Raw genomic sequence first — 91299 nt, forward strand, 5'->3', positions numbered from 1 at the left:
AGGCCAAGGCTGCCAAGCCCCCGCGTCTGACCGCCAGTACCCGCACTTTTCCCAGTCTCTACGGCGGGCAGTGCGCCAAGGTCAACACCGATGCCACCCATGCCGTCATCAAGGTGCGCCAGCGCAACGACTGGGTCTGGATGGGCTTCCGGCTCAAGGGCCAATGCCGCTTTCGCGGCAAGGGCCAGGCGAAATCGCCCCTGCTGACCTTCAACGGGCGACAATGGAAACTGTCGCTGCCCGAGGCCTTTGCGCCGCCACCGCCCACCAGGCAGGCGCCCAAGCGCGTTCTGGCGGTCGATGTCGGGATCAACACGGCGGCAACCTGGGCGGTTGTCGATGTTCAAGGCACTGTCCCTGCGCGTGGCTTTCTCCACCGCTCGGATAAAGACCGGGAGCATCGGCTCATGCAGCGCATCCGGCGCCAGGCTCGCCGGCAGACCCGCCACGGCAGCCGTTTGCCACCGGGCTTCTGTGGTCGGGACCATGACCGGCTGACTCGCCTGGCCGACAACGAGGCGCATCAGATCAGTCGTCGGCTGGTGAACCTGGCGCTCGCTCACGACTGCCAGGCGGTCGTAGCCGAGAACCTCAAGGGCTGGCGCCCCAAGGGAGGACGCAAGCGCACGCCCATGAAGGCCCGGTTTCACCGCTGGTTTCATCGCCGGCTGGTTCAGCGCCTCGACAGCAAGGCAGTCGAAGCCGGGCTGCGCTGCGTGCTGGTCTACCCCCGTGGCACTTCAAGCCAGGCGTTCGATGGTTCGGGGCCGGTGAAGCGCGACAGCGCCAACTACAGCCTCTGCACCTTTGCCAGCGGCAAGCGCTATCACGCCGACCTCAATGCCGCCTACACCATCGCCGCTCGCGGCCATGTCATTTTCCAGGGGCGCCGCCGCAAGGCGGCGTCCCGTGCCGGCTCGCAGAAGCCGACCGGCACACCGAGAGCCCCGGTGACGCTCTCCACGCTCTGGCATCAGAGCGCGTGAGAGTGGTCGGAATCCGCGATTCTAGTCGCAGAATGAATCGTCGGAGGGTTCAANCGCGTGAGAGTGGTCGGAATCCGCGATTCTAGTCGCAGAATGAATCGTCGGAGGGTTCAAGACGAACATGGCATACTCGTCGATACCGAAGTCGGGCAGCACCCGCTCCTTGTTCATGCAGGCGTAGTAGACGTTGCCGTTCTGGTCGAAGGCGATGGAGGGATCGCCCCCCATGTTGAAGCCGGGCTGGCTCGGCAGCAGCTGGTGCGTCCAGGTCTGGCCGGCATCGTGCGAGGTGTAGACCGCGCAACTGCTCTGGGCCCGTCCCCCCAGCACGTTCGGCCCGCCGTAGTCGTTGGCGCCTCCCACCCAGTTGTCGTTGTCGACCGGATTGATGGCCAGCGTGGTCTCGTTCTGTGCGCAGAGGTTGGCAACGCTGTCGTCGAAACACTCGCCCGGGCTGTCGTTGACGCGCACGTTCGGCAGCACCAGCACGCCGCCCGGGTCGCGCTCGAGCTCCTCCTCGGCGGTGATCGGGGGGACGAAGGGTTCGGGCTCGAGGGGCGGTGGAGAGGCGCTCGCCACCATGGCCACCGGTCCCAATAGCCACAAGGCCCCCACACAGCGAACCAGGATCGGTCGCCATCGGCGCGGGCGCTCGGCGGCGGGGCGGGTCGGCAGGTCGTGCAGCCCTGGCTCCGTCCCTGGCAGGGCGGAGGGCTCGTGGTTCGACATGGTGGGTCACCCCGAGGGTGAGGCGGCGTGATGTTCAAAGTCTAGTACAGCGCGGTGTGCCGACCGTGGCGCGACCCAGACCAATGGGTTCTATCGTCGGGCGGATCGGTTCAAAGCGCGGGGCGTCGCCTCAAGGAAGGGCGGGCCCCGGTGCGTGGCGTCCCACCATGGTGCAGTCCCCGGGTCAGGCCGTGGATGGCTGGGAGGCGGGCCGAGCCAACTTCTTGTTGAGAAGAGGGCCAATACTAACTGGCACATGGCTTGCTAGGTACGGGGTAGATATGCACTCGCTCCATCGGGAGGCCAGGTGGTCTCCCTCCGGCAACGACGCCCGCGACGCTGCTCTCTCCGATGGAGAGAGGGCGCCCGCGGGCGTCGCTGTTTGTGGCGAGGCACTTGCTACCTCAGGAGGTTGCCAATGCAACGCATCCGAACCACCTGCCCCTACTGCGGCGTCGGCTGCGGCGTGCGGGCCGAGGTCGCGGACGGTCGCATCACCGGGGTCGAGGGCGACGCCGCGCATCCCGCCAACTTCGGCCGGCTGTGCGTCAAGGGCACCGCCCTGCACGAGACGCTGGGCAACCACGGCCGGCTGACCCGCCCGCGGGTCGACGGCGTCGAGGTCGACTGGGCGCGCGCGCTCGACGCAGTGGCCGAACGGCTCGCCGCGACCCGCGACGCCCACGGCCCGGATGCCATCGGCGCCTACCTCTCCGGGCAGCTGCTCACCGAGGACTACTACGTCGCCAACAAGCTCTTCAAGGGCTTTCTCGGCACGCCGCACCTGGATACCAACTCACGGCTCTGCATGGCCTCGGCGGTGGCGGCCCACAAGCGCGCCTTCGGCGCCGACGCCGTGCCGTGCTGCTACGAGGACCTGGAGGAGGCCGAGCTGGTGGTCCTGGTGGGGTCCAACCTCGCCTGGAACCACCCGGTGCTCTACCAGCGCCTCAAGACCGCCAAGCAGCGCAATCCGCTGCTGCGCGTGGTGGTGATCGACCCGCGCGTCACCGACAGCTGCGAGATCGCCGACCTCTACCTGGGCCTCGCCCCCGGCAGCGACGGCCGGCTGTTCAACGGCCTGCTGGCGTGGATGGCCGACACCGGCCGGCTCGACCGGGTCTACCTCGAGCGCCACACCACCGGTCTCGAGGCAGCCCTGGCCGCGGCCCGGGAGGACGACGTCTCGGTGGAGGCGATCGCCGCCGACTGCGATGTCGACCCCGAGCGGCTGCAGACCTTCTTCTACTGGTTCGCCACCCAGCTGCACGTGGTGACGCTCTTTTCCCAGGGCATCAACCAGTCGTCGAGCGGCACCGACAAGGCGGGGGCGATCATCAACTGCCACCTGGCCGGCGGCAAGCTCGGCCTGCCCGGGGCGGGGCCCTTCTCGATCACCGGCCAGCCCAACGCCATGGGCGGCCGCGAGGTGGGTGGGCTGGCCAACCAGTTGGCCGCCCACATGGACTACGACACGCCCGGCGCCCTGGATCGGATGAGGCGATTCTGGAGCACCGAGCGCCTCGTGCCGAGCCTGCCCGCGGGGCCCGGTCACAAGGCAGTCGAACTCTTCGAGGCGGTCGAGCGCGGCGAGGTGCAGGCGCTGTGGATCATGGCCACCAACCCGGTGGTCAGCCTGCCCGACGCCAACCGCGTGCGCGCGGCGTTGGCAAAATGCCCGCTGGTGATCGTTTCCGAGTGCGTGGCCGACACCGACCTGCTGCCCTATGCCGACATCGTGCTGCCGGCATCGAGCTGGTCGGAGAAGGATGGCACCGTGACCAACTCCGAGCGGCGCCTCTCGCGGCAGCGCGGCATCCTGCCGCCGCCCGGAGAGGCCCGCCACGACTGGTGGATCATCACCCAGGTGGCGCGTCGCCTGGGCTACGGCGAGGCGTTCGCCTTCGAGCACCCCGGCGAGATCTTTGCCGAGCACGCACGGCTCTCGGGGTTCGAGAACCGTCCCGGCACCCCTGGCGAGCGGCTGTTCGATATCTCCGGCCTGGCCGGGCTCGACCGCGAGGAATACGACGCCCTGGAACCCGTCCAGTGGCCTGTGACCGCCGAGGCCCCGCGAGGCACCGCGCGGCTCTTCGAGGACGGCCGCTACGCCACCCCGGACGGCCGCGCGCGGCTGGTACCGGTGCGTCCGAGAGGGCCCGCCCAGGCGCTCAGCGCGGCACGCCCCCTGCGCCTCAACACCGGTCGGGTGCGCGACCAGTGGCACACCATGACCCGTACCGCCCGCGCGCCGCAACTGATGAACCATCGCCCCGAGCCCTTTATCGAGATCACCCCGGAGGATGCGGCGGCGCTGGGGGTCGGTGACCAGCAGCTGGCGCGGCTGAGCGGCGCTGGCGGCGACTACCTCGGCCGGGTGCGTCTCTCCAAGGCCCAGCGGCGCGGCGAGGTCTTCGTGCCCATGCACTGGAACGACCGCTTCAGCGGGGCCGCGCGCATGGGCGGGCTGCTTGCCGCGCATCTCGACCCGCTTTCCGGCCAGCCGGAGCTCAAGCAGGGCGCCGTCTCCCTCGCCCCGCTGGCCTGCGGCTGGGAGGCCACCCTGGTGGTCGCCGACGAGCTGGCCGGCGACCCCGGCTGGTGCGAGATGGCCGCCTACTGGGCGCGCATCCCCCTGGCCGGTGCCGAACGCTGGCAGCTGGCCGGCGGCGGGGTTGAGAAAGCGCCCCGTGACTGGCTGGCCTGGGTGCAGAAGGTGCTGCCCGTAGCGCCCGCCCTGTGGTGCGACGACTCAGTCGGCGGGCGGCTGCGTGCCGCCGGCCTGGAGGACGGCAAGCTGCGCTGGTGGCTGATGGTGGGGCCGCCGGCGGAGTTGCCGGGGCTCGCCTGGCTGGAGGCGCGCTTCGCCGAGGCGGCGCGAGGCGAGCCTCTGGATGCCACCCGGCGTCGGCGGCTGCTGGCCGGCTGCGACGACGGCGCCGCCGAGGCGGGGCCCATGGTGTGCAGCTGTCATCAGGTGGGGCAGCGCGGTATCCTTGACGCCATACGCGGCGGCGACCGCAGCGTCGAGGCGCTGGGCGCCCGATTGGCCTGCGGCACCCAGTGCGGCAGTTGCGTTCCCGAACTGAAAGCCTTGATCGAAGAGGAGACGGCCGTATGCGCCTCATGAGCAAGGGGCTGTGGAAGCCCCGCCTGAGTGCCGCTCTGTCTCGGCTCGGCCGGCCGCGAGGTGATGCGGCCGAGCGCGCGGGTGTCGGTCGCAATGGCCGGCTGGGCGCCCCCTCGCGGCAGTGCCGGCCGGGTACCGTCTACCTGGTGGGCGCCGGCAGCGGCGACGCCGAGCTGCTTACCCTCAAGGCGGCTCGGCTGCTCGCCCAGGCCGATGCCGTGGTCTACGACCGCCTGATCGGTGACGACGTGCTGGCGATGATCCCCACCGGTACCGAGCGCTACTACGTGGGCAAGGCCCGCGGCCACCACAGCGTGCCCCAGGCGGAGATCGGCGCGCGTCTGGTGGGGCTGGCACGACAGGGCAAGTCGGTGGTGCGCCTCAAGGGCGGCGACCCCGGTGTCTTCGGTCGTCTGGGCGAGGAGCTTGCGGCGCTGGGCGAGGCGGCGGTGCCCGCCGAGATCGTGCCCGGCATCACCGCCGCCTCGGCGGCCAGCGCCGCTCTGGGCATTCCGCTCACCGATCGCGGTCACGCCCAGCAGCTGCGTTTCATCACTGCCCAGCTGTGCCGCGAGGGCGGCGAGCCCGATTGGGACACGCTCGCCCGCCGCGACGAGACCCTGATTTTCTACATGGGGCTGACCAAGGTGGGGGCGATCTGCGCCGGGCTGCGCCGCGCCGGGCTGCCCGACGACTGGCCCATCCTGCTGGTGGCCAATGCCAGCCTGCCCGAGCAGCGTGCCCTGGTCGGCACCCTGGCCGACATGCCCGACAAGCTGGCCGCCGAGCCGTTGCCCTCACCCTGCCTGATCGTGGTGGGCAGCGTGGTGCGCCTTGTCGAGACCAGCCCGGCCAGCCCCCTGAACCGGGCCATCACGGCGGAGTGAGCGTCACGTCGCCAGCCGCTTGTACATCACGTGGGCGTCGACCAGGCCATGGTTCGCGTGGCGATACGCCTCCGGGATCGTGCCGACGATGGCGAAGCCCAGCGACTGCCAGAGGCGCACGGCGACCTCATTGGTGGCCACCACGGCGTTGAACTGCATGGCGTGAAACCCGGCCTCCCGGGCCATTCGCTGGGAATGTTCGCACAGCGTCCGGGCCACGCCTCGGCCACGGGCGGCGGGGTCGACGATATAGCCGCAGTTGCACACGTGATCGCCGGGGCCGGCGGCGTTGGCTTTGAGGTAGTAGCTGCCCAGCACCTGCTCCCCTTCCTTGGCGACGTAGGTGTGCAGCGGCTGTTCGCACCACAGGGCGTAGGCGGCGGCGTAATCGATCGCCGGGTCGATGGCGTAGGTCTCCCGGGCCTGCACCACGGCCAGGAAAGTGGGCCAGAAGCGCTGGAAGTCGTCGGCGGTGATGGGCTCGATCTGCATGGCGTGCCTCGACGGGAAAGAGAAGCCGATGATGCCAGCGCCCGGTCGCCGATGCGAGTCGGGCCCGCGGCTCAGCGCACCCGTTCGAACCGGCGGTCGGCCAGCAGGGTCTCGAAGCGGCAGGGGCGGTGGACGCCGTAGCCCTGCACATAGTGCACCCCCATCTCGCGCAGCAGTGCCAGGGCCTCTTGGCTTTCGACGAATTCGGCCACGATGGTCTTGTTCAGGGTCTGGCCGATCTCGTTGATGGCCCGCACCATGGCCAGGTCGGTGTCGTCGCTGACGATGTGGCGGACGAAGGCGCCGTCGATCTTGATGCACTCCACCGGCAGGCGGCGCAGGTACCCGAACGACGAGAGGCCGGCGCCGAAGTCGTCCAGGGCAAAGGTGCATCCGCGCTCGCCGAGCCGCTCCATGAAGGCGGTGACATCGGTGAGGTTCCTTACTGCCGCGGTCTCGGTGATCTCGAAGCAGAGCTTCTCGGCGGGAAGCGCATGGCGCTCCAGGGTGGCCACCACGAAGTCGCCGAAATCCGCCTTGTCGAAGGAGCGTCCGGAGAGGTTGATGTGACAGGCTTCCAGGCGGGCCAGATGGCGGGGGTGGGCGGCGAGCTGGGCACACACCTCCTCGATCACCCAGCGGTCGATCTGATGGGCCGCGCCGAAACGCTCGGCGGCCGGCAGGAAGGCACCGGGCGGCACCACCTGACCGTGCTCGTCGGTGAGACGCACCAGCACCTCGTAGCGCAGGCGGTGCGGTGCGTCGAGGCGCTCCAGGCGTTGGGCCTCCAGGAACAGGCGCCGCTCGTCGAGCGCCTGACGAATGCGGTTCAGCCACTCCATCTCGCCGCGCTGCTGGGCCATCTGCTGGTCGTCCTCGTGCAGCACGTAGACGCGGTTGCGCCCCTGCTCCTTGGCCAGGTAGCAGGCGATGTCCGCGGTGCGCTGCAGGCTGTCGGCATCGACGCTGGCCGCGGTGATGGGGACCACGCCGATGCTGCAGCCGGGGCGGAAGGTGGCGTTCTCCCACACGAAGCTGGCGTTCTCCAGGGCGCTGCGTAGCTTCTCGGTGACCTGTCGGGCGCGGGGCAGGTCGCAGTCCTCGAGGATCACCGCGAACTCGTCGCCGCCGAGCCGGGCCAGCAGGTCGCCCTCGCGCAGCTGGTGACTCAGCAGCTCGGTCACCTGGCGCAGTAGCTGGTCACCCGCGGCGTGCCCCGCCGTGTCGTTGATGATCTTGAACTGGTCCAGGTCGATGAAGCCCAGGGCGTGGGCCGAGCCCTCGGTACGCGCCTGGCGCAGAGTCTCGGCGAGGCTGCGCTCGAAGGCTCGGCGGTTGGGCAGGCCGGTCAGGGCATCGTGGTTGGCCTGGTGGCTGAGTTCCACCGACAGGCGGCGGGATTCCGAGACATCCTCGAGAATGGCCACGTAGCGAGGGCTGTAGTCGGGGTCGTCGCGCATGCTGGAGACGGTTAGCTTGCCCCACACCGTGCTTCCGTGGCGACACATCAGGCGATGCTCGATGGTGTAGCTGTCGAGGGTGCCGGCCCGTATCTGCTCGCGCTGCGCCCGACCGATCTCGCGGTCCTCGACATGTACCAGGTCCCAGTACCGCCGCCCCAGAAGCGCCCGCTTGGGGTAGCCCAGGATTTCGCACAGCGACTGATTGACGTCGATCAGGAAGCCCGCGCGGTCCACCTGGGCCATGCCCACTGCAGCCTGCTCGAAGGTGACGCGGAACTTGCGCTCCGCGGCGGTGATGACGCGAGTCAGCCGCCAGCCCAGCAGCCAGGCGACCAGTGCCAGGGTCAGCAGGAAGACCACGCTAGCGATGGTGAGCAGCCGGGCGACCACCCGTGCGGCGTCGGTCATGGCGCGACGGAACGCCTCGGTGAGGGGGTCGAGCTGGGCGTTGAGGGCCTCCAGGCGTGTGCGCAGCCTGACGAGGGTCCGGGCGGAGGGCGCTTCGCCCGTCCACTCGGCTTCTAGCCGGTCGGCGAGCTCGGCAAGGGCGAGAATGTGGGCGTCGCTCTCCCGCCAGACGCTCACCGGCTGGCGAAAGACCGGAAAATCCGCAAAGTGGCGGTAGAGCCAGATCATGCGGCCGAAGTCGTCGGGGTGGTTGAGGCCCTGTCGCATGCCCTCCCGGGCGGCCGCTTCGTCGAACGGGTCGCGCTCCATGGCCAGCCGTGCCTGCCGGTCTCCCAAGGGCACGGCCAGGGCGTCACGTGCCCGCGCCAGTTCCTCGGGGCGACCGCTCTCGGCATAGGCATCGAGGTGGTAGACGGCGTCGAGTTGGGCGCGCGACCAGGCGCTCTGGCCACTGACATAGGCGGCCGTGGCCGCCTGCAGCTGCACCGCGGCGACCGTGAAGGCCGACGCGAGCGCGGCCACCAGGAACAGGCCCGCGATCAGCCCCAGCACCTTGATTCGGTGTTGCCGGTTGCGACGTTGCCACTGCATCCCTGTCTCCCTGGCAAGGTAGCCTTCACTCTAGCAACTCCGCGCCGGGGCGACGCCGCCCCTCGTCAACGCGGGGGTGACAGTGGCCCCGTCACGCCACCCGCGGTCGGGGCTCAGGGAGTTTCCGCTCTCTGCCCCCGTGTCCGGACCTGCTGCATGGCCGCCTTGCGGAACGCCTGCTGGACCACCAGGCGCAGCTCGTCGTCGTCCCAGGGCTTGGTCAGGAACTTGAAGATGGCGCCTTGGTTGATGGCGGCGGTCACGGTCTTGAGGTCGGTGTAGCCCGACAGCACGATCTGGATCGTGTCGGGGTATAACTCCTTGGCCTGCTTGAGGAACTCCGTGCCGCTCATCTCCGGCATGCGCTGGTCGCTGATGATGACCTGCACCACCTCGGTGGCCAGCAGCTCGAAGGCGCGCCGGGGACTTGACGTGGCGAGTATCCGATAGTCGCCGTGACGCAGGGTGCGCGTCAGTGAGCGAAGGATGTTGGCCTCGTCGTCGAGCAGTAGCAGCGTCTGCTGGTGCTCTTCGCCGCTCTGGCGCGCCTGGGTGAGGCGCTGCGCGGCCTGGTGATCGCGCAGGAAGGCTTCGAGTGTCGCCAGTGGCATGGGGCGGGCGAAGTAGTAGCCTTGGAAGCTATCGCAGTGCTGCTTGTGCAGGTAGGCGTACTGCGCCTGAGTCTCCACGCCTTCGGCCACCACCTCGAGCTGCAGGGAGCTGGCCATGGAGAGGATGCCCTGGACAATGGCGGCGTCGCGGTGGTCGCTGATCACCTCACGGATGAAGGAGCGGTCGATCTTGAGCCGGTTGACGGGCAAGTGTTTCAGGTAGCTCAAACTGGAGAAACCGGTACCGAAGTCGTCGATGGCGATACGGATGCCCTGCGCGCGCAGGCGCTCCAGAATTTGGATGGTGGTCTCGGCATGGCCCATCAGGATGCCTTCGGTGAGCTCCAGCTCCAGCTGACAGGCGGGGAGGCCCAACGCCTCGAGAGCAGAGAAGACCCCGGGCACGAACTGGCTGCGCTGGAACTGCATGGGCGAGACGTTGACCGCCATCACGAACTCTCCCAGCCCCAGGTCATTGAGGTGGCGGCCATCGCGGCAGGCGGTGGCGAGCACCCAGTCGCTGATGGGAATGATCTGTCCGGTGTCCTCCGCCAGGCTGATGAACTCGGCGGGCGAGACGTAGCCGCGCTCCGGGTGGTGCCAGCGGATCAGCGCCTCGAAGCCGGTGATCCGGCCGTTCGCACGGTCGAATTGAGGCTGGTAATGGAGTTCGAACTGCTCTTCCTCGATGGCGTGCTGCAGGGCGTTGCGCAGTGCGACGCGCTCCTTCACCTGATGGTTGAGGTCCCGGGAGTACCACTGGTAGGTGTTGCGCCCCAGGCGCTTGGCCTCGTACATGGCCAGGTCGGCCTGCTGGAGCAGCTCGGTGGGGTGCTCCAGGTCGCCTTCGCCCAGGGCGATGCCGATGCTGGCAGTGAGGCGCAGCTCGCTGTTGTCGATCCGGTAGGGGCGGGCAACGCTCTCCAGCAGGCGTTCGACGATCGGCAGCAGATCGTCCGGGTGAGCCAGGTCAGGCAGCAGGATCACGAACTCGTCGCCGCCGAAACGCGCCACGGTGTCGCCGGAACGTACCTGGTCCGCCAGGCGTTCGGCCACCTCGACCAGGACCTGGTCACCCAGTTCGTGGCCAAGGGAGTCGTTGATCGGCTTGAAATCGTCCAGGTCGACGAACAGCACCGCCAGTGTGCGGGTGTAGCGTCGCGCGAACTGGCATCCCTGATGCAGGCGATCCTCCAGCAGCGAGCGATTGGCCAAGCCGGTCAGGGTGTCGTGGCTGGCGGTGTAGGCCAGTCGCGATTCGTATTCACGCTGGGTGGAGATGTCGTTCTGGATGCCGATGAAGTGGCTCAGCTCGCCGTTGTCGTCACGCACCGGCGAGATGTAGAGCTCGTTCCAGAAGGGCATGCCGTCCTTGCGGTAGTTGAGCAGAGTGACATGCACGGTGCTCTGTGCCTCGAGGCCATGGCGGATGGCGGCACAGGCCTGTGGGTCACTGTTCTCGCCCTGCAGGAAGCGGCAGTTGCGACCGAGCGCCTCGATCCGCGAATAGCCGGTGATGCGCTCGAAGGCGGCATTGACGTAGACGATCGGCAGGTCCGGCTGGCGAGCATCGGCGATCACCACGCCATTGACGCTGGACTCGATGCCGCGCTCGAGCAGGTGCAGCTGGCTTTCGGTGCGCTTGCGTTGACTGATGTCCTGGAAGTAGACGGCAAGCCCCTCCTCGGAGGGTGAGGCGTGCACCTCAAACCACAGCGCGAGTTCGGCATAGTAGGCCTCGAAGACCACCGAAACGGCCTCGCTCATGGCGCGTCGATATTGGGTCTCGAACAGGGTGCCGCAGATTTCGGGGAAGGCGTGCCAGATCGTTTTCCCGAGAAGATCTTCCCGCGATCGTTGTACCAGCCGTTCCGCCTGCCGGTTGAGGTAGGTGAAACGCCAGCTGGAATCGAGGGTGAAGAAGCTGTCGGTGATGTTCTCCAGGGTGGTAGAGAGCCGCTCACCGAGCTGTGCCACTTCATGCTGCAGCCGCTTGTAGGAAGTGATGTCCTGGGTTGAACCCTGGATGCGCAGGATTCGCCCGGCGGTGTCGCGCACCACTTCGCCGATGACACGAACCTGGCGCTGTTGCCCCTTGGCGGTGACGATCTCGAACTCATCGTCGATGGCGATACCGGTACGGGTGCAGGCGTCGAGCGCCCGAGTCAGGCGGTCTCGACAGTCGGGAGGGTAGTAGGCCAGTGCTTGATCGAGGCTCGGCTGGAAGCCGGGAGCCTCTCCGTGAATGGCGCAAACCTCGTCCGACCAGACGGGGGCCTCTTCGCCCACGTCGAGGTACCAGCCGCCGATATGGGCGGTGCGCCCGACGATACCGAACAGGCGGCGGTCGTGCTCGATCTGAAGCTCGCTCTGCTTGCGCTGAGTAATATCGCGCGCCACCACGTAGATGACGCGCTCCTCGCCCAGGTCGGCATTGATCTCGACCCAGTGCCGCTGCCCATGGGCATCCTCGACCTGTGCCTCCAACTGCTGGATGCTCTGTCCGGCTTCGAGGCGCTGGATGGCGGCGGCGATACGGGGATGGTGCCCGGCCACGACCAGTTCCTCGTAGTGCCGCCCGGCCAGTCGCTCGGGGATGTAACCCAGCAGTTTCTCGAAAGCGGGGTTGACCTGCAGGAAGCGCCCATGCAGGTCGACGCGACAGAAGAGCTCCAGCGACAGGGTGAAGAACTGATCGCGCTGCTTCAGTGCTTCGCGCAGCGCGGCTTGACTGGCATCGAGCGGGTGACAGGGTTGTTCGGGCTGATCGCCCCGCTTTGTTGTGGTCATGGTGTCGCGTTATCCAGTCTGGGTCTTGGTGCCGGGCTCGGGCTCTGCGTCGCTCTCCTCCGCCGGATGAACCAGCAGCGTGAGGCGCGTGTCTTCCAGCTCCTCCAGGCGGATGAGCTTGTCGATCAACCCGCGGCTCAGCTCCTTGCCCTGGTTGAGCAGCAGCATGCCGGCGGGAGAATGCAGGTCCTGAGCGAGCTGCATGCCTGGCTCCAGTTTGCGAGGCTCCAGCGACAGCACCTTTCTGCCGCCCACGCCGAGGTCGGGGGCCTGTTCGAGACAGAGCTCGACGAAGGGGGCGACCAGGGCGGGGTCGTAGACGCGTCCGGCGAACTTTTCCAGCAGTGCCAGGGCGCTATGCCGGGGCACCTTGCGCGGCAGGATCATGCCGCGCTGCAGTTCGATGAAGTCGACGGCAAGCGACAGCAGCCGTGCCCCGTAGGGGATGGCCTGCTCCTTGAGGTGGTCGGGGAAGCCGCTGCCGTTCCAGCGTTCGCGATGGTGGCGGATGATCGTCGCCGTGCCTTCCAGGTGTTCGAGGGCCATCAGCAGGCTCTCGCCGGTTTCCGGGTAGCGGCGGTAGGCGTCGCGGTCGGCGGCGAAGAGCCGCTCGGAGGGCGTGGTCAGCAGGTGGTCGTTCCAGGTCAGCTTGCCGAGGTTGTAGAGCGCGGCGGCCATCTGCAGGTCGCGCTGGCTTTCCTCGTCGAGGCCCAGTTGCTCGGCGAAGGCAGTGAGCAGGTTGCCAACCGTGGCGTTGGTCTGCAGGTGGCGCGGCAGCCGCTGGTTGATCAGCGAGGCAAATACCCGGGTGGCGGTGACATAGCTCTGCTCGAGATCACCGTAGGCGGCGTCCAGCATGTTAGCGGTCTGCTGGAGCTCGGCGGTGCGATCGGCGACGCGCTGCTCCAGGTTGGCATTGAGTGCCACGAGTTCGCGGTTCTGGGCCCGGGTCAGCGTTTCCAAGCGCTGGCGTTCGCGCTCGGCCTGCTGGTGGGAGAGAGCGAGACGCAGAGTCTGACGCAGTTCCGTTGCATCCCAGGGCTTGGCGATATAATGGTAGATGCGCCCTTCGTTGATGGCGCGCACCGCGGCATTGAGATCGGCCTTGCCAGTGAGCAGCAGGCGCAGGCACTCCGGCCAGTCGCGCTGAACTTGGGCCAGCAGTTCGATGCCGTCCATGCCGGGCATCAGGGCATCCGAAATGATGGCGTCAATGCACTCCTCGGCCATCCGCTCCAGGGCCGTCTTGCCGTTGTCGGCGGTGAGCAGGCGATAGCCCTCGCGGCGCAATTCGCGGCGCAGGGCCGACAGCACATGGGGCTCGTCGTCGACCAGCAGCAGGGTGGCGACGAGCGGGGGCGAGTCGGTCATGAGGATGTGGGCTCAGGGGCGGAATCACGGGACTGGCGGATGGGCAACCACACCCGAAAACGGCTGCCCCGCCCGGGGTCACTCTCCACCTCGATCCGGCCACGATGCTTCTGCACGATGCTCCAGGAGAGGGCGAGGCCCAGGCCCGTGCCTTCCCCGACGGGTTTGGTGGTGAAGAAGGGGTCGAAGAGACGCTCACGGTGTTCAGCGGCGATGCCGCGACCGGTGTCTTCCACCTCGAACCAGGCGTCAGTGGCGTTGCAGCCGGTGCGCAAGGTGATATAGCCCTGTCCGTCGATGGCCTGGGCAGCGTTGGTGAGAAGATTGAGTGCGACCTGGTTGAGCTGTGAGGGCAGACACTCTATCGGCGGCAGCTCGCCGTATTCCTTGATGACCTCGGCTTTGTACTTGAGCTCGTTGTTGACCAGGTTGAGGGTGGTGTCGAGGCCCCGGTGCAGGTTCGCGTCCACGAAGTCGTCCTCCTCGATGTGCGAGAAGTCCCTGAGGGCGGTTATGATCGACTTGATGCGCTCAATGCCCTCCTCGGACTCGCGGAGCAGTGCCTGGACATCCTCGCGGATGTAGCCGTACTCCAGGGTGTGCTTGATCTGCTGGAGCTCTTCCAGGCGCGTGACCTTTTCAGAGGCGTCGATGATCGCCAGCAGGTCGCTGACATACTCGGCCAGCGTCTTGAGGTTGGAGAAGACGTAGCCAACGGGGTTGTTAATCTCGTGGGCCACGCCGGCGGCGAGCTGGCCGATGGAGGCGAGTTTCTCGGACTGCAGCAGCTGGCCGTTGGCCTGCTCGAGTTCGCGCAGCAGCTGCGCGGTTTGCTGGCTGTCGGCGTTCGGCATGCCCCCTCCCTGTCGATGCGAGTTTGGCCGGTCACCTGGCCTTGGGGCTACCCGCTGCCCCTGTTGTTATGTGTCATATCGGCACAATAGGGGCATTCTTGAGGGAGGGGGCGTGACTGTCAAAGGTGAGCGAGGATGGCGTTGGCGCTGCTCTCTTCCACCACGCCGCGCTGGGTGTCGATGCCGAGGTATTCCACCACGCCGTCGTTGGCGATCAACGCGTAGCGGTAGCTGCGGATGCCCATGCCGCCGGCACTGGCGTCGCGCTCCATGCCGATGGCGCGGGTGAAGTCGGCATTGCCGTCGGCGAGCATGAGGATGTGCTCCGCGTTCTGGTCCTTCTGCCAGGCGCCCATCACGAAGGCGTCGTTGACCGCGAGGCAGGCCAGCACATCGACCCCCTTGGCCAGTATCTTGTCAGCATGGACCACGAAGCCCGGCATGTGAGTGTTGGAGCAGCCGGGGGTGAAGGCGCCGGGCACGGCGAACAGCACCACGCGCTTGCCGGCGAAGAGCTCACCGGTGCGGATGTCCTCGGGGCCGTCGGGCCCGTTGGTCTTCAGAGTGATATCGGGCAGGGTGTCGCCAACGGAAAGGGACATGGCAAGGCTCCTGGGTTGCACGAGGGGGCAAACATGATGAAAGCATACGGCAAGGCAAGTGGGCAGAACCATGCAGCGCTCAGCCATCACCTTGATAGGCGTCGAACACTTCCTGGCTGGTCATGTCGCGGGTGTGGTTGGCGAAGGCGTACCAGGGCGGCTTGACGTCGATGAAGATCTGGGTGTCGAAGGTCCAGGCCTGGGCGCCGTCCACCAGTCCGGCGGGAATGGCGTAGTGGTCGCCGCGCTTGAGGCGGTAGAAGAGGTGCGTACCGCAGCGCCCGCAGAAGCCGCGTTCTGCCCAGTCGGAGGAGGGATAGACCGTGACGTGCTCCTCGCCGTCGATATCGACCTGGGTGACCGACTCCAGGGCGAGCAGGGGGCCGCCGCCCCAGGTGCGACACATCTGGCAGTGGCAAGCCCCGATGTTCTGCTTGCCGGCCGTCACGGCCAGCCTCACGGCACCGCACAGGCAGCTGCCCTGGGCGGTGATGGCGTTGTCTGGCATGTCGTTGCTCCTGTGTTGCTGTGTCCGAGACGCCAGCGGTACCGCTGGTCGCCACTTTAGTTTAGCCATGGCTTGAGCGCCTTTCCGTCGACCGCTGTCCGGGCGGGAGCAACGGGAACCTTTTGTGCCTCTGCGGCGTCCCCGCCAATACCCGGCAGACCCGGGTCGACAATCGCGAGATGGCGGCAGGGTGTCGTCACCCGCGTGTCATCAAGCAACACAGAAGGGGGAAACCATGAGAGGCTACAGCAAGCTGTCGAACTGGCTGCTCATTCCGCTGGTGGTCATTGCCTTGGGGCTTTCAGCGCCGGCGTTGGCGCAGGACGATGATGACTCGGCATCGCTCTACCAGCGCTTGGGCGGGCTGATGCCCATTTCGGTGGTCGTCAGCGACTTCCTGGACGAGATGATTCCCGATCCGCAGTTGAACGAGAACCCGGCCATCGACGAGGCACGACAGCGCGTGCCGGTCGCCTATCTCAAGTACCACGTCACGGCCTTCGTCTGCGAGGCCACGGGAGGACCCTGTGACTACCATGGCCGCGGGATGCGTGAGTCTCACGCCCACCTGAACATCACGGCGGAGGAGTGGGATCGCATGGTGGAGATCTTCGTCGAGGTGCTCGACGAGCACGACGTGCCCGAGCAGGAGTCGGAAGAGCTTCTCGAGCTGCTTGGCACCACACGGGATGCCATCGTGACGTCCTGAACCGCTAGCGGCGGGTGACAGCGCACGCACTGCCGGACGGTACCGATGCCGAGGCGATCCCGTTCGCCTCGGCCATGCTTGCCACTCCGCGATGCGGGGGATCACTCCTCGGGCGGTGTGGGCCGCACGAGGATCTCGTTGACGTCCACGTGGGCTGGCTGGCCGAGGGCGTAGAGCACGGCATTGGCGATGTCGCGGTCCTCCAGCGCGTGCTCCGGTGCCTCGTCGAAGAAGGGAGTGTCGACCATGCCGGGCTCGATCAGCGTCACGCGGATACCGCTGCCGCGCAGCTCCTCGCGGAGGTTGTAGCCGATGCCGGTCACTGCCCACTTGGTGGCGCTGTACATCGAGCCGGGAATGGTGGCGCGACCCGCCGCCGAGCCGGTGAGCAGCACGTGGCCGTGGCTGTGGCGCAGCGCCGGCAGGGTGGCCTGGAGGGTGAGCCCTACGCCGTAGACGTTGGTCAGGATCATGTCGCGCCAGGCTTCGTGGTCCGCGCTGCTGAAGCCGCCGGGCGAACCGCCGCGCCCGGCATTGGCGAAGACGGCGTCGATGCGCCCGAAGCGTTCCAGCGCTTGCTCCACCATTGACTGCTGGTCGTCCATGACGGTGACGTCGGCCGCGACGGTGAGCACGTGTTCGGGGCCGAGCTCCCGGGCCAGGCTCTCCAGCCGTGCCGCGGAGCGAGCAGCCAGTACCAGTTGATACCCCTCGCGGGCGGCCGCCCGGGCGGTGGCGGCCCCGATGCCGCTGGAGGCCCCAGTGATCAACAGAACGCGGTGTTTCATGCAGGTCTCCTTGTGCTGTTTGATGGGCATCCAGTTCAGCATGGCCATAGTGTCGACAAGCTGCAAATGGGGGCGTTACGCCGAGGCCTGGGCAGCGATCATCTCGCGCAGCGTGGTGGCTGCGGCGGACAGGGGGTGGCGGCGACGCTGGATAATGCCGAGTGGACGCCCGATGTGGGGCTGCACCAGTGGCCGATGTTCGATGCCATGGGTGGCGATCTGCCGGAAACTCAACTCGGGCAGGACGCTGATGCCAACGCCGGCGGCGACCATGCGCCCGACGGTAGCGATCTGGCTGGCATCGCAGAGGATATCCAGCGTCTTGCTCACCTCGCCCATCACGCGGTCGATATCCTGGCGGGAACTGGACAACCGGTGGATGCCGATGAAGGGGTGGCCGGCGAGTTGGGCCCACTCGACCTGCGACTGGGCGAGCAGCGGATGGCCACTGGGGCAGACGGCGACATAGCGATCTTCCAGCACCGGTTCGAAGTGGAACTCCTCGGCGTCGAGGGGCGGCACCGAGAGCCCCAGGTCGGCGCGGCCTTCTCGCACCATGGCATTGACCTGCTCGGCGAGCACGTCGTGCAGGGCAAAGTTGATGCGCGGGTAGCGATCGTGAAAGGCGGCGATGATGCCCGGCAGCAGGCCGGCGGCCAGCGTGGGCAAGGCGGCCACGGTGACCTTGCCGCGATTCTTGGAGAAAAGGTCGTCGAGATCCTCGAAGGCTTCTGTCCAGTCGTTGAGCAAGCGAATGGCCACGGGAAGAAAGGCTTCGCCTTCCGGGGTCAGCGACAGCTGGCGGGTGCTGCGCGAGAACAGTGCGCCACCCACGCTCTCTTCCAGCTTGCGCAGGGCAATGGAGATGGCGGGCTGGGAAAGGTGGATGCGCTCGCTGGCCTCGGCGAGGCTGCGTGACTGTGCCACGGCCACGAAGGCGCTGAGCTGTCGGATGCTGGGTTTCATTTAGAAAGTAAAACAGATTTTAAAAACAATTCAATATACAAAAAATACAGCGGTGTCCATGCTGCCAGTGTGCTATGACCGGGCCGCCGCCATGAGGGGACGCCGATCCCTGGCTGCGCAGCCCATTGGCGCAATCCGTTACAACAACAAGCCCCGTTGCGGGCAGGAGCCAACCATGAAAACGCTGCTCACCGCTGCGGCCGCCAGTGCCGCACTCCTCACCGCTGCTGCCGTTCCGGCCCAGGAACGCCTGCTGATCGGCTCGACCTCCAGCTCGTCGAGCCACTACGGCTACTTCGTGGCGGTCAACCAGATCATCAACAGCGAGCTCGACGGCGTCAGTTCCTCCGTCGCCGAGACCGGTGCCACCGTCGATAACCTGCGCCGGCTGAGCCGCAACCAGATCGACATGGGGCTGGTGACCACCAACACTGGCTACCACGCCTATGCGGGGCAAGGCGACTTCGCGGACCGCGCCGTGGATAGTCGGCTGCTGTGGGTCTATACCGTGGCGCCGCAGAACGTGGTGCTGCGCGAAGACGCCGGGGTCGAGAGTCTCGCGGAACTGGACGGGGTGCGCCTCAACCCGGGGATCACGGGGTCGGCCACCGAGAGCACCACCGAGGCGGTTCTGGAAACCCTGGGCATCGCGCCCGATTACGTCCGCGGCTCCACCACCGATGTGGTCGATTCCATCAAGGATGGACGCATCGCCGGCTACGTGAAGTCCGGGGTCGGCAACCGTCTGGACGGCTCGACCATGGACATCGCCACCTTCACGCCCATCGAGGTGATCTCGCTCAGCGACGAACAGGCCGAGACGCTGCGTAGCGAGATGCCCGACATTGCCGTGGTGGAGATTCCTGAAGGGGCGGGTGACGGTATTCCCGCCTACACCACCTGGGCTTTCGGCGTGGCCGTGCATGCCCACCCGGACCTGGACGAGGAGACCGCCTACCAGATCGTCAAGGCGGTGATGGAGAACCCCGAGCCCCAGGCCAACGCCTTCTCCGCAGTCAAGGACGCCGACCTGGCGGAGATGACCCTCGAGGTGGGGACCGTGCCGCTGCACGCCGGCGCTGCCCGTTACTACGAGGAGCAGGGGATGACCATCCCTGACGCTCTCCAGCCCGCAGAATAAGGCCCGGCCGAGGAGTCATCCATGCGCGAGAACCTGACCCGAGGCTTGGCCCTGACGCTTGGCGGCCTGATCCTCTACACCTCCGCCACCGGCCCCTTCGAGAGCCTGATCCAGCGGGGTATCTTTCTCGCGTTGGTGATCCTGCTGGGGTTGACCATCTATCCCCTGGGGGCCGGCAGCCGCTGGCGGCCCCTGGGCCTGGTCATCGACCTGGCGCTGGCGGTAGGCGTGGTGCTGGCCTGCGGCTATGTGGTGATGAATCAGGAGCGCATCCTGGTGGAACTGCCCTGGGCAGGCCCACGGGACATGCTCTTCACTGCTGTGCTGCTGGTCGCGATTCTCGAACTGTCGAGACGCGCCATTGGCGTGATCTTTCCGTTACTGGTGGTCGCCGGCCTGGCCTATGCCAAATTCGGGGCGGCCATACCCGGCCCGCTGGGGCATCGCGGCTTCGACCTGGCCTACATGACCGAGACCATCTATCTCGGAGACCTGGGGGTATGGGGCATGCTGGTGGGGGTCGCCGCTACTACCATCGCGGCCTTCGTGCTGTTCGGCTGCCTGCTGCTGCACACCGGGGGCGGACAGACCTTCATGGATCTGGCCCTGCGCATCAGCGGGCGCTCGCCGGGGGGCGCGGCCAAGGTGGCCACCGTGGCCTCGGGGCTGTTCGGCATGGTCAGCGGCAGTGCGGTGGCCAACGTGGCCACCACCGGCAACTTCACCATCCCGATGATGAAGCGGCTCGACTACCCCCGACCTTTCGCCTCGGGCGTGGAAGCCGTGGCCTCCACCGGCGGGCAGATCGCTCCGCCGATCCTAGGGGCGGCGGCCTTCATCATGGCCGAGATACTTGGCGAGAGCTACGTTCGTATTGCCCTGGCGGCGCTGCTGCCGGCGATTCTCTTCTATCTGGGCGTCTTTCTGACCATCCACCTGGTGGCCACGCGTCGACAGCTGCGCGTGGTGCCCAACGACGAACTGCCCAGTTGGACCGACGTACTGCGTCCGGCGCGTATCGTGCCGATCCTCGCCGCTCTGGGCGGGCTCTTTTACGGCGTGCTCTCCGGGCGCTCCATCCAGATGTCGGCGTTCTACGGCATCCTGATGACGGTGCTCACCTTCGTGCCCTTTGCGCTGCTGGCACGGATGGCGTGGCGCGACATCCTCGGCAAGCTGCTGTCGGGGCTCATGGATGCCGGTCGGGGAATGGTGATCATCGGCGTACTGCTCGCCGGGGCACAGATCCTGGTGGCGATGATCGGCATGACCGGCATCGGGGTAACCCTCGCCAGCCTGATTGTCAACGTGGGTGGCGAGTCGCTGTTCCTGGTGTCGGGCATCGTCGGCGGGGTCTGTCTGATCCTGGGTATGGGCATTCCCACCACCGCCGCCTACGTGCTGGTGGCTTCGGTGCTGGCGCCGGCACTCACCACCATCGGCGTCGAGCCGCTGATCGCCCATCTCTTCGTGTTCTACTTCGCCACCCTGTCGGTCATCACGCCACCGGTGTGCGTGGCGGTGTTCGTGGCCGCGGGGATCGCCGACACCAACTGGCTGCCGGCGGCCGGCGAGGCCGTCCGCCTGGCGGCGGCCATCTACGTGATCCCCTTCCTGCTGCTGATCTATCCCGCCCTGGCGGGCTTCGGCGGCGCGGTCGATATCCTGCTGGCGATCTGTCAGGGCGTCGTCTTCGTGCTGGCCTTCGCCTCGCTGATGTCGCGGGTGGCGATCACCGGCCATCGCCTGCTCGATATCGCCGGCCTGGTGCTGGTGGTCGGTCTGGCGCTGACGCCGGGCTGGCTCACCACCACCGCGGCGCTGCTGGCACTGGTGACCCTGTACGGTGCCCGACGGCGGCGTGTCGCGATCCACAGTGCTGCCGGAGAGCTACCGGCCAAGGAGACCCGCCCATGACCTTTCTGCTGGGAAGCGGTGCCGGTTTCTCCGGCGATCGCACCGATGCAGCGATTCCCGTGGTGGCCGAGCTGATTCGTCGTGGCCAGCCCTGTGCGCTGCTCTTCGAGACCCTGGGCGAACGCACCCTGGCGGCGGCCCATCGCGCCATGCGTGACGATCCCGCCAAGGGCTATGAACCGCTGCTGGATGAGCTGCTCTCTCCTGTGCTCGGCGACTGCCTGGCCCATGGCATTCGCGTGCTGGGCAACTTCGGCGCCGCCAACCCGCTGGGGGCGTGCCGGCACGTGCGCTCGCTGGCCGATGCGGTGGGCAGGGAGACGGCGCGCATCGGCCTGGTAGAGGGGGACGACATCCGCGATCGCCTGTCGGGCCTGGATCTTCAGCGCTGGGAAGCGGAGAACCGTGACTTGCCGGGTGCCCAGGCGTTGATTTCGGCCAACGTCTATCTCGGGGCGGCTCCGCTGGTGCAGGCCCTGGCGCAAGGAGCCGAGGTGGTGGTGACAGGGCGCGTCGCCGACCCGGCGCTGTTCCTGGCCCCGCTGGTGCACCATTTCGGCTGGACTTGGGATGACTGGGACCGGCTGGCCGCCGGCATGATGGCCGGGCACCTCGGGGAATGCGGTGCTCAGGTGAGCGGCGGCTACTTTGCCGACCCGGGGTTCAAGGACGTGCCCGGCTTGGCCACGGTGGGTTATCCCATCATCGAGGTGGAAGAGGACGGCAGCTTGGTGGTCACCAAGCCCCCGGGCACCGGCGGTCTGGTGACCGAGCGCACGGTCAAGGAGCAGCTGCTCTACGAGGTGCACGACCCCGCCAACTATCTGACGCCGGACGTGGTGGTGGATCTCTCCCGGGTCGTGGTGCGCGAAGTGGACCGCGACCGGGTAGCGGTCAGCGGCATCCGAGGCAAGCCGGCACCGGAACGGCTCAAGACCACCGTCTGCTACGAAGGCGGCTGGCAGGGCGAGGCGGAGATCTCCTACGCCGGGCCCAATGCCCTGGCCCGCGCCCAGCTGGCGGCCGAGGTGCTGCGCGAGCGACTGGGGTTTCGTGCACCGGGCGATCTGCGCTCGCGGCTGGACCTGATCGGCCATGCCAGTGTCTTCGACAGCGACGGCGGCGAGCTGCAAGCGAGACGACAGCCGAGCGAGTCGGGCGACTATCGCCTGCGGCTGGCCGTCGAGCACCCCGAGCGCCGTTGGGTCGAGCGTGCCACCCAGGAGCTGTTGGCGCTCTACTGTGCGGGCCCCGCGGGCGGTGGTGGGGTGCGTCGCCACTTCCAGCGTCGCGTGTGCACGGCCTCCTACCTGGTCAAGCGCAGCGATGTAGTCGCCCACGCCACCCTGTTCGACGAGAGGAGCCAAGCCCATGCCGTCAGTCACTGAGGTCGCTACGTCGACGAGCGTGCCGCTGCATCGCCTGGCGCACGCCCGGGCCGGCGACAAGGGCGACCGGCTCAACCTCTCGCTGTTCGCCTATGCCGAGCGAGACTACCCGCTGCTGGTCGAACAGGTCACCGAGTCGCGAGTGCTGGCCCTGTTCGCCCACCGTGGCGCCAGCCGCGTGCGCCGCTACCTGATGCCGGGCCTTGCGGGCATGAATCTGGTGATCGACGACGTGCTGCAGGGCGGCGTCAATGGAGCTCTCAATCTCGACGGTCACGGCAAGACGCTCTCTTTCCTGCTGCTCGGCATGGAGATCGTCCTTCCGACACCGCCAGGGGACTGAGCGGCCTCAGGACTCGAAGTCGGGTCCCTCGTTGGCGGCCACGAACGCCATGCGGTGAAACTCTGCTGCGGCTTCGACCTCGGTGAGCCCGGCAGTGCCGGGCTCCGGGATGGTGCCGCCGGCAAGCACTTCCAGCACCGTCTTGACGCCACGCGACAAGGACAGGAGGTGGTAGCCGCCCTCCAGCACGAAGACCAGGCGTCCCTGGCAGTGGCGGTGAGCCAGGCCCTGCAGGATGCCGGTCATGGCGGCAAAGCCTTCGTAGGAGACGTTCAGCGCCAAGTCGAAGGAGTGCGGGTCGAATCCGGCCGACACCAGGATCAGGTCCGGTTTGAACCAGTCGGCAGCGGGCACGAGGATCTCGTGGAAGGCCTTGAGATAGGCTCGGTCCCCGGCACCCGTCGGCATGGGCACATTGACGGTCGTGCCTTCTCCCAGCCCCGCGCCGATATCCTCCAGCTGCCCCGAGCCGGGGTAGAAAGGCGAGGCGCGATGGATATCGAAGAACAGCACACTGGGGTCGGCCCAGAAGATATCCTGGGTGCCGTTGCCGTGGTGGGCGTCCCAGTCCACGATCATCACCCGCTGACAGCCGAGCGCCGCCTGGGCATGGGTGGCGGCGACCGCCACATTGTTGAACAGGCAGAAGCCACGAGCGCGTACTGGCTCGGCGTGATGGCCGGGTGGGCGCACCAGGGCAAAGGCTGACTCGGTGCGACCCTGAAGCACTGCCTCGACGGCAGCGATGGCAGTGCCGGCGGCTACCTCGGCGGCATCGACGCTGCCGGGGGAGACCGCCGTCGTATCCATGTCCAGCCAGGCGTTCTTGCCGCGCATCTCGAAGATGTGCTCCAGGTAAGAGCTGGTATGAACGCGCCCCAGCTGTTCTCGTGTGGCCGGCTTGCCGCCCTCGAACTGCAAGCCGGTCACGGGCTCGAGTTCCAGCAGGTGGCGAACGGTGGTGAGCCGCCCAGCGTGTTCCGGGTACTTCCAGGGCACGTTCAGGGATGAGAGCAGTTGGCGAACCCGTCGGTCCATGCGACCGGGGAGGAAGGGGGCGTTAGAGTCAGGCTGGTGGCCCAGAACGCGTTCATCGTAAAAAGCGATTACGCTGTTGGGGTCGGCCACGGGAAGCTCCTAAAGACATGAGGCGGGGTGCGTCTGCTTCCAGAATAGCTTTTCTGAGGAATCGCTGCGGCGCCGTGCTAGAACGCCGCCCGTGCGGGCGGCGTTGGGACAAGCTCGAGGCGTGAGCCCGCCAACTGAGCAATCAGCGCAGCGACAGGGCGCCGGCGCCGGTTTCTTCGCCCGCTGCATCGGTGTAGGCCTGGGCCTCCTCGGCTTCCGTGGCCTCGGAGAAACGCACTGCGAGGCAGCACAGAGCGGCGATGATGACCGCCATGCCGAGGTAGAAGAGGCCCTGCTGGTAGGAGAGCGCCTCGGAGCGGAACAGAAAGCCCGCAGCCACCGCTCCGGCGTTGCCGCCGGCGCCGACGATGCCGGCCACCGCTCCCAGCGCCTTCTTGTTGATGAAGGGCACTACGCCGAAGGTGGCTCCCTCGGCCATCTGCACGAAGAGGCTGAACACCAGCATGATTCCGATGGCCAGCGCCAGCACGTGCATCTGCGAGAAGAACATCAGCGCGATGCCTTCGCAGAGCATGGCGATGAACAGCCAGCGCACGCGCCCCTTGAGGCCGCCGCTCCTGGCGAAGAGGTCGGAGAAGATGCCGCCCAGGGTACGGGCGAAAAGGTTCATCAGCCCGAAGAGCCCGGCGATCATCCCGGCGGTGGCCAGTGTCAGGTCGAAGTTGTCGAAGAAGTAGATGGCGGCGATGTTGTTGATGGTCAGCTCCACGCCGAAACAGGCGGCATAGACCACGAACAGCGCCCAGACGCGGACGTCCTTGGCGGCGGCGGCGAAGCTTTGGCGCATGCCGTGCTCGCCGCTGGCGGGGGGCAACTCGCCGCGCGCGCGCAGCTCATCGAAGTTGCCGTTGGGTGCATCCTGGGTGAAGCGGTAGTAGGCGATACCGGTGAGGAAGAGCACGATGCCCGGCACCACCATGGCAAGGCGCCAGCCGAGGGTTTCGCTCACGCCCAGCATCAGGATGCCGGAGAAGACCAGCGGCATGAGGATCTGGGTGGTCCCGCCGCCCAGGTTGCCCCAGCCCGCCGAGGTGGCGTTGGCGGTGCCCACCACGTTGGGGGCGAACATCACCGAGGTGTGGTACTGGGTGATCACGAAGGAAGCCCCGATGGCGCCGATGGCCAGGCGCGCCAGCAGGAAGGTTTCGAAACTGTCGGCCAGGCCGATGGCCATCACCGGCAGCGAGCCGAGACAGAGCAGCCAGGTGTAGGCCTTGCGCGGGCCGATCTTGTCGCACAGCACGCCGATGGCCAGGCGCACGATCACGGTGATCGCCACCGAGGCGATGATGGTGTTGCCGATCTGGGTCTTGGTCAGTCCGAGGTCGTCACGCACCACCGCCATGAGCGGCGCGATGCCGAACCAGCCGAAGAAGCAGAGGTGAAAGGCGAACCAGGAGAAGTGAAAGGCTCGCATCTGGGGGGTGTTGAAGCTCAACAGGCGGATCCTGTTGGCCTTGCCGAGGATTTCCATGGGTGTCGACCTCTTGGGGTAACGAATACATGAACGTGTCCTTCAGCGTTGAAGGTCAGGTTCGACGCACTCGTACTCCCGGGTCGGGGAGCCTGGTCCACGCCTACCCACTCTTGACCTGTCTCAAGCGATAACCTTGCCAACATCCGGTTTCGGCTTTATTGACAGAACGTTGCGGGGATTGTCGGGGCTGGTCGAGCGGCCGCTCAGGCGCGATGGGGAGCGCCATGGTGCATTGCAGCGGCCGCATGCGCAGTGATGGTGCTCACTGCATGGCGAGCTGGCGTGGCTCGCCCGGGCAGTCGAGAAAGGCAGAACTCGCCAGCCACTCGGGATCGGGGTAATAGGCGAAGAGGTAGTGCTCCTCCTTGAGGCTGTCGATCAGCGGATAGGCCACTTCCTGGCGCACCGCGGGGCAGCCGTAGCTGCGTCCCAGGCGCCCGGTCCGTTCGATGAACGCCTCGCTCACGTAGTCGGCGCCGTGGATGACGAGGGCGCGATCGAAGGCGAGGTCGTTGACCCCGGCCTCGAGTCCCTCCAGGCGCAGCGAATAGCCGTTGCGGCCGTAGTAGCTGTTGAGCGTGCGGAACAGTCCCAGGCTCGATTGGTGGCTCTCGGGCACGTTGGAAAAGGCGGTGGCCATGGCGTTGCCGGACCCCTGGCCGTGGGAGACAAGCTCCTCGAACAGCAGGCGCGACTCGTCGAGGTCGAAGACCCACAGGCGGGGCTCGGTGGATGGGAGGGAAAAGTCGATCACCGCCAGGCGTTCGGCGTGCGGATCTGCACAGCGCAGCGCCGAGGCGGCGAGGCGCAGGACCTGCGGGTCGGCCTGGGGGGCGAGACGAGTGAGGGTATGTGTCAGGGCGGACGCCTGAGAAGCCACGGGCGCGTCCAGCCGGGCCAGGAAGTCGCCGGCCGACGCGGGCAGGGCGGTAAGCGGGGAAACGTTCAGCACGGTGACGGGAAGCGCGGCGGTCAAGAAAGCGCGAAGCATGGGCAAGCCTGTGGTGTTGGGTCGTCGTCGGGCGGAGTCGGGCGGCATGTCGCTATGGCCCGGACAGGCGAAACGGGGCCGGCTTCCCTGTCGCCCCGCAGCTGGCGTTATTATGAAGGCGAGGGCCGGGAAGGCCAGGCTCACTCATCAACGGAACAGGGGCCGAACATGCGCGCAATTGTTTCGATAAGCGCCGTGCTGGTGATGCTGCTGGGGGTGACGCCCGGGGTGTCAGCCGAGGATTCGACCGCCGGCGGCACAGCCGCCTCGCCGCTGGCCGGGGAGATTGCCAGCCAGCTGAATGACGCCAGCCAGCGGCTGCAGGACTTCTATCAGGCGCGCGGGTATCGCCCCGCCTGGCAGGACGGCCAGACCGTAGCGGCCTTCGCCGCCGCGCTGCACACCCTGGAACGCGACGGCCTCAATCCCCAGGATTACCGCCCCGACCACCTGAACAGCCGCCATCGCGAGCTTGAGGACGCCGACGTCGAGGCTCGGGCGCGCTTCGAGTTGGCGGCGAGCCGGGTGCTGCTCACGGCGCTGTCGCACCTGCAGCGGGGCAAGGTGGACCCGCATGCCATCGACTCCGACTGGGACGTGCCCATCGGCGACCCCGACCTTGACCTCGACGCAGTGTCGCAGGCGGTGGACGGCCAGCGCTTCGAGCAGGCCTTCGCCCGGGTGCGGCCGGCACATGCCCCCTACGAACGGCTGCGCTCCGCCCTGGCGCGCTATCGTCACATCGAGCGCCTGGGGGGCTGGCCGACCCTGCCCGAGCGCCAGGCGCCGCTGCGGCGTGGCGATGTCCACGCTGATGTGGCGCTGCTGCGGGAGCGCCTGGCGGTGATCGGCGAACTGGAAGTCATGGTAGCGGGGCTCGCCGCCTTTCCCGATATCGACGTGGCCGCTCCGAACCCGCAGCGTTTCGATGCCACCCTGGAGGCGGCGGTGGAGCGCTTCCAGCAGCGCCACCTGCTCCAGGTGGATGGCGTCGTCGGCCCCGCCACCCGCGCGGCGCTCAACGTCCCGGTGGCGCGGCGCATCGACCAGATCCGCCTCAACCTGGAGCGCGCCCGCTGGCTGTTGCACGACCTGCCGGAGGCCTTCGTGCTGGTGGACATCGCCGGCTACCGGGTGAGCTATTTCCGCCCCAACGGCGAGATCTGGCGCTCGCGCATCGTGGTAGGGCGCCCCTACCGGCGCACGCCCTCGTTGCGTTCCGAGATCACCCACATGACGGTGAACCCCAGCTGGACGATTCCGCCCACCATCCTGCGCGAAGATGTGTTGCCCCAGGTACGCCGAAACCTGGGCTACCTGTGGCGCGAGCGGATCCAGGTGTTGAGCCCTTCGGGACAACCCCTCGATCCCTGGCAGGTCGACTGGGAGAACCCCGGCAATATCGTGTTGCGCCAGGCGCCGGGGCCGCACAACGCTCTGGGGCGTCTGGCCATCCGCTTTCCCAACGATCACCTGGTCTACCTGCACGACACCCCGGCCCAGGGCCTCTTCGCTCGCGAGCAGCGCGCCTTCAGTTCCGGCTGCATTCGGGTCCAGGGCATTTTGGAACTGGCCCAGCTGCTCTATGACGATACCGGCAGCGATCGCGATGTCCGCGCCCTCATTGCGAGTGGGGAGACCCGCAACGTGCCCCTGGCCCGGCACATGCCGGTGATCCTGCACTACTGGACGGTGCATCCGGGCGAGGACGGGATGCTCGCCTTCCGGCCGGACATCTATGACCGCGACGATGCGTTGCTCAGGGCGCTGGATCGGCCGCTGGCGCTGTAGTTGGGTAGCGCTGTAGTCGGTCAGCGCTGTAGTCGGTCAGCGCTGTAGTTGGCTAGCGGTAGCCGCGCGCCTGCAGCCGGAACAGCCGCGCATAGCGGCCGTTGGCGGCCATCAGGGTCGCGTGGTCGCCGCGCTCGATGATCTCGCCGCCGTCGACCACCAGGATCCGGTCGGCGGCGCGAACCGTGGAGAAGCGGTGCGAAATGAGGATGGTCATCTTGTCGCGGCTGTGTTCGCGGAACTCGGCATACACCGCCGCCTCGGCGGCGGCATCCATGGCCGCGGTGGGCTCGTCGAGCACCAGGATGTCGGCATCCTGGCGCATGTAGGCGCGTGACAGGGCGATCTTCTGCCATTGGCCGCCGGAGAGCTCCTGGCCGCCCTTGAACCAGCGCCCCAGCTGGGTGTGGTAGCCACCGGGCATGTCGGCGATGAAGTCCTCGGCGAGGCCGCGGCGGGCGGCCTCCTGCCAGCGCGTTTCGTCCGCGAAGGCGGCCACGTCGCCGGCGCCCAGGTTCTCGCCCACCTTGAGCTGGTAGCGCACGAAGTCCTGGAAGATCACCCCGATGCGCCGGCGCAGAGTCTGGATGTCCCAGTCGCGCAGGTCGCTGCCGTCGAGCAGGAGGCGCCCTGCGCTGGGTTCGTAGAGGCGGGTGAGCAGCTTGATCAGGGTGGTCTTGCCCGAGCCGTTGGCGCCCACCAGCGCCAGGCTCTCGCCGGGTGACAGGTGCAGCGAGATATCGCGCAGCGCCGGCGCCTGCGCGCCGGGGTAGGTGAAGCTCACGTTCTCGAAGCGGATGCCGTCGCCGGGTTGGGCCCCTTGGGTGAGGGTGCCACGCTGCGCCGGGGTCGGCTGCTCCAGGTACTCGTAGAGGTTGGAAAGGTAGAGGTTGTCCTCGTACATGCCGCTGATGGCGGTGAGGCTCGCCGACAGCGCCGCCTGGCCCTGCTTGAAGACCATCAGGTACATGGTCATCTCGCCGAGGGTCAGGGTGCCGGTGACGGTCTCCACCACCACCCAGGCATAGGCGGCGTAGAAGGCCAGGGTGCCCAGCAGGCCCAGCAGGAAACCCCAGGTCTCGCGGCGGATCGTCAGGTTGCGATCCTCGGCGTAGAGGGTGGCGAAGATGTCGCGGTAGCGGCCGAGCAGCAGCGGCTCCAGGCCGAACAGCTTGACCTCCTTGATGCTGTCCTCGCGGGCCAGCACCGTCTCCAGGTACATCTGCATGCGGGTCTGCGGCGAGCGCCAGCGGAACAGTCGGAAGGCATCGCCGGAGAACTTGGCCTCGGAGACGAACACCGGCAGCGCACCGATCACCAGCACCAGCAGCGCCCAGGGCGAGAAGCCCACCAGCAGCACGCCGAAGCTTCCGAGCGAGATGGCGTTCTGGAGCAGCGCGAAGGTCTTGTTGACCAGCCCCAGCGGTCGGGTGGAAGCCTCGCGGCGGGCGCGGGTCAGCTTGTCGTAGAACTCCGAGTCCTCGAACTGGGCAAGCGACAGGGTGCCGGCCTTCTCGAGAATCATCACGTTGACCTTCTGGCCGAGCAGGGCGCGCAGCAGCGACTGCTGTGCCGAGAGGCCGCGCTGGGCGAGGGCGATCACGGCGATCACCCCGGCTTCGGCGAGCACGTAGCGCAGCACGCCCCACCAGTCGACCTCGCTGGTCGCCTCGTGGTGCTCCATGGCGGCCACCACGCTGTCGACGATCAGTTGGCCGATCCAGGCCGCCACCGCGGGCAGCACGCCGGCGACCAGGGTGCAGACGGCGAGCCCCAGGGTGAGCGGCCGCGAGGTCTGCCAGACCAGCGCCAGGGCACGGCGGCTGTAGCGGAAGACGCCGAAGAAGGCGGCGAGGCGATTGTCGGGGGGCGGGGCCGGCAGGGTGCGTTGCCGATGGGGAGAGGACACGCAAGGCTCCGGTCAGTCGGCGGTCGCGGGAGCGACGCTCCGAGGCCCCGCTGGTCGGCGGGGCCTCGGCAGGACGCTCTCGGGGCGATTAGCTGTCGTCGTCGACCGCTTCGCGCTCGCCGGCGGTGCTGGCCACCACCGGGCCGGTCTCGCCGCGCTCGAGTGCCGCGAGCAGCGGCTCGGCCTCGCGCTGGAAGGCGAGCAGCGCCTCGCCGGAGAGGCTGGTGTTCTCGGGCAGTGACACCTTCATGGCGTCGACCGCCGAGTTGTTGACGTGGACTTCGTAGTGCAGGTGCGGGCCGGTGCTGCGGCCGGTGTTGCCGGAGAGCGCGATGCGCTCGCCCATGGCCACCCGATCGCCGCGGCTGACCAGCTGCCGCGACAGGTGCAGATAGCGGGTGCGGTAGCCGTTGTCGTGACGGATCACCAGGTAGCGGCCGGCCAGAGGATGGTTGCCGACCTTCTCGACGCGGCCGTTGGCCGGGGTGACGATCGGCGTGCCGATGGGCATGGCGAAATCGGTACCGCGGTGGGGGCTGACGCGCCCGGTCACGGGGTGCTTGCGGTTCGGGTTGAACGACGAACTCAGGCGGTAGCTGCCGTCGAAAGGGTGGCGGCGGAAGGCCGGGTCGAGGCTCGCGCCATCCGGAGTGTAGAAGTTGTTGTCGACGCTGTTGCGCACCACCGTGAGGTTCATGCGCTCGCCCTGGTATTGGATGGCCAGCACACGGGAGTCGAAGCTTTCGCCGTCGATGACGTCGGATTCCACCAGCACCTGAAACGCATCGCCGCGACGGGTGTCGCGGCGGAAGTCGAGCTTCTTCTCAAGGAGGCGCGAAACCTGCGCGACCTCGGTGCTGGAGAGGCCGGTGGCCTGGGCCGAGCGGGCGAAGCTGCCGCTCACCGTGCCGGCAAACAGCCGCTGGGCGGCATCGCCGGCGCGCTCGATCTTGGCCACGTCGAAGGCGGTGTCGCTGCGCTCGACGATCACCCCCTCGCGGGCGTTCTTCATCACGCGCAGCAGGGCCAGCTCGCCCTGCTCGTCCAACTGGTACTCGAACTGGTTGCCGACCCGCCAGTGGGTCAGCAGGCGTGGCTCGGGCAGGGCCTCGAGCAGGCGCATCACCTCGCTGTAGCCCAGGCCGAGGCGGTTCTGGGCCAGCACGGCGAAGGTGTCGCCGGGCTCGACGGTGTAGCTTTCCCACTCCGGCACGAAGGGCTCGCTGGCGGCGATTTCCTCCTCGAGGACGATGGGGCCCTCGTCGAAGAGCGCCAGCTCCTCGTCGGAGACGTCATCGTAGGAGGTGGCGGGAGCGCTGTCGCCCGCCGCCAGGGCCGGGGCGTCGAGCATGCCGCTGGTCAGGGTGCCGAGCACCAGGGCGATGTGCAGGGCGCTGTCGTCGATCGCCGGGCTGGGTTCGGTGCCCTTCTGCGGAGTCGCGGCCAGTCCGGCGGTGAGCGGCTCGCGGGTGGTCTCGAGGCCCGGTTCGGAAGGCTCGGCATTCGCGGCGATGACGTTGAGGTCGACGACTTCGCTGGGAACGAGCTGCGAAAGGGGAATCGTCTCGCGGGTGGCATCGAGGGCCTGGCTGGCCACGGCGATGGCATCGGCGACGGGCAGACGGTCGGCGTTCAGCGAGGGGAGGCCGGGACGGCTCTCGGGCGACAGGGGCAGGAAGACGGTGTCCGCCACCTGCTCCCGGGTGTCTTCGACGAGGGTGACGATCTTTTGTGTGCCCAACACCGTAACCATGGTGGCGACGGGTAACAACAGCAACTTATGGGTGCGGGGCAGCGAATGGAGGATTCGCAACATGAATATCGGCCATGACTAATAAATGGAAAAAGCGAAAAAAGCCTCTGGAACCTTACCCCATGACCCTTGATATGCCTAGACTGTACGCCCATACAGTATCGCCCCGCCTGCATCGGCGGGGGAAGCCATGCAGCGAGGCGGAGCAGCGAACGCTGTTCTTCAATCTTCCCCCATTGAAGCCGAACGGTGTTTGAAAAACAACCCTGTCTTGGGTGACGCCGTCAGCCGGTGGTGAAGGTGCCGTCGCGATACTCGGCCAGGGCCTGCTCGATCTCGTGCATGTCGTTCATCACGAAGGGGCCGTAGTGGGCGATGGGTTCGCGGTGCGGGGTGCCGGCAAGCAGCAGGGCCTCGGCGCCGCTGTCGCTGGCCAGGGCCAGGGTGTCACCGGCACCGAGTCGCGCCAGTTCGCCGGCGCCGATCGTCTCCTCGCCCACCGCGAGTTCGCCGTGGAAGACGTAGACCGCCAGGGTCTCGGCGCTCGCCTCGAGGGTCAGGCTTTCGCCGGGAGCGAGGCGGACGTGGGCCACGCCGCCATTCCCGGCCAGGGCGTCCAGCGGGCCCGTGACGCTGTCGCCCTCGGCCGTTTGCCAGTGGCCGCCCAGGGCGATCAGTTCGGCACCGCGGGTGCTGAGGTGGGGCATCTCGCTGGCGCGCACGTCGCGATAGGTCGCCGGGCTGAGCTTGTCCCGGGCAGCCAGATTGAGCCACAGCTGGAAGCCGTGCAGGCCGTGGCTGTCGGTCAGCGGCATCTCGGAGTGGACGATGCCGCGCCCGGTATGCATCCACTGGGCGTCGCCAGCGCGGATGGTACTCGAATGACCCAGGTGATCCTCGTGGGTCAGCCCGCCGTGGAGCACGTAGGTCAGGGTCTGGATGCCGCGATGGGGGTGTGGCGGGAAGCCGCCCAGGTAGTCGTCCGCTCGGTCGGAGCCCAGTTCGTCGAGCATCAGGAAGGGATCCAGCCCGCCGCCGAAATCGTGGATGCGTTGAATCTTCACGCCGTCGCCGTCCTGGCTGGGGTGGCTGGGAATGCGTCGATCGATCCGCCGAGGCTGCCCGTGGGTCAGGGTGTCACTCATCATCTTTCTCCCCGTTGCTGGGTTTACCTGGCATTCTAGGCCGGAATTTTCGAAACTTAAGCGCATAGTTTCGCTTACACGATTCGAGGAAATCGAATATGTCGCGAGTCACCCTGGCACAGTGGCAGATGCTGGCGGCGGTGGTGGAGTACGGCGGCTTTGCTCGCGCCGCCGAGGCGATCCACAAGAGTCCGTCGACGCTCAACCATGCGGTGCACAAGCTCGAGGAGCAGCTCGGCGTCCAGGTGTTGGAGCCGGTGGGGCGCCAGGTGCGCCTGACCGAGGCGGGCGAGATGCTGCTGCGCCGCGCCCGCCAACTCATCGAGAGCGCCGAGGCGCTGGAGGACGTGGCCGGCCGGCTGGCCGAGGGCCTGGAGGCCGAGGTGGTGCTGGCCGTGGATCAGATATTCCCGTCCGACGCTCTGGCCCAGGCGCTTAGCCAGTTTTCCGCCGACCATCCCTATGTGCGCGTGCAGCTGCACGAGACGGTGCTCAACGGCGGGGTGGAGATGCTCTACGACGGACGCGCCGACCTGGTGGTGTCGGGCATCGCCGCCCAGGGGTTTCTCGGCGAGCCGCTGGTCACGGTGCGCTTTCGTGCCGTGGCGCATCCCGAGCATCCGCTGCACGCACTCGACCGCCCGCTCGACCTGCGCGATCTCGCCCGGCACCGCCAACTGGTGGTGCGCGATTCGGCGCTGCGCCACTCCATGGATGCCGGCTGGCTCAAGGCCGAGCAGCGCTGGACGGTCAGCCACCTGGAGACCTCCATCGACATGCTTGAGCGGGGCCTGGGCTTTGCCTGGATTCCCGAGACTCGCCTGCGCGATCCCCTGGCCGCGCGGCGGCTGGCGCCGCTGCCGTTGATGGCGGGCGGGGTACGCGAGTACCCCGTGCAGCTGATCTACCGTGACCGCGATCGCGCGGGCCCGGCGACACATGCCATGGCGGCGGCACTAACGGAGGCGGTGCGGGAGCGCTGCGAGACGGCGTCACCGTTCGAGACCGTCGAATGATCGCGCGCAAAACTCCCGCTTGAGCGCTGGCGCGATCGGCATACCCTGAAGCCATACTTTGCCACCAGCGATTGAGGTATTCCATGGGCCTGCTGATCGACGGCGTCTGGCACGACCAGTGGTACGACACCAACAAGCACGGCGGCGAGTTCGTGCGCGAATCCGCCCAGCTGCGTGACTGGATCACGCCCGACGGCAGTGCCGGACCCGACGGCCAGCCCGGCCTGCCCGCCGAGGCGGGACGCTACCACCTCTATGTCTCCCTGGCCTGCCCCTGGGCGCACCGCACCCTGATCCTGCGCCGGCTCAAGGGGCTTGACGGCCTGGTTGGCGTCTCCCACGTGAGCCCGCTGATGCTCGATCAGGGCTGGACCTACGACGAGGCGGAGGGCTCGAGCGGCGATCCGCTCAACGGCGTGGCCTATCACCGCGAGCTCTACACCATGACCGACCCGCATTACACCGGGCGCGTCACCGTGCCGGTGCTGTGGGACAAGCGCGAAGGGCGCATCGTCAACAACGAGTCGGCGGATATCGTGCGCATCCTCAACGGTGCCTTCGATGATCTGACCGGCAACCGTCACGATTTCTACCCGGCGGCGCTGCGCGAGACCATCGATGCCGTCAATGCCGATGTCTATGACCACATCAACAACGGCGTCTACAAGGCGGGCTTCGCTACCCGGCAGGCGGTCTACGAGAAGCACGTGACGGCGCTCTTCGAAGCGCTCGATCGAATGGAGGCGAGGTTGGCGGAGAGTCGCTACCTGGCCGGCGAGTGGCTCACCGAGGCGGATATCCGTCTGTTCACGACGCTGGTGCGCTTCGACGCCGTCTACCACGGCCACTTCAAGTGCAATATCCGGCGCATCGAAGACTACCCCAACCTCGCCCACTACCTGCGCGAGCTCTACCAGTGGCCAGGCATCGGCGATACGGTGAACTTCGAGCACATCAAGCGCCACTACTACTACAGCCACGACACCATCAACCCCACGCGCATCGTGCCCGTGGGCCCGCAGCTCGATCTCGACCGGCCCCACGACCGGGAGCGGCTCCCGGGGCGGGGGATTCGCGAGAAGGCATAAATCTGGAGCAGTGGGAGGTCGGCTTTGCCGGCGGTTCGACGCTTCGACGAAGGCGCCGGCCGGCGCCCAGAAGTCATTGCCGATGCTTTGCCAGCCAGCGATCCAGCGCATTGGCAAACTCGCGCCGATCGCCATCCGAGTAGCCCTTGGGCCCGCCGGTATGCTCGCCGCTGGCTCTCAATGTCTCCATGAAGTCCCGCATCTGCACCCGGGCGCGAATGTTGTTCTCGTCCAGCGCCTCGCCGCGAGTGGTCATCACCTGCGCACCGCGCTCGATGGCCGCGAGTGCCAGCGGCAGGTCGGAGGTGACCAGCAGGTCGCCGGCCTGGATGCGTTCGACGATTTCGTCGTCGGCTGCATCGAAGCCGTGGCTCACCGCCAGCGCCTTCACCCACTTCGAGCGCGGCAGCGGCACGCTGTGATTGGCCACGAACCAGGTCGGGGTAGCGGTGCGCTCGGCGGCACGCACGATGATCTCGCGGGCCGCCTTGGGACAGGCGTCGGCGTCGACCCAGAGGCTGGGCATGTCAGGTCTCCCGGAACGAAAAAACGGCAGTTAGCTGGCGAAAGGACTGGCCAGGGGCATTCGCCGATGGTAGCATGCGCCCTCCTCGCATGTGCTGACCCCACCATCATGACGACGCCACCGCTGCCAGCCAGCAGGATCGGCGCCGAAACGCCAGGCACCAGTTGAGCCAAGGGCGTTCGAATTGTGTAGATGGCGCGCCACCGAGATCCCGCCACCCGGGCGAGATCGGCGCAGACGGTCGCCACAGAGGTTCCTCGGGCAACAAGCCCGACCCATGGAGCCCATGCCAGGTGCGACCGGCGTCCCCGACTCCGATGTCCCGCGCAGCCCTTGATCGGGCCCCGCGCGCCTGACTGTGTTGCACGCGTCAGGGACGCCACTGAAATTCTGCCGGCACTGCCGGCCTACCAAGGTGTGATTGATGACCTCGACTTCTGTCGCCTCGCCGAGCTTCGGCGACCTCGCTCTGCTGCCCGCCGTTCTCTCTGCCGTGGAGACCCTGGGCTACCAGACCCCGTCGCCGATCCAGGCGCAGACCATTCCGGCGCTGCTGGAAGGCCGCGACATGCTGGGCCAGGCCCAGACCGGCACCGGCAAGACCGCCGCCTTCGCCCTGCCGCTGCTCTCGCGCCTCGAGATGACGCGCCGCGAGCCCCAAGTGCTGGTGCTGGCGCCGACCCGCGAACTGGCCCAGCAGGTGGCCGTCTCTTTCAGCAAGTACGGCCAGAACCTTCAGGGTCTGGAAGTGGCCACCCTGTGCGGCGGCATGGAATACCGCGACCAGCTTTCCGCCCTCAAGCGCGGCGCCCAGGTGGTGGTGGGTACGCCTGGTCGGGTGATCGACCACCTGGACCGCGGCAGTCTCAAGCTCGAGGGCCTTTCCGCCCTGGTGCTGGACGAGGCCGACGAGATGCTGCGCATGGGCTTCATCGACGACGTCAAGCGCGTGGTGGCTGACACCCCGCGGGACGCCCAGCGCGTGTTCTTCTCCGCGACCCTGCCCACCGAGATCGAGCGTATCGTCAATCGCTACCTGGTCGACCCGGTGAAGGTGGCCATCGAGTCGCGCACCACCACCGCCGAGTGCATCGAGCAGCGCCTGGTGCGCGTCGACGGCGGCGCCAAGCTGGAAGCCCTGGCGCGTATCCTCGAAGTCGAGCCGGTGGACGCCGCCATCGTCTTCGTGCGCACCCGCGCCGCTTGCACCACCCTGATGGAGCAGCTCGCCGCGCGCGGCGTCAACGTGGCGAGTCTCTCCGGCGACCTCGACCAGAGCCTGCGCGAGCGCACCATCCAGCGCCTCAAGCGCGGCAAGGTCGACGTGCTGATCGCCACCGACGTGGCCGCCCGCGGCCTCGACGTACCGCGCATCACCCACGTCATCAACTACGACCTGCCCCAGGACAGCGAAGCCTACACCCACCGTATCGGGCGTACCGGCCGTGCCGGTCGCGACGGTGTGGCGATCACCTTCGCCGGCTTCCGCGAAGGCCGCAAGATCGGCTGGCTGGAGCAGGCTACCGGGCAGAAGATGAGCGAGATGGCGCTGCCCGACGAGGCGGCGATCCGCGCCCACCGCGACGAGGTGTTCCACCACAAGGTGGTGGCCGCCCTGACCGCCGGTGCCGACGAGCAGCGCGCTCTGGTCGAGCGCTTGGTGGCCGAAGGCCACGACCCGCTCGAGCTGGCCTGCGCCTTCGCTGCCCAGGCGCGTGCCGACGAGGCGCCCATCGGCCGCCTGCAGGCGCCGCGCAAGGAGCGCAGCGAGCGTGCCCCGCGCGACGGCAAGCCGCCGCGTCGCGAGGGCGGGCCCCGCGACCGCGGCCCCAGCGAGGGCATGATCCGCTACCGCGTGTCGGTGGGCCACCAGGACGGCGTCAAGCCCGGCCAACTGGTCGGGGCGCTGGCCAACGAGGGCGGTATCGAAGGGGCGCGCATCGGGCGCATCGATATCCGCAACGCCTTCTCGGTGGTCGAGCTGCCCAGCGGCCTGCCGTCGAGCATTCTGGCCAAGATGGCCCGGGCCCGCGTGGCCGGCCGGCCGCTGGAGATCAGCGAAGACCGCGGCGGCCCCGAGCGTGCGCCGCGTCGCCGCCAGGATGGTGAGGCGCCGATTCGCCGCCGCGAACGCGCCTGATCGCTGCCGGGCTCGCCCCGGCAGGCCATGATGGACGAAGCCCCCGCACCTCCTCAGGTGCGGGGGCTTCGCTGTGTGGGGGCGGCGTGAACGGCGGTCGTGGCGTCAGGCGCGCCCGAGTCGCTCGCCCAGGGCGTCCATGAAGCGCGCACCGGCCTCGAGCTGTTCCACGGCGATGTACTCGTCGGGTTGGTGGGCCTGACTGATGCTGCCGGGGCCGCAGATCACCGTGGGCAGGCCCTCGCGCTGGAACTGGCCGGCCTCGGTGGCGTAGGCCACGGCGCCGGCCGGGCGCTCGCCGAGCAGCTCGCGACACAGGTCAAGCACCTCGGCGTTGTTGTCGTCGGCCAGCGCCGGCACCGTGACGTTGAGCGCCTCGGTGACGATGCTGGCTTCCGGGGCGCGGCGGCGCATCGCCGCCTCCAACTCGGCGGCATAGGCGTCGACCCGGCCTCGCAGCTCCTCGAAGCGGTCCTGGGGCAGGTGGCGGATCTCCCACTCGAAGGTGCACTCGCGGGCCATGATGTTGATCGCCGTGCCGCCACTGATCCTGCCCACGTGCAGGCTGGAGTGCACCACGTTGAAAGCCTCGTCGACCCGGCCTTCGGCCTTGAGCTGGGCCATCACCTCCTCGATCTTGGTGACCAGCCGCGCTGCCACGTGGATCGCCGAGACCCCTTGGTCGACCTGGCTGGAGTGGGCCTCGCGGCCGGTGACGGTGGTGCGCAGGTTGGTGGCGCCCTTGTGGGCCACCACCGGGTGCATCAGGGTCGGCTCGCCGACGATCACCGTCGCCGGGCGCGGGTGGTCGGCTAGCAGCCGCTCGATCATGCGTGGCGCCCCGATGCAGCCCACCTCTTCGTCGTAGGAGAAGGCCAGCCAGATCGGCCGCTGCAGATCCCGTGTCACCCAGCGCGGCACTTCCGCCAGGGCACAGGCCAGAAAGCCCTTCATGTCGCAGGTGCCGCGGCCGTAGAGGCGGCCGTTGCCGCCGCTTGTCAGCGTGAAGGGGTCGGTGGACCAGGGCTGGCCATCCACCGGCACCACGTCGGTGTGGCCGGAGAGCACCACGCCGCCCGCCACGGCGGGGCCGATACGGGCGAGCAGGTTGGCTTTTGTGCCATCGTCGCTCTCGATGCGCCAGTGCGGCACGTCGTGTTCGTCGAGGTAGGCCTCGACCCATTCGATCAGGGCAAGGTTGGAATCGCGCGACACGGTGGCGAAACCCACCAGCGTTTCCAGTAGCGGCTCGGCGGTTGTCATGGGGGCCTTCCAGGTGAATCGATCTGGTGCCAGCCTATCATGACTGGCCGGCACGCTGGCCACGCCGTTACCTGGGTGGTGTAGGCTGGGCGAAAGTGGCAGGGGAGTCCGTCATGTCAGCACGCGCCGCAAGCACCGCCGCCTCATCACAGCCGCCCAGGGAGGAGCCGCCGCGACGGCGGGGCAAGCTCAGCGACCGTGTCTATGGCGATATTGTCAACCGCATCATTCGCCGCGAGTTCGGCGAGGGGCAGCGCCTGCCCTCGGAGGAGGCCCTGGCGCGCCTGCACGGCGTCTCGCGTCCCATCGTGCGCGAGGCGCTGGCCAAGCTGCGCGAGGATGGCCTGATCCGCTCGCACCGCGGCGCCGGCAGCTTCGTCTGTCTGCGCCCCGACCGCGCCATGCTCGACTTCGCCCCTCTGGAGAGCCTGGCGGAAATCCAGCGCTGTTTCGAGTTCCGCATCGCCGTGGAGGCGGAATCGGCTCGGCTCGCTGCGCTCAATGCCGATGCCGAGGACCGCGGCGCCATCAGCCAGGCACTGGCGCTGCTCGAGCAGCGCATCCGCGACAACGCCCTGGGGGTCGATGCCGACTTCGCCTTCCATCTGGCCATTGCCCGGGCCTCCCACAACCGTTTCTTCGCCGAGACGCTGCTCTCGCTGGAGGAGCCGATCACCTACGGCCAGAACCTGGCTCGCGGGCTTGGGCTGCGGCGTCCCACCCATCACCTGCCCGAAGTGCAGGAGGAGCACCGGCGTATCCACGACAGCATTCTCGCCGGCGACAGCGAGGAAGCCGGTTGCCGGATGCGCGAGCATCTGAGCAATTCCCGGCGGCGGGTGTTCGAGGGGTGAATTTGACAACCTTTACAACTTGGCTAGCTTCAAGGGAGGTCGCCATGCTCGGATGAGTCGCCGGGCAGCGGCCCGGCAGCCCGGGCCTGAACGTCCTAGCATTGATTGCCGTCCCCGGCTGCCCCGTGCATGACCCAAGCCTGCACGGTCCGATTCCGTGACAACACCAGCAACAACGGAACGCGTCGGGCTCGCCTCTGTCGTGGGGCCAACCCGCGCGCCCTGACACGATCGGGAGCATGCCATGAGATTCACCCCCACCACGCTGGCCGGTGCGCTGTCGGCGGTCGCCCTGATAGGCGTCGCCGGTATGGCACAGGCCGACTACCCGGAAGAACCCATCACCTATGTCATTCCCTTCGACCCCGGCGGCGAGTCCGATGTGACGGCGCGCTTCCAGGAGCCCCATCTCGAGGAGATCCTGGGGGTCAGCGTCAACGTCACCCACCGCCCCGGTGGCGGCGGGGCAGTGGCCTGGAGCGAGTTCCAGAATGACGCCGAGCCGGATGGCTACGAGATCATCGGGGTCAACATCCCGCATATCATCGGCCAGCCGATCCAGCGTGAAGATGCCGGCTTCGAGACCGATGACTGGGAGATCATCACCTTCTTCCACTCCACGCCCAACGCGCTGATCGTTCCTGCGGACAGCCCCTTCGAGACCCTCGACGACCTGGTCGAGTACGCACGCGAGAACCCCGAGGCCGTCACCCTGGGCGGCAGCGGCACCTACAGCGCCAACCACCTGGGCGCGCTGCGCCTCGAGCGCGAGGCCGACATCGACATCACCTACATTCCCTTCACCGGGACCGGCCCGCTGCCCGCCGCCATTGAAGGCGGCCATGTTTCCGGCATTTTCAACTACACCATGCTCGGCGTGCAGATGGAGGATCGCGCCCGGGTGCTGGCGGTGGCCGCCGAGGAGCGGGTGCCGGCGCTGCCTGATGCGCCTACCTTCAAGGAGCAGGGCTACGACATCGTGGGCGGCGCCTACCGTGGCGTGGCTGCCCCGACGGGCACGCCCGACGAGGTCATCGAGGTCCTCGAGGAGGCCTTCGCCGAGGCCAACCGGGAGATCGCCTCGGAACAGGAGCCGCTGGGTTTCGTGATGGAGTACATCACCGGTGACGAGGTCAACGAGGTGATGAACATGCTCCGCGAGGCCTACGGCCCGATTCTCGAAGAAGCCGAGTAACCCTCCCCGAATCGAGGCTCCCATGCCGGGGCCTCGATTCGTGTCGTTGCCGACGCGCAGCGCGGGCTCGCCACTGCAGGGAGGGAATTGAATGGACATGCTGCTGCAGGCGCTGGCTACGCTGATGACCTTCGAGAGCGTCATCACGGTGCTGGTGGGCGTGTCGGCCGGCCTGCTGATCGGCTCGCTGCCCGGCCTCACCGCAACCATGGCGCTGGCTGTGCTGCTGCCCTTCACCTTTTCCATGGAGGCCTTGCAGGGGCTAATCGCCCTGGGCGCTGTCTACATGGGCTCCATCTACGGCGGTGCCTTTACGGCGATCCTGATCAACACCCCGGGCACGCCGTCCTCCATCGCCACCACTTTCGACGGCTATCCGATGGCTCGCCAGGGGCGCGCCTACGAGGCGCTGGCCGGGGCCACCATCGCTTCGGTGATCGGCGGCGTGGTTGGTGTCACCTTTCTGCTGATCCTGGCGCCGCCCTTGGCTAGGCTCGCCGTGGCCTTCGGCCCGGCGGAGATGTTCTGGGTGGCGATGCTGGGCCTGACCCTGGTGGCGAGCCTCTCTACCGGCTCGCTGCTCAAGGGGCTGCTGGGCGGGTGCCTTGGCATGATGTTGAGCACCATCGGAGTGTCGCCGATCGGCGGCGAGACGCGCTTTACCTTCGGCTACCCGCCGCTGCAGGGGGGCATCGAGCTGATCGTCGCCCTGATCGGGCTCTTCGTGATCCCCGAGCTGTTGACCATGGCTGCCGAGGGGCGCGGTGCGCTCGCCCAGGAGGGGCGCTTCGGCCAGGGCGAGGCGTCGATCCGCCAGATATTCCGGCGCGTGCTGGGCAAGCCGGTCAACCTGATCCGCTCTTGCCTGATCGGCCAGATCATCGCCGTCATCCCCGGTGCTGGCGGCAACGTGACGAGCCTGGTGGCCTACAACGAGGCGCGCCGCTTCTCCCGCGACCCCGAGAGCTTCGGCAAGGGCAACCTGGAAGGGGTGGTGGCCTCGGAGTCGAGCAACAACGTGATGGTGGCCGGCAGCATGATCCCGCTGCTCACGCTTGGCATTCCCGGGGCGCCGCCAGATGCCGTGATCCTCGGTGTGCTGATGATGCACGGTCTGCGCCCGGGGCTCGACCTGTTCACTGAATCGGGCGTACTCACCAACGGCTTCATCCTGTCGATGGGCCTGGCGGCGCTGATGCTGCTGCCGGTGGGCCTGCTCGGTGCGCGCCTCATCCATCGCATCGTGATCAAGACCCCTTACCACTTCCTGGTGCCGTGCATCGCCATGGTTACCATCCTTGGCACCTTCGCCCTGCGCAACAGCCTGCTCGATGTCGGCATCATGCTGATCCTGGGCAGCGTCGGCTACTTTCTGCGCCTGATCGGCATCCACCCGGCGCCCATCGTGCTGGGGCTGATCCTTGGTGGGATCGCCGAACAGGGGTACGTGCAAACGATGCTGGCGGCGGTGGTCGACCCCATTCCCTGGCTGCGCCTGGTACACAACCCTCTCTCCATGGTGCTGGCCGGCCTGGTGGTGCTGGCCACGACGACGGTGCTGCTGCCGGCCTGGCTGGAGCGGCGCAGCCGCCCCGACCGAAAGGCGTCCGAGCGCGGAGGTGAGACATGATTCTGCGCCTGAACACCGACATCGCCGCCGGTGTCTTCGGCCTGGCCTTCGCCGCCGGGCTGTGGCTGCCACGCGCCGAGATGGGCCGGTTAAGCATTCTTTTTCCGCGCGCCGTGCTGGTCATCATGACGGTGATCGCCGTGGCGCTCATCATCAAGGGCATGGTGCGCCCGGCGGGGCGCCAGGTCGAGATCACCGGCAGTCCGCGCCGCCTGCTGGTGGTGATGGCCAGCTTCTTCGTCTGGTGGTTCGCCATCGGCGAGTTGGGCTTCGTTGTCTCCACCTTTGTGGCGCTGTTGCTGCTCACCTGGTACCTGGCCCGTGTCCATGGGCCAGTTGCCTGGTCGCGCCTGCTGCGCTGGGTGCCCGTCATCGGCGCCCTAGTGGCCGCCTTCTACCTCACCTTCACAGAGATACTCAATGTCCGCCTGCCCACGGGGCTGCTGTTCTAGGAGTCTGGGAGCCAAGCATGCGAATCACCGACATCCGCGAGGCGCGCGTCTCGATCGCCTCCGACATCGCCAATGCCTACATTTCATTCGCCCGCATGGACGTCTCGGTGCTGGCCATCCATACCGATGCCCGGGTCGACGGCCGGCCGGTGGTGGGCTACGGCTTCAACTCCAACGGCCGCTACGCCCAGAGCGGCCTGCTGCGCGAGCGCTTCCTGCCCCGCCTGCGCGAGGCCGACCCGGCGAGCCTGTGCGACGAGAGCGGCGCCAACCTCGACCCCTTCCAGGTGTGGGACACCCTGATGGCCAACGAGAAACCCGGCGGCCACGGCGAGCGCTCGGTAGCGGTGGGTATCATCGACATGGCGGTGTGGGACATCGTCGCCAAGATAGAGCAGCGCCCCCTGGCCCAGGTGCTCGCTGAGCGCTTCGGCGATGGCCAAGTGGACGCACGGGTGCCGGTGTATGCCGCCGGTGGCTACTACTATCCCGGCAAACCGGTCAGCGCCCTCAAGGAGGAGATGCGCGACTATCTCGACCTGGGCTACACCTGCACCAAGATGAAGATCGGCGGCGTGCCCCTGGAAGAGGACCTGGATCGCGTGGAGGGCGCCCTCGCGGTGGTCGGCGACGCCGCGCGCCTGGCCGTGGACGCCAACGGGCGCTTCGATTTGCAGACCGCACTGGCCTTCGCCGAGGGCTTGGAGCCCTATGGCCTGCGCTGGTACGAGGAGGCGGGCGACCCCCTCGACTACGCCCTGCAGCAGCAGCTCGGCGAGCACTATGCGCCGCCCATGGCCACCGGCGAGAACCTCTTCTCCCATCAGGACGTCCGCAATCTGCTGCGCTACGGCGGCATGCGCGCCGACCGCGACATCCTGCAGATGGACCCGGTGCTCAGCTACGGCCTGGTCGAATACCTTCGCATGCTCGACGAATTGCGACGCCACGGCTGGTCGCCGCGTCAGTGCATCCCCCACGGCGGCCACCAGTTCGCGCTTCAGATTGCCGCCGGCCTGAAACTGGGCGGCAACGAGTCCTACCCGCGAGTCTTCGCGCCGTTCGGCGGATTCGCCGATTCCACGCCGGTGGAAGAGGGGCGGGTGGCCTTGCCCGAGGTGCCGGGCATTGGCTTCGAGGACAAGGGTGAGCTCATGGCGGTGTTCAACGAGCACCTGGGCTGAGGGTGGCTATTCCTGGTCCGGGCCCTGACCGAACCCGAACCGCTCCTTCAATTTCCCCCGGATCAGGTAAAGCAGCAAGCCGAAGAGCAGGGCGAACAATGCTCCCCAGAACGTCAGGAACTTTTCCCAGAAGACTTGCCAGAGCTCGCTTGCCATGCCCATAGCGACTGCCATCCGGTCGACCTCTACCCGTATCTGCAGCGTGGCGGCCGACTTGGGAACGGGCGCGCCGCTGCAGTCCCGAGAGTCGAATAGCTCGACATCCGCCCCGACATCGAAGGTGCCCGCCCGCTGGGGCGTCAACTGGAAGCGCACCTCTGACCCAGCCGGATGGATCCGGATGCACTGGGTCTGGGCAGGTTCGATCTCGAAGGCGGGCGCGAAGGGAGCCACCCTGGCCGAGTCGCCCACCGCGGGTACGGTCGTCTCGTCCTGGATCAGGTGTGCTGGAAAGTCAGCGTCGAACTCGGTGCCGCCGATCCAGACCCTGAGCTCCCCGGGGAGCCCCGGGAGAGTTAGCTGCTCGTCGGCACCCAGCACCACGACGTACTCCTCGAGCAGGGGCGGTGCCTGTGCCCCCGATGCGTTCTGCCCGCTCTCGTCAGGTTCCTCGGTGCCGACGTCTGGCGTGGCCATTTCGGGCAACGGCGCCTCTTCCAGGAATTCCGGTCCAAGGGCGGGGGCCACCAAGACCGGCGGCTCTTCCACGAATTCCGGAAGGGGGTAGAGGGAGACGGGATCGCGGGATTCTTCGGTGGAGGCCGGGGTCTCTTCCCCCTCCTCGGAACAGGCCGCCAACACCGCGAGGAGCAGCCAGAGCAGAAATAGAGCGACGCCGATACGCGGCTTGGGAGAGGAGGGTAGTGTCATGGTGGTTACCCTCAGGGGACTGGTATCCTCAGTAGGCGCGGGGTGAACGTGCGTGCCCCCTTGAGTTCAATGTATGCCATGTCCCGCGCGTCTGCCCCTCCCACTCCGATGGAGGAGAGTTCTATGAGCTATGTCGACGCCTTCGTCCTGCCCGTCCCGCTCGGCCAGCTGGACGACTATTTACGTCTGGCCCGTCGCGCCGGCGAGATATGGAAGGAGTACGGGGCTCTGGAGTACGTGGAGTGCGTGGGCGACGATGTCAGGCCGGGTGAGCTCACGTCCTTTCACCAAAGCGTCAAGCTGGAGGCCGGCGAGACGGTGATCTTCGCCTGGGTATGCTACGCTTCGCGCGCTGACCGTGACCGCATTCTCGAGCAGGTGATCAACGACCCCCGCCTCGCTGACATGATGGATTATGCCAAGCTGCCCTTTGACGCCAAGCGGCTGTTCTGGGGCGGCTTCATGGAGCGCATCCGGCTGTGAGCGGCGGGGCGAGTTCCGAAAGCCCCATGAGCGACGCCCGCTGGGTGGATCGAACGGCCTATCCTTTCGAGTCCCGCTATTTCGCGGTGCCCGCCGGCAGGCTGCACTATGTCGATGAAGGAACCGGCAGCCCTATCGTCATGCTCCACGGCAACCCCACCTGGTCGTTTCTGTATCGCGATCTCATCCAGCGCTTTCGCGCGAAGTACCGGTGCATCGCCGTGGATCACCTCGGCTTCGGCCTCTCGGACAAGCCCCGGGAGTGGCGCTATCTGCCCCAGGACCACGCCAAGAACCTGGCCACGCTGATCGATGAGCTGGGGCTCAAGGACATCACGCTGGTCCTGCAGGACTGGGGTGGCCCCATCGGGCTGAACTATGCCGTGGCCCAGCCAGACAAGATCGCTCGTCTCGTGCTGATGAATACCTGGGCCTGGCCGGTCGATCGCGATTTCCACTTTATCGCGTTCAGTGGCCTCATGGGTGGGCCGGTGGGGCGATGGCTCATTCGCCGTTACAACGCCTTTGCGCGGCTATTGTTGCCTCTTGCCTTCGCTGACCGGCGCAAGCTCGGGGCGAGCGCCCACCGGCATTACCTGTGCCCCCTGAGCCGACCGGAGGACAGGCAGGGCTGCCTGGTATTCCCCAGGCAAATCCTCGCCTCGACGCCCTGGCTGTCGCAGCTCTGGCAGAGCATGCCGCGGTTGCAGGGAAAGCCCGCGCTGCTCGTCTGGGGCATGAAGGACATCGCGTTTCGCGACAAAGAACTGAAGCGCTGGGAGCAAGCCTTCCCTGACGCGCAAACCGTGCGCCTCGGTTCGGTGGGCCATTTTGTGCCGGAGGAAGCGCCGGACGAGCTGGCCGCGGCGCTGGGGCGATTCCTGGCGGCGACCGAGTCTGCCTAACTGTGTCCGGAAACCCGCTCTCCCTATGCCCCGCGCTGGTGCAGGCGGCGGCTGAACCAGGCCAGAGGCGAGGCCTCGCCGCGCAGCCAGGGGCCGAGCAGGCGCATGGAGAGCGGAATGAACAGAAAGACCATCACCGGCGTCAATGCCAGGGTGCTGACCAGTACCTTGGGCGCCAGAGGCAGCGGCGCCAGAAGGTCGCCAAACAGCCACTGGAACGCCAGCGACACCGGGAAGAAGGCCAGCCAGATGGCGATGGCCTGCTTCCAGCGCGGCGGCGTCTGGCCGGTGGCGTCCTGAAACCAGCCGTCGAGGCCGGTGGCGCGGTGCTCGTGGGGCGCGTCGAAGAGCCCCTCGCCGCGGGCCAGCCAGGCCCGGCGCGACGCGGAATGCTCCCAGGCCGCCAGGGTCTCGGCATCGCGGAAGCGGAAGATGATCTGGTACTCGTTGTCGCCGGGCGGTGGGGCCAGCACGCCGGAGCCCAGGTAGCCGGCGAAGTCGCTCGCCAGCTCGCGGCCCTCCTCGAGCCAGGCAGTGAAATCGCGGTAACGGCCGCGGGCCACGCGGCGCGCCACCATCAGGGTGACGGGATCGGCAGACATCGTGTATCTCCACGTTCGCTTGGCGCCCGGGTAGGGAGCCGATATCACTCGGACCGGGTAGGTCCTCATGAATCAATAAGCAATAAGTATACCAGATATCCCTGCCAAGATGGTTGAATGGGCTTTTTTGGTTCTTGAACAGAGTGTTTATGACTGGCTAGCAGTGGCAGAAAGGGATCACCGGAGGCCAGGCCACAGGAGGGCTCATCCATTCATAGTATAATGAGTTCCATTCCTATCAAGGATAAAGGATTTGTTTAATGGAAAAGGTTGCGATATTTGTTGATGTGCAAAATGTGTATTACACAGTACGCGAAGCGTATGGTAGAAACTTTGACTACAACAAGTTCTGGTCGCAAGCAACCGCTGGCAGAGACGTCGTGAAAGCTGCTGCCTATGCGATCGATAAAGGGGACAAAAAACAACGAGAGTTTCAGGGTATACTCAGGGCGATTGGTTTTGATGTGAAGCTGAAGCCTTTTATTCAACGGTCGGACGGTTCCGCAAAAGGTGATTGGGATGTTGGTATCGCTCTCGATGCAATGGAGTACGCTGAACGGTCTGATGTCATAGTCTTGGTGTCGGGCGATGGTGACTTTGATATCTTGGTCAATAGACTTCGTGTGGTGCATGGGAAAAAGGTTGAAGTCTATGGCGTTCCTAAGTTCACAGCGACTTCACTATTGAGCGAGGCCAGTGAGTTTATCGCTATAGGTGATGAGCTTCTGTTGGGTTGAGTTGGCTTTATCGGAGCATGATGCGTCGTTCAATGGGCCGACGCTGCGAACCGTTCGTTAATACTAGCGTCAAAGGTGCACTTTGCGATCGTCTACTTCTGGCTGACATCCCTTACATATAAGTCAGAATTGCACCACCGATGGGGAGTGACTCGAACGGTCAATCAGTGATGATACCGCCGCTGTGCGATCAGCAGCGCCTCCTCCGTGATCGAGGACTCACTCCCGCTCGTCCCGCGTCGAGCGCAGGAGTATCCGGTCCATGCCCCGCGTGCTCAGGAGCCGCTTCAGCGCCTTGAACAGGTGCGTGGGCAGCGTCACCGCATAGCGGGGGCGGGGACGTCGGCTTTCCAGGGCATGGATCAGCTTGTCCACCACCGCGTCGGGGCCCAGCGTGAAAGGGGCCTTCCCGTCCTGGCTGACCAGGCGGGCTTCTACCTTGCGGTAGGTGTCGGCATGGGCGCTGTGGGCGGTATCGATGTGCGCCTGGAAGGCGCGGTAGGCGTTCTCGCGGAAACGGCTGGTGATGGGGCCTGGCTGGATCAGGCTCACCTGGATGCCGCTGCCTCGGAGTTCCTGGCGCAGGGTGTCGGTGAGGCCCTCGAGGGCGAACTTGGAGCAGACGTAGGCACCGCGATAGGGCAGGGCGGCGAAGCCTAACACCGAGCTGTTCTGCACGATGCGCCCGTGCCCCTGGGCGCGCATCATCGGAAGGATACGGGTGGTGAGTTCGTGGGTCCCCAGCAGGTTGGTTTCCAACTGGGCGTGCAGCACCTCGCGGGACAGGTCCTCCACCGCGCCCGGCTGGCCGTAGGCGCCGTTGTTGAACAGCGCCGTCAGCCGACCCTGGGTACGCTTTCGCACCGTTGCCACCGCGGCCTCGATCGAGGCGCTGCTGGCGAGATCCAGGGGCAGGGTTTCCAGGCCTTCCTTGCGGAGCCGGGCGACGTCCGCTTCGCGGCGGGCCGTGGCGAAGACCCGCCAGCCGCGTGCCGCCAGGGCATGGGCTGCGGCATGGCCGATGCCGCTGGAGCAGCCCGTGATCAGTACGCTGCGCATCGCTGTTTCTCGGTCGTCTGACATGTTTCGTCTCCGTCTCGCCAGCCTCGGCTTCCAAGGTGGTAGCTCTCAGTAACCTGCCATGTCCTCGGTGGCGAATTTCTCACACGCTGACCAGCCGCGCCCGGCTGGTGCCGTTGCCGAGCGGCTCCACCTGGATCTGCACCGGGATGCGCTCATGCATCTCCTGCACGTGGGAGATCACCCCCACGCGACGGCCCAGCGCCTGCAGGCCGTCCAGTGCCTCCATGGCGAGTGCCAGCGATTGCGGGTCTAGGCTGCCGAAGCCCTCGTCGATGAACAGCGATTCGATGGTGAGCTCACCCGAGGCCATCGACGCCAGCCCCAAGGCGAGGGCCAGCGAGACCAGGAAGGTCTCGCCGCCGGAGAGGGAGTGCACCGAGCGGCGTTCGTCGCCCATATCAAGGTCCACCACCAGCAGGCCCAGGGGGCTGCCGCCGCGCACCAGGCGGTAGCGGCGGCTGAGGCCGGCGAGGTGGGCGTTGGCGTGCTCCAGCAGCTGCTCCAGGTTGTAGGCCTGAGCGATGCGACGGAACACTTTGCCATCGGCGGAGCCGATCAGCTCGTTGATCTGGCCCCAGCGGCGGTATTCAGCTCGGGCGGCTTCGAGTTCGACTTGGCCTTCCCGCTGACGGGTGCGCTTGCGGTCGTCGTCGCGCAGGGCATGGACGGCCTCGTCGCGCTGCCGCTGGGCTTCATCGAGCCGCGGGGCGAGCGCCTGTTGCTCCTCGGTCAGGCCTTCCCGGTGGCGACGGATGGCGGCGTCCGTCGCTTCCTGGAGCAGTGCGTCATCGTCTTCGGCCGCGATCCACTCCTGTTCACGCCGATGCGCAACCAGCGCGCGCCTTCGTTCGGCGAGGGTAGCTGCCGCGCGTTGGCGAGCCTGTTCGGCTGCGTCGAGCCGCCGTTCGTTGTGGTGGGCCACGTCCTCGGGCTGGGCCAGCAGCCGCGCCAGGGTGGTGTCGTCGAGCTCGGGGTGGGCTTGGCGCCATTCGGTCAGCTCGCGCTCCAGCGTTTGCTGCTCCTCCTGCAGCCGAGCGAGCCGTTCGGCCTCGTGTTGCGACTGCTGGGCCAGGCGCTGGTGCGCTTGCTGGGCGTCGGTGCGGCGCGCCTGGGCCGCGTCGCGCGCTTGGCGGGCGCGCTCCTGATCGGCGTCGAGCTGCTGCTGCCAGGCGTCCGGTGTAGCATGTTCACCGAGCAGGACGGCTAACCGATGAGCGAGCGCATCGCGCTGTTGCCGCAGGGGCGGTAGGCGCTCGGCAAGACCGGTCAGCTCCTTGCCGATCGCCTCGTGGCGGGCTTCGAGCCGGGCCAGGGTGACGCGCCCCTCCTGCAGCGCCTGCTCCAGTGGGGCCAGTTCGGCCTCGGCGCGTGCCAGCGCGTCCAGGGTTTGCCGTTGCTTCTGTCGCGCTGTCTCGCTGGCATTTCGTTCGGTCTGCAGCCAGGCGTCGCGCTGGGCTTCGGCCACGGCGACGAACTCGGGATACAGCGGGTGAGTTTCCAGCGCCTGACTTGCCGCGTTCAGGCGGTGCTCGGCTTCCGCGAAGTCTTGCTGGCGTTGCTTGAGGGTGGCCTCCAGCGCGCGGTACTCCCCCAGTCGCTGGTCGCGCTCTTGCTGGGCGTCGTCGCGAGCCTGTCGGGCCTCAGCCAGCTGGCGTTCCTCCTCGGCCTGTTGGGCCTCGAGCTGAGCGGCCTCGGGCGTGGCCGGTGGCTGGTGGCGCCAAGGGTGGTCGAGACCGCCGCACACCGGGCAGGGTTCGCCTTCCTGCAGCGCCTCGCGCAGGGTGGAGACGCTCTCGCTGCGCACGGCGCGGCTGCGTTCGATCAGGGTGGCAACGCTGTCGAAGTGGGCCTGGGCGTTGTCCAGTCGCTGGCGGACGTGCTGGCCCTCGGTCAGCCGCGTCGCCTGGCGGGCCTGGTCCTGTTCGATCTGTTCGGCTAGCTGGCTTGTCATTGCCTTGGCGCGGTGCTGTTCCTGCCAGCGGCTGGCCAGCTCCTCCAGTGCCAGCCGGCGCTGGGCGGCACGGTCGTGGGCTTGCTGGGCGGCCTGGCGGGCGGCGTCGAGCCGTGAGTGAGTGCCCACCAGGCGCTCCAGGTGCGCCTGGTGAGCGTCGCGCTGGCGCTGCCGCGCGTGCTGGGCGTCGTTGGCCCGGCGGCGCTCATCGGCCAGGTCCGTAGCCTGTCGCTGGGCCTCACCGTGGCGTGCCTCGAGGTCGGCGAGCTGTTTCCCCAGGGTGGCGAGCTGCTGAGCCTGCTCGCGGGCTTCGCGCAGGGTGGGCTCGGCCTGTCGGCGCGCTGCGGTAGTTGCGCCCAAGGTGCGCTCGGCTTGTGCGAGCACCCGCTTGGCATCACTCTCGTCGGCGCTGGCCGCCTGGAGGTCGCGCTGCGTTTGGGCGTGGGTCTGTTCCAGGGTGGCGAGTTCGTCCGGCAGCGCGGTCTGGCGGAAGAGGGCGTGGCGCTGCGGGGCGATCCGGTGGCGCCAGTCGCGGTCGTGTCGCAGGTCCGCCAGCGCTTGCCAATCGTGTTCCGCTGCTTGCTGCTGGCTGAGGCCCTGGCGGTAGGCCTCGTGCAGGCGGGTGTCGTCATCGTGCCAACGCTGGCGGGCCTTGAGCGATTCGACCTGTGCTTGCAGGTGAGTGAGTGCTTGCTGGGTGGCCTCGGCGGCTTGGGCCAGTTCGGCCCGCGCTTCGGGCTCGGTGGGCTGGTCGTCGGCAAGTCTGGCCTCCAGGGCGTCCACGGCCTTCTTCGCCTCGCTGGCGCGCCGGTAGGCGGCCATGGAGATCGCGGAATACTCGGCGGTGCCGGTGAGGCGCTCCAGCAGGTCGCTGCGCTCGTTGTCGTCGGCCTGCAGGAAGGCGGCGAACTCGCTCTGGGCGAGCAGCACGGCGCGGGTGAACTGCTCGAAGGTGAGCCCCAGCCGCTCCGGCAGCAGTTCGGCGAACTCACGCTTCTGGGTGGTGAGCAGGCGGTCGTCGTCCAGATCGCGCAGCGACTGCTCGACGGCCTGTAGGCGGCCGGTGGCCTTCTCGCGGGCACGGCGCACCGCCCAGCGGGCGCGGTAGCGGCGGCCGTCGCGGCCCAGGAAGTCCACCTCGGCGTGGCCGCTGGCCGTGCCGCGGCGCAGCAGGGTGCGCGGGTCGGCGGTGCTGACCGTCTCGGCGCCCACATCGGGCAGCGGGGCGTCGCGGCCGGGCGCCTGGCGCAGGCGCGGCGTGTTGCCGTAGAGCGCCAGGCAAAGCGCATCGAGCAGGGTGCTCTTGCCGGCGCCGGTGGGGCCGGTGATGGCGAAGAGGCCGGCATCGCTCAGCGGTGCGGCGGTGAAGTCGAGTTCCAGCGGACCGGGCAGGGAGGCGAGGTTGGCCAGGCGCAGGGCAAGGATCTTCATGGGCGGCTCTCCCCGGTGTCGGCGCCCTCATCGTCCAGCACCTCTTGCAGCAGGCGGTCGAAGTCGGCCAGCACGGCGTCCCCCGGCGACTCGCCCCAGCGCGCCTGCCAGGTGCGTTCGAAGAGCTTGCGCGGGCCGAGCTGCTCCAGGTCGATGCGCGCCGACGCCGTGTCGGCCTTGCTCTGGGGCAGACGACGCTCCAGGCGCAGCAGGCGCAGCGCCTTGTTCTCGAGCGCCGCTTCCACTCGGGTACGCAGGTCGGGAATCGGTGCCTCGAGCTCGACCCGCACCTCCAGCCAGGGCCAACGTTCCCGGGGCTGGGCGGGGTCGTGCGCCAGCGTCTCGAGTTTGGCCAGTACGTCGTCGAGCCCGGCGGGGCCGATGCGGTGCATGGCCACCGGGCGCGGCACCGGGATTGCCGCCACCTCGGCCAGGGTATCGCCGTCGAGGGTTACGGCCACCACCTGGTGGGGGTAGTCGACCTCGCTGAAGTCCAGCGGCAGGGGGCTGCCGCTGTAGCGGATGCGAGCCTCGCCGACCTGCTGGGCGCGGTGCAGGTGGCCCAGCGCCACATAGGCGATCTCGGGTGGGAACAGCGCTGCCGAGATCGACTCCTCCCCGCCGATCACGATGGGCCGCTCGCTGGCCGCGGAGACGGCGGCGCCATGCAGGTGGGCGTGGCTCATGGCGACCAGGGCCTGACCGGGCGCGCGCTGGCGCCGGGCCGCGTCGATCAGCTGTTGGTGGACGCGGGAAATGCCGGCGACATAGTCGTTTAGGTCCGTCTCGTCCTCGCTCCCGTCGTCACGGGCGAGGCCGGTGCCAGTGACCTCGGCGGGGCGCAGGAAGGGCAGCGCCAGGCACCAGGCGCGGGTCTCGCCCTGGGCATCGGTGAGTGGCACCAGCAGCCGCTCGGCGTCGAGGGTGCCGTCGCCCTGCCAGCGCACCCGGCCCAGGGCGTGGGTGCGCAGGCGGCGCATCAGTGGGGCGGGTAGCTCGATGCGGTTGCCACTATCGTGGTTGCCGGCGATCAGCACGATGTCGAGCCGCGGGAGGCGCTCGTGGGCGCTGACGATGAACTCAAAGAGCAGTTCCTGGGCGCGCAGCGAAGGATTGACTACGTCGAAGAGGTCGCCGGCCACCAGTAGGGCGTCGGCCTGGCGATCCACCAGGGTGTCGAGCAGCCAGGTGAGAAAGGCGCGATGCTCGGCATGGCGCTCCTGGCCGTGAAAGCTCTGGCCCAGGTGCCAGTCAGCGGTATGGATCAGCTTCACCCTCGTCTCCCGGTGGTCCGTCACGGTGGAAAGCCCGTAGTCTAACGCGACAGGAGACGAGGATCAGGGAGAGCTTCCATGAGTTCGCTACCGCTGCATGACTGGAACCTGGCGCCCGAGGCGGCCATTGCCCTGCAGCGCCGACTGGCGGGAAGGGTGGAGCGAGCCGATCGCCTTGAGGCGGTGCGCCACATTGCCGGGGTGGACATCGGCTTCGAGGAGCAGGGCACGATCACCCGGGCCGCCGTGGTGGTGCTGGCCTGGCCCCCGGGCGAGAAAGGCGAGTGGCAGGTCGTCGAGCAGGCGGTGCACCGCGAGCCGACGCGGATGCCCTACATCCCGGGGCTGCTGTCGTTTCGCGAGGTGCCGGCGGCGCTCGCCGCCTTCGACAAGCTCGCTGCACGGCCTCAGCTCGTGATGGTCGACGGCCAGGGCATCGCCCATCCGCGGCGCCTCGGCGTGGCCAGCCACCTGGGCCTGTGGCTCGAGCTGCCCACCATCGGCGTGGCCAAGTCGCGGCTGTGCGGCACCCACGCCGAGCCGGGCCCCCAGCGCGGCGACTGGACACCGCTGCGGGACGGTGACGAGGTGATCGGGGCGGTACTGCGCTCGCGCACTCGGGTCAAGCCAATCTTCGTCTCGCCGGGGCATCGCCTCACGCTGGCCACGGCGCTGGAGTGGGTTATCGCCTGCCTCGGTCCCACCAAGCTGCCGGAGCCGACGCGACTGGCGGATCGGCTGGCGTCGCGGCGGGGAGAGTAACCCCCTACACGATATCCTGCGGCACCCGGCGGCTTGGTAGCGGAAAGGGCCGCATCGAGTCGCGCCAGTTTCTCGATATGGCAATATTCCCTGTCGCGGCCGGCGTAGTGCCCGGGGAAGAAGGCGCTTGGAGTACCGGCTCTTTGTTGGGTCCAGAAATGAAAACAGCGCAGCCCGGCCATAGGCCGGGCTGCGTTCATTGTGGGACTGCGTGGATGTGTTACTCGTCGCTGACTTCGTCGATCTCAGCCAACATGCTGTTGAGCAGGGCAATGCCCTCGTCGCCATAGCGTTCTTCGATGACCTCCCGGACCGCCGGCTGGCTAGCCGCAACGAAGGCTTCGCGGGCCTCTGGCGTGATGGCATTGACTTCCATGCCTTCCGACAGCTTGGGCAGTCCGCTTTCGGAGGCCTCAATGATGCGCGACATGGAGCGCCCGGCGTCCACGGCCACCTTGGAGGCCCAGTCGATGATCTCTTGATGCTCTGCTGAGAGGCTGGAATAGAAGTCGTCGTTGACCAGCCAGAGGTACGGCGTGATCAGGTGGTTGCTGATGGTCAAGTAATCCTGCACTTCATCGAAATTGGCGAAGGAGGTCTGCTGGATGGGGTTCATCTGGCCATCTGCCACCCCGGTTTGCAGGGCCGTATAGACCTCGGACCAGGCCAGCGGAGTGGCCCGGGCATCCAGGGAATTGATCATGGCCTCGTGAGTGGGCAGCGTCATGGTGCGTATCCGCAGGCCTTCCATGTCGCTTGGAGACGTGATCGGGCGTTCGGAGTTCGTGAACTGGAAGAAACCGCCGCTATCCAGCAGGCCGAGGACTTTCAGCCCGTCGGTTTCGGCCTCCAGGTCGGCTGCCAATTCCTTGCCGAAATCGCTGGATAGGTCGATGACCTCGGTTGCCACGCCGATATTGGGGAAGGCGAAAGGAATATCGAAAATGCCGATGCGCGGATAGTGCTCAGCCATGCCGCCAGCCGACGAGATCGTGGACTCCACGATGCCCTGGCTGACCTGGTTGATGACATTGGCATCTTCGCCCAGTTGGCCAGCGGGGTAGACCTCGACCTCGATTTCCCCGTTGCTGGCCGTTTCCACCAGCTGCTTGAACACTGCAGTCATCGCGCCGGAATTGCTGGCTGTGGACTCCGGCGGGTTGAGGTGGGCGATGCGCATGGTGGTGGCGCCGTGGGCAGAGAGGCTGCCGACCAGAGCCAGTGAGAGCGTAGCCGTGGTGAGGGTCTTGCGTGTAAAGAGGGTCATAGTTGACTCCTTGGGGTGGTGAAACCTGCTGGGGCTAGCCAGCCAGCCCCAGCAGGCGGGGAATGAACAGGGTGATCGGCTGCCAGTAGGCGGCAGCGATCAGCACCAGCAGCTGGACCACGATGAAGGGCCACAGCGAACGGGTGATCGACTCGATACGCTCGCCGGTCACCGAGGCCAGCACGAACAGGCAGGCTCCGACCGGCGGCGTCATCAACGAGATGGTTAGCGAGAGAATGATGATCATGCCGGCATGTACCGGCTCCAGGCCGATGGCCAGGGTCAGCGGGGCCAGGACCGGTGCCAGGATGATCAGCGCGGCATTGATGTCCATGAACAGGCCGATGAACAGCAGCAGGGCCACGATCATGGCCACCACGACGGCCGGGTTTTCGGAAACCGACAGGAAGCCGTTGGCGATGAGCTGGGGGATCTGGTTGAAGGTCATCCACCAGCCCAGGATCGAGGCCGAGGCGATGATCAGGAAGATCACGCCGGTGATCAGGGCGGTACGAGCCAGCATCTCGTAGAGGTCGCGCAGACGGATGTTGCGATAGAGCGCGCAGCCCACGAAGAGCGCGTAGAACACCGCCAGCGCTGCGGCCTCGGTGGGCGTGGTAATGCCGGTCAGGATTGCCGTGAGGATGAAGACCGGCAGAATCAGGGCGAGCAGACTGTGGCGGAACTCCTTGAGAATACGGGCCAGGCTTGGCCCCCGGTCGTCCTTGGGCAGGTTCAGGCGGCGGGCGGTGGCCGCAATCAGGCACATGCAGACGAGACAGAGCAGCAGGCCGGGGATAATGCCGGCGGCGAACAGCCCGGCAATGGAGACGCCCATCAGCGATCCGTAGATGATGGCCAGCGTGGAGGGGGGAATGATCGGCCCGATGATCGAGCCGGCGGCAGTGACAGCACAGGCGTAGGAGCCTGAATACCCGGCCTTCTTCATTGCCGGAACCAGCGTGTTGCCGAAAGCGGCAGCGTCAGCGGTGGCCGAGCCGGTCAGGCCGGCGAACATCACCGAGGCCAACATGTTGGAGTGCGCCATGCCGCCGCGCAGCCATCCGACCAGCGCCTGGGCAAAATTCACCAGGTTCAGGGTCAGGCCGGAGCGGTTCATAATCTCGCCGGCCAGGATGAAGAACGGCATGGCCAGGAAGGGAAACATGTTGAGGCCGGAGAAGAAGCGGTCCGGCACCATGGCCAGGAAATGCCCGCCGCCCATGTCCAGGATGCCGATCATGCCGGCGATGCCCAGCACGATACCCACTGGCATGCCGAGAAACAGCAGGACGAAGAAAGCCGTCGCTACGATAATCATGATGGTGTCCTGTCAGGCGCGTTCGAGAGCGGGTCGGGCGGCGGTAGCCAGCAGGTCGCGGATCGCGGCCAGCGTCAGCTGCAGGCACGCCATGCCCGAGGCAATGGGGATGATCAGGTAGGGGTAGCCCCGGGGAATGCCGAAGATCATGGTTGACTGGCTGAAGCCCCGTTCGGTGTAGGCGAGTCCGTAATAGAACATCACCGCGAAGAAGGTGATACCCGCCAGATCAAAGCCCAGGGAGAGCGCCTTCTGTGCGGCCAGGGGCAGTCGTGAAAAAATCACCAGCATACCGACGTGCTGTCGACGGCATATGCCGATGGACACGGCAAGAAGTGCGACCCAGATCATTAGGTAGCGGGCCAGTTCTTCGGTAAAGGTCAGGTTCCAGGGCAGCGCATAGCGAGACAGGATGCCGAGCCAGACCGTCAACACCAGCAGTGACAGCAGGAAAACGCACAGCCGCTCCACCCAGGTGTTCAAGGTCTCGCTGGAATGGCTGATGGTGTGTCGTAAGCGTGACATGTTAGTGCTCCGTTAGGCGTGCTCTCGCAGCATTATTCAATAGGCATGCCAAGGCAGATAAATTCCTTTAATATCAATTATATGTGTCTATATAATTTCGAAAATCCCCTGGCGAATTCGGCGATAATGACCAATAATGGTGCATGACTGCACCAGTGTTAATACTTCAGATTATTGCGAAGTTTTTCTGGAAAAAAGAGGGCATCATCTCGGAATGGGTTTCCGATATGATGCCCTCAATATGTTGAGTTAGTGATGGTAAAAATCAGGGGGGTTTTGGGGAGTATCAAGATGGGAAAGATCGCTATTTGTCGTGCGATTATTTCGGGGCTTGTCGCCTTTGTTCGTGCTGGTGATTATCAGGGATATGCGTTCAGTTCTTCCAGCTCATCATGCAAGGCTTCAATGCGCTTCAGGCGTGACTGGCTCTGCGGTACATCATATTGATATAGCGTGGTGCATAGCAGGTTGATAACGCTCATGGTGGCGGAATAGCTATCGAAGAGTGACTGTGAGCGTACCTGGCAGGTGAACGTCCAAGTGCCTGTCAGTCCCGGGTCGACCGCCGATGGGTCGGTGATCAGCAAGCTGCGAGCGCCCTGCTCGCGGGCAACATCGAGGATGCGCGACACCAGGCTCACGCGACGACGCAGGCCCACAAGAATCACCACGTCATCGGTGGTGATGTCGACCAGGTCCTCGCCGAGGGTCTGGCCGCTCTTCGGCAGCAGGACAACGTCGGGGCGAAGGAGCTGTAGCTGGCGGTGCAGGTAGCTGGCCAGCATGTGGCTGTTGCGAAAGCCGGCCACGTGGACCCGCTGCGCCGTGGCCAGGGCGGTCACGCAAGCTCTGAGCCGGTCGGGGCGCAAGGCTTCCAGGGTGTGTGTGAGGTTCTGGGTTTCCTGGGCGACGTGATCGGCGATGAGCTGGCTCGGCTGCGGCGGCTGGACAGACTGCCGACTGGGTGCGGCGCCGGAGGAGAGATAGACCGGCGAGCCCCAGCGTTTGGCGTCACGCGCTTGTTGACGGGCGGCGTTGAAATCCTTGTAGCCCAGGCGCTGAAAGAAGCGGGAGGCCGCGGCTTTCGAGGTGCCAGCGGCCTCGGCCAATTCACCCGCGCTGTAGGTGGCGATATCGCCGGGAAAACTGAGCAGCAGGTCGCCCAGCCGCTTCTCCGCCGGGGGCAGCTCGCTGTAGTGAGCCTGGATCCGCGCTTCCAGGCTGGGGGTGTCGTCTGCTGTCGTCATGTCGGCATTGTGCCACGGTCACGCTGAACTGAAAATATATTTTCATGTGTTGACAATATGAAAATCAAGTTTCAGATTGAAAGGCATCCCGGGTAGCTGGCCAGAGGAATCTGGCCGTACCCTCGACTCGCATCGACCCTAGGATTGCCATGCCTCCGCTGATAACCCACGACGCCCTGCGTCATGTCGTCAACCCGCGGGCTCGCCGCACGACCCCGATCGGGGAACGCCAACGTGCCGTACTCTCCCAAGATGCCATGTGCGACGCCCGTGACGAGATTCGCACCTGGCCAGGCTACGCGCCCACGCCGCTGCTCAGCCTCGATGGCCTTGCCAAGGCCGCGGGTGTCGCCACGGTGGCCTACAAGGACGAGGCGCAGCGCTTCACGCTGAACAGCTTCAAGGCCCTGGGCGGTGCCTATGCCGTGCTGCGTTTGCTCAAGGCCCAGTTGCCGGATGGCGTGACCTCGGCGGATCTGATCGCCGGTCGCTACCGCGACGCGGTCGCATCGATGACCGTCTGCTGCGCCACCGATGGCAACCATGGCCGTTCGGTAGCGTGGGGGGCGCAGCAGTTCGGGGCCCGTTGTGTAATCTATCTGCATGCCACGGTCTCGTCCGGTCGTGAGGCGGCAATTGCCCGTTTTGGCGCAGAAGTGCGTCGCGTGCCGGGCAACTATGACGATTCCGTGCGACAGGCGGCTCGCGATGCCGAGGCCAACGGCTGGTTCGTGGTATCCGATACCTCCTATCCCGGCTATATGTCGGTGCCGCGGGACGTCATGCAGGGCTATACGGTAATGATCGACGAGGCGGTCCAGCAACTGCCCGCGCCGCCGACCCACTGTTTCATTCAGGGCGGTGTCGGCGGACTGGCGGCGGCGACCCTGGCACAGCTATGGGAGGCCTATGGGGTTGATCGGCCACGGGTGGTCGTCGTGGAGCCTGAACGAGCGGCCTGTCTCTTCGAGAGCGCCTGCACCGGTCGCCCCACGGCGGTCGCAGGCGAGCTGGATACCCTGATGGCTGGCCTGGCCTGTGGCGAGGTGTCCCTGCTGGCGTGGGAAGTACTGGATGAGGGCGTCGATGATTACCTCACCGTGAGCGATGAGGCGGCTGTAGAGGCCATGCGACTGTTGGCTGACGGGGTGGCCGGCGATGCGCCGGTCGTGGCCGGCGAGAGCGCGGTGGCCGGGCTGGCCGCGCTGCTGATCGCGCGCCAGGCCCCGGCCCTGAGCGCTGCCCTGGAATTGGGCGCCGACAGCCGCGTGTTGCTCATCGGCAGCGAAGGCGCGACCGACGAAGCGGTTTACCGTGACCTGGTGGGCCGCTCCTCGGCCGAGGTGGCAGGGGAGGCGCTCGATCATGCCTGACACTCTGCGAATCGATGGCCAGCGACTGCTGGCGCGCCTGAAGCGCCTGGGCGAAATCGGTGCTCTGCCGGGTGGGGGTGTCTGCCGCCTGGCGCTGACGGAAGAGGATCGCCTGGGGCGCGAGTGCGTGGTGGGCTGGATGCGTGAACTGGGCCTGAGCGTGAGCACGGATGCCATGGGCAATGTCTTCGGCATGCGTCCCGGGCGAGAGACTGGCGCACCGGTGATGACGGGCTCGCACATCGATACGGTGCGCACCGGCGGTCTGTACGACGGCACGCTGGGCGTGTTGGCCGGACTGGAGGTCGTGGCCACGCTCAATGATGCCGGGATCACCACGCGGCGGCCGCTGTGCGTGGCGTTCTTCACCAATGAGGAGGGCGCTCGCTTTGCTCCCGACATGATGGGAAGCCTGGTCTATGTGGGCGGCATGCCGCTGGAGGAGGCGTTGGCGACCGAGGGCATCGATGGCCAGCGTGTCGGGGACTGCCTGGCGGCCATCGGCGCCCAGGGCGATCAAGCCGTCGGCCAGCCTGTTGTGCATGCGTTCGTCGAGTTGCATGTGGAGCAGGGGCCGGTGCTGGAAGAGTCGGCTGTGACCATCGGGGCCGTGGAAAAGGTCCAGGGGATCTCCTGGACGGAACTCACGTTCACCGGCACGTCCAATCACGCCGGCACTACTCCCATGCGGCTGCGTCATGATGCCGGCTACGCTGCCTCAGCAACCGCCACCTTCGTGCGGGAGTTGGTCACGCGCATCGGTGGCGACCAGGTGGGGACGGTCGGCTCACTGGAGGTTCAGCCCAACCTGGTCAATGTGGTCGCCAATCAGGCCCGCTTGACGGTCGATCTGCGCAATACCGATAACGACCGGCTGACACGGGCCGAGACGGAGCTTGCCGCTTTCGTCGAGCAGCTCGCCGAGCGGGAGGGGGTTGAGGTGGCCCAGCGGACCCTGGCTCGCTTCGACCCCGTGCCCTTCGATCCAGGCATGGTCGACCGCGTGGAGGCTAGCGCAAAGGCGCTTGGCCATTCCGTGAGTCGCATGCCCAGCGGAGCCGGCCACGATGCCCAGATGCTGGCCCGCGTTTGTCCGACCAGCATGATCTTCGTGCCGAGCGTGGGCGGGGTCAGCCACAACATCCATGAATACACGGCGCCCGAAGAGCTGACGGCCGGTGCCAACGTGCTGTTGCAGGTCATGCTGGATCTGAGCGACTGAGACAAGGACAACCCAATGAGTCGACTGTTGAGAATCGGGGCCGCCCAGCTGGGCCCCATCGCTCGTGAGGAAACGCGAGCACAAGCCGTGGCGCGCATGATCGAGCTAATGCACCGGGCCCACTCACAAGGCGTGGAGCTGGTGGTTTTCCCGGAGCTGGCATTGACCACTTTCTTCCCGCGCTGGTTCTTCGAGGATCAGGCCGAACTGGAAGCTTTCTTCGAGCGCGAGATGCCTGGGCCCGAGACGCAGCCTCTGTTCGATACCGCTCGTGAGCTGGGCATTGGCTTCTATCTCGGCTATGCCGAGCTGGCCTGGGAAGAGGGACGAACCCGGCACTTCAATACTTCAATCCTGGTGGACCGTTCGGGGGCGATCGTCGGCAAGTACCGCAAGATGCACTTGCCGGGGCATAGGGAGCCTGAGTCCTGGCGGCCATTTCAGCATCTGGAGAAGCGCTACTTCGAGCCCGGCAACCAGGGATTTGGAACCTGGGACGCTTTTGGCGGCACCATGGGCATGGCGCTGTGCAATGATCGTCGCTGGCCGGAAACCTACCGGATGCTGGCCCTCCAGGGGGTCGAGCTGATGATGCTCGGCTACAACACGCCGATTCATTATCCCCCGGTACCCGCACACGACCACCTGCAGGGCTTTCACAATCACCTCTGCATGCAGGCCGGCGCCTATCAGAACGGTATGTGGGTGGTGGGGGTGGCCAAGGCCGGCAGGGAGGAGGGGTGCGACCTGCTTGGGCAGAGCTGCATCATCGCGCCGACCGGCGAGATCGTCGCCATGGCGAGCACCCTGGAAGATGAGCTGATCACCTACCAGTGCGATCTGGATCGAACGCGCGAGATCCGAGAGCATATCTTCAATTTTACGTTGCATCGGCGGCCCGAAACCTACCAGCTCATCACGCAACCGGGATAAATCGCTGCCAACGCGGAAGGATCACAATACGGACCAAGGCGACATTGGCGTTCAATCCACTGCTGTACGGCACCCACGGTAAGCCGGGTCCGCAGTGCGGCGACTGGGTGATCCGCTGCCTCGGCCCCACCAAGCTGCCGGAGCCGACGCGACTGGCGGATCGGTTGGCTTCCAGAAAGGGCTAGACAATCAGAAGGGGCTAGACAATATCCAGCGGCTCCTTGCGGCTCGGTGGCGGGAAGGCGGCGTCGAGCCGCGTCAGTGCTTTGTCATCCAGTTTGACCTCGAGGGCCGCGGCGTTGTCGCGTACGTGCTGCAGCTGCACGGCCTTGGGAATGGCGATGACGTCTCGTCGGACGGCGCCACGTCGGCCGTCCATGGGACGAATCGCCCAGGCGAGCAGCAGCTGGGCAGGGGTGATGCCGCGTTCAGCGGCCAGTTCGGCGACCTCGGGGTGGCCGAGCAGGCCCTGGCGCAGCCGTCCGGCCTGGGCGAGCGGGCAGTAGGCCATGGCGGGGATGCCGTGGCTGCGCTGCCAGGGCAGCAGGGTGTGCTCGATGCCCCGCGAGCCGAGGTGGTAGAGCACCTGGTTCACCGCACAGGCCTTGCCGCCGGGCAGGGCGTGCAGTGTGGCAAGGGCGTCGACGTCGAAGTTGGAGACGCCGAAGCGCCGGATCTTGCCCGCCTCGCGCAGCCGCGCGAAGGCCTCCAGCGTCTCCTCGAAGGGGATGCTGCCCGGCCAGTGCAGCAGGTAGAGATCCAGGTACTCGGTTCCCAGGCGCTCGAGGCTCGCCTCGCAGGCGGCGATGGCGGACTCGCGCCCGGCGTTCCAGGGGTAGACCTTGGAGACCAGGAACGCCTCGTCGCGGCGGCCGGCGATGGCCTCGCCCACGACCTCCTCGGCGCCGCCTTCGGCGTACATCTCGGCAGTGTCGATCAGCGTCAGGCCGAGGTCGAGGCCCTTCCGCAGGGCGCGTACCTCATCGCGGCGCGGGGCCAGCCCTTCGCCCATGAACCAGCTGCCCTGGCCGATGGCGGGGAGTGTCACGGCGGGTTCGTCGGGGGTGGCGGCCAGCCGTACCTGAGGGATCTCGTCACCTGTCATGGGGGTACCTCCATTTATTGGAAATATTTTTCACTATATTGCCGCCGGCACCTGACGACAGCAAGCCACTGGGCTACCTTTAAGGATGGCGCAAACGCCAACCGTTTTTTTCATGGCAAGGAGTCGACATGAGCATCAACAAAACCGGAAGCGCCGTCTGGCAAGGCGGCCTCAAGGACGGCAAGGGTCAGGTATCTACCCAGAGCGGCGTGCTCAAGGACGTGCCCTACAGTTTCGCCCAGCGGTTCGAGGGTGCGGCCGGCTCCAACCCCGAGGAGCTTATCGGCGCGGCTCACGCCAGCTGCTACTCCATGGCCCTGTCGCTGATACTGGGCGAGGCCGGCCTCACGCCGGAGCGTATCGCTACCCAGGCCACGGTGACCCTGGAGCAGGACGACAGCGGCTTCTCCATCAGCGCCGTGCATCTCGATACCGTGGCGATCATTCCCGGTGCCGACGAGGCGACCTTCAAGGAGGCGGCCGATAACGCCAAGGCGGGGTGTCCCGTCTCCAAGCTGCTCAACGCCACCATCACCCTGAACGCCAGACTCGATTCCTGAGTGTCGTTCGCCGGTCTAGGCGCCTCGCTCACCCCACGACGGCCCCGCTCGGGGCCGTCGGCGTTTACGCGCCCGACCCCGCGGCGCGTCGTGCGGCCTCCACCAGAGCGCGGATCAGGCGCTGCTGGGGGCGGTTGAAGACCAGCCACTCGGGATGCCACTGCACGCCGATCAGGAAGTCGTGGTGGCGCGATTCGATGCCTTGCACCAGGCCGTCGCGGTCGCGGGCGACGATCTCGATGCCGTGGCCGGTGCGTTGTACGGCCTGATGGTGGAGGCTGTTGATGCGGCACCAGGTCACGTCGAGGATGTGGTGCAGGCGGCTGTCGGCGACGATGTCCACCGTCTTGCGCGGCAGTACGGTGCGGCGCCGCTTGAGCCCCTCGTGGGTGGTGTAGATGTCGGGGTCCAGAGTGCCGCCAAGGTGCACGTTGAGCAGCTGGGCGCCACGGCAGATACCCAGCACCGGCGTGTTGCGAGGAATGAAGGTCGCCAGCAGCGTGAGCTCGAGCTCGTCGCGTTCGGGGTCGACGCGCACCTCGAGCTGCACCTCGCCGCCGTAGAGGTGGGCCTGGATGTCGTCGCCGCCGCCGATGATCAGGCCGTCGAGGCGCTCGGGCACGGGGCGCGACGGCGAGAGCCGCTGCGGGCGCCCGCCGTGGCGCCACACCGCGAACCAGTCGAACCACCAGGCGATGCGGCTCTTGCGGTCGGAGGTGGTGATGCCGATCAGCGGTCGGGTCATGGCGCGATCCGGCGGCGGCGCAACCAGTCACGCAGTCGCTGCAGCCCGCGCGACAGCGGCGACCGGGTGTGATAGCTGACGTAGCGAGCGGCACGCTGGGTGAGCTCGTCCTTGTCGGCGGCGAGTCGCTCCACGGCGACCCAGCGGTTCCACTCCGTCACGGCGCCCCACCCGCGCTGCGAGAGCTGGGCGTTGGGCAGGCGGTAGTGCAGCGTCGGGCGTGGCTTGACCAGCGTGTCGGTGAACAGCTCATGGGGGTAGTTCGGCCGCAGGTAGGCCAGTAGCGGATAGAGGTCCAGCTCGCGGTTGCGGGTGGGATTGAACTCGAGGTAGTCGGCGATGAAATCATCCAGTCCCGGGGTGTAGTCGGGCTCGAGCACCTTGAGTGCATAGTCCTTGGGAAAGGGGTTGGCGTGGGGCAGCACCTCGCGGGTGATGTCGATGTCGATCTCCTCGCGCAGCCACTCCGCCAGCAGCAGGTAAGCGCGCAGCTCATCGACGAGGTGGGCCACCGAGAAGCTGGCCACCTCGGGGTTGAGGTGCAGGCCGAAGCCGTAAAGCAGGCTGGCATCGGTGCCCTTGGCGCCGCGGGTGTAGAGCGCCGTGAAAAGCGTGTCGAGGTCCTCCAGCTCGTTCCAGGGCACCGGCGGGCAGACGATCTCGGTGGGCACCAGGCCGGTGACCACGTCGCCGATCAGCTCGCGAGTCTTGCTGTGGAAGTCGATGCGCATCTGGTGACGCTGGCGCTCCCGCTCGGTATCGCGAAGCGGGACCTCGTTGAGCACTCTCTCGTCGGGATGGGCGTACTGGGTGTCGAGCTCGACGAGGAAGTCGCCCCAGCGGGTGCCTTCCACGCGCAGGCGGTGCGGACTCACCTCGCGGATCGTGCCGGCGAAACAGCGGCGCACCAGCTCGGCAGTCTCCCAGGGGGGCAGGCCTGCAAACTCGATCTCCACCCCCACGCGGCGAATCTCTCCCTCGAAGTTCCGGGTCTCGGGTGGTGCTTGCGGCGACATGCGGGCATCCTGTTCCACAAGTGAGTCACGGCCAGCCTATCGGGCTGCTTGCCACGAATCCAGCATGACACCCTCGTTACCACTCGTCAGGAAAGGATACAGCGCCCATGTCTGGGGATCGGTTTCTCGCCGCACCGTGCTGGCGGTGCCAGGGCCTCCGCCAGCGGATTCTACTGCCACTGTTCCTGCTGCTGGGGCTGCTTGTCAGCCCGGCGCTGCTCGCCCAGTCGCTGCCGATCCAGGCTCTGGGGCAGGGGAGCGACAGCGCGCAGGAGTCCTACGATCCCGAGGCGTTCCAGCGCTCGCTGGAAGAGGTGATCACCACCCTGGAGAACGCCGAACAGCGCGATCAGCTGCTGACCAACCTGCGGGAGCTACGCGAGGTGCACGCCCAGCAGGCCCAGGGCAATGGCCCGATCCCCTCGCCCCAGGGGCTGCTCGGCGCCCTGGCCGAGACGCTCAGCGACTTGGGCGAGCAGGCCGAGGCCGGCGAGTCCCCGGTGGATGACTGGCGCCGTCAGCTGGATCAGGGCTGGCAGGACCTGCGGGACCTGGTACTCACCATCGGGCCCAGCGAGCTGATGCGCCTGGCTATCGAGAGTCTGGTGCTGCTGGGTATCTGGGTTGGGCTGCTGGTGATCCTCATCGCCTTGGGACGCATGCTGGCGCGCCGCCGTCGCTGGCCGCTCGACCTGCCCCGCGAGCCCCGCGGCGTACTGCTGGCCATCCACTTTCTGCGGCGCATGCTGCCCTGGGCGCTGGCCTTCCTGCTGGTGCTGGGGCTGGCCCAGCTGCTGCCGGACAGCCCGGGGCGAGTGCTGGCGCTGGTCATCGCCTATGTGTCGCTGTGCGGCCGGGCCCTCTCAGTGGTGGTGGAGAGTGTGGTCTCGGTGTTCACCCGCGGCCATCGCTTCACGGCGGTGCGCATCCTGCAGGTGCGTGGCTTGCGTCGCCTCTTCGTGATCGGGGCGCTGATCGCCCTGGGCGATGCGCTTAACTCGGCGCGCCTGTCGGCGGTGATCGGCGACGAACTGGCGGGGCTCGGCTCGGTGCTGGCCAACATGCTGGCGGCACTGTTTTCCATGCGCTTCATCCTGCTGTTCAAGCGCCCCATCGAGCACCTGATCCGCAACCGGCCCTATCGCCAGCGTCGAGATAGCGGTAGCCAGGCGGATGTGATCCGGGTGCTGGGCCGACTGTGGCACGTGCCGGCCCTGCTGATGGTGGGCGGCTCGCTGCTGGCGATCTTCGTCACCGTGGGCGACGTGGGCACGGCCCTGGCACGCTCGGTGATCACCGCCGCGCTGCTGGTGCTCACCCTGGTGGTCACCGGGCTGATCCGTCGCCACGGCGAGCGGCGCACCCGGCGCCGGCGACTCAGCGACTACCGCAAGCGTCTCGAGCGTTTCGGCTATGCGCTTTCGCACGCGGTGACCTGGGTGGTCTTCGCCGAGCTGTCGCTGCAGGTGTGGGGCGGGTCGCTGTTCGGGGTCGGCCAGCAGGCGGTGGCCAGCGCGCGCATCGGCCAGGCGCTGCTCGCCATCGGCGTCACGGTGCTGCTGGCCTGGCTGGCGTGGATCTTCGCCGATACGGCGATTCAGCGCGCCCTCATCTCCTCGGCGCGCTCCCGCGGGCGGCGGGTCAACCAGGCGCGCGCCCAGACCATCACCCCGATGATCCGCAACGTCATCTTCGCCACCATCGTGATCATCGCCGCCATCGTCGGGCTGGCCAACTTGGGGGTGAACGTCACGCCGCTGCTCGCCGGTGCCGGTGTGATCGGCCTGGCGCTGGGCTTCGGCGCCCAGACCCTGGTGCAGGACCTGATCACCGGCATCTTCATCCTCATCGAGGATTCGCTGGCGGTGGACGACTTCGTGCAGATCAACGGCCACGCGGGCACCGTGGAGGGCCTGACGCTGCGCACCGTGCGCCTGCGCGACCTGGACGGCATCGTGCACATCATCACCTTCAGCCGCATCGAGTCGATCCACAACATGTCGCGCCAGTTCGGCATCGCCCTGATGAAGATCCGCATCCCCTACGACATGAAGATCGACGACGCCATCACCCTGATGCAGGAGACGGCCCAGGCGCTGCGCCAGGACCCGATGATGCGCCACTACATCTGGTCGCCGCTGGAGATGCAGGGCATCCACGCCTTCGAGGACGGCTGCCCTATCCTGCGCATGCGCTTTCGCACCGCGCCGGAAATGCAGTGGGACGTGGCGCGCGCCTTCAACCTGCTGCTCAAGCAGCGCATGGAGGAGCAGGCCGTCGACCTCGGGGTGCCGCGGCTCAGTGTCAACATGGAAGGCTGGACAAGCCCCGGCCTGTCAGGTGACGACAGTGCGCATTCCCGCGACGCCCAGGGGCGAGATCCGGGGAAGGCGGGCGTCGCCGACCCCGAGGGTGACACTAGTGCCCGCGGCGCCTCGCCCGACCCGAGCTAGCCCGAGCCGAGCGCGGGGCGCTACTGTCGTAGGAGACGACGGAAAGAAGACGGAAGGGGGGAGTCATGACGTCACCGCTCAAGGTCTTGCTGGCGCCGGTGGAATGGGTGGCCCGGAAGCTGGGCACGGCCCAGGAGGTGAGCCGCGACCCTGAGGAGCAGGCACGCGTAGATCGAGAGTGTCGTGCCCTGGCGCTCTACCAATCGCGCAACTCGCCGGAGAGCATCCAGGTGCGCCGGGAGATCACCCGGCTGGGGCTCGACATCGCGGCGCGCGATATCCAGATCGACCCCGAACACCGCCAGGCGCTGCAGGCGGCAACGGGCCGGCTGGAAGTGCCCTGTCTGCGTATCGCCCATGACAGCGGCGAGGACGACTGGCTGTTCGGCGCCTCGGCGATTCGCGACTACCTCCGCCGACACTTCGCGCCCTGAGTTGTCTTGCATCAAGACGGGATGGGCGGCGGTTTGCTAGGCTGAAAGGGCGTAACGATTTGTGAGCGCGCCACGGGCGGTCTAGAGTCACAACATCGCCCCGGGCGTCGCGACGCCCCCTGATTCCTGCCACCGTTCGGAGAGCACCCCATGCAAGCTGCCGATGTCATGACCCCCAATGTCATCACCGTCGGACCCGATGCCGAGGTTCGCGAGATTGCCCGCCTGCTGCTGGAAAACCACATCAGCGCCCTGCCCGTGGTCGATGAGCAGGAGCGGGTGCTGGGTATCGTCAGCGAGGGAGACCTGATGCGCCGCGTGGAGAACGGCACCGACCGTCGCAAGTCGTGGTGGCTCAAGTCGCTCTTCGTCGGCGCCGGCGATGCCGGCGACTACGTCAAGTCCCATGGCCGCAAGGCCAGCGAGATCATGACCCGCGACCCCATCACCATCACCGAGGACGAGCCGCTCAACCGCGTGGCACGTCTGCTCGAGAAGCACCACATCAAGCGCGTGCCGGTGGTCCGCGACGGCCGCCTGGTGGGTATCGTCAGTCGCGCCAACCTGCTGCGCGGCTTCTCGGCCACGGCGCCGGATGCCGAGACGCCGGTTACCGCCGACGACCGCGAGATCCGCGATGCCATCCTCAAGGAGGTCGACGACAACACCGGCGTGTGGGTCGATCGCATCAACGTTATCGTCACCGAGGGCGTGGTGCAGCTGTGGGGCCTGGTCGAGAGCCAGGAAGAGAGGATGGCGGTGCAGGTGGCTGCGGAGAACACGCCGGGGGTCAAGAAGATCGAGAACAACCTGGGACTGGTGCCCAAAGGGGTCGGCGGCTACTGAGCCGGTTTTTCGATCAGCGCCAACTTTCGATCAGCGCCAATGCAGCGGGGCGGCCCTTGGGCCGCCCCGCTGCATGGTAGGCCAGGCCGTCAGGCGATCTGCTTGAGGGCGGCCTCCAGGTTGGCCACGCTGCGGTCGTGGTGGTGCAGCTTGTCGAGCCCGAACAGGCCGATGCGGAAGGCCTGGTAGTCGTCGCCCTCGCCGCACATCAGCGGCACCCCGCCGGCGACCTGAACCCCGGCGGCGGCGAACTTGCCGACGATCCCCGCATCGCGGCTGTAGCAGACCACCACCCCGGGTGCCTCGAAGCCGGGAGCCGCCACGCTCGGGTAGCCGTACTCGGCCAGCAGGGCGCGCACGCTCTCGCCCAGCGCGAGTTGCTCCTCGCGCACCCGATCGAAGCCGTAGTCAGCCGTCTCGTCCATGATGTCGCGCAACCGCGCCAGGCCGTCGGTGGGCATGGTGGCGTGGTAGGCGTGGCCGCCGGCTTCGTAGGTCTCCATGATGGCCAGCCACTTCTTGAGGTCACAGGCGAAGCTGGTGCTGGAGGTGCCTTCGATCGCCTCGCGGGCGTCGGCGGAGAGCATCACCAGGCCACAGCAGGGCAGGCCGCTCCATCCCTTCTGCGGGGCACTGACCAGCACGTCGATGCCCAACTCGGCCATGTTCACCCAGAGGGTGCCGGAGGCGATGCAGTCGAGAACGAAGAGCCCGCCCACCTCATGCACGGCGGCGGCGAGGCGCTTGAGGTAGTCGTCGGGCAGCAGGATGCCGGCCGAGGTCTCCACATGGGGGGCGAATACCACCTCGGGGCGCTCGGCACGGATGGTGGCCTCGACTTCCTCGATGGGTGCCGGGGCGAAGGGCGATTGAGGGTCGTCGGCCTGCTGGCGCCGCGCCTGGAGTACGGTCACGGCGGCGGGGATGTTGCCCATGGCGAGAATCTGGCTCCAGCGATAGCTGAACTGGCCGTTGCGGATCACCAGGCAGCGCTTGTCGGTGGCGAACTGGCGGGCCACCGCCTCCATGCCGAAGGTGCCGCTGCCGGGCACGATCACCGCGCTGTGCGCGCCGTATACCTGCTTGAGGGTTGTGGCGATGTCGCGCATCACGCCCTGGAAGCGCTGCGACATGTGGTTGAGCGAGCGGTCGGTGTAGACCACCGAGTATTCCAGAAGCCCCTCGGGGTCCACGTTGGGAAGCAGGCCGGCCATGTCAGTCTCCGTGTCGATAGCTGGGCGTTCGTCGCGTCGAACCGCTGAGGATAGGCCCAATCGCCGCTGCGGGCCAGCGGCACGGGCGATGGGCGCCGGCGGCGATGCCGGGCAGGGGTCAGCGATGGCAGTAGTAGAGCCGGGCCGGCAGGATGTTCCAGGGTTCGAAGTCGCTCTCCACCTCGTTGAAGACGCGCTGCAGGTCGCTGCGCACCCGCGAGGAGAACTGGTAGATCAGCAGGCTCCCCTGCGGGGCAAGGGAGGCTCGGGTGTCCTCGAGGATGCGCTGGCGACTGGTGGTGGGCATGGTGCTGAAGGGAATGCCGGCCAGCACGTGATCGGCCGCGGGCAGGCCGAGGCGCTCCAGCTCGGCCTGCACGGTCTCGGCGGAGCCCTTGACCACCTGCAGGCGCGGGTCGGGCAGGGCGCGCTCGAGAAAGGCCACGAAGTCCTCGTTGGTCTCGAGCACCACCAGGGTCGCCTCGGGGTGCATGCGGCGCAGGATCTCGCGGGTGATGGTGCCCACCCCGGGGCCGTACTCGACGATGACCCGAGCGCGCTCCCAGTCCACCCGTGACAGCAGTCGCCGCACCAGGAAGGGCGAGCTTGGAATGATCGACCCCAGCATCCGCGGATGCTTGAAGAAGTTGCGCGCGAACAGCGAGAGCTGGGCGCGTCCCTGCGGTACTGCCTGGGCGGTGGGGCGGTCGGGCACCGTCATGAGCCTGCCTCCTTGTTGACGCGACATGTTTCTCCACTCTAGCAGTACGCCGGCATTGACGCCGATTCATAAAGTAGCGAAGCGAGAAATGCGGCGCCGGCAACGTTGAATATCGCCGAAAGGTGAATGTGAAATATACTTGACGACGCCGCTGTGGCTGCTTAGCGTGGAACGTAGACATTTTTCGTGATCGTCTGCAATTGTTGCCGGCGCCGCGTTTTCTTCCACGCTCCGGGGTGCACCGATGCCGAACCCGTCCAATGACCCCAGTCCCGACCCCTCGACGTCACTGATCCGTTTCGCCGCCGTGCAGAAGACCTATGACGGCGAGCAGCTGGTGGTGAAGGACCTCAACCTTGCCATCGAGCCCGGCGAATTCGTCACTCTGCTCGGTCCCTCCGGCTCCGGCAAGACCACCTGCCTGATGATGCTCGCCGGCTTCGAGGTGCCGACGAGCGGCGACATCTTCCTGCGCGATCAGCGGCTCAACAGCGTGCCGCCCCACAAGCGCAACTTCGGCATGGTCTTCCAGAACTACGCACTCTTCCCCCACATGACGGTGGAGGAGAACATCCGCTACCCGCTCAAGACGCGCCGCCTGCCCGCCGCCGAGGCTGACCGCAAGGTGTCGGAGATACTGGACATGATCCAGCTGCGCGATTTCGCCAAGCGGCGCCCGGCGCAGCTCTCCGGCGGCCAGCAGCAGCGCGTGGCCCTGGCCCGCTCGCTGGTCTTCGAGCCCCAGCTGGTGCTGATGGACGAACCCCTGGGGGCACTCGACAAGCAGCTGCGCGAGCAGATGCAGCTGGAGATCAAGCACCTTCACGAGCAGCTGGGCCTGACCGTGGTCTTCGTCACCCACGACCAGAGCGAGGCGCTGACCATGTCGGATCGCGTGGCCGTCTTCAACGACGGCGTGATCCAGCAGATCGACACCCCCAGCAACCTCTACGAGTACCCCGCCAACGCCTTCGTCGCCCAGTTCATCGGCGAGAACAACACCCTGGCCGGTCGCGTCGAGTCGGTGGAGGGTGAGCGCTGCCGCGCCCGCTTCGGCGAGGGGCTGGCCACCGGGGCCTTGCTGGGACCGGGGCTCGGCGTGGGCGACGCCACGCACCTGTCGATCCGCCCCGAGCGGGTCAAGCTCAACGGCGCGGCGCGCGCGCTGCCCAACCGCCTGCCGGCGCGGGTGCACGAGTTCATCTACTTGGGCGATCACCTGCGCGTGCGCTGCGCGCTACCCGGCAACGATGACTTCGTGGCGCGGGTCCCGGTGGACGACTTCGATGCCGACATGAAGCCGGGCGATACCATCGAGCTCGGCTGGCGCGACGAGGACGTGCGCGCCCTGGATGCGCCCTGAGCCGGTTCGCCGGCCCGGGCCATTTTGCCCTGTGGGGCAGGGTAACGCGGACTCTCGACATCGAGCCCGCCATACCCATTCTTCAACAACAACGCAAAGGTCGCTTGCGACCGGGAGAGTGAGATGAAGCGTGACATGAATCACCCGCAGCCGTTGACGCGCCTGGCCCGTGGCGTGGCCCTGAGCAGCCTGTTCACCGCCGGCCTGGCCCTGTCCGCCGGGGCCCAGGCGCTGACTGTGATCTCCTTCGGCGGCGCCTCCGGCGAGGCCATGCAGAAGGCGTACTACGGGCCCTTCGAAGAGAGCAGCGGCATCGACCTCACCCCCGGCGACTACAACGGCGAGCTGTCGCGCATCCGTGCCATGGTCGAGACCGGCAACGTCAGCTGGGATCTGGTGGAGATGGAGTCGCCGGAGTTGGTGCGCGGCTGCTTCGAGGGCCTCTTCGAGCCCATCGACTGGGAGCGCCTGGGCCTGGGCGATGCGCTGATCGATTCCGCCTACAACGAGTGCGGCGTGGGCACCTTCGTGTGGTCCACGGTACTGGCCTACAACGCCGACGAACTCGAGTCCGCGCCGAGCTCCTGGGAGGACTTCTGGAACGTCGAGGACTTCCCCGGCAAGCGCGGCCTGCGCCGCGGCGCCAAGTACACCCTGGAGTTCGCTCTGCTCGCCGATGGCGTGCCGGTGAACGAGGTCTATGACGTCCTGGCCACCGACGAGGGCGTCGATCGCGCCTTTGCCAAACTCGACGAGATCAAGGCGCACATCCAGTGGTGGGAGGCCGGCGCCCAGCCGCCCCAGTGGCTGGTGGCCGGCGACGTGGTGATGACCTCCTCCTACAACGGCCGTATCGCCGCCGCCCAGGAAGAGGGCAACGCCCTGGACATCGTCTGGGACGGCAGCGTCTACGACCTCGACTACTGGGCCATCGTCAGCGGCAGCGACTACACCGACGAGGCCTACCGGTTCATCGAGTTCGCCAGCCAGCCCGAGAACCAGGCGGTCTACTCCAGCGAGATTCCCTACGGTCCGGTGCATCCCGACGCCATCGATCAGCTCGACGACGAGCAGGCGCGACGCATGCCCACCCACGTGGAAAACCTCGATGGGGCACTGGCCATGGATACGGCCTTCTGGGTCAGCTATGGCGAGGAGCTGGAGCAGCGCTTCAACGCCTGGGCGGCGCAGTAAGCGCCGCGAGTGGCGGCCCCGGCCGCCACTCGCCCGTTGCCTGTCGGCCCGATCCGATCCCGACCCTTGGGGGAATCCATGACCAGCACCACTCTCGATGGCGGCGCTGCCGCGCCGGCCGAGGGGAATCTCAAGTCCCGCCTGCGACGCGCCGAGCGCCTGCGCAAGCTCAAGGCGATCGGCCTGGTGGCGCCGCTGGCGCTATTTCTGGTCGTGGTCTTCGTGGTGCCCATCGGCAGCATGCTGCTCAACAGCGTCGACAACGGCAGCCTGCGCCAGGTCATGCCGCAGACCGCCTCGGCGCTCGCGCAGTGGGACGGCGAGGGTCTGCCCGGCGAGGCGACCTTCGCCGCCTTTGCCGAGGAGCTGCGCGATTCACGTCGCGGCGGCGGGCTCGGCAGCGTGGGGCGGCGCCTCAACTACGAGAACCCGGAGTACCGTGGTCTGCTGATGCGTACCCTGATGGGGTTGCCGGCGGAAAGTGACGACTGGCGGGCCACGCTCATCGACATCGACCCGGCCTGGGGCGAGACGGCCACCTGGCGCGGCATCCAGGCCGCGGCGCCGCCGCGCACCGACCGCTACCTGCTCGCCTCCCTCGACCTCGAGCGCGGCGCGGATGGCGAGATCCAGCGCGTCGACCAGCAGGACCGCCTCTACCAGGCCGTCTTCCAGCGCACCCTGGTGATCGCCGGCGGCGTGACACTGATCTGCCTGGCGCTGGGCTTTCCGCTCGCCTACCTGCTGGCGACCCTGCCGGCCAAGACCAGCAACCTGCTGATGATCCTGGTGCTGCTACCGTTCTGGACCTCGCTGCTCGTGCGTACCGCGGCCTGGATCATCCTGCTGCAGTCCAACGGTCTGGCCAACCAGACGCTGCAGACCCTGGGGCTGATCGAGTCGCCGCTGCAACTGGTGTTCAACCGCACCGGGGTGTTCTTCGCTATGGTGCACATCCTGCTGCCCTTCATGGTGCTGCCGCTCTACAGCGTGATGAAGGGCATCTCGCCGAGCTACCAGCGGGCGGCGGTGTCGCTCGGTGCCCACCCCTTCGCCGCCTTCTGGCAGGTCTATGCGCCGCAGACGCTCTCCGGCGTGGCGGCAGGCACCATCCTGGTGTTCATCATGGCGCTGGGCTACTACATCACGCCGGCGCTGGTGGGCGGGCCGGCCGACCAGATGGTGAGCTACTACGTGGCCTATTACACCAACACCACCAACAACTGGGGCATGGCGGCGGCGCTGGGCAGCATCCTGCTGGCGGTGACGCTGCTGCTCTATCTGGTTTACCACCGTCTGGTGAACCGCAAGCAGCTGATCGGGAGCTGAGCCATGGCCTTGCCACCCTATGCATCGCCGGTCGAGCGGATCTGGTTCTGGACGTTCCGCGCCTTCTGCGGCCTGGTGCTGCTGTTTCTGATCACGCCGGTACTGGTGATTATCCCGCTGTCGTTCAGCAGCGGCTCCTTTCTCACCTATCCGCTGCCGGGGCTCTCGCTGCGCTGGTACCAGGAGATCTTCAGCGCCGGCCCCTGGCTCGACTCGCTGAAGAACAGCCTCATCGTGGCGCCGCTCGCCACGCTCTTGGCCATGGCCTTCGGCACCCTGGCGGCGGTGGGGCTCAACCGTGCCGACTTCCCCGGCAAGGGGGTGATCCTGGCGCTGCTCATCTCGCCCATGGTGGTGCCGTTGGTGATCGTCGCCGTGGGCATGTACTTCTTCTTTGCTCAGGTGGGGCTGCTCAACTCCTACACCGGGCTGGTGCTGGCGCACACCGTGCTCGGCGTGCCCTTCGTGGTGATCACCGTCAACGCCACCCTGCAGGGCTTCGACTTCAACCAGATGCGCGCCGGGGCGAGCCTGGGGGCGAGCCCGCTGCGCGTCTTCTTCACCGTGGTGCTGCCCCAGATCGTGCCCGGGGTGGTTTCCGGCGGACTCTTTGCCTTCGCTACCTCCTTCGACGAGGTGGTGGTGGCGCTGTTCATCGCCAGCCCCACCGAGCGCACCCTGCCGATCCAGATGTTCTCCGGCATCCGCGAGAACATCAGCCCGGCCATCGCCGCCATGGCCACCGTGCTCATCGTGCTTTCCACGCTGCTGCTGGTGACCATGGAGCTCTTGCGCCGGCGTAGCGAACGGCTCAAGGGCGAGGCCTGAATCAGGCGCTGTCCCCCTGCGCCGCCTGGATGGCGGTCAGCGCGATCGTATAGACGATGTCGTCGACCAGCGCCCCCCGCGACAGGTCGTTCACCGGCTTGTTGAGGCCCTGCAGCATGGGCCCCACGCTTACCACCCGCGCGCTGCGCTGCACCGCCTTGTAGGTGGTGTTGCCGGTGTTGAGGTCGGGGAAGACGAACACCGTGGCGCGCCCCGCCACCGGCGAATCCGGTGCCTTCTGGCGCCCCACGCTCTCGATGGCCGCGGCGTCGTACTGCAGCGGGCCGTCGATGAGCAGGTGCGGCGCCTGCTCGCGGGCCAGCCGCGTGGCCTGGCGCACCTTCTCCACCTCGGCGCCGCTGCCCGACTCCCCGGTGGAGTAGCTGATCATCGCCACCCGCGGATCGATGCCGAAGGCCTGGGCGGAGCGCGCGCTCTGCAGGGCAATCTCGGCCAGCGTCTCGGCGTCCGGGTCGGGGTTTACCGCGCAGTCGCCGTAGACCACCACCTGCTCGGGCAGCAGCATGAAGAAGATCGACGACACCTGGCGGTAGCCGGGGGCGGTCTTGATCAGCTGGAAGGCCGGGCGCACGGTGTTGGCGGTGGTGTGCACTGCGCCCGAGACCAGGCCGTCGACCTCGTCCAGGGCCAGCATCATGGTGCCGAGCACCACGGTGTCCTGCAGCTGTGCCTCGGCGGTGAGTTCGTTCACCTTGCCGCGCCGGCGCTCCACCATGGGCGCGATGTAGCGCTCGCGGATGCCGTCCGGATCGATGATCTCGAGCCCCTCGGGCAGGTCGATGCCGCGGTTGCGCGCCACCTCGGCGATCTCCTCGGGCTTGCCGAGCAGCACGCAGCGGGCGATGCCGCGACGCTGGCAGATGGCGGCGGCCTCGACGGTGCGCGGCTCGCTGCCCTCGGGAAGGATGATGCGCCGGTCGGCGGCCTGGGCCAGCTTGACCAACTGGTGGCGGAAGGCTGAGGGCGACAGGCGGTCGGCGTAGCCGCGGCTCAGGTTCTCCTTGAGCCACTCCAGGTCGATGTGGCCGGCCACGAAGCGCGTCACCTGCTCGGCACGCTCCAGGTCGTCCATGGGGATGTCGTTGCCCATGGCGCCGAGGTTCTTGGCCGTGGTGAAGCTGTCGGTGTCCACGGCGAGCACCGGCATGCCGGTCTTCAGTGCCGGGCGGCACATCTCCACCATGTTGTCATTGGGCATGTAGCCGTTGGTGAGCAGCACCCCGGCCATGGGCACGCCGTTCATGGTGGCCAGCGCCGCGGCGAGCACGATGTCGTCGCGGTCGCCCGAAGCGACGATCAGGCTGCCGGGGCGGAAGACGTGCAGGGCGTTGGCGGCGCTGCGCGCGCACAGGCTCGTCGACAGCACGCGTCGATTGGCGGCGTCGCCCTCGCTGAGAAAGCGCGCGTCCAGCGCCCGGGCCACGTCGAGCACCCGCGGGGCGGTGAGCGTCGGGTTGTAAGGCACCACGCCGATCAGGTGGAAGCGGTCGGTGGCCAGCGTCGGCGAATAGCGTCGCAGGGCGGCGAGCAGCGCCTCGTCGTGCAGCGGCCCGGGCGAGCCGGGGGCGAGCGCCGCCGAGGTCTCGGCGCCGGGCAGGTTGTGCATGCGCATCAAAATGCAGCCCAGGGTGCGTGTCGACCCCAGCCCGCCGAAGCTCTGGGCGTGCATGTCGAGCTGCTCGGCCAGCGCCTGCGGGTCCTGGGTGTCGCCGCTGCCCACCAGGATGATCCGGGCGTTGAGGGCGTGGGCGAGCTGGGCGTTGAGCGCCGTGGCGTAGGTGCCGTGGGCGGTGGTCACCAGCCCCTCGACCACGACCACGTCCGGCACGCTGCCGGTGTGGCGCTCGATGGCCTGGTCATAGAGCTCGATCACCTGCTCCATCAGCACGTCCTGGCGGTCGTGGCGCAGCAGGCGTTCTATGTCGGCCTGGGCCATGGGCGCTGGGGGGCGCAGTCCCAGGGTGCTGGTCACCAGGGCGGTGGAACGGTCCGCCCCGGGGCCGTTGAGCTCGTCCTGGCGGAACGGCTTGAGAAAGCCCGCCTTGAGGCCGATGGTGTCGAGCGCCTGGATCAGCCCCAGACTCGCCGAGGTGAGGCCTACGCCCACGCTGGTGGGTACCATCAGCAGGACCTGGGGTTGCGGCGAGGCTTGGCGCGGTGTCATGCGGAGGCTTCCTCGATCAGTTGGCGGGTTTCCTGGGCGATGCGGCCCTCCTCGTCGGTGGGGATCACCCACAGCTGCGGGCCGGCCGCGTCGATGCGTCCCTCGCGGCCGCCCACCGTCGCGGCGTTGGCCGCCCCGTCCAGCTCGATGCCGAAGTGGGGCAGGGCGCCGAGGGTGCGCTGGCGCACCCACGGCGAGTTCTCGCCGATGCCGCCGGTGAAGACGATGCCGTCGAAGCGTGGCAGGGCGCAGGAGAGGGCGGCGAGCGACTTGGCCACCCGGTAGCAGAACACCTCGATGGCAAGTCGAGCCCCGGCATGACCGTTATCGGCGGCCTGCTCTAGCTCGCGCATGTCATTGGAGAGCCCCGAGAGTCCCGCCAGGCCGCTGTCGCGGTTGAGCACACGGTCGATCTCGGCCAGCGACCAGCCGAGCTGGCGTGCCAGATGGGCGTGCAGCCCCGGGTCGACGTCGCCGCTGCGCGTGCCCATGACGAGCCCCTCCAGCGGGGTGAGGCCCATGCTGGTGTCCTGGCTCGCGCCCTGCCACACCGCGCAGGTGGAGCAGCCGTTGCCCAGGTGCGCCGTCAGCCAGCCACCCCGGATGCCGGCCAGTGCATCGGCGCGGGCGCTGACGTGGGCGTGGCTGGTGCCGTGGAAGCCGTAGCGGCGAATGCTGTGGTCGCGGTAGAGCGCCTCCGGCAGCGCGTAGCGGTAGGCGCGCGGCGGCAGGCTCTGGTGGAAGGCGGTGTCGAAGACGGCCACCTGGAGCAGGTCGGGAAAGAGCCGGCGGGTGGCCTTGACGCCTTCGAGGTTGGCCGGGTTGTGCAGCGGGGCAAGGGCCGCGGTCTCTTCGATGGCTGCCACCACGGCGTCGTCGATCAGGGCAGCACGGGTGAAGCGCTCGCCGCCGTGGACGATGCGGTGGCCCACGGCGGCGGGGCGCTGGCCCTCCAGGCAGTCAAGGATCGCCGCCAGGGCGGTGGCGTGGTCGGCCCCGGGCAGCGCCTGGGTGAAGCGCTCGCCGCGGCTGTCGGTGCCCTTCAGCCGGGCGTCGTCGCTGCCCAGCCGTTCGGCCAGGCCGGCCAGGCGTGGCGCGTCGGGAGAGGCGGGCACGAGGGCGTACTTGATCGAAGAGGATCCGCAGTTGATGACCAGCACGGGGGCGTACATCGAGACTCCCTGACAATGAGATATTAGACCTTAGTCTACCATGGTCGGGCGGTCGGGTCGTCGTTGGCAAATTGCGCTCGATCAAGCCTGGCACGCTGTGCGGCATCGGTCCAAATGCGTTGCCGCACCGTCTTGCCAAGCGCGAAGCGCTGTTCCACAATGAGGATGGGCATGGGAAACGCTGTTTCCTAACTGGAGGTACATCATGAAACCCCTCGTGATTTCCGCCGCTTCAGCCACCCTGCTGGCCACCGGCCTCTTCGCCGGGGCGGCCCAGGCCCAGCAAGCCCTCTACCCGCAGACCTATATCGGCGGCGACGCCATATTCTGGGAACTCGACCCGGACGGACCGGCCACGTCCCGTGACGACATCGGCCTGCGCGTCAACGGCGGTGCCCAGTTCAACGACTACTTCGCCGTGGAAGGCCATCTCGGCAGCGGCGGCTCCGATGGCAACGTCGAGCTCGACTACCTCGTCGGTGCCTACGCCAAGGGCATCCTGCCCATTTCACAGGAGTTCCGCGCCTACGGCCTGGCCGGGGTCACCGAGGTGGACTTCAATGCCGACCGGGAGAGCGACTTCTCCTACGGTGCCGGTGCGGAGTTCGATGTGGCACCCAACCTGGCAGTCGGTGCCGACTACATGCGCTACCTCGACAATTCGAACTACACCTTCGACGCGGCGAGCGTGGGGATTCGCTACCGCTTCTAGCCGCGTCGCCTGGCGTTGCAGGGCTTCCCATGCTCGGCCCTGCAACGCACTCTCCTGCCTTGCTCAATGCGGCTTGCCGATCACGCTCAGCGCCTGGGGCGTGGTGGTGAGGTGGATATCCTTGAATTTGCCCAGCCGTTCGCCATCGGCGGTGACCGGCTTGTGCTGCGCGAGCCGGATGCGGCAGCCGGTTACCGCCAGGGGCATCACGGTGCCGTCGTTCTCCGGCGGTCGGCCGGTGAATCGGGTGATCAACAGGACGCTGAGCAACTTCGTCAGGGAGCGGTGGCGGATGGCGGCCAGGGTCAGCCTGCCGTCGGTGACGTCGGCGTGGGGAACGCGCTGGCCGCCGCCGAAATAGGCGCCCGAAGCGATAGCGATAGAGAGCCAGCGATCCGCGACGCGGCCCTCCGGGTGCTCGATGGTGGCCCGGAAGCCGCGTTGCATTTCCAGCTTGCGCAGCAGCACGGCCAGGTAGCTGAAACGCCCGAACCACTTCTTCAGGCGCGGCGAGGCCTGGGTGGTCGGCAGCGTGCCCAGACCGATGTGCACCACGTTGAGGAAGAGGTGCTCGTTTAGCCAGGCCACATCGACCCGGCGCGGCGAGCCAGAAACCATCAGCCGGCACAACTCGTCGGGGTCTTCCGGCAGGGCGAGGTTGCGGGAAAAGTCGTTGGCGGTTCCCGAGGGCAGGACGCCCAGGGTGGCATCGCGCTCAAGGCACACGTCGGCCAGGCGGCTGACCGAGCCATCGCCCCCCGCGACCAGCACCCGGTCTCCCGGTCTGACCTGCGCCTGCCAGGCGCTGTCGCCCAGATCGCAGACCGTCACGTCTTCCAGCCCGGCCTGGCGGAGGTGGTGCAGCCAGAACGACTGGCCGCGGGAGCCATCGCCTGCCTTGGCGTTGGCGATCAGCCAATAGCGCATGGGTGCCTCGTCGCTGTCGCTGACAGGTGCAGTGCTTTTGCCTGGTGCAGTATATCGTGGGTGGCCGAAATCGCGAGGCAGGCGGCGGGGCCCGGGTTTGCACTCGAATGACGCATCGCTCGCCGGGCCACGCCCGCTACGCCGACGCCTGCGGCCGGGGCGAGGCGTCGAGCCGGTCTGGCAGGTTCCCCGCTGAAGAACTGGCATGTTCCCTGCAAGAGAAACGGTGCCACTCTCTGTGCAGGTGTTGCCATGACTGCTGACTGTGCCACCCCGGAAACGCCCCGCGAAGCCGCCCCGACGCCACGGCTGCTCTTCACCGACCTCGATGGCTCGCTGCTCGACCACCACCACTATGGCTGGGAGCCGGCGCGCCCTTGGCTGGCCCGGCTCAAGGCGCTCGGCGTGCCGGTGATCCCGGTGACCTGCAAGACGTGCAGCGAGATCGTGCCGCTGCGCCATGAACTGGGGCTGACCGAGAGCCCCTTCATCGCCGAGAACGGCGCCGTGGTGGGCCTGCCCCCGGCCTGGTGCCACGCCCGCCTGGACCGCGGCGCGGGACCGGACGGCCTGGCGATCAGGACCCTGGGTGTCGACATCGGTCTCATTCGCCAGCGCCTTTCGGTGTGGCGTCAGCGCTTGGGCGTGCGCTTCACCATCATGAGCGAGATGCCGCTGGCGGAGTTGGTCGCCTTTACCGGCCTCGAGGAGGCCGAGGTACGCCAGGCGCGGATGCGCGAGGGTAGCGAGCCGCTGATCTGGGAGGACGACGAGGCACGACTCGACGCCCTGCGCCGAGGGCTGGCCGGCGATGGCCTCTGCCTGGTGCGCGGCGGGCGCTTCTGGCACGTCACCGGCGAGTCGCACAAGGGCGGGGCGGTGGCCTGGCTGGTCAGCCGATTCACGGCGTTGCGCGGCCGCCGGCCGCTGACCTTGGCGCTGGGCGACGGCCCCAATGACCGAGTGATGCTCGAGACGGTGGATCAGGCGGTGCTGATTCGCGGCTGTCATGGCCTTGCCGTCGAGCCGCAGCAGCCGGCGCTGTATCGCAGCGAGGCGACCGGCCCCGCCGGCTGGGCCGAGGGGGTGGCCCACTGGTGGGGGCGAGCTGACCGCCGGCTGAGGCCGGCGGCACGCGGCGAGGTGGTGATCGGCCCCTCGAGCGGAGGCACAGCCCGCTGCCCTACCTCGAGTACTTGGACAGCTACCGCTATCCGCGCTCCGGCGAGTTCTTGATCACGCCGGTGGCGTTGCAGCGATCAGCCCTCGGACCAGCGGCCGGTTTCCAGCCACTGCACCAGGCGGATCGGCAGCCGCTTGAGTTCGCCCCCTTCCAGCACGGCCACGCCGAAGTGGGAGGCTTGCGGCCGGGCGGCCTCCAGGGGGCCGGCGCCGAGCAGCAGCCGCGTGCCCGCCAGGCCGGCGGTGTGGTCGACCAGGTCATGGAGGTCGTGGAGGGCGTTGCACGCAGCGCCCGTCGCACGGGCGGGGAAGGGAGGGCAGGCGATCATCAGCAGTTGGTTGTGGTGCAGGGCCAGGCCGGCGAGCACCGCGGGCGTCTCGTTGTGACGGCCGCTGAGGTCGAGCAGGTGGGCACCGCTATGTGCCTCCAGGCCGGCGTCGCGGGCGCACAGCCAGACGTATTCGGCGAGCCATTCGCCGCCCAGGTAGCGGGCGCCGTCCAGCGAGGGAAAGCTCAGGTGCCGCGGCGCCCGGTTCGACCACTCGAGCAGGTCGGCCTCGGCCAGCCGGCTCAGGGCATCCGTCTCGGGAAAGGCGGGGGCCAGGCTCAGCCGCTGGCGCTGCCCTTGGGGATGCAGGGCACGCCCGCGGGCGCTCTCGGTGATGACCGGCTCGCCGGCATCGCCGCGCACGATCCTCGCCAGTTCGGCCAGCAGCTCCCCCAGGCGGTCGGCGTGGTGGGCCAGGTAGCGGGTCAGGGGACGCCGCGACTCGGCGGCGTTGCGCCACGCGGCGTGGTCGGAACACGCCTTGATGCGCTTGTAGCCGTTGGCCAGCAGATAGAGGTCGACATCCAGCACCGGCTCGATGGCCAGGGTCTCCAGCCCTTCCGGGACCAGGGCGGGATTGATGCGATACAGGGCCCCCGCCGGCAGGTCGACGTGGTAGCCGTCGGCCCGGCAGCGCTGCAGGGCGTGCTGGAAGAGCAGGGTCGTCAGGCGCGAGGCGTCGCCCAGGTCGTAGCTGATGGCCAGGTCGGGGGTGTCGGCCTGCTGGCGCGCCAGGTCGGCGGCGAGCCGGGCGGCGAAGTCGCCGGTGGCCTGGGGGTCGTGGGTGGGCAAGTCGTCGGTCAGGCGTAGCTGGGTACCGGCGGGCAGCTCATGGTCGAGCAAAACCTGGAGACGTTCCGCCACCGCGCGACGCTGTTGGCTGGCCACCAGGATCACGTGCTCGGGGCGCAGCTGCAGCAGGGGGATCAGGGTGATCTCGGGACACTCGCTCACCAGGGCGACATGCAGGTGGGGCATGGCCTTGCTCCTCTCGTCCGGTCGGGGTGCGCACGCCGTTGCCCTCAGGCTACAACCGTCGTCATGGCCTTGTCGCCCCGTTCGGCGAGCGGAGACGCAAAACGCCGGTCGGATGACCGGCGTTGTGAGTCGCGGCGAGGGCGCAATGGCGGGCGTCACACCTCCTTGTAGAGCTCGGCGCCCTGGTCGCGGAACTTCGCCGCCTGCTCTTCCATCCCGCGCCTCACCGCCTCGACATCGCCTTCCAGGCCGTGTTCGGTGGCACCGTCCTTGTAAGCGTCGCGCACCTCCTGGCTGATCTTCATGGAGCAGAACTTGGGCCCGCACATGGAGCAGAAGTGGGCCACCTTGGCCGAGTCCTTGGGCAGGGTCTCGTCGTGGTACGCCCGGGCGGTGTCGGGGTCGAGGCCGAGGTTGAACTGGTCCTCCCAGCGGAACTCGAAGCGCGCCTTGGAGAGCGCGTTGTCGCGGCGCTGGGCGGCCGGGTGGCCCTTGGCGAGATCGGCGGCGTGGGCGGCGATCTTGTAGGTAATGATGCCGGTCTTGACGTCGTCCTTGTTGGGCAGGCCCAGGTGCTCCTTGGGCGTGACGTAGCAGAGCATGGCGCAGCCGTACCAGCCGATCATCGCCGCACCGATGCCGGAGGTGATGTGGTCGTAGCCGGGGGCGATGTCGGTAGTCAGCGGCCCCAGGGTGTAGAAGGGCGCCTCGTCGCACTCGGCGAGCTGCTTCTCCATGTTCTCCTTGATCAGGTGCATGGGCACGTGGCCCGGCCCCTCGATCATTACCTGGACGTCGTGCTGCCAGGCGATGCGGGTCAGCTCGCCCAGCGTCTCGAGTTCGGCGAACTGCGCCGCGTCGTTGGCGTCGGCCACCGAGCCGGGGCGCAGGCCGTCGCCCAGCGAGAAGGCCACGTCGTACTGCTTGCAGATCTCGCAGATCTCCTCGAAGTGCGTATAGAGGAAGCTCTCCTGGTGGTGGTAGAGGCACCACTTGGCCATGATCGAGCCGCCCCGGGAGACGATCCCGGTGACCCGCTGGGCGGTGAGCGGCACGTAGCGCAGCAGCACGCCGGCGTGAATGGTGAAGTAGTCCACGCCCTGTTCGGCCTGCTCGATCAGGGTGTCGCGGAAGATTTCCCAGGTAAGGTTCTCGGCGACGCCGTTCACTTTTTCCAGCGCCTGGTAGATCGGCACGGTACCGATCGGCACCGGGGCGTTGCGGATGATCCACTCGCGGGTCTCGTGGATGTTCTGCCCGGTGGAGAGGTCCATGATGGTGTCGGCGCCCCAGCGGATGCCCCAGGTCATCTTGTCCACCTCTTCCTCGATGGAGGAAGTCACCGCCGAGTTGCCCAGGTTGCCGTTGATCTTCACCAGGAAGTTGCGGCCGATGATCATCGGCTCGGATTCCGGGTGGTTGATGTTGCAGGGAATGATCGCGCGGCCGGCGGCGACTTCGGCGCGCACGAACTCGGGCGTGATCTCCTCCGGCAGGCGGGCGCCGAAGCCCTGGCCGGGGTGCTGGTGGCCGAGGATGCGCTCGACTTCCTCGGATCCGAGGGCTTGCCTACGTTGATTTTCCCGGATGGCGATGAACTCCATCTCCGGGGTGATGATGCCCTGGCGGGCATAGTGCAACTGGGTGACGTTCTTTCCCGCCTTGGCACGCCTGGGCGTGCGGGTCAGGTCGAAGCGCAGCGGAGCGAGCAGCGGGTCATTGGCGCGACGCTGGCCATACTCGCTGGTCGGCCCGTCGAGGAACTCGGTGTCGCCGCGCGCCTCGATCCAGGCGCGGCGCAGCTCGGGAAGGCCGCGGCGCAGGTCGTTCTCGGCCTCGGGGTCGGTATAGGGGCCGGAGGTGTCGTAGACCAGCAGCGGCGGGTTCTCTTCATCGGCTCCCGAGGTCTTGGTCGGCGACAGCGATATCTCGCGGAAGGGGACGCGGATGTCGGGGCGCGAGCCTTCGACGTAGACCTTGCGCGAGCCGGGCAGGGCCTGGATGGCGGCCTCGTCGACCTGGGCGGTTTCGGCGAGGAAGTGGGCGGTCTTGCTCATGGTGTGCTCTCGTGGTTCGGTGGCGTTGTCAGGGAGGCGTCAGAGGCTGCGATCCAGCCCCATCTGCCAGAAGTCGATCTCGAGGCGCGTGGCGTCGCGGAATACCGTGCACAGCTCCTCGAAGCGTGCCGGGCTCACCTCGGCCAGGCGAGCGTCGAGCCATTCCAGTTCGGCGCGCATGGCGGCCTGGAATTCCTCGCCCTCGTACATGGCGATCCAGGCGTCATAGGGGTTGTCTGCGCCGCGCAGCGTGAAGCTCTGTCCATTCAGCCAATTGGCGATCTCGCCGTAACCCACCACGCAGGGCGCGAGTGCCACGTGCAGGTCGAGCAGGTCGCCGCGGTTACCGGCATCCAGCACGTAGCGGGTATAGGCGAGCGTGGCGCGGGCCTCGGGCAAGGCGGCGAGCTCCTCCTCGGCGATGCCCCAGTCGCGGCAGTAGCTCACGTGCAGGTCGAGCTCTACGTCGAGGATCGCCTTGAGGCCCTCATGAGCCTGGCGAAGGTCGGCGAGCGTGCGGCTCTTGTAGGCGGCCAGCGCATAGGCACGGGCGAAGTGGATCAGGAAGAGGTAGTCCTGCTGCAGGTAGTGGCGAAAGGCGCCTTCGTCGAGGGTGCCGGTACCCAGGGCACGCACGAAGTCGTGCTCGAGGTAGGCACGCCAGTCGCTCTGGCAGGCGGCGGTCAGATCGCTGAAGCGGTAACCCATCTTGCCTCCGGTCAGGGGTCGGGATCCGGAGGTTCGGGCAGAGGAAAACGGAGAGGGGCTGCACCGGGAAGAAGCCTGCGTGGCCCATCGCCTGATTCCCTACGCCGGTGCCAACCGGATCAGGTTCTACGGGACCAGCGCTGCGTTCTCTCGAACCTGCGCCATCTCAGCCGGATTCACCGGCACCCCGTCAAGCGTCGCTGGCAGTGTAGCAAGACGTGGAGGCAATGCCAGCCCGGACATCGCCGGGTGGGAATGGGCGTTCACCTGGCGTTGCGGCGCAGCCAGGCGATGTCCACCGCGAAGGAAACCGTCAGCCCAAGTAGCGCGGTGGCCGCCAGGTAGCCGGCCGGCACGGGCGAGACCGGTGGTAGCAGGGCGAGCAGCAGCGTCGCCACCTGCCACACGCAGACTGCCTGGCGCCGGCGGCTCGCCGGCAGCTCGGCGGCGAGCCAGGGCCAGCGCCAGCCGGCCAGCACGAAGGCGTAGCGCATGGCGCCGATGGCCAGCACCCAGGGGCCCAGCTTGTCGATCGCCACCAGGGCCAGGCACAGCACCAGGATGAAGGCAGCGTCGAGCTCCATGTCGAAGCGGGCGCCGAAGGCGCTGGCCGTGCCGGTGCGGCGCGCCACCCAGCCGTCGAGGCCGTCGAGGAGCAGGGCGGTGCCGCTCATGGCGGCAAAAAACCATGCATGACGGGCGATCAGGCTTGGCTCGGCCAGGCTACCCGCGAGCAGGGCCACCAGCACGCCGCGCGCCAAGGTGACGCGGTTGGCCCAGCCCAGTCCCGTCGGCTGGCGGTGGAACCGGGCCACCAGGGTGGCCAGCAGGGCATAGCACGCCGCGGCCAGCGCGAGGGTGGCGGGGGGCGCGCCGAGCCCGAGGCCCAGGGCGCCCCCCAGGGCCAGCACGACCGCCAGCCCCAGCAGCAGCTCCGCAAACGTGGAGGGCCGGCGCTGGGCCGGCGGGGCTTTGCCGCTATGCTGACGAGACGGGAGGAACATGCCAGGCTCCGTGCGAGTCTATATTATGCAAAACTCAATATTTGTACCATTATTGTAGAAGATAAATGGCCCGTCAGGATGCCGCCATGACCAAGACGACCGCCTTCTGGATCCTCTCGCCGGGCCACGGTGCCCTTCGCGAGGAGCGGCTGCCCGAACCGGGGGCGGGCGAAGTGCGCGTGCGCACGCGCTTCAGCGCCGTCAGTCGGGGAACGGAAGCCCTGGTGTTCCGCGGCGAGGTGCCGGAAAGCGAGTACCAGCGCATGCGCGCCCCCTTTCAGGCTGGCGACTTTCCCGGCCCGGTCAAGTACGGCTACGTGAGCGTGGGTGTGGTGGAGGCGGGCGAGGCCGAGCTGCGCGGCCTCGAGGTGTTCTGCCTGTATCCCCACCAGGATCGCTATGTGGTGCCCGCCGAGGCCGTGGTGCCGCTGCCCGAGGGCGTGCCGGCGGCGCGGGCCGTGCTTGCCGCCAACCTGGAAACCGCCCTCAACGCCGTCTGGGATGGCGCCCCGGGGCCGGGGGATCGCATCGCGGTGATCGGTGCCGGAGTGGTGGGAGCGCTGGTGGCCTGGCTGTGCGCGGCCATCCCCGGCACCCGGGTGGAGCTGATCGACGTGGCAACCCGGCGCGCCGACCTGGCGCGGCGGCTGGGCGCCGGCTTCGCCACCCCCGAGCGGGCCACGCCGGGCTGCGATCGCGTCTTCCATGCCAGCGGCAATCCCCAGGGGCTGCGCCTGGCGCTGGACCTCGCCGGCCTCGAGGCGCGAATCGTGGAGCTGAGCTGGTACGGCGAGCGCGAGGCGAGTCTGCCGCTGGGCCAGGCGTTTCACGCCCGACGCCTGCAACTGGTTTCCAGCCAGGTGGGCCGGCTGCCCGCCGAGCGTGCGGTGCGCTGGGATCACCGCCGCCGCCTGGCGCTGGCGCTGGCGCTGCTGGCCGATGCGCGCCTTGACGCCCTGATCAGCGGCGAGAGCGACTTCCGCGACCTGCCGGAGCTGATGCCCGAGCTTGCCGCCGGCGGCGGCGAGGTGCTCTGTCACCGCCTGCGCTACCCCTGAGCCCGACCCGGACAGGAGAGCCCATGTACAGCCTTACCGTTCGCGACCACTTCATGATCGCCCACAGCTTTGCCGGCAAGGTCTTCGGCCCCGCCCAGCGAACCCATGGCGCCACCTACGTGGTGGATGCCACCTTCCAGCGTCCCGAACTCGACGCCGACGACCTGGTGGTCGACATCGGTCTGGCCGCCGCCGCCCTCAAGGGCGTGCTGGGCGCCTATGACCTGCGTAACCTCGATGAACTCGACGCCTTCCAGGGGCGCAACACCACCACCGAGTTCCTGGCGCGCCGGGTCTTCGACGGCCTGGCGGCGGCCATCGCCGCCGGCGAACTGGGTCCCGGGGCCGCGGGGCTCGAGGCGCTGCGTATCACCCTCCACGAGTCGCACATCGCCTGGGCCAGCTACGAGGGGGCGCTGTGAGCCGCCCTGACCTGCAGCTGATCGTTGCCGGCGACCCCGACCAGCTCACCGGCGGCTATCTCTACGATGCGCACATCGCCGAGGCGCTGCGCGCGCGCGGCTGGGTGGTGACGGTGACCGGGCTCGCGGGGCGCTTCCCCGATCCCGATGCACGTGCCCGCCGGAGCCTGGCCGAGACCCTGGCCGGCCTGCCCGATGGCGCCCGGGTGGTGATCGACGGCCTGGCCCTGGGCGGGCTGCCCGACGCCGTGGCACCCCACGCCGTCCGCCTCGACCTCACCGGCCTGGTGCACCATCCCCTGGCCGAGGAGAGCGGCCTGGACGCCGATACCCGCGAACGCCTCTTCGCCTGCGAACGGCGCGCCCTGGCGCAGGTGCGCCGGGTGATTGCCACCAGCGCCTACACCGCGCGGGGCCTTGCGCGCTACGGGGTGAGCGCCGAGCGGATACGAGTGGTCGAGCCTGGGGTCGAGCCGGCACCGCTGGCCGCCTCGGCCCGGGCCGAGGGCCCCGACACGGGCGGCAATCGGCTGCTGTGCGTGGCCACCCTGACGCCGCGCAAGGGCCACGACCGGCTCCTCGAGGCGCTGGCCGGTATTACCGACCGCGCCTGGCACCTCGATCTGGTGGGCAGCCCTGCGCGCGACCCGGCCTGGGCGGAGCGACTCTTCGCGGCCACCCGCGAGTACCGGCTCGCCGAGCGGGTCACCTGGCATGGCGAGCTCGACGGCGAACGGCTGGCCGCACTCTGGCAGGCGGCCGACCTCAGCGTGCTGGCGTCGCGCTACGAGGGTTACGGCATGGTGGTCAGCGAAGCGCTGGCGCGTGGTCTGCCGGTGGTTGCCACCACCGGCGGGGCGCTCGTCGATACCCTGCCGCCCGAGGCGGGGCTTGCCGTGGCGCCGAACGACGCCGCGGCGCTGCGCGCGGCTCTCACGCGCTGGCTCGACGAGCCGGCCCTGCGCCGCTGCCTTCGCCAAGGCGCCCGGGCGGCGCGTGAACGGCTGGCCGACTGGCCAACGGCCGGGGTGCGCTTTGCCGCCGCGCTCGACGAGAAGCCCGTGATGCCCAGCTGTGGGGAGAGGACGTGATGGCTGCTCCCGTCGATGCCGCCCACTTCTCGGCCGACTGGCTGGCGAGCCGCGAGGCCCTCGATGCCCGCTCGCGTAGCCGAACGCTCACCCGCTTCGCCGCCGACTGGCTGGCCGCGCGCCCCGGCGTGCATCGGCTGGTCGACCTGGGCGCCGGCAGCGGCAGCAACCTGCGCTTTCTTGCCCCGCGCCTGCCCGGGCCGCAGCGCTGGCGGCTGGTAGATCAGGATGGCGAGCTGCTGGCGCACGCTCGCCGGACCCGCGTGCAGGATGCCGGAGGCGAGCGCGTGGCAGTAAGTCTCGACCGCCGCCATCTGGCGCCGGTGGGCGGAGCCCTGCTGGGGGAGGCCGACCTGGTGGTGGCCTCGGCGCTGTGCGATCTGGTCTCCCGAGACTGGGCGGTGGCGCTGGTCGACCGCTGCGCGGCGCGCGGCCAGGCCCTGCTCATCACGCTCAGCGTGGACGGTGACTGGGGTTTTCTCGACACCGCCGGCGCGCGTGCCGACACGGTCGACGATGCGGTGGTACGTGGTCTGGTCCAGGCCCATCAGCGCCGCGACAAGGGGCTGGGCGCCGCTCTGGGCGGCGAGGCGCCGGGGTTGCTCGCCGCGCTGCTCGAGGCCGCAGGCTACCGGGTGGCGAGCGCCGATACCCCCTGGTGTCTGCCCAGCGGCGAGCCGGCCACGCAGCCCGTGGCCGAGGCGTTGGTCGCGGGCTGGTACGCCGCGGCGCGGGAGCAGGCCCCCGAGCAGGCCGAGCGCCTGATGCAGTGGCATGCCCACCGCCAGGCTCAGCTGGCCGCGGGCGAGGTTGGCGTGACGGTGGGGCACCGCGATCTCTTCGCGGCGCCGCCGGGGGAGGCGACGGCGTGAGGAGCGCGCTTCTCGTCCGCCCGCTGGGCAGTCTGGGGCTGCTGGCGGCGTTGGCGCTGTGGCTCGACCCCCGCACGGTGGTCGCCGCCGTGGAAGGCGTCGCGCCCGGCTGGGTACTGCTGGGGCTGGCCCTGACCCTGCCGCAGGTGGCGCTGTGCGCCTGGCGCTGGCGATTGACCGCGCGCTTGCTGGACCTGCCGCTGGGCTGGCGGCGGGCGCTGCACGACTACTATCTGGCGCTGTTCCTCAATCAGGTGCTGCCCGGCGGGGTGATGGGCGATGCCGCCCGCGCCTGGCGCCATGCCGGCGCCAGCGGGCGGCGCGGCGGCGCCTGGCGGGCGGTGGTCATCGAGCGCGCCTCGGGGCAGCTGGCCATGCTGCTGCTCACGCTCGCCGTGTTGCTCGCCTCATCGCTGTGGCACGACGTGCTGTGGCGCGTCCTCCAGGCCGTGGCGCGGCCCGTGGTGACAGCCTCGCCGGGGGCGCTGGGGCTCGGCGCCCTGGCATTCGTCCTCGGCGGCGGTCTCGCGGTGGCGGGCGCGCGGCGGCTCCATCGGCGGCCGCCCCGGCC

78 protein-coding genes, 1 pseudogene and 1 riboswitch are annotated in these 91299 nt (G+C 67.7%); of the genes and pseudogenes, 40 read left to right on the plus strand and 39 right to left on the minus strand.

The window, feature by feature from the left end; genetic code table 11:
- From FEF15_RS11320 to cobA, 3 genes are all read left to right on the plus strand, one after another.
- Positions 1-986 (plus strand): IS200/IS605 family accessory protein TnpB-related protein (locus FEF15_RS11320; RefSeq protein WP_163559275.1); only part of this gene is annotated, 986 nt, incomplete at its 5' end.
- A 1147-nt stretch (positions 987-2133) separates the two neighbouring features.
- Positions 2134-4845, plus strand: a complete 2712-nt coding sequence (locus FEF15_RS11330; RefSeq protein WP_163559277.1) for a nitrate reductase — start codon at positions 2134-2136, stop codon at positions 4843-4845.
- Positions 4833-5732, plus strand: a complete 900-nt coding sequence (gene cobA, locus FEF15_RS11335; protein ID WP_163559278.1) for a uroporphyrinogen-III C-methyltransferase — start codon at positions 4833-4835, stop codon at positions 5730-5732. The genes FEF15_RS11330 and cobA overlap by 13 nt, the downstream gene beginning before the upstream one ends.
- Positions 5733-5735: 3 nt before the next feature.
- On the opposite strand, the gene FEF15_RS11340 is transcribed toward cobA, so the two are convergent.
- The 7 genes from FEF15_RS11340 to FEF15_RS11370 form a co-directional block, all read right to left on the minus strand.
- Complete coding sequence (locus FEF15_RS11340) at positions 5736-6224, minus strand: GNAT family N-acetyltransferase (protein WP_163559279.1); 489 nt, start codon at positions 6222-6224, stop codon at positions 5736-5738.
- 71 nt (positions 6225-6295) lie between these two features.
- Positions 6296-8686 (minus strand): EAL domain-containing protein, encoded by a 2391-nt coding sequence (locus FEF15_RS11345; protein WP_163559280.1) that lies wholly within the window; start codon positions 8684-8686, stop codon positions 6296-6298.
- A 113-nt stretch (positions 8687-8799) separates the two neighbouring features.
- Complete coding sequence (locus FEF15_RS11350; protein ID WP_163559281.1) at positions 8800-12087, minus strand: EAL domain-containing protein; 3288 nt, start codon at positions 12085-12087, stop codon at positions 8800-8802.
- Positions 12088-12096: 9 nt separating this feature from the next.
- A complete protein-coding gene (locus FEF15_RS11355) occupies positions 12097-13458 on the minus strand; it encodes an HD domain-containing phosphohydrolase (protein WP_163559282.1) in 1362 nt (453 codons plus the stop codon).
- Positions 13455-14312 carry an ATP-binding protein gene (locus FEF15_RS11360; protein ID WP_163559283.1) on the minus strand — a complete coding sequence of 286 codons (858 nt, stop codon included), beginning with the start codon at positions 14310-14312 and terminating at the stop codon, positions 13455-13457. The genes FEF15_RS11355 and FEF15_RS11360 overlap by 4 nt, the downstream gene beginning before the upstream one ends.
- 119 nt (positions 14313-14431) lie before the next feature.
- Positions 14432-14914, minus strand: a complete 483-nt coding sequence (locus tag FEF15_RS11365) for a peroxiredoxin (protein WP_163559284.1) — start codon at positions 14912-14914, stop codon at positions 14432-14434.
- A gap of 79 nt (positions 14915-14993) precedes the next feature.
- Complete coding sequence (locus FEF15_RS11370) at positions 14994-15422, minus strand: GFA family protein (RefSeq protein ID WP_163559285.1); 429 nt, start codon at positions 15420-15422, stop codon at positions 14994-14996.
- 235 nt (positions 15423-15657) lie between these two features.
- Here FEF15_RS11370 and FEF15_RS11375 point away from each other — a divergent pair, with 235 nt between their 5' ends.
- Positions 15658-16131 (plus strand): group 1 truncated hemoglobin, encoded by a 474-nt coding sequence (locus FEF15_RS11375; protein ID WP_163559286.1) that lies wholly within the window; start codon positions 15658-15660, stop codon positions 16129-16131.
- A gap of 101 nt (positions 16132-16232) precedes the next feature.
- On the opposite strand, the gene FEF15_RS11380 is transcribed toward FEF15_RS11375, so the two are convergent.
- Together FEF15_RS11380 and FEF15_RS11385 are read right to left on the minus strand one after the other, a co-directional pair.
- Entirely contained in the window at positions 16233-16919 is a 687-nt protein-coding gene (locus FEF15_RS11380) for an SDR family oxidoreductase (RefSeq protein WP_163559287.1), read from the minus strand.
- Positions 16920-16994: 75 nt separating this feature from the next.
- Positions 16995-17885: a LysR family transcriptional regulator gene (locus FEF15_RS11385; RefSeq protein ID WP_163559288.1), complete on the minus strand. Its 891-nt coding sequence runs from the start codon at positions 17883-17885 to the stop codon at positions 16995-16997.
- A gap of 175 nt (positions 17886-18060) precedes the next feature.
- On the opposite strand from FEF15_RS11385, the gene FEF15_RS11390 reads away from it, so the two are divergent.
- Genes FEF15_RS11390 through FEF15_RS11405 form a run of 4 tightly spaced genes read left to right on the plus strand, consistent with a single transcriptional unit; the run spans position 18061 to position 22674 of the window.
- Positions 18061-19026: a TAXI family TRAP transporter solute-binding subunit gene (locus FEF15_RS11390; protein WP_163559289.1), complete on the plus strand. Its 966-nt coding sequence runs from the start codon at positions 18061-18063 to the stop codon at positions 19024-19026.
- 21 nt (positions 19027-19047) lie between these two features.
- Positions 19048-20943, plus strand: coding sequence for a TRAP transporter fused permease subunit (locus FEF15_RS11395; protein ID WP_163559290.1), 1896 nt, complete (start codon positions 19048-19050; stop codon positions 20941-20943).
- Positions 20940-22331 carry an acyclic terpene utilization AtuA family protein gene (locus tag FEF15_RS11400; RefSeq protein ID WP_163559291.1) on the plus strand — a complete coding sequence of 464 codons (1392 nt, stop codon included), beginning with the start codon at positions 20940-20942 and terminating at the stop codon, positions 22329-22331. Before FEF15_RS11395 ends, FEF15_RS11400 begins: the two co-directional genes overlap by 4 nt.
- Positions 22315-22674, plus strand: a complete 360-nt coding sequence (locus FEF15_RS11405) for a hypothetical protein (protein ID WP_163559292.1) — start codon at positions 22315-22317, stop codon at positions 22672-22674. The genes FEF15_RS11400 and FEF15_RS11405 overlap by 17 nt, the downstream gene beginning before the upstream one ends.
- A gap of 6 nt (positions 22675-22680) precedes the next feature.
- On the opposite strand, the gene FEF15_RS11410 is transcribed toward FEF15_RS11405, so the two are convergent.
- The 3 genes from FEF15_RS11410 to FEF15_RS11420 all read right to left on the minus strand — a co-directional run bounded on the left by FEF15_RS11410 (position 22681) and on the right by FEF15_RS11420 (position 26291).
- Entirely contained in the window at positions 22681-23802 is a 1122-nt protein-coding gene (locus FEF15_RS11410; protein ID WP_240454144.1) for a histone deacetylase, read from the minus strand.
- Positions 23803-23944: 142 nt separating this feature from the next.
- The gene (locus tag FEF15_RS11415; protein ID WP_163559293.1) at positions 23945-25297 is read right to left on the minus strand and encodes a NarK family nitrate/nitrite MFS transporter; all 1353 of its coding nucleotides are present in this window, start codon (positions 25295-25297) and stop codon (positions 23945-23947) included.
- Between the two features lie 265 nt (positions 25298-25562).
- Positions 25563-26291 (minus strand): murein L,D-transpeptidase catalytic domain family protein, encoded by a 729-nt coding sequence (locus FEF15_RS11420; protein WP_163559294.1) that lies wholly within the window; start codon positions 26289-26291, stop codon positions 25563-25565.
- Between the two features lie 168 nt (positions 26292-26459).
- On the opposite strand from FEF15_RS11420, the gene FEF15_RS11425 reads away from it, so the two are divergent.
- The gene (locus FEF15_RS11425) at positions 26460-28082 is read left to right on the plus strand and encodes a L,D-transpeptidase family protein (protein ID WP_240454145.1); all 1623 of its coding nucleotides are present in this window, start codon (positions 26460-26462) and stop codon (positions 28080-28082) included.
- A gap of 52 nt (positions 28083-28134) precedes the next feature.
- On the opposite strand, the gene FEF15_RS11430 is transcribed toward FEF15_RS11425, so the two are convergent.
- The 3 genes from FEF15_RS11430 to FEF15_RS11440 form a co-directional block, all read right to left on the minus strand.
- Positions 28135-29964 (minus strand): ABC transporter ATP-binding protein, encoded by a 1830-nt coding sequence (locus FEF15_RS11430; RefSeq protein WP_163559350.1) that lies wholly within the window; start codon positions 29962-29964, stop codon positions 28135-28137.
- Positions 29965-30079: 115 nt separating this feature from the next.
- Positions 30080-31807 (minus strand): peptidoglycan DD-metalloendopeptidase family protein, encoded by a 1728-nt coding sequence (locus FEF15_RS11435; protein ID WP_163559295.1) that lies wholly within the window; start codon positions 31805-31807, stop codon positions 30080-30082.
- Positions 31808-32028: 221 nt separating this feature from the next.
- Positions 32029-32889: a pirin family protein gene (locus FEF15_RS11440; RefSeq protein ID WP_163559296.1), complete on the minus strand. Its 861-nt coding sequence runs from the start codon at positions 32887-32889 to the stop codon at positions 32029-32031.
- Between the two features lie 98 nt (positions 32890-32987).
- On the opposite strand from FEF15_RS11440, the gene FEF15_RS11445 reads away from it, so the two are divergent.
- Both FEF15_RS11445 and FEF15_RS11450 read left to right on the plus strand, forming a co-directional pair.
- Positions 32988-33905, plus strand: coding sequence for a LysR family transcriptional regulator (locus FEF15_RS11445; protein WP_163559297.1), 918 nt, complete (start codon positions 32988-32990; stop codon positions 33903-33905).
- A gap of 83 nt (positions 33906-33988) precedes the next feature.
- The gene (locus FEF15_RS11450; protein WP_163559298.1) at positions 33989-34993 is read left to right on the plus strand and encodes a glutathione S-transferase family protein; all 1005 of its coding nucleotides are present in this window, start codon (positions 33989-33991) and stop codon (positions 34991-34993) included.
- Positions 34994-35066: 73 nt separating this feature from the next.
- On the opposite strand, the gene FEF15_RS11455 is transcribed toward FEF15_RS11450, so the two are convergent.
- The gene (locus FEF15_RS11455; RefSeq protein ID WP_163559299.1) at positions 35067-35519 is read right to left on the minus strand and encodes a YaiI/YqxD family protein; all 453 of its coding nucleotides are present in this window, start codon (positions 35517-35519) and stop codon (positions 35067-35069) included.
- A 424-nt stretch (positions 35520-35943) separates the two neighbouring features.
- Here FEF15_RS11455 and FEF15_RS11460 point away from each other — a divergent pair, with 424 nt between their 5' ends.
- Positions 35944-37659 (plus strand): DEAD/DEAH box helicase, encoded by a 1716-nt coding sequence (locus FEF15_RS11460; RefSeq protein WP_163559300.1) that lies wholly within the window; start codon positions 35944-35946, stop codon positions 37657-37659.
- A 105-nt stretch (positions 37660-37764) separates the two neighbouring features.
- Here FEF15_RS11460 and argE read toward each other — a convergent pair whose 3' ends face one another.
- Positions 37765-38922 (minus strand): acetylornithine deacetylase, encoded by a 1158-nt coding sequence (gene argE, locus FEF15_RS11465; protein ID WP_163559301.1) that lies wholly within the window; start codon positions 38920-38922, stop codon positions 37765-37767.
- A 113-nt stretch (positions 38923-39035) separates the two neighbouring features.
- Here argE and FEF15_RS11470 point away from each other — a divergent pair, with 113 nt between their 5' ends.
- The 5 genes from FEF15_RS11470 to FEF15_RS11490 all read left to right on the plus strand — a co-directional run bounded on the left by FEF15_RS11470 (position 39036) and on the right by FEF15_RS11490 (position 44237).
- Positions 39036-39776: a FadR/GntR family transcriptional regulator gene (locus tag FEF15_RS11470; RefSeq protein WP_163559302.1), complete on the plus strand. Its 741-nt coding sequence runs from the start codon at positions 39036-39038 to the stop codon at positions 39774-39776.
- Between the two features lie 244 nt (positions 39777-40020).
- Entirely contained in the window at positions 40021-40971 is a 951-nt protein-coding gene (locus tag FEF15_RS11475; RefSeq protein ID WP_163559303.1) for a tripartite tricarboxylate transporter substrate binding protein, read from the plus strand.
- A gap of 91 nt (positions 40972-41062) precedes the next feature.
- The gene (locus FEF15_RS11480; RefSeq protein WP_163559304.1) at positions 41063-42601 is read left to right on the plus strand and encodes a tripartite tricarboxylate transporter permease; all 1539 of its coding nucleotides are present in this window, start codon (positions 41063-41065) and stop codon (positions 42599-42601) included.
- The gene (locus FEF15_RS11485; RefSeq protein WP_163559305.1) at positions 42598-43053 is read left to right on the plus strand and encodes a tripartite tricarboxylate transporter TctB family protein; all 456 of its coding nucleotides are present in this window, start codon (positions 42598-42600) and stop codon (positions 43051-43053) included. Before FEF15_RS11480 ends, FEF15_RS11485 begins: the two co-directional genes overlap by 4 nt.
- 17 nt (positions 43054-43070) lie before the next feature.
- On the plus strand, positions 43071-44237 hold the full coding sequence (locus FEF15_RS11490) for a mandelate racemase/muconate lactonizing enzyme family protein (protein WP_163559306.1): 1167 nt from the start codon (positions 43071-43073) through the stop codon (positions 44235-44237).
- Positions 44238-44243: 6 nt separating this feature from the next.
- Here FEF15_RS11490 and FEF15_RS11495 read toward each other — a convergent pair whose 3' ends face one another.
- A complete protein-coding gene (locus tag FEF15_RS11495; RefSeq protein ID WP_163559307.1) occupies positions 44244-45107 on the minus strand; it encodes a hypothetical protein in 864 nt (287 codons plus the stop codon).
- A gap of 123 nt (positions 45108-45230) precedes the next feature.
- On the opposite strand from FEF15_RS11495, the gene FEF15_RS11500 reads away from it, so the two are divergent.
- Both FEF15_RS11500 and FEF15_RS11505 read left to right on the plus strand, forming a co-directional pair.
- Positions 45231-45590 carry a DUF1428 domain-containing protein gene (locus FEF15_RS11500; RefSeq protein WP_163559308.1) on the plus strand — a complete coding sequence of 120 codons (360 nt, stop codon included), beginning with the start codon at positions 45231-45233 and terminating at the stop codon, positions 45588-45590.
- Positions 45591-45616: 26 nt separating this feature from the next.
- The gene (locus FEF15_RS11505; RefSeq protein WP_163559309.1) at positions 45617-46495 is read left to right on the plus strand and encodes an alpha/beta fold hydrolase; all 879 of its coding nucleotides are present in this window, start codon (positions 45617-45619) and stop codon (positions 46493-46495) included.
- 23 nt (positions 46496-46518) lie between these two features.
- On the opposite strand, the gene FEF15_RS11510 is transcribed toward FEF15_RS11505, so the two are convergent.
- Positions 46519-47097, minus strand: a complete 579-nt coding sequence (locus FEF15_RS11510) for an antibiotic biosynthesis monooxygenase (RefSeq protein ID WP_205598519.1) — start codon at positions 47095-47097, stop codon at positions 46519-46521.
- 260 nt (positions 47098-47357) lie between these two features.
- On the opposite strand from FEF15_RS11510, the gene FEF15_RS11515 reads away from it, so the two are divergent.
- Positions 47358-47834 carry an NYN domain-containing protein gene (locus FEF15_RS11515; RefSeq protein ID WP_163559310.1) on the plus strand — a complete coding sequence of 159 codons (477 nt, stop codon included), beginning with the start codon at positions 47358-47360 and terminating at the stop codon, positions 47832-47834.
- Positions 47835-48053: 219 nt separating this feature from the next.
- On the opposite strand, the gene FEF15_RS11520 is transcribed toward FEF15_RS11515, so the two are convergent.
- The 3 genes from FEF15_RS11520 to FEF15_RS11530 form a co-directional block, all read right to left on the minus strand.
- Positions 48054-48917 carry an SDR family oxidoreductase gene (locus FEF15_RS11520; RefSeq protein WP_163559311.1) on the minus strand — a complete coding sequence of 288 codons (864 nt, stop codon included), beginning with the start codon at positions 48915-48917 and terminating at the stop codon, positions 48054-48056.
- A gap of 79 nt (positions 48918-48996) precedes the next feature.
- Positions 48997-52299 (minus strand): AAA family ATPase, encoded by a 3303-nt coding sequence (locus FEF15_RS11525; protein WP_163559312.1) that lies wholly within the window; start codon positions 52297-52299, stop codon positions 48997-48999.
- On the minus strand, positions 52296-53573 hold the full coding sequence (locus FEF15_RS11530) for an exonuclease SbcCD subunit D C-terminal domain-containing protein (RefSeq protein ID WP_163559313.1): 1278 nt from the start codon (positions 53571-53573) through the stop codon (positions 52296-52298). Before FEF15_RS11530 ends, FEF15_RS11525 begins: the two co-directional genes overlap by 4 nt.
- 78 nt (positions 53574-53651) lie before the next feature.
- On the opposite strand from FEF15_RS11530, the gene nfi reads away from it, so the two are divergent.
- Positions 53652-54335 carry a deoxyribonuclease V gene (gene nfi, locus FEF15_RS11535; RefSeq protein ID WP_163559314.1) on the plus strand — a complete coding sequence of 228 codons (684 nt, stop codon included), beginning with the start codon at positions 53652-53654 and terminating at the stop codon, positions 54333-54335.
- Positions 54336-54555: 220 nt separating this feature from the next.
- Here nfi and FEF15_RS11540 read toward each other — a convergent pair whose 3' ends face one another.
- From FEF15_RS11540 to FEF15_RS11555, 4 genes are all read right to left on the minus strand, one after another.
- Positions 54556-55602, minus strand: a complete 1047-nt coding sequence (locus tag FEF15_RS11540) for a DctP family TRAP transporter solute-binding subunit (RefSeq protein ID WP_163559315.1) — start codon at positions 55600-55602, stop codon at positions 54556-54558.
- A 34-nt stretch (positions 55603-55636) separates the two neighbouring features.
- Positions 55637-56923 carry a TRAP transporter large permease gene (locus FEF15_RS11545; protein WP_205598520.1) on the minus strand — a complete coding sequence of 429 codons (1287 nt, stop codon included), beginning with the start codon at positions 56921-56923 and terminating at the stop codon, positions 55637-55639.
- A gap of 12 nt (positions 56924-56935) precedes the next feature.
- Positions 56936-57448, minus strand: coding sequence for a TRAP transporter small permease (locus FEF15_RS11550; RefSeq protein ID WP_163559316.1), 513 nt, complete (start codon positions 57446-57448; stop codon positions 56936-56938).
- Positions 57449-57807: 359 nt separating this feature from the next.
- Positions 57808-58695 carry a MurR/RpiR family transcriptional regulator gene (locus FEF15_RS11555; RefSeq protein WP_163559317.1) on the minus strand — a complete coding sequence of 296 codons (888 nt, stop codon included), beginning with the start codon at positions 58693-58695 and terminating at the stop codon, positions 57808-57810.
- Between the two features lie 149 nt (positions 58696-58844).
- Here FEF15_RS11555 and FEF15_RS11560 point away from each other — a divergent pair, with 149 nt between their 5' ends.
- The 4 genes and pseudogenes from FEF15_RS11560 to FEF15_RS19415 all read left to right on the plus strand — a co-directional run.
- Positions 58845-60068 carry a diaminopropionate ammonia-lyase gene (locus tag FEF15_RS11560; protein WP_163559318.1) on the plus strand — a complete coding sequence of 408 codons (1224 nt, stop codon included), beginning with the start codon at positions 58845-58847 and terminating at the stop codon, positions 60066-60068.
- The gene (locus tag FEF15_RS11565; protein ID WP_163559319.1) at positions 60061-61290 is read left to right on the plus strand and encodes a Zn-dependent hydrolase; all 1230 of its coding nucleotides are present in this window, start codon (positions 60061-60063) and stop codon (positions 61288-61290) included. The genes FEF15_RS11560 and FEF15_RS11565 overlap by 8 nt, the downstream gene beginning before the upstream one ends.
- A 15-nt stretch (positions 61291-61305) precedes the next feature.
- The gene (locus FEF15_RS11570; protein ID WP_163559320.1) at positions 61306-62223 is read left to right on the plus strand and encodes an N-carbamoyl-D-amino-acid hydrolase; all 918 of its coding nucleotides are present in this window, start codon (positions 61306-61308) and stop codon (positions 62221-62223) included.
- A gap of 104 nt (positions 62224-62327) precedes the next feature.
- Positions 62328-62408, plus strand: a pseudogene (locus FEF15_RS19415) (endonuclease V); the annotation flags it as partial.
- A 14-nt stretch (positions 62409-62422) separates the two neighbouring features.
- On the opposite strand, the gene FEF15_RS11575 reads toward FEF15_RS19415, so the two are convergent.
- Positions 62423-63328 carry an aldo/keto reductase gene (locus FEF15_RS11575; protein WP_163559321.1) on the minus strand — a complete coding sequence of 302 codons (906 nt, stop codon included), beginning with the start codon at positions 63326-63328 and terminating at the stop codon, positions 62423-62425.
- 128 nt (positions 63329-63456) lie between these two features.
- Here FEF15_RS11575 and FEF15_RS11580 point away from each other — a divergent pair, with 128 nt between their 5' ends.
- Positions 63457-63888, plus strand: coding sequence for an OsmC family protein (locus tag FEF15_RS11580; protein WP_163559322.1), 432 nt, complete (start codon positions 63457-63459; stop codon positions 63886-63888).
- A 64-nt stretch (positions 63889-63952) separates the two neighbouring features.
- On the opposite strand, the gene FEF15_RS11585 is transcribed toward FEF15_RS11580, so the two are convergent.
- Positions 63953-64633, minus strand: coding sequence for a type 1 glutamine amidotransferase (locus FEF15_RS11585; RefSeq protein WP_163559323.1), 681 nt, complete (start codon positions 64631-64633; stop codon positions 63953-63955).
- Positions 64630-65649, minus strand: a complete 1020-nt coding sequence (locus FEF15_RS11590; protein ID WP_163559324.1) for an amidoligase family protein — start codon at positions 65647-65649, stop codon at positions 64630-64632. The genes FEF15_RS11585 and FEF15_RS11590 overlap by 4 nt, the downstream gene beginning before the upstream one ends.
- Before the next feature lie 107 nt (positions 65650-65756).
- Here FEF15_RS11590 and FEF15_RS11595 point away from each other — a divergent pair, with 107 nt between their 5' ends.
- The 3 genes from FEF15_RS11595 (at position 65757) to FEF15_RS11605 (ending at position 69382) form a co-directional block, all read left to right on the plus strand.
- Entirely contained in the window at positions 65757-68102 is a 2346-nt protein-coding gene (locus FEF15_RS11595) for a mechanosensitive ion channel domain-containing protein (protein WP_163559325.1), read from the plus strand.
- Between the two features lie 65 nt (positions 68103-68167).
- Entirely contained in the window at positions 68168-68536 is a 369-nt protein-coding gene (locus tag FEF15_RS11600; protein ID WP_163559326.1) for a glutaredoxin domain-containing protein, read from the plus strand.
- A 150-nt stretch (positions 68537-68686) separates the two neighbouring features.
- A complete protein-coding gene (locus FEF15_RS11605; RefSeq protein ID WP_163559327.1) occupies positions 68687-69382 on the plus strand; it encodes a CBS domain-containing protein in 696 nt (231 codons plus the stop codon).
- Between the two features lie 89 nt (positions 69383-69471).
- Here FEF15_RS11605 and FEF15_RS11610 read toward each other — a convergent pair whose 3' ends face one another.
- Positions 69472-70596, minus strand: a complete 1125-nt coding sequence (locus FEF15_RS11610; RefSeq protein WP_163559328.1) for an aminotransferase class V-fold PLP-dependent enzyme — start codon at positions 70594-70596, stop codon at positions 69472-69474.
- A gap of 118 nt (positions 70597-70714) precedes the next feature.
- Positions 70715-71317: an rRNA adenine N-6-methyltransferase family protein gene (locus FEF15_RS11615; protein ID WP_163559329.1), complete on the minus strand. Its 603-nt coding sequence runs from the start codon at positions 71315-71317 to the stop codon at positions 70715-70717.
- 244 nt (positions 71318-71561) lie between these two features.
- On the opposite strand from FEF15_RS11615, the gene FEF15_RS11620 reads away from it, so the two are divergent.
- The 4 genes from FEF15_RS11620 (at position 71562) to FEF15_RS11635 (ending at position 76031) form a co-directional block, all read left to right on the plus strand.
- Positions 71562-72680: an ABC transporter ATP-binding protein gene (locus FEF15_RS11620; protein WP_163559330.1), complete on the plus strand. Its 1119-nt coding sequence runs from the start codon at positions 71562-71564 to the stop codon at positions 72678-72680.
- A gap of 123 nt (positions 72681-72803) precedes the next feature.
- A complete protein-coding gene (locus FEF15_RS11625; RefSeq protein ID WP_240454147.1) occupies positions 72804-73874 on the plus strand; it encodes an ABC transporter substrate-binding protein in 1071 nt (356 codons plus the stop codon).
- A 78-nt stretch (positions 73875-73952) separates the two neighbouring features.
- Positions 73953-75203, plus strand: coding sequence for an ABC transporter permease (locus FEF15_RS11630; RefSeq protein ID WP_163559331.1), 1251 nt, complete (start codon positions 73953-73955; stop codon positions 75201-75203).
- 3 nt (positions 75204-75206) lie between these two features.
- A complete protein-coding gene (locus tag FEF15_RS11635) occupies positions 75207-76031 on the plus strand; it encodes an ABC transporter permease (RefSeq protein ID WP_163559332.1) in 825 nt (274 codons plus the stop codon).
- Position 76032: 1 nt separating this feature from the next.
- Here FEF15_RS11635 and pta read toward each other — a convergent pair whose 3' ends face one another.
- From pta to FEF15_RS11650, 3 genes are read right to left on the minus strand one after another with little or no spacing between them, the layout of a single operon-like run.
- Positions 76033-78216 (minus strand): phosphate acetyltransferase, encoded by a 2184-nt coding sequence (gene pta / locus FEF15_RS11640; RefSeq protein WP_163559333.1) that lies wholly within the window; start codon positions 78214-78216, stop codon positions 76033-76035.
- Positions 78213-79388: an acetate kinase gene (locus FEF15_RS11645; RefSeq protein WP_163559334.1), complete on the minus strand. Its 1176-nt coding sequence runs from the start codon at positions 79386-79388 to the stop codon at positions 78213-78215. The genes pta and FEF15_RS11645 overlap by 4 nt, the downstream gene beginning before the upstream one ends.
- A gap of 35 nt (positions 79389-79423) precedes the next feature.
- On the minus strand, positions 79424-79561 hold the full coding sequence (locus tag FEF15_RS11650; protein WP_163559335.1) for a hypothetical protein: 138 nt from the start codon (positions 79559-79561) through the stop codon (positions 79424-79426).
- 32 nt (positions 79562-79593) lie between these two features.
- Between FEF15_RS11650 and FEF15_RS11655 the strand changes: the two genes are divergently transcribed.
- Entirely contained in the window at positions 79594-80100 is a 507-nt protein-coding gene (locus FEF15_RS11655) for an outer membrane beta-barrel protein (protein WP_163559336.1), read from the plus strand.
- 63 nt (positions 80101-80163) lie between these two features.
- Here the strand turns inward: FEF15_RS11655 and FEF15_RS11660 are convergent, their stop codons facing one another.
- Positions 80164-81027, minus strand: coding sequence for a diacylglycerol kinase family protein (locus FEF15_RS11660; protein ID WP_163559337.1), 864 nt, complete (start codon positions 81025-81027; stop codon positions 80164-80166).
- A 252-nt stretch (positions 81028-81279) separates the two neighbouring features.
- On the opposite strand from FEF15_RS11660, the gene FEF15_RS11665 reads away from it, so the two are divergent.
- Entirely contained in the window at positions 81280-82263 is a 984-nt protein-coding gene (locus FEF15_RS11665; RefSeq protein WP_163559338.1) for an HAD-IIB family hydrolase, read from the plus strand.
- 23 nt (positions 82264-82286) lie between these two features.
- Here FEF15_RS11665 and FEF15_RS11670 read toward each other — a convergent pair whose 3' ends face one another.
- The 4 genes from FEF15_RS11670 to FEF15_RS11685 form a co-directional block, all read right to left on the minus strand.
- On the minus strand, positions 82287-83516 hold the full coding sequence (locus tag FEF15_RS11670) for a DUF1887 family CARF protein (RefSeq protein WP_163559339.1): 1230 nt from the start codon (positions 83514-83516) through the stop codon (positions 82287-82289).
- Positions 83517-83671: 155 nt separating this feature from the next.
- On the minus strand, positions 83672-85573 hold the full coding sequence (gene thiC / locus FEF15_RS11675) for a phosphomethylpyrimidine synthase ThiC (protein WP_163559340.1): 1902 nt from the start codon (positions 85571-85573) through the stop codon (positions 83672-83674).
- A 39-nt stretch (positions 85574-85612) separates the two neighbouring features.
- Entirely contained in the window at positions 85613-86281 is a 669-nt protein-coding gene (gene tenA / locus FEF15_RS11680; RefSeq protein ID WP_163559341.1) for a thiaminase II, read from the minus strand.
- Between the two features lie 78 nt (positions 86282-86359).
- Positions 86360-86481, minus strand: a riboswitch (TPP riboswitch).
- A gap of 63 nt (positions 86482-86544) precedes the next feature.
- Positions 86545-87285 carry a CDP-alcohol phosphatidyltransferase family protein gene (locus FEF15_RS11685; RefSeq protein WP_163559342.1) on the minus strand — a complete coding sequence of 247 codons (741 nt, stop codon included), beginning with the start codon at positions 87283-87285 and terminating at the stop codon, positions 86545-86547.
- 86 nt (positions 87286-87371) lie between these two features.
- Between FEF15_RS11685 and FEF15_RS11690 the strand changes: the two genes are divergently transcribed.
- The 5 genes from FEF15_RS11690 to FEF15_RS11710 form a co-directional block, all read left to right on the plus strand.
- Positions 87372-88343 carry a zinc-binding alcohol dehydrogenase gene (locus FEF15_RS11690; protein WP_163559343.1) on the plus strand — a complete coding sequence of 324 codons (972 nt, stop codon included), beginning with the start codon at positions 87372-87374 and terminating at the stop codon, positions 88341-88343.
- Positions 88344-88366: 23 nt separating this feature from the next.
- Entirely contained in the window at positions 88367-88765 is a 399-nt protein-coding gene (locus tag FEF15_RS11695) for a 6-carboxytetrahydropterin synthase (protein WP_163559344.1), read from the plus strand.
- Positions 88762-89856 carry a glycosyltransferase family 4 protein gene (locus tag FEF15_RS19420; protein ID WP_163559345.1) on the plus strand — a complete coding sequence of 365 codons (1095 nt, stop codon included), beginning with the start codon at positions 88762-88764 and terminating at the stop codon, positions 89854-89856. Before FEF15_RS11695 ends, FEF15_RS19420 begins: the two co-directional genes overlap by 4 nt.
- The gene (locus tag FEF15_RS19425) at positions 89853-90728 is read left to right on the plus strand and encodes a hypothetical protein (protein ID WP_240454148.1); all 876 of its coding nucleotides are present in this window, start codon (positions 89853-89855) and stop codon (positions 90726-90728) included. Before FEF15_RS19420 ends, FEF15_RS19425 begins: the two co-directional genes overlap by 4 nt.
- Positions 90725-91299: lysylphosphatidylglycerol synthase domain-containing protein (locus FEF15_RS11710; protein WP_205598521.1), on the plus strand; the 575-nt coding region annotated here is incomplete at its 3' end. The genes FEF15_RS19425 and FEF15_RS11710, both read left to right, overlap by 4 nt.

This window comes from Halomonas sp. NO4, from assembly GCF_010994375.1.
GTDB lineage: Bacteria > Pseudomonadota > Gammaproteobacteria > Pseudomonadales > Halomonadaceae > Halomonas.

Bases quoted from the DNA above. Each gene is read 5' to 3' on its own strand.
- FEF15_RS11415 (WP_163559293.1), bottom strand. From the start codon at position 25,297: ATGGAAATCCTCGGCAAGGCCAACAGGATCCGCCTGTTGAGCTTCAAC.
- FEF15_RS11555 (WP_163559317.1), bottom strand. From the start codon at position 58,695: ATGACGACAGCAGACGACACCCCCAGCCTGGAAGCGCGGATCCAGGCT.
- FEF15_RS11390 (WP_163559289.1), top strand. From the start codon at position 18,061: ATGAAAACGCTGCTCACCGCTGCGGCCGCCAGTGCCGCACTCCTCACC.
- FEF15_RS11480 (WP_163559304.1), top strand. From the start codon at position 41,063: ATGGACATGCTGCTGCAGGCGCTGGCTACGCTGATGACCTTCGAGAGC.
- FEF15_RS11550 (WP_163559316.1), bottom strand. From the start codon at position 57,448: ATGTCACGCTTACGACACACCATCAGCCATTCCAGCGAGACCTTGAAC.
- FEF15_RS11545 (WP_205598520.1), bottom strand. From the start codon at position 56,923: ATGATTATCGTAGCGACGGCTTTCTTCGTCCTGCTGTTTCTCGGCATG.
- FEF15_RS11400 (WP_163559291.1), top strand. From the start codon at position 20,940: ATGACCTTTCTGCTGGGAAGCGGTGCCGGTTTCTCCGGCGATCGCACC.
- FEF15_RS11690 (WP_163559343.1), top strand. From the start codon at position 87,372: ATGACCAAGACGACCGCCTTCTGGATCCTCTCGCCGGGCCACGGTGCC.
- FEF15_RS11575 (WP_163559321.1), bottom strand. From the start codon at position 63,328: ATGACAGGTGACGAGATCCCTCAGGTACGGCTGGCCGCCACCCCCGAC.
- FEF15_RS11520 (WP_163559311.1), bottom strand. From the start codon at position 48,917: ATGTCAGACGACCGAGAAACAGCGATGCGCAGCGTACTGATCACGGGC.
- FEF15_RS11525 (WP_163559312.1), bottom strand. From the start codon at position 52,299: ATGAAGATCCTTGCCCTGCGCCTGGCCAACCTCGCCTCCCTGCCCGGT.
- nfi (WP_163559314.1), top strand. From the start codon at position 53,652: ATGAGTTCGCTACCGCTGCATGACTGGAACCTGGCGCCCGAGGCGGCC.
- FEF15_RS11450 (WP_163559298.1), top strand. From the start codon at position 33,989: ATGGGCCTGCTGATCGACGGCGTCTGGCACGACCAGTGGTACGACACC.
- FEF15_RS11625 (WP_240454147.1), top strand. From the start codon at position 72,804: ATGAAGCGTGACATGAATCACCCGCAGCCGTTGACGCGCCTGGCCCGT.
- FEF15_RS11695 (WP_163559344.1), top strand. From the start codon at position 88,367: ATGTACAGCCTTACCGTTCGCGACCACTTCATGATCGCCCACAGCTTT.
- FEF15_RS11375 (WP_163559286.1), top strand. From the start codon at position 15,658: ATGAGAGGCTACAGCAAGCTGTCGAACTGGCTGCTCATTCCGCTGGTG.
- FEF15_RS11395 (WP_163559290.1), top strand. From the start codon at position 19,048: ATGCGCGAGAACCTGACCCGAGGCTTGGCCCTGACGCTTGGCGGCCTG.
- FEF15_RS11605 (WP_163559327.1), top strand. From the start codon at position 68,687: ATGCAAGCTGCCGATGTCATGACCCCCAATGTCATCACCGTCGGACCC.
- FEF15_RS11585 (WP_163559323.1), bottom strand. From the start codon at position 64,633: ATGACCCGACCGCTGATCGGCATCACCACCTCCGACCGCAAGAGCCGC.
- FEF15_RS11630 (WP_163559331.1), top strand. From the start codon at position 73,953: ATGACCAGCACCACTCTCGATGGCGGCGCTGCCGCGCCGGCCGAGGGG.
- FEF15_RS11600 (WP_163559326.1), top strand. From the start codon at position 68,168: ATGACGTCACCGCTCAAGGTCTTGCTGGCGCCGGTGGAATGGGTGGCC.
- FEF15_RS11420 (WP_163559294.1), bottom strand. From the start codon at position 26,291: ATGCTTCGCGCTTTCTTGACCGCCGCGCTTCCCGTCACCGTGCTGAAC.
- FEF15_RS11595 (WP_163559325.1), top strand. From the start codon at position 65,757: ATGTCTGGGGATCGGTTTCTCGCCGCACCGTGCTGGCGGTGCCAGGGC.
- FEF15_RS11330 (WP_163559277.1), top strand. From the start codon at position 2,134: ATGCAACGCATCCGAACCACCTGCCCCTACTGCGGCGTCGGCTGCGGC.
- FEF15_RS11610 (WP_163559328.1), bottom strand. From the start codon at position 70,596: ATGGCCGGCCTGCTTCCCAACGTGGACCCCGAGGGGCTTCTGGAATAC.
- FEF15_RS11495 (WP_163559307.1), bottom strand. From the start codon at position 45,107: ATGACACTACCCTCCTCTCCCAAGCCGCGTATCGGCGTCGCTCTATTT.
- cobA (WP_163559278.1), top strand. From the start codon at position 4,833: ATGCGCCTCATGAGCAAGGGGCTGTGGAAGCCCCGCCTGAGTGCCGCT.
- FEF15_RS11620 (WP_163559330.1), top strand. From the start codon at position 71,562: ATGCCGAACCCGTCCAATGACCCCAGTCCCGACCCCTCGACGTCACTG.
- FEF15_RS11635 (WP_163559332.1), top strand. From the start codon at position 75,207: ATGGCCTTGCCACCCTATGCATCGCCGGTCGAGCGGATCTGGTTCTGG.
- FEF15_RS11440 (WP_163559296.1), bottom strand. From the start codon at position 32,889: ATGAGTGACACCCTGACCCACGGGCAGCCTCGGCGGATCGATCGACGC.
- thiC (WP_163559340.1), bottom strand. From the start codon at position 85,573: ATGAGCAAGACCGCCCACTTCCTCGCCGAAACCGCCCAGGTCGACGAG.
- FEF15_RS11365 (WP_163559284.1), bottom strand. From the start codon at position 14,914: ATGTCCCTTTCCGTTGGCGACACCCTGCCCGATATCACTCTGAAGACC.
- FEF15_RS11570 (WP_163559320.1), top strand. From the start codon at position 61,306: ATGAGTCGACTGTTGAGAATCGGGGCCGCCCAGCTGGGCCCCATCGCT.
- FEF15_RS11615 (WP_163559329.1), bottom strand. From the start codon at position 71,317: ATGACGGTGCCCGACCGCCCCACCGCCCAGGCAGTACCGCAGGGACGC.
- FEF15_RS11645 (WP_163559334.1), bottom strand. From the start codon at position 79,388: ATGTACGCCCCCGTGCTGGTCATCAACTGCGGATCCTCTTCGATCAAG.
- FEF15_RS11360 (WP_163559283.1), bottom strand. From the start codon at position 14,312: ATGCCGAACGCCGACAGCCAGCAAACCGCGCAGCTGCTGCGCGAACTC.
- FEF15_RS11490 (WP_163559306.1), top strand. From the start codon at position 43,071: ATGCGAATCACCGACATCCGCGAGGCGCGCGTCTCGATCGCCTCCGAC.
- FEF15_RS11435 (WP_163559295.1), bottom strand. From the start codon at position 31,807: ATGTTGCGAATCCTCCATTCGCTGCCCCGCACCCATAAGTTGCTGTTG.
- argE (WP_163559301.1), bottom strand. From the start codon at position 38,922: ATGACAACCGCCGAGCCGCTACTGGAAACGCTGGTGGGTTTCGCCACC.
- FEF15_RS11455 (WP_163559299.1), bottom strand. From the start codon at position 35,519: ATGCCCAGCCTCTGGGTCGACGCCGACGCCTGTCCCAAGGCGGCCCGC.
- FEF15_RS11500 (WP_163559308.1), top strand. From the start codon at position 45,231: ATGAGCTATGTCGACGCCTTCGTCCTGCCCGTCCCGCTCGGCCAGCTG.
- FEF15_RS11580 (WP_163559322.1), top strand. From the start codon at position 63,457: ATGAGCATCAACAAAACCGGAAGCGCCGTCTGGCAAGGCGGCCTCAAG.
- FEF15_RS11505 (WP_163559309.1), top strand. From the start codon at position 45,617: ATGAGCGACGCCCGCTGGGTGGATCGAACGGCCTATCCTTTCGAGTCC.
- FEF15_RS11460 (WP_163559300.1), top strand. From the start codon at position 35,944: ATGACCTCGACTTCTGTCGCCTCGCCGAGCTTCGGCGACCTCGCTCTG.
- FEF15_RS11515 (WP_163559310.1), top strand. From the start codon at position 47,358: ATGGAAAAGGTTGCGATATTTGTTGATGTGCAAAATGTGTATTACACA.
- FEF15_RS11340 (WP_163559279.1), bottom strand. From the start codon at position 6,224: ATGCAGATCGAGCCCATCACCGCCGACGACTTCCAGCGCTTCTGGCCC.
- pta (WP_163559333.1), bottom strand. From the start codon at position 78,216: ATGACACCGCGCCAAGCCTCGCCGCAACCCCAGGTCCTGCTGATGGTA.
- FEF15_RS11405 (WP_163559292.1), top strand. From the start codon at position 22,315: ATGCCGTCAGTCACTGAGGTCGCTACGTCGACGAGCGTGCCGCTGCAT.
- FEF15_RS11665 (WP_163559338.1), top strand. From the start codon at position 81,280: ATGACTGCTGACTGTGCCACCCCGGAAACGCCCCGCGAAGCCGCCCCG.
- FEF15_RS11485 (WP_163559305.1), top strand. From the start codon at position 42,598: ATGATTCTGCGCCTGAACACCGACATCGCCGCCGGTGTCTTCGGCCTG.
- FEF15_RS11355 (WP_163559282.1), bottom strand. From the start codon at position 13,458: ATGACCGACTCGCCCCCGCTCGTCGCCACCCTGCTGCTGGTCGACGAC.
- FEF15_RS11380 (WP_163559287.1), bottom strand. From the start codon at position 16,919: ATGAAACACCGCGTTCTGTTGATCACTGGGGCCTCCAGCGGCATCGGG.
- FEF15_RS11685 (WP_163559342.1), bottom strand. From the start codon at position 87,285: ATGTTCCTCCCGTCTCGTCAGCATAGCGGCAAAGCCCCGCCGGCCCAG.
- FEF15_RS11565 (WP_163559319.1), top strand. From the start codon at position 60,061: ATGCCTGACACTCTGCGAATCGATGGCCAGCGACTGCTGGCGCGCCTG.
- tenA (WP_163559341.1), bottom strand. From the start codon at position 86,281: ATGGGTTACCGCTTCAGCGATCTGACCGCCGCCTGCCAGAGCGACTGG.
- FEF15_RS11650 (WP_163559335.1), bottom strand. From the start codon at position 79,561: ATGCCCATCCTCATTGTGGAACAGCGCTTCGCGCTTGGCAAGACGGTG.
- FEF15_RS11560 (WP_163559318.1), top strand. From the start codon at position 58,845: ATGCCTCCGCTGATAACCCACGACGCCCTGCGTCATGTCGTCAACCCG.
- FEF15_RS11660 (WP_163559337.1), bottom strand. From the start codon at position 81,027: ATGCGCTATTGGCTGATCGCCAACGCCAAGGCAGGCGATGGCTCCCGC.
- FEF15_RS11385 (WP_163559288.1), bottom strand. From the start codon at position 17,885: ATGAAACCCAGCATCCGACAGCTCAGCGCCTTCGTGGCCGTGGCACAG.
- FEF15_RS11510 (WP_205598519.1), bottom strand. From the start codon at position 47,097: ATGTCTGCCGATCCCGTCACCCTGATGGTGGCGCGCCGCGTGGCCCGC.
- FEF15_RS11345 (WP_163559280.1), bottom strand. From the start codon at position 8,686: ATGCAGTGGCAACGTCGCAACCGGCAACACCGAATCAAGGTGCTGGGG.
- FEF15_RS11370 (WP_163559285.1), bottom strand. From the start codon at position 15,422: ATGCCAGACAACGCCATCACCGCCCAGGGCAGCTGCCTGTGCGGTGCC.
- FEF15_RS11475 (WP_163559303.1), top strand. From the start codon at position 40,021: ATGAGATTCACCCCCACCACGCTGGCCGGTGCGCTGTCGGCGGTCGCC.
- FEF15_RS11350 (WP_163559281.1), bottom strand. From the start codon at position 12,087: ATGACCACAACAAAGCGGGGCGATCAGCCCGAACAACCCTGTCACCCG.
- FEF15_RS11540 (WP_163559315.1), bottom strand. From the start codon at position 55,602: ATGACCCTCTTTACACGCAAGACCCTCACCACGGCTACGCTCTCACTG.
- FEF15_RS11470 (WP_163559302.1), top strand. From the start codon at position 39,036: ATGTCAGCACGCGCCGCAAGCACCGCCGCCTCATCACAGCCGCCCAGG.
- FEF15_RS11670 (WP_163559339.1), bottom strand. From the start codon at position 83,516: ATGCCCCACCTGCATGTCGCCCTGGTGAGCGAGTGTCCCGAGATCACC.
- FEF15_RS11655 (WP_163559336.1), top strand. From the start codon at position 79,594: ATGAAACCCCTCGTGATTTCCGCCGCTTCAGCCACCCTGCTGGCCACC.
- FEF15_RS11445 (WP_163559297.1), top strand. From the start codon at position 32,988: ATGTCGCGAGTCACCCTGGCACAGTGGCAGATGCTGGCGGCGGTGGTG.
- FEF15_RS11590 (WP_163559324.1), bottom strand. From the start codon at position 65,649: ATGTCGCCGCAAGCACCACCCGAGACCCGGAACTTCGAGGGAGAGATT.
- FEF15_RS11425 (WP_240454145.1), top strand. From the start codon at position 26,460: ATGCGCGCAATTGTTTCGATAAGCGCCGTGCTGGTGATGCTGCTGGGG.